The organism is Chitinophagaceae bacterium (assembly GCA_016713085.1).
Classification (GTDB): Bacteria; Bacteroidota; Bacteroidia; order Chitinophagales; family Chitinophagaceae; genus Lacibacter.
Window position 1 is genome coordinate 2,192,400 of sequence record JADJPV010000001.1, and the last position, 115,343, is coordinate 2,307,742.

A 115,343-nucleotide genomic window follows, 5' to 3' on the forward strand; every position below is an offset into this window, starting at 1 on the left:
CCAAGGATGAAGTTGCTTCATCAAGTATAAGAATGGGTGGATTTTTCAGTACGGCTCTTGCAATGGTTACTCGCTGGCGTTCACCACCACTCAGCTTACTTCCCCTGTCGCCGATATTTTCATCATAGCCATTATCTTTTTGAGTAATGAAATGATGTGCGTTGGCAATCTTTGCTGCTGATTCAATTTCTTCTTTGGATGCTTCCGGTTTTCCCAACGCAATATTACTGGCAATGGTATCATTGAAGAGGATAGGTTCCTGTGTAACTATACCCATTAATTGGCGGAGACTGTTGATAGAATAATCTTTAATATTCATTCCATCCACTAAAATTTCTCCGCTGCTTACATCATGAAATCTTGGAACAAGATCAGCCAGTGTTGATTTGCCTGATCCGCTTGAACCTACCAACGCAACTGTTTTTCCTTTTTCGAGAATAAGATTAATATTATTCAATACAACAGTGTCGTTATAAGCAAACGAAACATTTTTAAACTCAATACTTTTTTCAAACGAAGGAATAAGAACCGGGCTTGTTTTTTCTTCTACTACTACGGGGGCTTCAATAATTTCTTCAATACGCTCAATGGCAGCGCTTCCCCTTCTTGTATTATAGTATGCTGAAGAAAGCGATTTTAATGGATTGATCGTTTGCGTGAAAAATAAAATATAAGTAATGAACCCATCAGGTGTAAGGCCACCTGCATTATTTCCCAATACTAATTTGCCGCCAAACCAAAGTACTCCGCTCAATACCATTACACCCATAAATTCGGATAATGGAGAAGCCATATCTTTTCTGAAATTAATACGGTTACGGAGTTCACCAAGATTCACATTCATTTCATGAAAACGCTGTCCTAAAATCTTTTCCGCAGTAAATGCTTTAATGACTCTGATGCCACTGAGTGTTTCATCAAGTATAGATAAAACCAATCCATTTTTTTCCTGCGCTTCAGTTGATTGTTTTTTTAAAGACCGGCTTACTCTTCCTATAATGAATGCAGTAAAAGGAAGAAACACCAGCAAAAACAATGACAATTGAGGGCTGATGAGCACCATCATTACGAGATAGAAAATTATTGTCAGCGGTTCTCTTATTAAGGCTTCCAATGCCATCATCACACTCCATTCCACCTCGTTCGCATCATTGCTCATGCGGGAAATAAGATCGCCTTTTCGCTGTTCTGTAAAAAAGCCAACCGGTAATTTTAAAACTTTATCATAAAGGTCGCCACGTAACCTTGTCATTACACCATTACGGATAGGAGACAGAACCCGATAAGACAGATAGAGAAAAGTATTTTTTAGTAAAATGGAAATGATGATAATGATACAAATAAAAGCCAGTGCTGTTTGCGTGCCGTTTTTTTCTATCAGGTTACTGATGACGTACTTTAAATATTCGGAAATTCCTTTTGCTGAAAAAATAAATTCAGGCTGAGCTAAAACACGATTTGATTTATCAAAGAGTAATTGCAGAAATGGCGCCAGCATAGCAAGTGACACCATCGAAAAAACAATTGATAAAACAATAAAAAGGAAGTAAAGACCAATTTTTCCTTTGTAACCCGTTAAATATTTAAAAATCCTTTTAAACTCTTTCATGATATAAACGCCGCAAAGTAACTACTTTTACATCGTATAATTGTTGCAGATATGTTAGAAGGAAAACGACAGAAACAGATAGCCGGGGTAATTCATGAAGAAATAACTTCCATCTTCAGAAAAATGGGACTGAGTATGGTGGATGGAGGATTAGTGTCCATTTCATCTGTAAAAGTTACTCCTGACCTGCTGGAAACAAGGATCTACCTAAGTGTGTTCCAGGCAAAGGATAATGCTGCCGTTTTAAAGAAAGTTGAAGACAAAGCCCATGAAATTAAGCGGGAACTGGCTTCCAAACTCAAACATCAGCTGAGAAGAATCCCTGAAATAAAATATTTCCTGGATGATACATTGGATCATGTGTTTAAAATGGAAGAGTTGCTGAAAAAAATTGAGGATGAGAAGAAGGAATATGAATGAACAGCCCGATAGTTGGCAGCCGATAGTTCAGACTAAAAAGCACTTTAGTATCCCCAACTAATAAATTACAAACCACAAACTTTGAATTTCCTCTTCGCCTGGCGGTATTTCAAGTCAAAAAAATCAACGAATGCCATCAATATTATTGCATGGGTTACGGTAACGGCCATGGCTGTCGGCACCGCTGCTTTGGTTGTTGTATTAAGTATTTTCAATGGATTTGAAGGGTTGGTGAAAACATTGTATTCTTCATTTTACCCTGATATACGTATTACATCAGCTCATCAAAAAGTAATGTTGCTTGATTCAGCCATGCTGCAAAAAATAAGGCTGCTGAATAATATTGAAGCTGTAAGTATGGTGGTGGAAGAAAATGTTCATTTACAGAATGGAGATTACAAAACAAATGCAGTGATCAAAGGAGTTGATGACTTTTACAGTAAAGTAAGCGGTGTTCCTGAACGGGTGTTAAACGGAAAATTTGAAACCGGAACAGATGAACAACCGAAGCTGGTTTTAGGAAGCGGAATCGAAAATGCATTAAGTCTGCTAAGCGACCGGGCCTTAACTCCTGTTACTGCCTATCTTCCAAAAAAGGGGGTTGAATTTTCTGATAATCCAATGGATGCAATCAGCACCGTTAATCTGCAGCCTGCCGGTTCATTTTCTATTCAACAGGATTTTGATAACAAATACGTTATTACCAATCTTTCTATTTTAAAGCAAATGCTTGGATTGAAAACAAACGAATACAGTTCAGCCGAAATAAAATTAAAAGAACCTGCAGCAGAAAAAGAAGTGATTACTGCTGTTCAGCAATTGCTGGGAGATAATTACCTGGTGGAGAACCGCTATCAGCAAAACCGTTCCTTGTTTGCAGTAATGCAGATGGAAAAATGGGCCATCTATGGCATTTTATCACTTATTCTTATCATTGCTGCCTTTAATATGATTGGTGCATTAACCATGCTTGTACTGGAGAAAGAACAGGATATACAAATTCTGCAGGCAATGGGTGCAGGCAAATCGTTTATCCAAAAAATATTTCTTACGGAAGGGGTCCTGCTCGCATTTACAGGAAGTGTAATAGGAATTGTACTGGCTTTAATATTCAGTTATCTGCAGGTAACGTTTAAGTTGATTCCCCTGCACGGATCTTTTGTAATTGATTATTATCCCGTACAAATATTTATTTCAGACCTGCTACTGGTAATTGCAACGGTATTTGTAATCGGACTGCTTGCATCATGGGTTCCGTCTGTAAAAGCTGCCAGGCAAAAAGTTTCCTTAAGAGCCCAGTAATTAATAGTGCTGAAACTCATTTCCTTTTTTATCAGATTAAGGATAGGCTTTCTTTTGCCAAATTATGCTTCATTGCCTTGAAATACAGTGCGGTAAGGTATTCTGTACAACCCATTCATCCACCTGAATGGCCGCCCAGTCAGCCATGTGCCATGCGAACAATATCTCTTCTTATTGTGCAGCTATTTCTTTCAGTTCTGCCATAAATTTTAATTGCGGATAAAGCTGACAGAAAAAATATTTTCATCATTAGTAAACTTTTTCACCAATTAAGGGATCATACTAGAGAAAATTATAGCGAAAAGACATAAAAATGGGTTATCCACGTTTAAGAACAATAACTATTTTGTCTTTCGGGCTATATGTTTAGCTTTGCATCATACTTGAAAAGAACAACTGCATGGATCACCTTCTTATCGGCTCAGTAATTGCCTTCTTAATTACTTTTTCTGCTATACCCATTATCATCAGGGTAGCGGAAATGAAGCATTTGTTTGATCTCCCCGATGACCGGAAAGTACATGCAAACCCGGTTTCTCCTTTAGGAGGGATTGGAATTTTTGCAGGATTTATCATGGCCTTTCTTATTTCAGCTCCAATTGGATATCCTGAGCTGCAATATTATGCCGTTGCTTTTTTATTGATTTTTTTCCTTGGATTGAAAGATGATATTATAGTTTTAACTCCTTTAAAAAAGTTTCTGGGTCAGCTTTTAGCTGCTTTTATTATCGTTTATAAAGGAGGAATACTCATCGACGGAATGTTTGGTTTCATGGGCATGGAAAAAATGCCGATGCTGATCAGTTTAGTGTTTACTTACCTCACAATTGTAGTAATTACCAATTCCTTCAATCTTATTGATGGTGTGGATGGCCTGGCAGGATCATTGGGCTTGTTTACCACACTGGCATTTGGAACTTATTTCTTACTGGCACAGCAGCCGGTTTATTCTGTAATGGCTTTTTGCATGGCAGGCAGTATGGGTGCATTTTTAATCTTCAATATTTCGCCGGCAAAGATTTTTATGGGCGATACCGGTTCCCTACTGTTAGGTATTGTAAATTCTATACTGGTCATTAAATTTATACAGGTAGCAACCGTACCAACAGCAACCATTTATTTACCTGCGGCACCTGCAATTGGATTTGCTATTTTATTTGTTCCCCTGTTTGATACCTTGAGAGTATTTGCATTCCGCATCCTGTCAAGACGCTCGCCTTTCAGCCCTGATCGTAATCATGTACACCATTTGCTTCTTGAAAAAGGCTGCAACCACAATATGGTTACATTTTTAGCAGTAACATTTAATATTCTCATTGCAGCAGCTACTTTCATGGGCCGCAACATCAATATCACTTTTTTATTGCTGGGGTTGATCAGTGTTGGTTTTTCAGTCATCAGCTTACTAATTTATTCAAACCGGAACAAGCGCAGAAAGTTGTTCCCGCTGTCATTTGAATCAAAAGTGAAGACTGTGAGCGAAACCAAGATTATTCCCCTGAAAAAAGGCTCAGCTGTTCACGAGCCTGAAGAAATGGCAAAATAATCTGCTTCTCATTTTTTTATTGGTTTGACAGTTGAACAAACTATTTTATTAGGTTTGCAGCTAATTAATTATTAATTGTATGTCAGAAGAGCTTTCGTTAATTATGGACGATGCTGAAGAGCACATGAAAAAAGCCATTCAGCACCTGGAGATTGGTTTAGTTAAAATCCGTGCAGGAAGGGCCAATCCAAATATGCTTGATGGAATTGTTGTCGACTATTATGGTACGCCCACAGCTATTGGCCAGGTTGGCAATATCAGTGTAGTTGATGCCAGAACCATCACTATTCAGCCATGGGAAAAAAACATGCTGCAACCAATTGAGCGTTCTATTATTAATTCAAACATTGGATTAACTCCGCAAAATGATGGCAACATCATCCGTCTATTTCTTCCTCCACTAACAGAGGAGAAGAAAGGAACTGGTAAAACGTGTAAACGGAGAAGGTGAACTTACAAAAGTGGCTGTCCGCAATATCCGCAGAGATGCAATTGAAAGTATCAAAAAATTACAGAAAGAAGGATTGAGCGAAGATGCTGCAAAAGATGCTGAGAAAGATATCCAGGTACTGACAGATCGTTATTCTCAACAGATTGATAAACATCTGGAAGCAAAAGACAAAGAGATCATGTCTGTCTGATAAATAGAAAACTGAACAAAAAGGGATGCAGCAATAGGTCCCTTTTTTTAGTGCCTGTTAGCTAAGTAAACTCCCAGGAGAATAATCAAAAGGCCAGCCATTTGAAAAAAAGTAATCGTTTCTCCGGCGTACAATCCCCATGCAACAGCAACAAAAGGAATTCCGTAAGTAACCATGGATGAAAATAACGGTCCTGCTCTTTTCATCAGCATATAAAAGAGAATAGAGGCAACGGCTGTTCCAAAAATACCAAGTACTGCAGAGGCACTGCTTGCTTTAATAAATGAAAGATCAGAAAACGAATGATTGAAATACCCGGATAAAATGAGAATGAGTAAGGAAGGTATAATCAGTGAAACAAAGGCAACCGCTGCTATGTTTAAAGAACCCACATGTTTCAACCGGTGACTGATAATATTTACATTTAAACCATAGCAAAAGGTGGCAACTAAAATAAGGGAAGCATACAGCAAATTACCTGGGCTGGTGCTTCCTTCTTTTGAAAAAAACAATAACAGCATACCTGAAAACCCTACCAGTACACCCAGTAATTTTTTCCATTGAACAGCCGATTTAAAAAACAATGCTCCAACTGTAATAACGAATAAAGGAGTTAATGCATTCAGCATGCCTGCGAGCGCACTGTCAATTTTCGTTTCAGCAACACAAAAAAGAATGGCAGGAATAAAGCTGCCCAGTAATCCTGTTATAATAATGGTGACCAGGTCTTTCCGCTGAATTGCACGAAAACCCTTTAGTGCAAATGGAAGCAGGATCACTCCCGCACTCAGCATACGCATGGCAGCTACTTCATAAGCTGTTAACTCTTTCAGCCCCTCTTTCATTAAGATAAAAGAGCTGCCCCAGATAAAGCAAAGAATAAGAAACAGGAGCCAGTTATACAGTTTTGAGTTCATAAAATAAGTGGCAAATATGAATGAAATTGACGGAATAGATGCAACATGTTTATTTTCGTAAAAATTATTTTATGGCACCAGTAAAATTATCCACTATCAGTACCCGGGCACCAAAGGGTCAGGACAAAGAAAAAATAAAAACCAAAACCGAAAAGATTCTGATTGAGCTGGATGAGTTACAGAACCTGCTGATTGCTGAAAATAAACATGCTCTGTTAGTTATTATTCAGGGTATGGATGCAAGTGGAAAGGATGGTGCACTGCGTAATGTATTTGGCTCCCTCAATCCATTGGGAGTTGGTGTAAAATCCTATAAAGCTCCAACTGCAGAAGAACTGTCGCATGATTTTTTATGGCGTGTGCATGAAAATGCTCCTGCAAAAGGAATGATCAAAATTTTCAACCGAAGCCATTATGAAGATATACTGATTACCAGGGTGCATGGCTGGTGCGATGATGAAACTGCAGTGCAAAGGATGAAGGCCATTAACGATTTTGAGGAATTACTTGTAAATCATAACAGCACACAGATACTTAAATTTTACCTGCACATTTCACCTGAAGAACAACAGGAGCGTTTGAAAGAACGTACACATGATCCTAAAAAAATGTGGAAATACAATGAAAAAGATTTTGATGAAGCAAAACTGTGGAAGAAGTACATGGGATACTACCAGGAATGCTTTAACACCTGTAATAAAGTGCCATGGCATATTGTTCCAAGCGATCAGAACTGGTATAAAGAACATGTAATTGCCACAACAGTGTATGATACGCTTAAGAAGCTGAAGATGCAGTATCCGGGGTTGAAAAAATAAACTTTGAATTTGAATAATATTTTTTCAGATTTGCAGTACAGCTAACATGCAACCTTCTCATCTGCTTACCAGTCTCCAATTTTTAATCAATAAAATCAACTATTATGGGAATGCTTAAAGAATTCAAAGACTTTGCAATGAAAGGCAATGTGGTCGACCTGGCCATAGCTGTTATCATTGGCGGTGCTTTTGGAAAAATTGTTAACTCTTTAATTGAAGACATTATCACCCCGTTATTACTGAAACCTGTATTGGAAGCCGCCGGAGCCGCAAACATTGAAACATGGGCACCGGGAGGCATGCTGTTAGGTAAGTTCATTTCAGCCATCATTTCATTTATTGTAATAGCCTTTGTATTATTCCTGATTATTAAAGGAATGAATGCTGCCAGTAAAAAGAAAGAAGAAGCACCTGCTGCAACGCCGGAAGATATTGTTCTGCTGCGTGAAATTCGGGATGCACTGAAAAAATAAAACGATTCTTTTACGAAATGCGGCATGAACAATGTTCATTGCCGCATTTTATATTCTTACCTCTGCAACGATGGCATTTTATTTGCCGTCATTGAGAATTAAAATAACTCTTATGATTAAAAAAATCTTTCTTACAGCAATCATCACCGTTGCTGCTGCCGGTTTGTATGCCCAGGATCAGCAGGTACAAAAATTAAAAAACGAAGCCAAGCGGGAAATTAAAAAAGATGAAAAGCAAAAAGAAGGCTGGACAAAAGGTGGTGTGTTTAACCTTAACCTCAGCCAGGGAGCCAGTCGTAACTGGGCGGCGGGGGCAGAAAAAGCATCGTTTTCCATTAATGCTCTGGCGAATACATTTGCTTATTATAAAAAGGGGAAGAATTCATGGGATAATACCCTCAATATGCAGTATGGGATTGTGAATGCAACGAGTATAGGAACAAGAAAAAATGATGACCGTATTGATCTGCTTACACGCTATGGCTATCAGCTAAAGAACCCAAAGTGGTACGTTTCTGCATTGGGGAATCTGCGTACGCAATTTACTGATGGATTTGATTATTCAACAACTCCAGGTAAAACACAAAACTCCGGATTCTTTGCTCCTGCATATTTGTTGTTATCTCCCGGTTTATTGTTTAAACCAAATACAACATTTGATGTGTTTGTTTCACCTGTTACAGCAAGGTGGATTATTGTAAATGATGCCAACGCCACTCTGAGGCCGCTGTACAATATTCCGCTCAATAAATCCAGTGTAAATGAAATCGGTGCTTTTTTAACAGCCAATCTTAAAAAGGATCTGGCAAAGAACATCAACCTGGTGAGCAGGCTTGATCTGTTCAGTAATTACCGGAATAATCCGCAGAACGTAGACGTTTTCTGGACAAACGTGATTGGAATGAAAGTGAATAAATACATCGGAATTACCTACGGTTTTGATCTGATTTATGATCATGACGTAAAAAATGTAAAAACCGGGGGGCTGATGGGCACTCAGCTCAAATCTTTATTGGGAGTAGGCTTTACGGCAACTTTTTAGTACGGTTTACTTCCCTACATTTGCAAGTCCCGGAAGTTAATTTTCCGGGACTTGTTCGTTTAAAAATAAATCGCTTTGCAAACAGAATCATACCAGATAAAATTGCCGCAGTTTGAAGGTCCTTTCGACCTGCTGCTTTTTTTTATTGAAAGAGATGAACTGGATATTTATAATATCCCTATCACGAATATCATCAAAGATTTTCTTGCCTTTATTCATAAGAGTGAACAGCTGAACATAGAACTCAGCAGTGAGTTTATTTTGTTTATTTCAACACTTATGCGCATTAAGGCAAAAATGCTGCTGCCAAGAAAAGAAATTGATGACCAGGGAAATGAAATTGACCCACGCCAGGAACTGGTAGATAAAATTCTTGAATACAAACGGTTCAAAGAAGCAAGCCTGCAAATGGCTGAAATGGAAGGGTTGCGAATGCTGATGCTGAAGCGTGGAAATATTGCCAGCGAACTTTCTTCGATTGGTGAAGAAACAGGTGAAGGAACCGAGATACAAACCATCACCATGTTCAAGCTGATGAAAACGTTTGAACGTGTAATGAAAAAACACCACGAACGTTTCAATAAACCGGTACATACAGTAGTTCAGTATAACTATACAATGGAAGGAAGCCGTGAGTATATGTTCAATATGGTGAAACAGGAAAAAATCATGCCTTTTGAAAAATTATTTGATATCTGTGAAAACAGAATTCATGCAATTTTTCTTTTCCTTTCATTGCTTGAACTTTCGCAGCAGCAATACATGAGCTTACTGGTAGGTGAGGGAATGAATAATTTTATTGTTGAGTGGAATGAAAGCAGAGCAGAAGATGCCGAAGATTCGTTTGTTTATCCGCAGAGTCCTGAAGAAGGTAAATAACCGGTTAAAATATCAGAAAGCCTCATTGAAAAAATGGGGCTTTTTCAGCAGATGAGTTGAGAATATTGAAAAATGTATCATTGCGTATGTTGCTGCCATGTTCTGCGAATACACAAATGAATCAATTCTTATTTCGCTCTTCACTGCCGCCCGTAAAAGAAAATAATATCCTCCATTAAACGTTTTCTTTATCCCTTGGTCTGTACCTGTGTAAATAAATAACCACATATTCAAGAATCATGAAAAACCTCACACTGCTATTGCTGTTACTGGCATTTTACGGATGTAAAAAGCCAAACGACCCAAGTCCTCAACCCAATCCGTATGCGGAGATGTATTTTCCACCCCTTACCGGTACTACCTGGGAAGCCCAGCCTGTTTCAAGTTTAGGTTGGAACCAGGCGGCTATACAGCCACTGAAAGATTTCCTGGCTCAGAAAAATTCTAAATCGTTTATGATCCTCGTAAACGGGCGCATTGTGCTCGAGGAATATTTTGATGGTCATACTGCCACAGCAACCTGGCAATGGAACAGTGCCGGAAAAACTTTGGTGACAGCCACTACAGGCATTGCACAACAGGAAAATTTGCTCAATATCGATACAAGGGTGTCTCAATATTTGGGGAATGGGTGGACAAGTGAACCGCTGGCAAAGGAACTCCTGATTACACCGAAGCATTTACTCACCATGACATCGGGCATTAATGATTCCAGCGAACTGGTGATCACACCGAACCTTACTTATATGGCTGATGCCGGAACAAGATGGTCGTACCACAACGTGTTTCAAAAATTAATGGATGTGGTGGCAGCAGCAAGCGGACAAACCTACGATAACTACTTTGCGGCCAAACTAAAAAACAAAATCGGCATGGACGGCTTCTGGAACAACGGGATTATTTTTAAAGTGTATCACAGCAATACACGCAGCATGGCCCGCTTTGGGTTGCTTGCCTTTAACAAAGGCAAGTGGGGAACGGAACAAATTGTAAACGAATCCTTCTTTCAACTGAGCATCAATCCTTCGCAAAATATCAATCCTTCCTATGGGTATCTATGGTGGCTCAATGGGAAAAGCAGCTTTATGGTGCCGGGTTCACAAACCGTTTACAACGGCTCATTGGTACCAAATGCTCCGGCCGATATGTATGCAGCAATGGGTGCCGAGGATCAACGGATTTATGTGATTCCTTCCAAAAAAATGGTAATCATCCGAATGGGTAATGCATCCGATCCTGCCAATCCGAATTTTGCAGTGTCGGGGTTTGACACTGCACTGTGGGAAAAAATAAACGCCGTGATCCAGTAACGGTCACACAGCTATAAAAAAAATCCCGAACCAACCGGTTCGGGATTTTTTTTATAAATAATTGTAAAATGATCAGATTTTTACTGTCATCCTTACATTCATCACTCTCTCACCGTTTTTGCAATACCGTTAGCGTCAATACCAATTTCTTCATACAATTGTTTGGGTGTGCCATGTTCAACCAGTGTATCTGGAATGCCCATGATTTTTACTTCAGCTTTGTAATTGTGTTCAGCAATAAATTCTAATACAGCACTGCCGAAGCCGCCTTTTACTGTTCCATCTTCAATGGTTACAATTTTTGCAAACTTGCTGAATACTTCATGCAGCATTGCTTCGTCCAACGGTTTTGCAAAACGCATATCGTAATGTGCAGGATTGATGCCATCATTCTTCAGTTCACGGATTGCACTTGCTGCAAAATTTCCCGGATGACCAAAGGATAAAATGGCAATGCCTTCGCCATCTTTCAACTTACGGCCTTTGCCTATTTCCATTTCCTTCATTTCATTTCTCCACTCCGGCATTACTCCTTCACCTCTTGGGTATCGAATAGTAATGGGTAATTGATGTGAATCAAGTTGTGCTGTGTACATCATATTCCTCAGCTCTGCTTCATTCATGGGTGCAGCTACAATCATATTGGGAATGCAGCGCATATACGCAATATCATAACAGCCGTGATGCGTTGGGCCATCTTCGCCAACAAGCCCGGCTCTGTCTAAACAGAAAACTACAGGAAGTTTTTGTGTGGCTACATCATGCACCACCATATCGTAAGCTCTCTGCATGAAAGAAGAATAAATATTGCAGAACACTTTCATGCCCTGTGTTGCCATACCGGCGCTGAGAGTAACGGCATGCTGCTCACAAATACCCACATCAAAAGCACGGTGCGGCATTTTGTCCATCATGAATTTTAAAGAAGAGCCGCTTGGCATGGCAGGAGTTACACCAACTATCTTTTCATTTTTTTCTGCCAGCTCAATCATGGTCAATCCAAATACATCCTGATATTTTGGTGGCTGCGGAGTGTCAAATTTTTTCTTGTGAATTTCACCGGTTACTTTATCAAATAAACCAGGCGCATGCCATTTGGTTTGATCTTTTTCTGCCAGTTCATATCCCTTTCCTTTTACTGTAACAATATGCAGCAGCTTTGGACCGGGAATATTTTTCAGATCTCTTAATGTATCCACCAGCTTGGTAATATTGTGTCCGTCAATCGGTCCGAAATAACGAAGCTGTAAAGACTCAAACAGGTTACTGCTTTTATTTACAAAACCTTTAATACTTTGTTCCAGCTTGCCCGCCATATCACGGGTAAACGTTGTGCCAACGGGGAGTTTGCCTAAAGCCTTCCACACATCATCTTTAATACGGTTATAAGTAGGCGAAGTGGTAATATCTGTGAGGTATTCTTTCAATGCACCAACATTGGGGTCAATGCTCATGCAGTTGTCATTTAAGATAATCAGCACATCACTGTCGGCCACACCTGCGTGGTTCATGGCTTCAAAAGCAAGCCCGGCCGTCATAGCCCCATCGCCAATCACTGCAATGGATTTTCTGTTTTCACCTTTCATTTTAGCGGCCATTGCCATGCCCAGTGCAGCTGAAATAGAAGTAGAAGAATGACCTACGCCAAATGTATCATATTCACTTTCGCTGCGTTTTGGAAAACCACTGAGCCCTTTGTATTTACGGTTGGTATGAAAGTTATCTCTGCGACCGGTAAGGATTTTATGTCCGTAGGCCTGGTGACCCACATCCCATACCAGCTGATCGTAAGGAGTATCGTACACATAATGCAATGCGGCTGAAAGCTCAACCACACCCAAACTGGCGCCAAAATGACCGCCATGAACGCTCACTACATCAATAATAAACTGCCGCAGTTCATCACATAATTGAGGTAACTGATCCATCGGAAGTTTCTTCAAATCAGCCGGAGAATCGATTTTACTGAGCAGCAGACCAGGTTTTATTTCCATAATTTCTTCATTCGGATTCTGTAAAGTTATATAACTTACGAACAATGGTTGTAAAAGGACTCATTTTAACAAAGAAATGCCCGGATGGTTGCATTTCCTGAAAATTAAAGGAAGGTAAAATTCAACCATTTACCCAACCTATTTGCCCTTTGTAACTTTGAAGGGAGGCAGGGGGCTGATTACAGGTAAATTTGACCACTATTATGCAAAGAAGATTGAATAAGATATCGGCTTACTGGTGGTGCCAGATCACCGGATGGGGGGGCAATGCACTGATGAATTTTTTCTTTGCCTGGACCTTTAACCGTGATATTACCTCTTCGTTTATTATCCGTTCTATCATTATTGTTGTACTGGGATTGATCATTACACACTTCATGCGCTGGGCACTACTGAAGATGAACGTGCTGCAAAAAACCTTCGACAGACAAATCTTTTTCTTTTTTGGCATTACTATCGGCTTTTCATTCCTGTATTCATTAACATCCCTGTCGTTGTTTAATGTGTTTGGACTATTTACTGCCGAACAGAAAGTGTACAGCTTTTCACGCCTGCTGGTCGGTTCTACCCTGAATGCATTTGTAACCTTACTGGTTTGGAACCTGATCTATTTTATTTATCATTATGTGGAGCGTGTACGTAAACAGCAACTGGATGCACTACAGATGCAGAGTGTGGTAAAAGAACTGGAACTGAAAACAATTAAAGCGCATATCAATCCTCATTTTATTTTTAATTCACTGAATGGCATCCGTGCATTGGTTGATGAAAACCCAACCCGTGCAAGAACAGCTATTACCGAATTAAGTAATATTCTGCGCAGCAGTATGCAGGCAGAGAAACAGGAAACCGTTCCGTTTGAAAAAGAACTCGGCATTGTAAAAGATTATCTTGCTCTGGAACAGATGCGTTTTGAAGAAAGACTGAGAGTAAATTTTGATATTGATGAAGATACACTCGATCAGCCGGTACCGCCCATGATGCTGCAAACCCTGGTGGAGAATGCAATTAAACATGGCATCAGTAAAAATATTGCAGGTGGTGTAATTAAAATCAGTTCAAAGTTTGTGGGTGATCATCATGTGCTGGTGATCAGGAATACGGGACATTTAAACGGTAATTTTAACCTGGATGGTTTTGGAATTTCCAGCACGCAAAGCAGGTTGAAACTGATGTTTGGCGATGCAGCAGATTTTTCTCTTGCAGATGTAAATGGCAATGAAGTGGAAGCCAAAGTAAAGATGCCGGTGGAAGTGTAGGAGAAGGGAGGTAAGATGTATGAAGTAAGAGGAAAGAAGCAACCTGTGCGGCTCCTTTCTCTAAATCAGGATAGAAAAAATTGACAGAAATAAACATAAGCTGTATGAACAAAAGAGCAATCATCATTGATGATGAACGATTGGCAAGAAATGAACTGAAAAAGTTACTCACTGAGTTCCCTGAAATAGAAGTGATTGATGAAGCATCGAATGTAGATGAAGGGTTACAGAAAATTGCAGCACTGAATCCTGACCTGATTTTCCTGGATATACAAATGCCGGGTAAAACAGGATTTGATTTACTGAGTGAACTGGATCGTACGCCTGAAGTGATTTTTACAACAGCTTATGATGAATATGCATTACGTGCATTTGAAGTGAACGCACTGGACTATTTACTCAAGCCAATTGAACCCAAGCGTTTGGCTGATGCATTGCATAAACTGGAAGAAGATGAACGGGAAACTGTTGATGGTGAACCTGTTTCTACCAACCGCAGTATGCTCAGTGAAAACGACCAGGTATTTGTAAAAGATGGTGAACGCTGCTGGTTTGTGAAGCTGAGTGATATCCGTTTGTTTGAAAGCGTAGGCAATTATGCGAAAGTATTTTTCGGGCCTAACAAGCCACTCATTTTAAAATCACTGAATGCACTGGAAGAACGACTGGATGAAAAAATCTTTTTCCGTGCCAACCGTAAACATATTGTGAATCTGCGTATGATTGAAAAAGTAGAACCATATTTCAACGGTGGATTGCTGCTTGAAATTCATGGTGGTGATAAGATTGAAGTAAGCAGAAGGCAGGCAGTGAAGTTTAAGGAGATGATGAGTTTGTAAACTTGAGCGCATCTGTTTCATCAAACAAAAAACGAATACTGATAATAAGTTATATCATGAAGAAAATTTTTGTTACGGGGTTATTGATTTCAATAACCTCTTTTTTATTGGCGCAAAAAAAACTGAACCGCATCATCAATGCCAAAGAAGTTGAACGGATTGAAAGAGTACTGGCAGCAGATGATATGCGGGGCAGAAGAATCTTCAGTCCGGAAATTGACAAAGCTGCGGATTTTATAGCTGCTGAATTTAAAGCTGCAGGGTTACAGACATGCCCGCCCGACTGGAATAAGCAGGCGGGGAACAACAGGAGCAGTTTCAGGCAGGAGTTTTCAATTGTATCAGCAAAACCTGTCAGTACATCCTGCAAAATTGATGGACAGGAAATTGATGCAAAAAATGTTGTTGTCATTACAACTCAACCGGAAATTTCAGTGAATGAAAAATCAGGATTTGAAAAAGTAACGATCAGTGCAGGAAAGAATATTTTTTCTGAAGCACAGAAGTTTGTGCGTTCAGGTAAAAATTATTTCGTTTTGGTTGATACCAGTTTTTCAAAAAACTTCAGCAGGCTTGCTTCCTTCAAAAGAGGAATGTTTAAATCGGAGAATAGTGTTGTGTTTGTATTAACAGTAGTTAATCCATCTGCATTTACAGTAGAAGCAAAGCATGAAATAACCGAACAGAAACTGGCAAACGTGGTAGGCATATTACCAGGGAAAAGTAAAAAAAATGAGTACGTTATCTTTTCCGGTCACTATGATCATTTAGGAACTGGCAAACCTGTAAACGGAGATTCAATTTACAACGGTGCTAATGATGATGCAGCAGGAACAACTGCTGTAATTATGCTGGCGAAATATTTCGCAAAAATTAAAAACAATGAACGCACTATTGTGTTTGCTGCATTTACAGCAGAAGAATCGGGTGGGTATGGAGCACAATATTTTTCCAGGCAGTTTGATCCGGCGAATGTAGCAGCGATGTTCAATATTGAAATGATTGGTACAGAAAGTAAGTGGGGTAAAAATTCTGCTTACATCACCGGGTATGAAAAAACAGATATGGGAACAATCCTGCAAAAAAACCTTACCGGAACTGCATTTACATTTTATCCCGATCCTTATCCCACACAAAATTTATTTTACCGGTCAGATAACGCAACACTTGCAAGATTGGGTGTGCCAGCTCATACGATCTCCACATCCAAGATGGACAGTGAACCCAATTATCATAAAGTATCTGATCAGGTTGAAACCTTGGACATGGAGAATATGGCTATGATCATTAAATCAATTGCCATTAGTGCAAAAACTATCATTAAGGGAGAAGATTCACCAACAAGGGTGAAGGTGGAAGACCTGCGTTAGATTTTCGCCGGCACACTATGTATCGCAGCTGCCATTTCCTTAATCAGCGATGCATCTTTTTCAATGGGCATTACCAATGACTATTACATCAGCACCTGCTTTGCGATCGTGTAAACTGAATGGTGATAATGAGATTTTTGGGTATATGGCTTTGTCAAGTAAAGTGTAAATATGTGGTAAAACCTGTATGATTTTTCATTCTTAGAATATTAAAATAGGGTACGATATTTAACGCAACTCCAACTATTCTCATTTCAATACATTTTACTGAACACTTAAAACATCAAGCTCATCAAAAAAATGATGTAGTTCGTAAAACAATTGATAAATATGGCGAGTAGGTAATAGGAAATTTTTGAAATTACCGAAAACTAAAACCCTTTTTAATGATGAAAGTTTTCACTGTTATTATCACTATCATTATAGCAAGTTCTTGTAGAAAAGCAAGTACGAAATCGGATGCTAATTCCCCTTTTTCAGAGCCTGATCATGGGAAGTTAAAAGAAACAGTAGTGGTTTTTGATGGGAATACAGCAAAAAATATCATTTCGGTTGACAGCAATACAATTATATTGAAAACATTAGCTGGTTTGCGTACAGGCAATCCAAAGCAACAGCCTTCATTTAAAGTTGAACCAGGCACGGTACTGGTTTCGCCACCCTTACACGGGGTTTCCGAATATGGTTTTGCTAGGAAAGTCGTAAGCATCGACTATGGTGCGGGAAGCGTTGCAACTATTAATACCACTCCTGCATTTTTAACTGATATATGGGAGGAGCTTATGTTAAAAGATAAAGCAACAAACTTAGATAATAATACAGATGTTATAGTTGATTTTAATGGTCGGTCAGTAAATTTTGGAACAATTAATAATGGTATACAATTCAGCTTTGCAAACGAATTGGAGTACGAATCTCCTCTAAGTGCGGGAAAAATTGCAGCAAAATTGGTTACGGACATTTCTTTACGAAATGATCTTTTGTTTGGTATAATTATCAAGGAAAATAGAATAAAGTATTTAAAGTATGGGATAAAAAGTAGCTCTGAAGTTTCTTCAAAGCTTGAACTTGAGGCATCATTAAATGGGGATAGCTTATGGAAAAAAACTCCGTTTTATACTCAAAAATTCAAACCAATTTTGTTTACTATACCAGGGACTGTAATTCCTGTTTCAATTACTCCTGAAGTAGATATCGAGCCATTTATGAAATTAGAGGGCGGTATTAAATATGAAGGAGATCTTTTTAAATATTCAAAAGTTTCTGAGAGGAAGATGGTTTATGACGAATATAATGGAGATCCAAAAAAAAATTACTGGCGTAATGAGGAAAGTACTGAAGAAGATGTGCCAGATTTAAAACACACCTTCAGTATTAGTGGTGAATTCAAAGCTGGGGTTACCACTAAGTTAAAGGGTAAGTTTTATGATCTGAAAGAAGTAGCTGTTGAAATAGGAGCTTCAATATATAGTAAAATCAGTGCTGGGGCAGTTCTAAGCACTACTCCAATGACTGTTAATGTTTCACTGAAAGCAGGAATAGATGTTTATGCAAAAGCGTATGTGGATGTTTTTAATTACAAAATATTAGAATGTAAGGCTGAAGCAAAATTGATAGAATGGGAGTTGTCAAAATTTATTGTCCCACTTTATTCACCCTCTATCTTACTCAATACTAACCTTATTGCCTACTACCCTTTTAATAATAATGCCAATGATGAAAGTGGAAATAACAATAATGGAACTTTAATGAATACTCCAACTTTTGCAACAGGTATTTCAGGGCAATCAATAAAACTTACAGGCAGATGTAACTATGGGTGGTGTGAAGGTTCTTTAGGCGACCATGTTCTTCTACCCATGCTTCAATTTAATTCAATGAACGCATTCTCATTAAACATTTGGGTGAAAGAAGAATCTTTATTACATCCGGATGGCGAAGCGTATATATCATTTGGTAGTGACCAGGGTGGTTCTGTTTTAATCGGCCATTACGCAAATGAAATCAGATTTGCTAGTTCAAGTAATTCTGTAATATCAATACCATTTAATGCAGCGAATGTCAGTGCCTTTCAGATGTATACATTAGTTTTTGATAATGGTACACTTCGTGCATATCAGAATGGCGTCTTAGAAGGTACAAAATTAAATGCTGTGAAGACTGTGAGTGGAAATGTAGCAGCAATAGCACGTCATTGGGGTCTTGATACCTACACAAGGTTTAATGGCAATATTGATCAGGTAAGAATATACAACAGAGTTTTAACAAACAATGAAATTGGCTCGCTTTACACATCTAAACAATGATCTGCAAAAGATTTTGCACTTGCCTCAATGCAGAAATACTTGTAAGGCATGAGGAGACTATTAATACTTTATAACCCTTTTTGCCTAATGCTCAGACTGTCACAATAGGCAGCGTGGAGGTTGGCTAAACTTTCAAGTATTTCACCATTGAGTGTTGATTCTATTAAACGAAAGAATCCAGTTTTAACAGTAGTGTAGAATTTCATATTCAAAAATTAAAATACAATCATATGTTCAGAGCAAATATTTCACTCTTTTTGAGCTTAGTGCTTTTCTCTTCATTTGGATTTTCCCAAAGTATCAAAGGGGGGCAGTTTGACTTTGGATTTTCAAATGGACTCAACAAAGAGTGGTATTTCAATCAAACAGTAAAGATCAAGCCTTTCACTGTTAACAGTAAACCCTTCAGTAGCGATACATTGTTTTTAGACAAGGACTTAAATTCGGACGGAATACCTGACATGAATTGGTTTATAAAGTTCAACTCTTGGCGATGGAGGGAAAACGTTGATGACAATAACAATGATATTGCTGTTTTGACAGTCCCTTTTACTGCAAAGAATGGAAAAGTGTATGACGGCTCTGATATTGAGATATATCAACAATTTCCAAATACTATTCAAATCATTTCTGACTTAGCAACTTTTTCAACAAAACCAATTGACGGAGTAAACGTATTTTATAGATTTTCAAAGGTGATACCGCAAAATACAAGTGTACGTTCAGCAACTTCGCAACCACTGCTAATACAAGCGCCAGCAAATTTTAGGGATATAAAAAGCAGAACGGCTATAGTACAGGTTCTTTTTATTACGAAAATAGCATATTACAAGTCTTGTGACTGCTCTCAGAAAAGCGACTATTTTTATTACCCTTGTGACAAACGTGACTTTAGCAAAGCTTTTAAGAATAATTGGTCTTGGATTGTGTTTGACGAGAATTGCGATAGTGAAAGCCAGGTTCAAGAATATTCTGCAAAGAGTTGTTTAATTAATTGGGGAAATGAAAAAACATTTTCTAAGGTTATAGTTGAAATTGTGCTAAAATGGTAATAGCACAAAGCTCCAATATTACTAGTAAAAAGGGGTATTTAGCATTACAGAATAACACACGCAGGTGTTTGTTTGGTTCTTCTTTACAGTATTCAACAAAAGAAATTAATGGGAGCAGAGAAGATAATTGTAGGGCATTAAGCTGTTTAGGTATGCCATACTTCCAAAATATGGCATACCTGATCCCCAAGGCCGTTGCTAACTTTTGAAAAACAATTTTTTTTAATCCACTGAGCGATTAATTTTAACGCATGAGGCTGTGTGCAATTCTCTTTTTTATTTTTTACCTGCAATCAATTTGCAGTCAGCCTTTGCAAAACGGTAAGGTAACAACCAAAATACACTTCAAAACATTTCACTATTGCAGATGGTTTGCCGCAGATACAGATTACCTATCTGTTTTGCGACAGCAAAGGGTTTGTATGGGTTGGTACAAAATTCGGAGTGGCAAGATGGGATGGTAAAAAGTTTAAAGTATTTACCCCAAAAGAGGGGACAGGAGGAAAGCAAGTAATTCAAATTGCGGAATTACCTGGATGGTGATATCGTAGTAAGTTGGCTAGGTAGTGCGTTTCAATATCATTAGTGGTGATGTGATTGAAACGATTCAAACACCAAAGCGCTGGAATGCCACTGCTCTTTACGGATTCACTTCTTATGAGGCAGATAAGCTGATATTTTATGTAAACAGTTTTTCTGATGACAAGTATTTAAAGAAATCTGTAGTTGCTGTATATGATCTGAAAAAGCACAGGATTACAAAAGAAATATGGCTGCCGCAATGGTGGGTAAGCAAAGTAACATCTGAAGGATATATTATTACAGCAGATTATGATATTTACCAAAACAAACCGGGTACTTTCCACCTGTATCATCTCAACCAGTTGATAGAGACAAGGAATTTCAATATCGCATTCACAAATTTCAATTATTCGCAATCACCCCGGCTTCGTTTTTATGCAAATAGTGATCATTCAGTATTATTGGATGTAATTGTTGAAAATAAAAAGCTTCAGCTTATAAGGAAGTTTAACGGATTAGATGAACCGGTGACTGATCATCATGCACGGTATTTAAACCAGGTTGACAGCTTCCAAACAATTTACAGCAATGAGAACCAGGAACTGATTTTAAAAAACAGGACTGAAAAAGCTAATCTGGGAAAGCTGTCGCAGATGGTTTATTCTATTAAGGATAAAGAAAACAATCTGTGGGTTGGTACAGAAAATGGCTTGTATTGTTTTTACCGTTTTGGGTTTCAGGAATTACAGTTTAATGTTCAGCCGGGCACTTTGGATGCAATATGGAGCATGACTAAAGCAAAGGATGGAAGTTATTACTATGCCAGTTATGACAAGGGTTTTTGGGTAAGCAGGGATCAAAATAAAACATGGGAAAAGCTGGAGCAATTAAGTAAGCCTGCTTTGCCGGAGCGAATGACAAAGGGAAGTTATGGTGCAATAGGATTACATAATGGCGCTGTTATTCTGCCGACAAGTATGGGCTTTTATTATCTGAAAGAAAAAAACTAATTCCATATTATTTACTGGGGAAAGGTTCGGAAGTGTACGCTGCATGGGAAGATACCATCAACCAGCGGGTACTCATCAGCAAGCACACGTTTCTTTTTCGCTGAATCTTAAAACACTGCAGTTAGATACCATTTTCAAATGCCCGCAGTTTGGTTTGCAGACTATTCTTGCTATAACTCAGGATTTGCAGAATAATCCAATTATAACAGGCAGGGGTGCGGCCTGTATTTTAAAGAACGGAAAATGGCAGGCGTTAAAAGGTACTGAGAATGCAAGGGTCATGAGTTCAGTTACTGATAGTTGGGGAAGCCTTTGGTTAGGAATGCCGCAACAGCTTACCTGTATTAAAAATGATTCTGCTTATACAATGCAACATTTTCCCGGCAGGCAGTTAGTGTTATCTCTCACCACATGGAAAAAAAAGTGGCTGGTAATTGGCGGAGGCTTTGAATTGATTTTTCTCGACCTGGAAACATTTTATAAAACCGGACAGGAACTGTATCATCGATATGATGCCGGCAGTGGTTTTATTACAACTGAGGGCGGACAGAATTCTTTTGTTCATGAAACGGATGGCAGTATCTGGTGGCCCTGCAGCGATAAGGTTATCCGTTTCTGGCCTGATAAATTATTAGCTCAAACAACTTTATTTAACAAGCCTGTTATTTTAATGGTCAGTGCTGCAGGTAAAAAAGATAGCAGTGTTCTGTTAACTGATACGGCTTATGCAGGTTCTTTTCATGTGAACCAATCATTCCGTAATCTCAGGTATGAATTCGGAACAGCTGCCATGAACAATTATGACAACCTGGTTTACCGTCACCGGTTAAAAGGATTGGATACTAACTGGAGCAAACCTGCTGCAAACGGGAATGCAGTATACGGCAATTTAAAACCGGGTACTTATATATTTGAAGTGCAAAGTTCAACAGATGCTGTTAGCTGGAGTGCTGTAACATCGGCCCTTCCTGTAACATTGCCGGCCTGGTGGTACGAAACCTTGTTATTTAAAATGATGGCTGTTTTATTCAGCATAGCAGGCGTTGCGTTTATTACCTGGTGGCTGATGCAGCGTAAACGAAAAGAAACAGAACGGTCAAAGCTGATTAATGAATTGCAGTTGAAAGCTATACGGAGTAAAGCATTACCTCATTTCAGTGGCAATGCATTTGCTAATATTGATTTTTATATAGAAAAAGGCGATACAGAAAATGCGTCTCGATACCTTGCTATTTTGAGCAGGTTGCATAATATTACATTAATGGATAGCGATAAGTCGGCAAGAACATTGGAGGAAGAACTTAATTATGTAAGACTGTATCTTGAAATGGAAAAGTTGCGATTTGAAGAACATTTAAACTATTCAATTGCTGTTGACGAAAACGTAAATACTCAAATTCTTATTCCGAATATGGTGCTGCATACATTTACAGAGAATGCAATAAAACACGGAATAAAGAATAAAACAGAACAGGGCACTCTAAAGATTGAAGCAGTGGTAAAAGCACAGGGTGTATTGTTATCTGTTTCTGATAACGGGATAGGGCGTGCAGCTGCAAAGCAGGCAAATGGTGTAAGTACGAGGCAGGGTTTAGAAATATTAGCCAGGCAGATTGAATTGTATAATCAACAAAATAAAAATAAAATCAGGCAAACTGTGCTGGACCTTACAGATGAAAACGGGGCAGTAACCGGCACCTGTTTTTCTGTTTTCATTCCTGATGAATACAGATACGAGCTATGAAATATCCAAAAAAAGTATCAAGCTATCCTGATAGCCATCGTGATATACAAACAGCGATGATAATTTTTTTGGATATACTATGTGACTAAAGAGTCAATAAAAATGAACACATGAAAAAAATCAAAACCATTATTATTGAAGATGAGTATAAAGTAAGGGAATCGTTTTACAGCAAACTTCAGAAATCATTTCCTGAAATTGATGTAGCGGCTCTTTGTGAAAATGCAGAGGAAGCCCTGGAAAAGATTGTTATTCACAAGCCCGATCTGCTGTTCCTTGATATTGAGATGCCCCGTAAAAGTGGTATGGAATTACTGCAGGTGTTGAGAGAAGCAAAGATTAATGCACATGTAATTATTACAACTGCCTATAATCATACAGATTATTTCCGCAAAGCCATGTATTTGTCGGCTGTTGATTATTTACTGAAACCAATTTTGAAAGAAGAACTGGAGGAAGCTATTCAGAAAGTAAAAGAACGGATGGAAACTAAGGAAGCTGCTAATAATATTGAGAGGGTTGATGCGCAGCAAAATAAAAACTCTATTCTTGACTTTTCCTGTGCAGTAGGTAAATTGTTTTTAAAGCATGAGCAGATTGTGTATATCAAAGCAGAGGGAAACTACTCCCGATTTTTTCTGACTGATGGTAAAAATGAATTGGTAACAGAAAGCCTGAAACAACTGGAAGAAAAATTAAAGAATTGCCCTTTGATCAGAGCAGACCGCAGTCATTTCATAAACCGGAATTATGTACAGAAGTTAGTATTTAACTCTAATCGCTGCTATTTCCTTTCTTCTGTCCCCTATGCTTTTGTGGAGTTAAACGAAACCGGGATTAAAACTTTAATGAAAACTGAAGCTTAACAGAAGCAGATAAAATCAGGCTTTCACCGGCACGCTATGTATCGCAGCAGCCATTTCCCTAATCAAGGATGCATCTTTTTCAATGGCGTTGCCAATCACTATTACATCAGCACCCGCTTTGCAATTGCGGTATGCTTTTTCAGGATCAAGAATGCCACCACCAACAATTAACGGAGCTTCAATTTGCTGCGCCACACTCTGGATCATGCTTTCAGAAATGGCACGTTTAGCACCACTGCCTGCATCCATGTAAATTACTTTCATACCCAGCATTTCGCCGGCCATGGCCGTACACATGGCAATTTCATTTTTATCGGCAGGTAAAGGGGCTGCATTGCTGATATAAGACACCGTTGTGGGCGCACCGCCATCAACCACCATGTAACCGGTGGAAATAATTTCAAGTCCGCTTTGCTTAACAAAAGGAGCTGAGATAACATGCTGACCAATGAGTAATTCAGGGTTACGGCCGGAGATCAACGATAAATATAATAACCCATCTGCATATGTACTAACCTGGGAAGGACTGCCGGGGAATAAGATCACGGGAATATCGCAAAGGGCCTTGATCTGCTGCACAACTTCATCCAGCCTGTTGGAAATAACCAGACTTCCACCTACTAAAAAATAATCAACAGCTGCATCAACCGACAATTTCACCAGTTGTTCTACCGATTCTTTGTTCACTTTATCAGGGTCAATCAAAACGGCAAACGACTTCTGTCCTTTCTGCTTCTTTTCCAGTAATTGGGTATAAATAAGATGCTTCATACAGTATCTGTGATTCATGCAAAAGTGCAAAAAAATGTCCGAGGATTTGCAAATTCACCTGTTTTTGTTTCGGGCGACCGAAAAGGGTTGTTTTTACCCGAAATCAGCCTTCTGAAATCTACCCGTCAATACTTCGTTTAGGTTTCAGCGTTAGTGCAATTTTCGGTTGCTCCCGCCGCCAAATTCAATGCCAGTAAGGCTATGGGAAATATTGTGAAAAAACCAAGAAAACTTGTTCTATTCTCCGGATTTTTTTTGTGGAAACAAGCTTTGCACATGCAAATACAGTACAGGATTGAGTTTGCCCCCGATTTCCACACTCTGTTAATATTTAGGGTATTGAACATACCTCTCTAAAAAATATTTTCGTAGTCTGTCGGTTAACGATTCCTTAACCTTACTAACCAATAAACTTACAGTTCTAATATGGCCAGCAAAAAGAAACAAACTCCGGGGCTTCAGTTCGGCCGCCGGTTTACAAAAGAAGGCGTTTCACCCTTCGACCTGTTTGAGTATGATTACCGTACTTCTATTATCCGCAATCCTTCGGGAGAAGTGGTGTTTGAAATGAATAATGTGGAAGTGCCAAGTCACTGGAGCCAGATTGCAACAGATATTCTTGCACAGAAATATTTCCGCAAAGCAGGTGTTCCGCAACCTGATGGTACTTTGGGAAGAGAAGCATCTTCGAAACAGGTAGCTCACCGTATGGCCCATTGCTGGAGGGTATGGGGAGAACGTAATGAATACTTTGCTTCTGAAAAAGATGCACAGGTTTTTTATGAAGAATTAGTGTACAGCATTTTAAATCAGTTATGCGTTCCTAACAGTCCGCAATGGTTTAATACAGGTCTGTACGAAAGCTATGGCATCAAAGGAAAGCCACAGGGCCATTACTTTGTTGATGCAAATGATGGTGAGCTGAAGAAATCAACATCAGCTTACGAACGTCCTCAGCCACATGCCTGCTTCATTTTAAGTGTAAGTGATGACTTGGTGAATGATGGCGGTATCATGGATCTCTGGGTTCGTGAAGCAAGGATCTTTAAATACGGTTCAGGCGTTGGCACGAACTTCTCTACTATTCGTGGCGAAAGTGAAAAATTAAGCGGTGGTGGTACATCAAGTGGATTGATGAGCTTCTTAAAAATTGGTGACCGTGCAGCCGGTGCAATTAAGAGCGGTGGTACAACACGCCGTGCAGCCAAAATGGTTTGCCTTGATTTAGATCATCCTGAAATCATGGACTTCATCAACTGGAAAGTGGAAGAAGAAAAGAAAGTAGGTGCATTGATCAGCGCAGGTTATTCAAACGATTATGAAGGTGAAGCATACCGCACAGTAAGAGGACAAAACAGCAACAACTCTGTTCGTATACCCAACGAATTCTTCGACAAATTAGCGAAGGGTGAAGATTGGGAACTGAAAGCAAGAACAGATGGCCGCACCATGAAAAAAATTCCTGCTCAGGAAGTATGGAACCAGATTGCTTATGCAGCATGGCGCTGTGCAGATCCCGGTACACAATACGATACAACCATTAACGAATGGCATACTTCACCAAAGGGCGGACGCATCAATGCATCGAACCCATGCAGTGAATATATGTTCCTCGATAATACAGCATGCAACCTTGCATCTGTAAATCTTCGCCGTTTGTTTGATGAAGCAACACAAACTTTCGATGTACAGGGTTTTGAATATGTATGCCGCTTATGGACAGCTGTTCTTGAAATTTCTGTATTGATGGCTCAGTTCCCGTCAAAAGAAGTTGCCCAGCTTTCTTACGATTACCGTACACTCGGTTTAGGTTATGCCAACCTCGGTTCTATGCTGATGGTAATGGGTATTCCTTACGACAGTGAAGAAGCCCGTGGTATTGCAGGTGCATTAACCGCAATCATGACCGGTATTTCTTATAAAACATCGGCAGAGATGGCTTCTTTCCTCGGTGCATTTCCACGCTACGAAGAGAATGCTGAAGATATGTTACGTGTAATGCGTAACCACCGTGCAGCTGCTTACGATGCTGAAGATGCATACACAGGATTAAGCATTAAACCACTTGGTATTAAAGCACAATACTGTCCTGATTATTTACTGAAGAGTGCCTGCAAAAGCTGGGACGATGCGGTAGAAATGGGAGAAAAGTTTGGATACCGTAATGCGCAGACAACTGTAATTGCTCCAACAGGAACAATTGGCCTGGTGATGGATTGCGATACAACAGGTGTTGAACCTGATTTCGCTTTAGTGAAGTTTAAAAAATTGAGTGGTGGTGGTTATTTTAAAATCATCAACCAGTCAGTTCCTGCAGCATTGGCGAAGATGGGATACAGTGTTAAAGAAAGTGAGTCCATTGTAAAATATGCAGTAGGTGCAGCTTCTTTAAATGGTGCTCCTCATGTTAATCCGCAATCACTCAGTGAAAGAGGATTTATTGCAGAAGAGATCAAGAAAATTGAAGCATCACTTGCAAGTGCATTTGAAATTGGATTTGTATTTAATAAATATGCATTGGGCGAAGAGTGTTTACAGCGTTTAGGTTTTACACCTGAGCAGTACAATGATTTTGAATGGAGCTTACTGGAAGCATTAGGCTTTACAGATGAACAGATTGCTGAAGCAAATGATTATATCTGCGGTACCATGACGATGGAAGGTGCTCCTTTCTTAAAGCAGGAACACTATGCAGTATTTGATTGTGCAAACAAATGCGGAAAGAAAGGTGTTCGTTATATTCACCACAGCGGTCATATTAAAATGATGGCAGCAGCACAGCCATTCTTAAGCGGTGCTATTTCAAAAACCATCAACCTTCCAAACGAAGCAAACGTGGAAGAAATTGCCGAAGCCTATTTAATGAGCTGGCAGTTAGGTTTGAAAGCATGTGCATTGTATCGTGACGGATCAAAACTTTCTCAGCCATTAAGTACAAAAAGCGATTCAAAGAAAAAAGCATCAACCGAATCTGAAGCAGCAGTAAATGAAGAATTTATTACTGACAGCCCGATGGTTGACATGGGGAAACTTACCGTTGAAGAATTGTTAGATGAATTGAGCAAACGTGTTCAGGCATCACCTGATACAAAACTAAAGCGTGACCTGGCAAGAATTGTTGAACGCAGAAAACTTCCTGCCAAACGCAGAGGCTTTACACAAAAAGCAAAAATCAATGGACAGGCTGTATTCCTCCGCACAGGTGAATATGGTGATGGAACTTTAGGTGAAATTTTTGTTGATCTTGCAAAAGAAGGAAGTACACTGAAAGGATTGATGAACAGTTTTGCAATCGCTATTTCTGTTGGTTTGCAGTATGGTGTTCCTTTAGAAGAATATGTTGAGAAATTTGTGTTTACCAAGTTTGAACCAAGCGGTATGGTAGATCATCCGAATATCAAGAGCACTACTTCTATTGTAGATTTCATGTTCCGTTGTTTATCGTATGAATATTTAGGTCGTACTGATTTAGTTCATGTGCTGGATAAACCTGAAATCAGCAATACAGGAACGGATGACTGGGATGATATTCCCACGGGATTAGAATACGAAAAACAAACACCTGAACTGAGTGATGTAAGAGTGGTAGGTGTTATCAACCCTGCACCACAGGTACAAAAAACACAGCGTGTAACGAATCCTGTAAAAGTTGAAAACAGTTTAGATGCAGTGAACCAGGCAGCAAGAAGTATGCAAAGCGATGCTCCTGCCTGTAATACATGCGGACATATTACCATCAGAAGCGGTACCTGTTACAAATGTTTAAACTGCGGTAACAGTATGGGTTGCAGTTAATTTAAAAATTAATCTCAATCGAGGTTCCTATAATTAACGCTCCGGTTCTCCGGGGCGTTTTATTTTTACGTAATTCTACAGAGTAATTTTCCTTTTTAAAACAATATCAGTAAGCAGATGTACTCATTTTTTCATATTACATGGCCTGATTTTTGATTTATCTGCAGTGATTAATTATTTTGAGCCTTCTAAATCCGTATCAATGAAAAAATCTGTCATCTACTCAGTTACACTTATTACTATTATTTTTCTGAGCTCCTGTACACGTTCTGTAACGCCTTATGAGGCGGCAAACAGAAGTCATGGTAAACGCTGTTTGCGGATAAGATAAAAACCGGTTTATTTATGATTCCTTTTACGGTTAAATCAATTTTCTTTTATACAGAGAAAGAGTGATTGCTATTCAGATGAAAGCTGATAGGCGAAGTCAGTTATGCAATGATTTTCGCTGTGCTTTTTCCCATGCAGCTTGTTGGTTCCCGGATAAGAACCGGAACAACCCTGCAATAACAGCATAGTTCATCACACAGAAATAATAAGGAATGAAAATCAGTTTGAATGGTATCTTTTTGTTTTCAAGCAGATATCCGGCAAAAGCTACTGCATAGAATAATAATTGTAAGATCAGTAAGCCCTGATAGAAATTGGGTCCATCCACTGCAAGTAAAATATTTAATATAAGCAATGCCGGTAACAGGAAAGGTGCCACTGCCCAGCGTAAAATCCGATGGGAGAAATATTGAAAATAAAGCAATGGAGTTCTTGTCAGCTTAAGTACACCTGTCAGCCTTACCATTGCCTGCCAGCTTCCAGCACCAATACGGATCTTACGTTTTAATTCTTCGCTTATATTTGAAGATGCAGTTTCAGATGCATATGCCTGCGGTTCATACGCAATGATATTTCCCTTTGCTGCAATCAGCATTGATTGCATAAAATCGTCCAGCAATGTATCATCCGGCAATTCAGTATAAAGTGAAGTCCTGAAAGCAACCAGCTCACCCGCAGCACCAATAGCACTGTTTAATTCTGCCTCCATTTTTTTTAAGAAAGATTCATACTTCCAGTAAATCTCTTCGCCTGATGAACTTGCACTGTCAGCATCTGCAGAGATAATTCTTTTCTCACCGGCAACACAGCCCACCCGTTCATCGGCAAAATGCTTTACAATATTCTTCAATGCATCCCGGTTGAGAATTGTATTCGCATCAGTAAAAATCACAAAAGGAGTTTTTACAAATTTCATTGCCCTGTTTTCGGCAGTGGTTTTACCGGCCCGTTTATTTTCATGCAGCCATTCAATATTTGGATACTGTTTCATGATCTCTCCGGAATGATCATTTGATCCGTCTGTAATAAGAACAATGGTTAACAAATCAGCCGGGTAGTCTAACTGTTGTGAATTACTTATTTTAGCCGGAATAATCTCAGCTTCATTATAACAGGGTATAATCAGTGTTAACGGGGGTTGAAACAATGTGTTTACTGCTTCTCCTTTTTTCATAAACATTTTTTTAATGGCTACCAAAATAGCCAAGAGCATCCCATATCCAAGGAACGTATAAAAAACAACTGCAAAAGAAAGCCAGAAAAAAAAATCGGTGTACTTCATTCATCACTTTTATTGTGTGAATATTATACTTTTTCGAGTAAACGGACAAGTTTTTTATAAGAACCCGGATGATTTTTCAAATAAGGACAATTCCCTGCTTCCCGATGGGGTACTTCCTGATAAATGTAACGCAGGTTATTTTGTTTTTATGTAATCTTTCAAATACACGCAGCTGTTGAAGGCTTCTTTATAAAAATTTGTTTTGCTGTAGTCCTTTACAAATGCTGAATAGTATTTGTTCTTCCTGATATCCTTTACATATTGTTCTGATGCTTTTTCATACAGGTCATAATTACTGAATGCTTCATAACCCGGAACAACCAGTTGTTTCTGCGAACATTTCGCTGCCATCCACATACAGCGGGCTTTGAAGTTTTCATCCTTTGATAGTTCTTTTGCTTTCAGGTAAAATTGTTCGGCTTTAAACACACCAAAGTATTCTCTTTGCCAGCTGCCTTCTTTGTATGTATTATCTAATCCATCATTACTGCTCCACCCATATTCCTGCAGCATCCAGCTGTTGCCCCAATAACTTGACTGGTATAAACCATTTGCCATTTGATAATAAGCTTTTGCTTTTTGCAGATCTGTTCCTGTTGTTGTTTGCTGCAGAAGCTGTTTCATTTTTTGTGCAAAGCGGAGCTTGGTATAAACAACAGTATCCTGCTTTGTTGGTGCATGTGTATCGTATATCAAATCTGCAAAAGGATTTGCTGCGAGATAAGTTGCATAGGTTTCTGTTTTATAATAGGCGGATGGTATCTGTTTCAACCATCGATCTGCATTATCCCAGTCACTTTCACGGATATATGCTGTGCCTGCAATATCAGCCACATCATCTTTTGAAAATGAATTATTCTTAACAAGATAGTTGTCCCATTTATTCAGTGATTTTGACAGCATAAAGGCATGCAGCTTTTCCAAAGCTTTGCTGTGCATCTTTGTACGTAAGAAAGTAATCGCCGAATTGTAATAATTGCCCAGCATTTTTTCAGCTATGCCAATACTGAGTACCTCTTTGTGAATGTCATTTTGTGCATGATATTTCAGTGCAATGATTTCTGTGAAGAAATTGCGGTAAAACTTTTTCCATTCTTCGTCTTTATTTGCTTTTCCTTCAAGCCATTGAATGGATGGAAGCAGCTGTTCTTCAAAAGCTGCATCAATCGTTTGTTTCTCATTAATAGTTACAAGCAGATTCGTCAGCATCCATTGATCTTTAACAACTGGGCTGAGGTTTAATTTTTCTGCTGACGATAATAACTCTTTTGCCTTTTTTAAATCCTTTGCCATGTAGGCAGTGTATGCTGCTGCTACTTCAAACAATCCACGGTTGGGAATTTTATTGTCTTGAGCGATACTGTGACAAAATTGGATCAGATCTTTTACTTCCTGCTCACTTTCATTATACACGCTGTCATAATTTGGATTAGCAGCATCACCCATTAAAGACCAGGAGTACATAATCTTATTGCCTTTCAGTTTTTGAATAGAAGGATGCAGATATTTTTCCTCCAGTTTATTTACTTCACGTATGGTGAGTAATTCAAGTAATGGTGACGAAGGATCCAGTTGATAAATTTCTTTTAACTCCGTCAGGTTATTGTCAACACTGCTCATGGCATAAATAGCTGTAACATTTGCTTTCTCTTTGTTATTCTTACACAGGGGTAATACATTTTCTTTTTTTGTGCCGCCCAGTTCTTCATCTCTTGTATTGAAAATAAAGCTGATATAGTTACTTCTGCGTTTTAATCCTTTACCTGCAAACAGTTGACTGAAGTTGTAGGCAGCTTCTTCCCGTTTCCCCAAATGTTTTAATGCACCGGCTTTTAATCCAACTGCCAGATCCTGAAAAACACTTGCAGTAGAATTAGGTTTGATGTAAGTGTCATAGTAACTAATGCAGTCTTTATATTGTTCACTGTAATGTGCAAGTCTGGTTACCTGGTAACCATAACGGAGTTTTATAAAATCTTTTTTTGCAGCTGTCCATAGTTGAATTCCGCTTTTTGTAAGCCGTTTCATTTTTTCTGCATCACGGTTTACATCGGCCCACATGTCTTCATCACCAACAACAAAGGGCTCAACCTGTTTGGCATACATAAGATAACCCAATGCTTCGAGGTCTTTGTTCTGAATAAACCATTGTGTAAAACTGTTTCTTTTCACTGAATCGGGCAGTGTGAGTGATTGATTTTTTCGATATAATTGTAGAGTGTGCTTAATTGTTTGTAATTGTACTTGAGTACAAATTGCTGAACATCCTTTTTTGTTGCTTTTCCTGTTGTATATCCAACCCATTCTTCGCTGGTAATTTCTTTTGTACTCACCGGTTCCAGTTCATCGTACAGAAAACGATAACCTGTGTAATAAAACGGACGAAAACTTTCATCGCCATTAAGTCTTTGTGAAAAGAAGGAAGTATAATAATCATAAGGATCATCGCCTCCTCCGCAGCCGATAATATTATACGGGAAGCAGATTAAACCAAGACTAATCAAAGCAGTGAAACAGTGTTTCCAGTTCATGTTGCGGGTGTTTATTTAAAATTAATTCATCTAAATGGTAAAATAAAACAACAGGAGTTTTGTTTTTTGAAGAAAGTTTTCCTGCAACATAATTTGCTGTCTGTAACAATTCATTCTTTGTGCTTTCTTCCAGCCGGAGCTGATCATTCTTTTGAAAAGGAATATTTTTCAGCACAGTATCTTTTGAAAAAGTAAACAGGTTGTCTTTCCATTGTCCGGCTGCAGCAGTCAGTTCATCCTTTGAAATATTACTGACGATACCTTTGTAGGTATTGTTGCTGAAGTACACAGTCCAGCTGAAGAGGGGTAATGCGATATCAAGCGGTAATGGATAGCTATTTAATCCATTTAAGTACTTTTTTAATTCTTCCGTATCAAGTATCGAATTTTTGGTTGCAGGGTTTTTGAGGTTACCCATATTATAGCACATCAATAAACCTTTATCAATTTCGGGAATACCGGACTTACTTCTGTATTTCACCTGATGCAGGCGGATGGTAGCAGAAAGTAAAGCACTGTCAGCAAAAGAAAGATGGTCTGCACGAATTAACCGCTTCACTTCCTTCACCAATAAAAAATAATTATTTTTTGTTGAAACTGTCCAGTCGCAATCGAGTTGAAATTCAGCAGCCGGAGGAAGTTGTTGCTTTTGTATCATATCACCGGCAAGTCTTACAATTTTTGTGCAAGGGCAATACTTGCGGCAGAATCAATTTTCAGCAAACTTTCATTGGTGATAAACACAACAGGGATGAATTGAATTCTCTGTTGAAGTAATTGCTGAACAGTAACTGTATCGAAGTCAAGTTTGGCAACCGGCTGTACCGATTGGAGTTCATCATTCCAGGCAACATCAAAAAATTTAATATACAATCTCCCGATTTTTAAATTCGTTAATGCTGCTTTTTCTTTTTGAGAAACAGCCAACCTGCTTTTCCAGTAATAAAAACCACGGCTAACCTGCCGGGGTGTTATTGACTCCCTGCAGGACAAAAAGAAAAACAGAACTGACGTTACAGGAATCCATAAAAGGTAGCCTGTCCTACACCAAACTTTATTTACTTTGCACCGATCAACAATCATTCCTCCAACTTTATATACACGAATGTATGAGAAGCTTTTATCGTTTGGTATACCTGCCTGTACTGATTTTTTTACAAACGTCTTACAGGCACAATTAGTAAGCGGACCAATGCTTGGTCCAGTTGAATTAAGAACAGCAAAACTCTGGGTGGAAGTGAAGCCCGGCAGCAGTGCAGATTTATGGTACTGGAAAAAAGGAGAGATTGCAAAAGCCAAACGACTGACGAAAAAAACAAGTCCTGATGCCTGGTTTGCCCCGCTTTTATTTGATGTTGTGGCACTTGAAATGAATACGGCCTACGAGTATCAATTTATCATTAACAATACATTGAATAAAAAACCTGTAAAAGCAGATGGATCATTTAGCACAAAGGATTTGTGGCAGTGGCGCAAACCGGCTCCTGATTTCTCTTTCTTAACAGGTTCCTGTGCTTATATCAATGAACCACCTGTAGATCGTCCGGGTAAACCATATGGCGGCGATTCATCCATTTTTGAAAGTATGGCGAAAGAAAAAGCGGCGTTTATGTTATGGCTCGGCGATAACTGGTACACCCGTGATGTTGATTATTTTGATGAATGGGGATTATGGAACCGTGCCAGCCATGACCGTTCCATTCCAGTGCTTCAAAAATTTCTAAAGACTACTTCTCATTTTGCTATTTGGGACGATCATGATTTTGGGCCGAATGATATGGGCAAGAATTATATTCTTAAAAATACGTCAAGAGAGGTTTTTAAAAACTACTGGTTAAATACAACCTATGGTTTTAACGGACAGGGCATTTATTCCATGATGAGTTACAGTGATGTGGATGTGTTTATGATGGACGACCGCTGGTGGCGCAGTGCAGATAACATGGCTGATTCAGTTAACGGCAAACCAAACCCCGACAAAAAAATGTGGGGCAAGGAACAAATGGGATGGCTCAAAAACTCTTTGCTGTACAGTAAAGCTTCATTTAAAATCATTGCTACAGGAAGCCAGGTACTGAATCCTGTTTCGCCTTTCGATAAGCTGGCCAACTGTCCTGTGGAGTACAATGAGTTGATGGATTTCCTGTATGCAAATAAAATAAATGGTGTTTTATTTTTATCAGGCGACAGGCATCATACAGAAGTAATTAAGGTTAATCGTGAAGGAACGTATCCTTTGTATGATATTACTGTGTCGCCATTAACTGCAGGTACACATACGTTTGGCGGTGCTGAAAAAAATAATCCTTACCGTGTTGTGGGAATTGACGAAAAACAGAACTATGGCAAGTTTAATTTCAGTGGTGCCAGAGGTCAGCGGAAACTCAGCATTGAATTTTTTGGTGTAAAAGGAGAGAAGCTGGGCGAATGGACGGTTAGTGAAAATGATTTAAAATCTTCAAAGAAGTAAAATGAACATTTCCTTCAGGTACGATCGTAAAAAAGTAATCCAGGCATTACGGTATCACTTTATTTCAAAAAAGGAAATACGCATTTTAATTATACTGGTAAATGTGTTTGCTCTTTTTGCTGCGGCAATGTTTTTCTGGAAAAAAGTTACACCCATTGCATTTTTACTCAGCTCCTTTCTCTGGATTTGTTTGATGGCCTCTTTCTGGTTTATACTTCCGTTTACAGTTTACAGCCGGGCTAAAACATTCCGTGACGCATTTAACCTTACTTTTTTAGATACATACATGCATATTGAAAGTGCAAACGGAACCAAGCACTGGAAGTACAAAGACTTTTCTTATTTTATAGAAACTCCCAACTTCTTTCACCTGTATGTGGATGAACGTTCTTTCTTTCTTATTCCGAAAGATGCGTTTACAGAAGATGATGATCTTCATGCAGCAAGGATTTTGCTGAAGGAAAAGATTGGAATGAAGTAAGTTTATTCTTCAGCACCCATTACAGGACTCTTATTTAGTTTCTCCCATTTCTGCGAAGTGATATTGTATTGAAAGCTGTATATGGTTTCCTGTTTTTCGGATGGAGCAATGAGATTGTAATTGAACTCAACACCAAATACAACAAGGTTGCCGCTTTTATCAAAACGCAGTTTTCTTGCTTTGTCATCACCCCTTGGCCCAAAGCCTGTAAGGTTCAGTTGAAAAACAGGTTTAGATTTAAATTGACCATCTTCATCTATGTTCACAGAGAAAATATTACTTCTTCTTGCTTCGCCAAAAAAAAGAGATTTCTTTTCATTAAAGTAAACAAGCTCAAGTCCCATCGCATCAATATTGTCAATTTGATCAATTATTTTGGCTTTGTCTGTTACATGGATACTGTAAATGCGGCCCACTTCACCTGTTCTGGTACTGCCGCTTACTGTTGATGCAAACAGGATTCCAGTTTCACAATCGTAAGCTAAACCAAGAATGCCATAAGGGTTTTCGGGTGATGGTTCTTTGGCACGTGGCAATTCAATGAATACGTTCATTTCACCACTTACAGGATCTACCTTATAAATTGTATTCTGCTGCTCGGGTTTATTTTCAAAAACATTTACAATCGGGATTGGTGCAACAAACACACTGCCATCTTCTGTAATAACTATTGGGCCAAGACCGCCTGCCATTTTCCAGCTTGGATGCTGGTATATTCTTTTTGCATTTGTGAATTAAGGGGAAATTCAACCAGTGCCAGACCTTTTGTTTTTCTTTCTGATGTGCTGAATGCGGTTCTTCTTTTGTCAAACCCGGTTGACTGAATAAAAGCAGCCATCTTCTTGCATTCACTAATATACTGAACACCTGTAATGCTTTCTTCATTCTGTTTGCAGGAAAGAAACAGTAAAGGAAACAGTAAATAGAAAAGATATTTTTGCATGATTTTTTTATTTTACCGGAATAAACATGGGGCCGGAAAAACAGGGATAAGATATTGTACTGTAAACTCCGTTTTTAACATAACTGTCGGCCCAGCAGTATTCGTTTCCTTTTGTATCATCATTTCTTACTACAGGTACATACCACATAACTAAGGATCTTCCGCTTAATGATTCAGGAGTCGGTTCAATAAATTTTTCCGGGCCCTGTCTGTAATCTGCATTGCAGCATGGGCCAATGGTTACGAGATCGGTTTCTCCTTCGTCTGTTCCGGGTTTATTAATTGTAATGTAAGTATAAGCTCTGTCGCCTCTGCCGCCATCTTTAAACTGTCCACGACCGGGTTCAACATAATAGTTCAATCCATTTTGCCCGGAAATTTTAAACAGGTATCCTTCTTTAGTGTAAGAAGTATTTGCCTGTTGAAGTTGCCATTTTTCTGTTGCCCAGCTGTTCCAGCCGGTTCCATTCCATTCATCAAATGTTTGTGAACCACCTGCAAATGCAATACGGATTACCGGACGGTAGGTTCCATCGTTGCCGCAACCTCTTCCAATGTTGGCAACAGCAACACGAAAACTGCCGTCATCAAAAAATTCATAGCGCTGTTGATATTTATAATTACATGGCTGTGGCCATCTTTCACTGGAAAAATTCTGTACAAGTACAAATCCAATTTTCTTTCCATCTTCAATCAGGTCGCTGATTTCAGGAGGCTCTACAGCAATAACTGCTGCTGTACTGAAATACGGGCAACCAATGGCATCGCTGTAACCAAATCCTTCTGTATCACTGTAGCTCACATGCCAGTCAACAAGTTTGGCACTGCTTACTATTGGTTTGCTTTTATACTGAACATTTGATATACGCAAACCATCACTGCTGGTAATCATATAATTCATCTTCCATCCATTTCGTTCAAGGTTGAGTTCGTTTTTGCAAAAACATTCTGTGATTGTTTCGTTTTCAATTTTACGGAGAGTTACTGAAGATTCGGGTCCGGCACTGCCAACATTTGTCCAGCGTAAACCCGCAACTTTTAATTCAGTTAAATCAACAATTGTCCATAATGCTTTTACGCCTTTTACAAAAGTGGGCGCCACACAAAGATGCAGGCTGCGTTCGCAACGGCTCCGGTTAAGTGAAGTTTTAGTGGCAGACATGACCGCATCTTTTTCTCCCGGTTTAAAGCCAAGCACTTTTTGTACTTCTGTATTGGCTGCGGCAATATGAATGGCAATTGTTTTTAAATGCTGTGGAATTTCCGGTTGAGTGTTGGGCACATGTGTTACCTGTAATACCTGTTTGCTGTTTACATTCACCAATCCAACAGTTGTAAGGTTTAATGCAAAATTGTATAACTCTACTTTATAACAACTTCCATCCGTACAAAATCCTCTTGTTGTTTTATTAAAATCGCTTTCTCTTGCTTTATAAATATTGAATATTTCATTGCGAAATGCATTTTTTGAAATACTGTCTCTCAGGTATTTTATAAAATCTGCATTGGAAAGACAGATTGTTTCTGCATCTTTCATCATTTGGTCGGCACTATCCTGGAATAATAAAACAGGCACTGGCTGCTGCAGGGTTGTTTTTACTTTTTCAAGATAAGCAGATATTTCAGGCAAGGTAATGCTTGCAGTATCGTTCAGTAAATAAGCGGTCTTTGCATCATCATTTTCTGCGGTTTTTTCTGCAGTATTATTTTCATTACAGGAAAAGCAGGCTGTTAGTAAAACCAGGAGAAGCGAAAAATTCAGTTTTTTCATAAAAAAGAAATGAAGTGCTGCAAATTACTTATTTGCATTTGTTTTGAGAGGATTCAGAAAAGAAGGATTGCTGAGAACAGATGAATCAGTTAAGCAGTACAGGAAATTAACCAGGTCAATTTGTTCTGAAGGTGTAATACTGTAACCGGTTATCAGTTTGCTTTTGTATTCATTTAAACGTCCATCTCCCTTCCAAATGCCCTTCTCAATATGTCTTCCTCCTTTTTCAAAAACAAGTAATGCATCTTCCAGAGTTTCGGCACTTCCATCATGAAAATAAGGGGCCGTAAATAAAAGATTACGGAGGGTTGGTGTTCTGAATTTTCCTTTGTCCGTTTCTTTTTTTGACACAGTAAATAATCCATTATCGTCATTTGCATAATTATTACCTGCAATATTATACAACCCAATATTATAGTACTGCTGATCAACAGGCATAGATGAATCAGCACCAAAAAAAGGCGGAACATGACAGCTTCTGCAGTTCAGTTTCGTTGAATTAAAAAGCTGTTCGCCTCTTAAAGCAGATGCACTGATGGCAGAACGGTTTCCTTTTTTGTAGAGGTCATATGGTGCGTTCATACTTTGCAGGGAGGCAACATAAACAGCAATGGCGGTTTTTATATTCTTCCAGGTAACGGGATCATTATCATCGGGAAATGATTGAGTAAACAACATTTCGTATTGCTTATTTTTTTCAGTTTCTCCAGAACAAGCGGATCATATTTCTGCAGACCCATTTCAATAACACTGTGACTGAACAAAGGGCGTTCCATTTGCTGTTCAAGTGAAGTAACAGAAGTATCGGCCCAGTTAAAAAATTTGTTTGCTGATACATTAATGAGGCCTTGCGTATTTCTTGTACTCATGTCGGCAAAAGCACCAAGTGTTCTTTTATAACGATCTGTAAAAGCAAACTGAGGGTTATGACAGGAAGCACAGGACTTACTGTTGTTAGCAGACAGAACAGGATCGAAGAAAAGAAGCTTGCCGGTTTCCGAAATCGTTTGCGGAGAATTATTTTTCTCATTGCATCCTCCAGTGAGCAAAGCAGAAAAGCAGAAAGATGCAACGACTAATAAAGAGAAAGCAGAACGGATTTTTTTTTGAAACATGTTTGTGAATGCAACTTTTGAAATAAAGATTTCGTCAGATGCAAAATAAAAGAAACTAATTATAAAAAAATAAGTGGTTACACTTAAACATAAATAATATTTTAGTAATATTGCCGGCGTTAAACAAATAGACTCCAATAAATCCAATGTTGTGTTTAGCCAATCCAGCATAAGCCAAATGGTTGATGCGCCACCTTACCATCTTCATTGATTTATAAAACATCAAACCAATTCATGAAAAGAGTTTTACAGCTTTTTACTGCTACTTTATTGTGTGTTACCTTTTTTGCATTATCTGCCAGTGCACAAACAACCGGGACAATGTTTCGTGATTTTAACGGAAACGGAACCCGTCAGAATACTGCAGGTACTTTTGTTGAGCCCTTAGTGCAGGGTATTATTGTGAATGCCTATAACAGCAGCGATGTTCTGATAGCATCTTACACAAGCTCAGCTGCAGGTACTTTCAGTATTCCGCTAACCGGAAGTACTTATAGCGGAACGCCGGGTTCTAATACAGGTTCAATCGCAAATGGAGTTGCAGTTCGACTTGAGTATATCATTACTGCAACCTGTGGACTAAATCCAAATGTTGATTACAGTTCCAATAGCGGTAATGTATACGGAACTGCTGTTCGCTTTGTAAACGGAGGCAGCACCGGTAATAATTATGCAATCAATGACCCTTCTCATTATGTAAAAACGGTGAACCCTTACTTTTTTGCAATCCGCCAGGTATATGGTGATCCATTGGCAGGTTCAGGTACTGCTACCACAAGACCGGCCATTGAGGGCACACCTTACAACGCAAGCCTTTCGGCACCAGGTACAACAACACCGGCACAGCGAACTCTTGCTGCAAGTTATATTGGCAGCTGTTATGGCTTGGCTTACAGTAAGCAATCAGGTAAACTGTTTACAGCAGCATATCTGAAACGTCATGTGGGTTTGGGAATTTTAGGAAGCGGTGGTATTTATATGGTGGACTCTTCGCTCTCTACAGCATCAGTAACTAACTTTTATAACCTGGATGCAAATGCTGCTCCCACCCGTTCAAACGCAGCAGCTGGTGCGCCAGCTTACGGAAACACTACATCTTATACAATACCTGTAACTGCACCAACAGGTATTTCAATCAATTATCTCGGAGCTGTCGATCCTGTTTCCGGCCTTCCTCTTGGATTAGGTGTTGTAGGTACAAACGTGCAGCGTGGCCTTACCGGAAGTGCTGCTGCAACAAATGCTGATCCTGCTGCATACGGACAAGTGGGTACTGTGGGTCTTGGTGATCTTGAAATTTCTGAAGATGGAAATAATTTATTTGTTGTGAATTTATACGACAGAAAAATTCACAAGCTTACTTTAAACAATGCAAAAAATCCAACATCAGTTACTACAACAGCCTCTTTTTCTTTACCGGCACCTCCGTTACGCAGTTCGCTTGGTGGAGGATATGCTGTAACATATGCAGGGGATAACACGCAGTTTTATGATGGTACAAAAGGACGGTTGCGTCCATTTGCGTTGAAATATTATCGTGGTAAACTCTATGTAGGTGCTGTTACAACAGGAGAAGGCGTTGGTGCAGTATCAACTACAGATAATAATGCAGGAAATCCTGAGTATACTGATTTATGGGCTTATATATTTGAATTTGATCCGGCAACCAATACATGGACTTCAGCTCCTGTACTTCAATTTCCGCTGAATTTTAACAGAGGTCTTGATGGTGATGGATACAATGAGACATTTGCACTTTGGAAGAATACCAGTATGACAACCGGATTTACATGGACAGGAGCTAATAACATCCGTATGTTTTATGCGCAGGCGATGCTTACAGATATTGAATTTGATCCCAATGACGGTTCAATGATTCTTGGTTTGAGAGACAGAATTGGTGATCAGATAGGACATTTTCAAAACAAATTGAATAATGCAGCAGGTGAAGTTGGAACAGCTCTGGGTGAAATTCTAAGAGCATACAGAACGTCTTCCTGTTCATTTGAACTGGAAACAAATGGTAAAGAAGGAGCCAGCAGTCCAAATGCAGCAACAACAGGTGCAGGAAACGGACAGGGCCCCGGTGGCGGTGAGTTTTATTACCAGGATAATGTATATGATGCTTCCGATGGAAATCCCAATGCAACTTTCCATAACAACACAACAGAGGGGTCGCTTGCTTTATTGCCGGGAACTGGAAATGTAATGGTTACCAGTATGGATCCTGCTGATGTATGGCAACAGGGGGTAGATTGGTTTTCAAATACGAACGGTACTAACACAAGAAATCATGCAATGGAAGTGGCGAATGCAGCAAATAATTCTACCGGCTATTCAGGAAAGGGTTCAGGCATGGGTGATATTGAGTTGATTTGTTATTCTGTAATTGAAATAGGTAACAGGATATGGAATGATGCAAATGGAAATGGTATTCAGGATGCAGGTGAAGCAGGACTAAGCGGAGTTGCACTTGAACTTTTTCTGGATGCAAATAATGATGGCGTACCTGATGCAGCTGCTATTGGGTCGGTAACAACAGATGCCAACGGGAATTTCTTCTTCACTAGTTTAGCAGGTACTGATGCAACAGGTATTGATTATGCTGTGAGTATTGAAACGAATCAAAATTATATTATCCGTGTAGCTGCCTCCGACTGGACGGGGGGAGCAGGAACGGGTGATCTTCTGAATTATCGTTTAACCGCCACGGATATAACGGGTAATGGGGCCGTTGATTTCAGTGATAATGATGCATCAATGACAGGAGGAGGTTCCACGCTTCCGCAAATACGTTTTACAACAGGCTCATCAGGACAAAGTAATCACAACCTTGATTTTGGATTTACACAACTAGGCGGAATAGGTGATAAAGTTTGGTTAGATAACGGAACAGGCGGTGGAACTGCCAACGATGGTTTACAGAATGGTGGAGAGGTTGGCGTTGCAGGCATAACAGTTGAGTTGTTTTTAAACGGAATAAGAACTGCATCAACTGTAACAGATACATACGGAAATTATTTCTTTAATAATCTTGCAACAGGTGGCGGTAATGTATATACAGTTCGTGTAACACCTCCTGCCAATTACAGTTTCAGTTCACAAACAAATGCATCTGCTGATTTAGGTAATGATGCAACGGGAAGTGATATTAATCCGTTAACAGGTATATCATATAATGTTACGTTAACAGCAGGTGAAGTGGAACGTGATATTGATGCTGCATTAATTTTTAATACAGTTACAGCTCTACCATCTATCGGTGATAAGGTTTGGTTTGATAATGGCCAGGGTGGCGGTACTGCCAATGATGGAATACAAAATGGTACTGAACCTGGTGTTGCAGGAATAACAGTTACTCTTTATCGTGATATCAATACGGATGGAGATGTGGCTGATCCCACAGAAATTATTGCAACTACTGTTACGGATGCAAATGGTAACTATCTCTTTACAAACCTGCTGGCTGCTGCCAATTACCAGGTAGGCTTCAGCTTACCACCAACATTTATCTTCTCTGCAAAAGATGCAGGAGGAAATGATAATACTGACAGTGATGTAAATACAGGTGGTGCCAATTTTGGAAAAACTGATTTCTTTACACTTGCTGCAAGCGATATTCTTACAATAGATGCAGCCATCAATAATTCATCTGCAGCAACAACTGCAAGTATTGGCGACAGAGTGTGGAATGATCTTGACCATGATGGCATACAGGATGCTGATGAACCCGGAATACAGGGAGCAACAGTTGGATTGTATCAAAGCAATGTACTGATAACAACAACTGTTACTGATGCATTTGGCAACTTCCAGTTTACCAATCTTGCTCCAGGCTCCGGTTATGAAGTAAGAGTTACATCACCTGCAGGTTATACAATTACAACGCAGGATGTAAGTGGTAATACACAGAATGATGTGGACAGTGATATTAATGGAACAGGATCAAGCGGTCAGTTTAATTTAGTGGCCGGTCAGCGTAAAGATGTTGATGCAGGTTTGTATAATAGTACAGCTGGATTGAACAGCATCGGCAATTTTGTATGGAATGATCTGGATGGTGATGGTGTACAGGATGCAGGAGAACCAGGTGTTGCAGGTGTGAGTGTTATTATTCGCACATCAACTGGGGCACAGGTTGACAATCCTTCACGTGCAGGAACACAGGATTATGTTGTAACTACTGATAAAAATGGTGCTTACCGTTTTGCTGATTTAGCAAATGGAAACTATGTTCTGATATTCAGTAACCTGCCAAATGGGTACACTTTTACTACAGCGACAGGTGCAGGTGATAATGCAAATAATACAAACAGTGATGTAACTGCTGCAAGCGGAACAACTGCCATATATAATTTAACGGGCGGTGAATATGATGCTACAATTGATGCAGGTCTTGTGAGAGGTATTTCTACCGGTGGCCCAAGCCTTGGCAGCAAAGTTTGGTATGATCTCAATGCAAATGGTATTCAGGATGCTGGTGAACTCGGAGTTTCAGGTGTAACGGTTACGCTCAACAGTCCGGGTATTGATGGTATTGTTGGCAATGGTGATGATGTAACAGGCATTGCTGCATTAACAACCAACTCCTTAGGTGAATATTTATTTACAAGTGGAAATGTACCGGGAGGATTGAATTCTCAACAGCAAACCAGGGGACGAATGATAATGCTGACAGTGATGCAGGAGCAACAGGGGTAACGGGGCTTTATATTCTTGGCTTTACTGAAGAAAATCTTACTGTTGATGCAGGTATCAATAATCCGTCTGCTACTTTAGGAAGCATTAGTAATCTTGTTTATAACGATGCTGATGGCGATGGTGTACAGGATGCAGGTGAACCTGGTGTTCCGGGTGTAACGGTACGTATATACAATGATGGTGTTGATGGTATTGCAGGAAATGCAGATGATGTGTTGATTGCAGTAACAACAACTGATATCAATGGTAATTACCTGTTTGATGGATTAGCTGCCGATAATTATACACTCTACTTCAGTAACTATCCTTCAGGATATGTTGCAACAAATAAAGACCTCGGCGGTAATGATGCATTGGATAGTGATCCGAATGGAACAGGTAAAACAGATGCAGTTACACTTGCAGCAGGACAGGATAAAACAGATGTTGATTTTGGAATCCGCAGTACAACCACTGCAGTACTTGGAAATTCTGTATGGTTTGATAATGATAATGATGGTGTACAGGATGCAGGCGAACCTGGTATTCCGGGGGTAACGGTTATTCTTTACAATCAGGGTACAGGGTTACCGGTTGCAAGTATGATTACTGAAGCAAATGGTGCGTACCTCTTTATGAATATTATACCGGGCACTTATTTTGTTGAGTTCAGTAATATTCCAAGCGGTACAACATTTACCCAGCAGAATACAGCAGGCGATAATGGAGATAATACAAACAGTGATGCAAACCCTGCTGATGGCAGAACAGGCAATATTGTATTAACTGCTGGTGAAGTTGATTTAACGATTGATGCAGGTGTACGCAGACAAACAACAGCATCAGTTGGTAACAACGTTTGGTACGATACAAATGGTAATGGTGTTAAAGATGCAGGTGAATCTCCTGTTGGCGGTATCACTGTTTCATTAGTGAGCGGTGGCGTTACAATCGCAACAGCTGTAACAGGTGATGACGGTACTTACCTGTTTGCAAATGTTACACCGGGAACTTATACCATGCAGTTTGGCAATCTGCCTTCCGGAGCTGCTTACACAACTCAAAACAGTGGTGGAGCAGGTAATGATAATAACAGTAACCCAAATGGTGCAGGGTTAACGCTGACGTTTACAGTTGCAGCCGGTGGTTCAGACATTTCAATTGATGCAGGTTTAATTGGAACTCCATTGCCGGCTGAAGGATTAATTCTTGCCGCAGCATTGAGTGGCAGCCAGGTTTCATTAAACTGGAAAACAATCAGTGAAAACAATACGGATCGTTTCGCAATTGAACGCAGTACAAATGGCATAAGCTTTATAAAAATTGGTGCAGATATTTCTGCTGCAGGCAGCAGTGCATTTGAAAAGCAATACAATCAAAAAGATGATATTACAGCAGTGCAGCATAACGGAACATTGTATTACCGTGTAAAACTGTACGATCAAAACGGCAGTTATAAATACAGTAATGTAACAGCAGTAATAGTAAAAACCACGGGCATTAAAGTTTGGCCAAATCCATTTACTGAACTTTTGCAGGTAAACATAACAGCACAAAATGCAGGAAAAGTTGAATTGCGGATCAGCGATGCAGCGGGACGAGTTGTACTCACACAACAGCAAAAAGTATCAGCAGGAGTAAACCAGTTGATTCTGCCGGGTCTTTCACGGTTAACCAAAGGAACCTATATTGTTGAAGTAATTAACCTGAAAGATAACAGCAGAACTGCATATAAACTCACAAAGGAATAAACCAACACTAACTGTCAATACAGCCGCTCAGAAATGAGCGGCTTTTTTTGTAAAAAAATCTTTCTAAAACATTTGGTTTATAAAATAAACTACTCTATGTTTGTGATCTATTTACGAAAACATGAAACAGATAACCTTACTCATCATCAGCCTTATCAGCCTTGTTTCCAGCTGGTCACAAACTACCATCACCGGCACAGTTACCGATGGGAAAAAAACAAGCTGTTGCCGGTGCTTCTTTAGCCATTAAAGGATCTTACGACGGAGCAACTGCCGATTCATCGGGCCGTTTCCGTTTTAAAGCATTTGATAAAGGAACACAGATTCTTGTTGTAAGTGCAGTAGGATACAAAACACTTGAATTAACCTTGGAACTCAAAGGTGGTGAAATGCAACTGCCGGTTCAGTTAAAACAGGAAATCACTGAAATGAGTGCGGTAGTAATTACAGCCGGTGCTTTTGAAGCCAGCGATCGTAACAGGGTGGCAGCAGTTTTAACTTCTATTGATATTGTTACAACTGCCAGTGGTAATGGCGATGTAACAGGGGCATTGAAAACCTTACCGGGTGCACAACAGGTAGGAGAGAGTGAAGGTCTTTTTGTAAGAGGAGGTACAGCTTCCGAAACAAAAACATTTATTGATGGAACATTGGTAAATAATTTTTTCTACACAAGTACACCGGGCATTGCATCAAGAGGAAGATTTTCTCCGTTTATTTTTAAAGGAACCGTTTTCAGCACTGGCGGTTACAGTGCTTTATATGGACAAGCCTTATCATCAGCTTTAATTCTTGAGTCAATTGATTTGCCCGAACAATCTTCTGCCAACTTGAATGTATCCATATTGAGCCTGGGTGCTGGATTTCAGAAACTGGAAAAAAATAAAAAATCATCATGGGGTGTGAATTATAATTATTCCAATTTAACTCCTGCCTTTGCCATCATCAAACAGGAACAGGAATATGCAACAGCACCAACAGCTCATAATATGGATGCAAACTTCCGTATCAAAACATCGAAGAATGGAATGTTGAAATACTATGGATATTATACAACCAACAACGTGGCATTTACACAAAACAGTCTCGACTCTCTCGGATATAAGGACAAGTTCTCTTTAACAAACGGAAACATGTACCACAATCTGTCATGGAAAGAGAGTTTAAAGAATAAATGGAAGTTTATAGCCGGTGTATCTGTATCAACCAATAACGATGATATTAGTTTTGATATGCAGGATGATCAGAAAAATGATGTCTTGTTAAATGGATTACAGTTCAAAACATTTGATATTGAAAGCAAAGGTTTTTATGGCAATGCCAAACTGGTGCTGGAAAAGAAGTTCAGGGATTGAATGCCCTGCGTTTTGGAACAGAGTATAATCACAGTGATGATAAAAGCACATTCACTGCTTATAATGGCGCTAAGTTCAACAGTCGTATTATTGAAAATGTATATGCCCTGTTTGCTGAGCAGGATATTTATCTCACCAATAACCTGGCAGCGAAATTTGGTGCAAGAGCAGAATACACTGCATTGCTCGATAAGGCAAATATTGCTCCACGAATTTCATTGGCATATAAACTTGGAAAACAAAGCCAGGCATCATTGGCGTACGGTATTTTTTATCAGAACCCTGAATTGAAATACCAGCCGTCAGTAAATCCGTTACTGTTTATGAAAGCTGAGCATTATATTGCCCAGTACCAGAAAACAACCAGCCTCACAACGTTTCGTTTGGAAGCATTCTACAAGAAGTATCAGAATCTCATTAAAACAACAAACATAAATGGCCGTGAAGTTGCCAGCAGTAACAAGGGTTACGGCGATGCCAATGGGTTTGAATTATTCTGGAGAGATAAGAAGAATGTAAAGAATGTGGATTACTGGATCTCTTACTCTTATCTCAATACAAAAAGGGATTTCCTGAACTTCCCAACTGCTATCACACCCAATTTCGCAGCCAATCATACCGCATCACTGGTAATGAAGATGTTTGTTACCAAGTTGAAAACAAACATCAACTTTTCTTATAACTATGCAAGCGGAAGGCCTTATTATAATATTCAGTATGATCCCAATACAAGCAAAACATTTTTTGCAGACAAAGGAAGAATACCCGATTATCACAACGTAAGTTTTGCATTAAACTATCTGCCCAGCATCGGTAAGAAAAATGCAAAAGCCTTTGCGGTGTATGTGCTCAGTGTAAGTAATATTTTCAATATTAAACAGGTGTACGGTTACAGTTATTCAACCAACGGTATGCGGAAACAGGAGTTAGTACCGCCATCGAGAATGTTTGTGTTCATTGGAGCATTCATCAGTTTTGGTGTAGACAGAACAGATGATGCCATCAACAATAATTTATAAATCAACTCATCAACCAAACAATTTTATTATGAGCAACTTTCAACGCATCCCTGAAGCAAACGAACAAAAAGACAAACAACTTTGGGAGATCGCTCAGAAAAGAGCGTCTTTTAAAACCCATCTTATTACGTATGTGTTAGTAAATACATTTCTCTGGATTATCTGGGCAATCACAGGTGGTCGGTCTTATGGAAGTGGGGTGCCGTGGCCAGTTTGGTCAACACTTGGATGGGGTATTGGAATTGTATCGCATTACTTTGGTGCTTATGTTTATCCCAAAAGCAACAGTGTTGAACGTGAATATGAAAAACTGAAAAACAAACAATAATCATTCTTTAATTCTTAAAACAAATAACATGAAACGTATACTTATCGCTGTTTTTTTCGCTGCTCTTTTTACCAACGCCTTTGCACAAAGTGAACGCTATGCAGGCGCCATGCAAAAAAACCTGGAAACATTTTCTGCAGCAAAATCACCGGCTGAAATGCATGATTTAAGCAATGCCTTTGAACGTATTGCCGATGCAGAAAAAACCCAATGGCTTCCTTATTACTATGCAGCCATGACGGAAGTGCTCAACGGATTTATGGCTACAGATAAATCAGGAGCCGATGTAATTGCCGACCGTGCTGAATTGCTGATTAATAAAGCAGATGCACTGGAACCAAAGAATTCAGAAATTTCCTGCATTAAATCAATGATTGCTTCATTGCGTATGATGGTGGACCCGATGCAGAGATGGCAGCAGTATGGAGCATTATCATCACAGTTATTGGAAGAAGCAAAAGAAACAGGATCCAACCAATCCACGTCCGTTTGCATTGCAGGCACAAAACCTTTTATACACCTGCACAATTCGGCGGAGGATGCACAACTGCAAAACCAGTGGCAGAGGAAGGTGTAAAACTGATGAATACGTTCCAGGCAAAATCACCATTGCATCCAAACTGGGGAAAGACACAGTTTGATATGGTGTTAGGACAGTGTAAGTAAGATAACTGAAACAAATACACGAAACCCGGCATTTAATCTGCCGGGTTTTAAAAATTACGGCATCTAAAAGTGTACAGTCTGTGAATAACCTTTCAGCATAACAAAACGAACTTCAGTATCATTCATACAAATTTGCAACTATGGATCAGGAACAATTTTCATCACCACAAGACAGCCTTCAGTTAATTGAAAGCATGATCAATAAAGCGCAAAACCGTTTCAATGAAAATGGCCATTTGTATTTATTGTGGGGTTGGGTAATTTTTGTCTGCAGTATCAGTCATTTTATTGTGGATTACTGGAACCTGTTCAGCAACCCGCAAATGGTATGGTTTCTTACATGGGGTGCATTAATTTATCAGACGATTTATATTGCCAGGAGAAAAAAGAAAGAACGTGTAAGAACATACACCGATGATATTGTTGGGTGGGTATGGGTTGTATTTGTTATACTGATGGCACTGGTTGGTTTTATTGCAGGGAAAGGAAATACATGGCAACTGATGTATCCGTTGTTCCTGGTATTATATGGTGTGCCCACATTCTTAACTGGTGTTATAATAAAGTTTCAACCTTTACAGGTTGGCGCAATCAGGTTGCTGGATACTGGCAGTTGCTTCAACCTTTGTGCCTGTTCAATTCCAGGTATTGTTCCTCACATTAGCTGTTTTATCGGCCTGGATTATTCCCGGATACCTGCTTCGTTCACGGTTTAAAAATCAAAACTGATATGGAAGAAAAAACAATTATCAGAAAGAGAAAGCCTGCTCATCATTCAGCAAATGATCAGCCGTGCAAAAAATGAATTTGTTGATACAGGAGTTGGTCCTATTCTCTGGGGAGCTGTGATTACCGTTTGCAGTTTGGTGCAGTTCCTGCAGATTCAGTTTGATTACAGACTTCCGGTTGATATCTGGCTGCTGGCATTACTGGCCATTGTGCCGCAGATCTATATTTCAATTAAAGAAGGACGTGAACGTAAAGTAAAAGGCTGGGATCAGGATGTAATGAGTTATGTATGGCTTTGCTTTGGTGTAGGAATTTTCCTCGTGAACTTCGTTAACAATGTGGCTGCACATCAGCTCAATCCAATCTTAAGTGAATACAGTAAGTTATCAGGGAAAACCGATGTGCCCAACTTCTGGACCTATGGTACAAGTTATTTACTGTTTGTGTATGGTTATCCAACGATTGTTACAGGTGCAACAAGGAAATTTAAGCTGATGACCTTTGGCGGAATCTTTTGCTGGGTGAGTGCCATCATCACTGCCTTTACTGTAGCGAAAATTGATTTCTTATTCATGGCTTTGTCTGCAACACTGGCATGGCTTGTTCCCGGAATTATATTAAGACGAAAGTATTTATTACAGAAGGAAAAGAATGTTTAAAGAATTAGATCCCATATTACATTCACAGCTCAGGTTGGCCGTTATGAGTTTACTTATTGGAGTAAAGGAAGCGGAGTTTACCTATATCAAAGAAAAAACCGGATCTACTGCCGGTAATCTCAGTGTGCAGATCACCAAACTCAAAGAAGCAGGTTATGTAGAAGTAACAAAACAGTTTAAGGAAAATTATCCTCTTACTATCTGTAAAATCACTGCGCATGGTATCACTGCTTTTGAAGCGTATGTGAAAGCTTTGCAAAGCTATCTGCCCAAATAAAGCCTTATCTCCGACGCTTTGGTCGGAGTCAGATATTTATCGTCTGACCTCCAACTCCTTCTCCAAAAGAGAAGGAACGGTACTCCACCGCTTCACTAAACTTTTTTCTGCAACATCATAGAAGGAATTTATATCATCACATATCATGCACTAAATATTGTTTAAACTTTTGTAAAAGTTAGGGCTGTGGGTTGATGGTCCCGCTTTCGGCGGGATCGGATGGGGGCTAAACCTTATCTTTACTGTGTTGTTATCAGAGCACCCAAGGTTATGGAATCAATTATCAAGGTTACCCATCTCTCAAAAGTTTTCAAGGAAATTACAGCAGTAAATGATCTGTCATTTACTGTAAAGAAAGGTGATGTATATGGCTTTCTCGGACAGAACGGAGCAGGAAAGTCTACCACCATTCGTATGCTGCTTACGCTCATTGAACCAACTGCTGGCGATATTGAAATCTTTGGATATAATCTCAAACAGCACCGCAAAGAAATTCTAAGCAATACAGGCGCAGTGATTGAACGCCCTGATTTATACAAATATCTTACTGCATACGAAACGCTTCATTTGTTTGCGCAGATGAGCGGAGTAAAGATTCCACGACAGCAATTAATGGAACAGCTGGAAATGGTTGGTCTTGCCAACAGGGCTCACAGTAAAGTGCGTACATTTTCACAGGGAATGAAACAGCGTTTGGGGCTTGCCGTTGCATTGGTGCATAACCCGCAACTGATTATGCTTGATGAACCAACCAATGGTTTGGATCCGCAGGGAATTGCTGATATCCGGAATTTAATTTTGATGCTGAGCCAGCAGATGAATAAAACAATTTTGGTTTCATCACATTTGTTAAGCGAAGTGGAACAGATTGCCAATCGCATGCTCATCATTGATAAAGGACAAAAATTAGTAGAAGGAACCGTGAATGAATTGTTTAACCCTGATGATACAGTTGTGTTTCTTGAAACTACTGACAATGCTGCCTGTGAAGCCATGCTTGCTGAAAGCAGTTATGCTCCGCAGGTAACAGGAGTTGATGCAGGTGGAATTAAAATTAAACTGAGAAAAGAAGAAGTGCCTGCTTTCACCAAAATGCTCATTGAACAAAATGTTCATGTGCTTGGGGTTACTTCCCGTCATTCACTGGAAGATTATTTTTTAAAGATCACAACTGCCAACCAACATGTGGAGCCTTTTAAAAATTGAATTGTTTAAAGTCTTTCGCCGCCCACGTACCTACATTGCGTTTATAGCAGTATGGGCAATTGTTTCATTAATACAGATTGCTATTTATGTTGATGGCGCCAAATACATCGATTTTGTATTGAAAGATGTAAAAGACAATTTTGATATAATCGGTAATCCGCTCAATGGCTATTTTGTCTGCTTTATTATTTTACAAACATTACTTATCCATGTTCCCTTGCTTGTTGCGTTGGTAAGCGCAGATATGATTGCCGGCGAAGCAAATATGGGAACGCTGCGCTTATTGATTACAAAACCCATCAGCCGCACAAAATTATTACTGAGTAAGTTTTTAGCATCATCTGTATATGCTGTCATCTTATTAATCTGGATTGCCATTCTTGGTCTGTTTCTTTCCATGCTCATATTTGGAACCGATGGGTTGTTGAATGCAAAAAGTTATGAGATTATTATCTTAAACGGCAATGACATTTTCTGGCGCTATATCCTGGCGTTTGCATTTGCTGCCATTGCATTAATAACAGTAGCTGCACTTGGTTTTTTCTTTTCCATTTTTGCAGAAAATTCACTGGGCCCGATTGTTGCAACTATGAGTGTGATCATTGTGTTTACTATTCTTACAACACTTGATATTCCTTTGTTTCAAAGCGTGAAGCATTTGTTCTTTACTTCACACATGATTGGATGGAAAGGGTTTTTTGAAATGAAACTGGATGCAGATGGTGTTTCTATTCCCGGAACCATCCGTAATTTACCGGCAGTGTTGCGGAGTGCAGGTGTTTTACTGCTGCATACGTTTTTGTTTGTGGGGGGAGCTATTTTTATTTTTAACCGGAAAGATGTGTTGAGCTAAAACTTATAGAATGAAACAATTAATCACTTTATTTCTTACTTCATACCTCTTACTTCATACCTCTTACTCTTCAGCGCAAACTGCAGCTGATTTGGTGAAAAAGTAAAAGCCAAGATGGACAGGGTGAACGATTATGTTGCTGCCGGAAAAATGAAAACAGATGTGGTGTTCATTAAAGCTCCTGTTGCCAATATCAAATCTTATTATAAAAAACCAAATCGTTTTAAAATAAAAAGGGATGGAGGAATTTCATTGTTACCAAAGGGTGGTGTAAGCGTAAATGTAAGTTCATTACTGCTTACCGATGATTACACAGCAATTGATGCAGGACAAACTACTCTCAACAAAATACCTGTAAGAATTATTAAACTGCTTCCGTTGAATGATAACAGTGATGTGGTATTAACGACAATGTATATTGATGAAGCCAACCTGCTCATCCGTAAATCAAGCACAACCACAAAAGATAACGGAACCTTTGATATGGAAATGCAGTTCGGAAAATATGCCGAATGGGGACTGCCCGATAAAGTGATCTTCTCCTTTAATACAAAAGACTATAAACTGCCCAAAGGAATTACACTGGAGTATGATGATGGCAGTAAGAAACAGGAACTGCCCAAGAATAAAAAAGGGAAAGTGGAAATCAGCTATAGTTCCTATATCATCAACAAAGGAGTAACTGATGAAATGTTGAAATAAAACGAATGACTAATTACTCCCGGCTACCGGCTGTATTACTCCTTTCCTCTTCCAGTTTTTCATCAACCACTCTTGCAAACATCGAAGCACTGATTTTTTTCATCGGGTTACTTCTTGCTTCTGCATAACCATTTCTGCTGCGGAAAATATCAATGGCGGTAAACATCGATGCCAGTAAAGAACTTTCATCTGCTTTACCTTTTCCTGCAATATCAAAAGCAGTTCCATGATCGGGACTGGTGCGGATACCAGTTAATCCAGCCGTATAATTTACACCTTCACCAATGGCCAGTGATTTAAACGGAATCAAACCCTGATCGTGGTACATAGCCAGTACTGCATCAAATTTTTCAAACTGACCTCTTGCAAAAAATGCATCAGCACTGTAAGGTCCAAAGCAAAGGATGTCATTTTGCTTGGCATCTTTTATAGCGGGCTTAATAATTTCTTCTTCTTCTTTTCCAACCAATCCTTCATCACCTGCATGAGGATTTAAACCAAGCACAGCAATTTTTGGCTTATCAATTCCAAAATCTTTCTTCAGTGACTGGTTGATGATTTTGAGTTTACTGAGAATAGCTTCTCTTGAAAGATGACCTGCCACTTCAGCAACAGGAACATGTTCAGTTACCAGTGCCACACGTAAATTTTCTGCCACCATAAACATCACCACATCATTTGCTTCAAAAGCGGCTTTCAGGTAAGGAGTGTGTCCGGTATAGGGAAAGCTTTCTGAGTATACATTCTTTTTATGAAGCGGAGCTGTTACCAAAACATCAATCTGTTTTTCTTTCAGTGCATATACGGCAGCCGTTAATGATTTAATGGCATACTGTCCGCCGGCATCGGTTAACTGTCCGGGAGTTATGCTGATTTCTTCTTCCCAGCAGGTGTACATATTCACCATTTTTGGATTGAGGCGTTGGAAATCCTTTACAGCCTGGTAGTTGAAATTGCCATCATTAATGGACTTTTTATAGAAATTAATGAGTTTACTTGATCCAAAAACAACAGGAGTGCAGAGCTCCAGCAGGCGGTTGTCACTTAATGCTTTAATGATAATTTCAGGGCCGATACCATTAATATCGCCGCAGCTGAAGCCAATAACCGGTTTTTTTTCAGTATTTGTCATATTGTGTATCTATGCAGCAAATGTAACGGAATGATTTGTAAGGGATGCAGTTGCCCGGTAAAAATACCAGCCCCGGAATTATATGTTTCTACTGGTTTTGAATAGGGAAAAAAAGGGAGCCGATAAGTGTTTATTCATGACCCATTTTTAGGATTTGAAATCAGGGGAGAGTAATTTGCAGTAAATCTTAATCCCCATGAAAATTGTAATCATCGCTGTAGCTGCAGCATTAAGTGCAGGTATTACACAGGCAGATAATAATATTCCGGCAAGCAAATCAACTATCGTTGTCTCAGCAAAACCGGTTGTACAGGAATTTGGATATTTCCGTGTTCACCGTATGGGCAGGGATGCATCACTGAACTGGTCTGTTTCAGATGCTTCTACCGTTGCTTATTTTACCATTGAGCGTTCTTACGATGGTTCTTATTTTGAAACAATTGACCAGGTGGCATGCGACGGTGATGCTACACTTAAATATCGTGATGTAAACTGTTTCCCCGGCTATATTTATTACCGCATAAAAGCACATCAAACAGATGGCAGCGTTGTAACATCTCCTGTGGAGCTGTTACATCTGGTTGCTAAAAAGTGATAATTATCATTGGGGCTGTCTTGAAAAATGGCAGCCTCATTTCCTTTTTTCTTACAAAATCCGTTACTATGAAACAACTTTTACTCAGTTTGTTTCTCTTCTTCATATTAGTTACCAGTCATATACAGGCCCAGGTTACAACAGCACGGATCAAGGCGGGCTTTGGTGTAGATGCAGATTTGAGAAGCAATTTCTTTGATGGATTTTTACAGGCAGGTAACGACGATTGGTTCAGTAATACAGTTGGTGGCGGTGGTATTCATATTATCGACACTACAGGTGCATCCTATATTTTAAACAGATACACAACTTTGCCTGCCACACGTATGCAGCCTTTTTTCAGGGGGATGCGTTATCCGCAGTTTTCTATCGTCAATAACAAGATGCTGATCGATGCTATTTTTATCCGTGATCATCATGGCGATGATTCAACCGTATTTGCCTCAGGAAGTAACAAAAACGGAATGAACCCAAATGCCTGGTCAACTCCTGTATCACAGGGCATTCCTGATAAAAATGATATCCTCGACATGTTTATGCATGTTCGCAGGGATGGGATTAACTCAACTGACTCCTTATGGTTTTTTGGCGGCCTTTCTCTTGATAATACAACAGGCAACCGCTATTTCGATTTTGAAATGTATCAAACAGATATTTATTACGATAAACCATCATTGAAGTTTTATGGTTACGGCCCCGATGACGGACATACTTCCTGGGAGTTTGATGGAGCAGGAAATGTAACACGAGCAGGTGATATCATCTTTACTGCGGAATATGGAAGTTCATCATTAACTGCATTAGAAGCAAGAATATGGATCAATCAGAGTTCCTTATCCATTACCCCTGCAAACTTTAGCTGGGGTGGAGATTTTGATGGTGCGAATGCAGGGGCAACCTATGGCTATGCAAGTATTACACCTAAAACAGCCGGTGATTTTTATACAGGCTTACAGTGTGTTAATAATACATGGGCTGGTCCTTTTTCTGTGGTACTTCAAAATAATTCTGTTGTTACCAACTATTCTTCCAAACAGTTTATGGAGTTTTCAGTAAACCTCAGCAAGCTTGGTCTTGATCCATTAGTAACTATTGGCGATGCATGTGCACTTCCTTTCAGAAGAATATTGGTGAAATCAAGAGCATCTACCTCATTTACTGCTGAACTGAAAGACTTTGTGGGTCCTTTCAGTTTTTTCCGTGCACCAAGAGCTGAAATTGCAACCGATTTTCCTGTTCTCTGTCAAAATGGTGTAGGTGAAATATGGGTAACCAATCCTGTCTCAACTTCACTGTACACATGGAGCACAACAAACGGAAACATCACCGGTGATACAATTGGCGACAGAATTACAGTTGACGGGGCAGGTACCTATATTGTAAGGCAGGAATTAATGGATAGTTGCGGATCAACCTATGCGTCTGATACAATATCCATTGCAATGAATAATTTTTGTAATGTATTAAGCGGTAAGCCATATAATTTCACAGGCAAACTGTTTGGACAAATTGTTCAGTTGAAATGGAACAATGCGTATACGGCTGGAGATATCTTTGAAATTGAACGGAGTGAAAATGGATTAAATTTTTATGCAGTAAAAACGGTGGAGGCCAGCAGCTCCGGAGCGTACAGTATAACAGATCAGTTAAACAGCCTTCTCAAAAACGAATTGTTTTACAGGCTGAAGATTACCGGCTCAGCCGGAAGGGTATATTACAGTAATATCATTCGTATACAGCTCCCATCCGGTTCAGAAATGTTTATCAGCATTACGCCAAATCCCGTAGCCGATCATTTTCGTTTAGGATTCTTTGTTCAATATCCTTCCGATGCAGAAATCAGTATCGTTAACAGCACCGGGGCAATTGTTTACCATGCAAATGAAAAAACAAAAGCAGGAATGAATGAATGGTTCATCAGCAAAACAGCCACCTGGAAACCGGGGCAATATATCCTTCAGGTGAAATCATCTGACAATGTTTACCTCAAACGATTCATCATCTTACAGTAAATAGTTTCAAAGCCCTTCCTGTGAACGGCTTTTTACTGCTACTTTTGCAGCGTGCAATACACTCTTAAAAAATCATTAGGTCAGCATTTTCTCAAAGATGAAAACATTTGCCGCCAGATTGTGGAGGCAATCGTTGAAGAAAAGCCAAAGCAATTGGTGGAAGTAGGTCCGGGCGGCGGCGCATTAACCAAGTATTTACTGCAGTTAAAGGATATTGACTTTAAAGCTGTTGAACTGGATAAGGAAAAAGTGGATTATCTCGAACAGACTTATCCCGCCATTAAGGGCAAACTGCTGCATGAAGATTTTCTGAATGCTGATGTACCGTTTGAAGGACATTTTATGCTGGTGGGTAATTTTCCCTACAACATTTCTTCACAAATTCTGTTTAAGGTACTCGACTGGAAAGAACAGGTTGATTCTGTGGTTGGAATGTTTCAGAAAGAAGTGGCGCAACGAATCGCATCTAAAGAAGGAAATAAATCGTATGGTATCTTAAGCGTTTTGATACAGGCTTATTTTGATGTGGAATATTTATTTGATGTGGATGAAAATTGTTTCACTCCGCCGCCAAAAGTAAAAAGCGGCGTAATTAAGCTTACACCTGTAAAAGAAATTCCTGCCATGCAGAGCGAGAAGAAATTTAAACTGCTGGTGAAAACAGCATTTAACCAGCGCCGTAAAATGTTACGGAATGGTGTTCGTGGAATGTTTGATGAAGAATTTATTAAGGAGGATATTTTTAATAAACGGGCAGAGCAGCTAACAGTAAAACAGTTTGCTGAACTGACGTTTAAGATGAGATAAATATGAAGGTTATTATTACAGCAAAGTGTCATGAGTTACTGAGGCAGAAATTAGAGCAAGGAGGATATACTGTTGAGTACCGTCCCGAAATTACCTACGATGAATTGATCCATCAGCTCGATGATGTGGCGGGCCTTGTTGTATCAACAAGAGTAAAAATAAATGCTGCGTTGATGGATGAAGCCAAAAGCCTCATGTGGATCGGACGGTTGGGCAGTGGATTGGAATTGATTGATGTGCCTTATGCAGAAAGCAAAGGAGTAAAAGTGTACAGCAGCCCCGAAGGAAATTGTGATGCAGTGGGTGAACATGCACTCGCCATGTTGCTGAGTTTAATGAAAAAGATCAACACCAGTTTTGATGAAGTTAAAAAACAGGTGTGGCTGCGTGATGAAAATCGTGGAGTTGAATTGAATGGAAAAACAGTTGGTATCATCGGCTTTGGTAATACCGGCCAGGCTTTTGCAAAAAAACTCCGGGGCTTTGATGTAACCATTCTTGCACATGACCTTTACCAGTTTGAATTTGGCGGAACACAGGTTAGAGAAGCATCGCTTGAACAGGTACTGCGCTACAGCGATGTCATCAGTATGCATTTACCTTTAACGGATATTACCTTTCATTATGCCAATGAGGATTTTTTTAAAGAGGCAAAACAGAAACCATTTTTTCTCAACACATCAAGGGGCAAAGTGCATGATACCGCTGCAGTAGTCAATGCATTAAAGAATGGATGGATTGCTGGTGCCGGATTGGATGTGCTCGAAAATGAAAAGTTGTCAACCTATACTGCTGAAGAAAATGAACAGATCAACTGGCTGGCACAACAGCCGAATGTAATTCTAACTCCGCATGTTGCAGGTTACAGTCATGAAGCTCATTATAAAATGAGCAAGGTGCTGGCTGATAAATTGGGGTTGGTATAAAGAAATACCTTCATCAGTAGGATTACTTATAACTCCTGTGTTGTGAATTACCAGCCGGGATAAACCCTTTCGGACAGGCTTTAAATTGTATTGCGGCTTAGCTCTTACAAGACAGTTTCTATCTCATCTGCAAGCGGCATTTATTGTTTTATTTTATTGCCACGCTTTTTGTTCTCAGTCCGATAAGTACCCGGTTTCCAGTTGAGTTTGAATACGAAACAATCTCTACGTCCGCCAGTGAGATGTTGTATAAAGCATCTTTCAGATTCGGGGCCAGCAAGCTGATGTTGCCCTGTTGAATTGCTCCTCCCGCACCAGTCAAAAACCACTGATTCCAGGCTGCTCCGTCAAGGGCAGAAATTTCAATTGTAAAATTAATAGATTGCTGATTACCCGGTTTAATACTCAGTCCGCTGATTTTGGATACCCTGTTTGCGGGAAGTTTTCCAAGTGACAAAGAAAAATTGGAACAAAGAGCCGCATATTTATTCCTGCTTGCAAGTTGGGTCTTTATGCTTCCTTTCTGCTGTTCTACTTTTTCTGCCCTGATTTTTATAGTCGCTTTAAAGGCCGACTTTGAAGTTGCATCAAGAGCAGGCAGCAAAATTTCTTCCACCACAGTATTATCATAAAATCTTTCCTGAATATTTTCTCCTGCATAGTTTAGTGTTATAAAAACCATCCTGATACTGGGGCGTTCTTTGGATACCTGAAACAATGTTACTGCATCACGCAAAGCGGCATCGTCGGTTAACAGAAGATCAAAACTGGCTGTATGCCTCATTTGATTATTGGCATCCAATGCATCTGTAAAAAGAAAATTATCTGCCCTGAAGGTATATTTATCCAGCTGGATAACTGTAGTGGTTTGTGCATACATTGTTCCTTTTTGTGCAAATGCGCCGGTACCGGTTAACAGAAGGGCTGCTGTGAAACATATCGTTGCCAGCAAATGATTTATTTTTTTCATGATTCTTTTTTTTCGTTGGAATAAAAATAAGTTTTTGCAGATGTAAGGATATCCCTGTTTTAGTGGATATTTCACGTTGACAATATAAACGAAGCTCTCTTTAATTCTTAAGACGGCTTCTAACGGGTTATAGTAATTGAGAAAGTTGATTTTTTTCTCCAGGAAAGACCCGTTTTTTTATTTGAAGGATGTTGAGTTTGCCCAAAGGCTGCCGGATTGAAGCGGAAAGCCCACAGTGAAGCGGAGCGTAACGGGGACTTGCAGCGAAAAGCCGGAGCTGCTGATGTGATCAGTACCAAAGCTTACAGCCCAAAAGCTTCTTCTTTCAGAAAAGTTGTTTACTTTTACAGTTCAAATAAACATGCAACGCTTCAGCAGGCCTGGGGCGTTGTTATTTTTTTGTATAACCGAAAAGAAAGGAGGAAACATGAGTGTAAATTATGTAACAAAGGAAACACTGGATAAGATGCAGGCCGAACTGCAGGAAATGCGTGGCGTTCAGCGTCCTGCTGCTTCACGTGCTATTGCCGAAGCAAGAGAAAAAGGCGATTTGAAAGAAAATGCAGAATATGATGCAGCCAAAGAGGCGCAGGGTATGCTCGAAGCAAAAATCAAACAGCTGGAAGGAGTTATTGCCACTGCCCGTATTGTGGATGAAACTACAATTGATACAGGAAGGGTGAATATTTTAACAAGAGTTAGAGTTACCAACCTGGGCACTAAAAAAGAAATTACTTACCAGATTGTAAGTGAACGGGAGGCCGATCTGAAAGCAGGAAAAATTTCTGTTACCTCTCCAATTGGCAAGGGATTGCTGGGTAAGGTTGTTGGTGAAATTGCAGAAGTGCAGGTGCCTGCCGGTGTTGTAAAATTTAAAGTAGAAGAAATTACGGTATAAGAAGAAGTAAGAAGAACTGAAAAGGAAGAAGATGGGCGTGCAAATGCTCATCTTTTTCTTTTACATTTACGGCGGTTAAAATGGCTTGATTTATGCGTAACAGCAAGTTGAAAATTCAATCGGCACTCATAAATCTGAAATCAAAAATGTTTGGCAGCATGAGTATTTTCTCAAAAATTATTGCAGGCGAAATACCATCGTATAAAATTGCAGAGAGTGATCAGTTCTTTGCGTTCCTGGATATTTTTCCTCTTGCTGAAGGGCATGTACTGGTTGTTCCAAAAGTTGAAACAGATAAGTTTTTTGATGTGGCTGATGAATACCTTGCAGAGCTGCTGATCTTTGCCAAACCAATTGCTAAAGCAATGGAAGCCGCCTTTGATTGTAACAGGGTTGGTATTGCAGCAATTGGACTGGAAGTGCCGCATGCTCATCTGCATCTTGTACCAATCAACAGTGCCGATGATTTGAATTTTACCAGACCCAAACTGAAATTAACAGATGACCAAATGAAATCCGCCCAGCAAAAAATTCTTGAAAAACTAAAATAACATCTATGAGTCATAGCCATCAGGGACGTCACGATCATTACGGGTACAAAACAAAAGGAAGCAGGAAAAGTCCACGTCCGCAGTTAATTACCATTCTCTGTGCAGCTTTGTTTGCTTATGGATTATGGGAAATAGTGTATTCGTTTACAGGTAATATTGTGTTGAAAGGTGGTGTTGATACATTGTACCCCGCTGTAAATGCATTGATGATTGTGTTTAGTTTTGTAGGATTGAGCGGCGTATGGACAATGGAAAAATGGGGCCCAATCAGTTTTGTTATTGTTGTTACACTGAAGCTTTTGGTGGATGCCATCTTTGGGTACTTCAACTGGATCTTTGTATTGGGATATATTCCTGCCATCATTTTTTTACTTGCCTTGCCGAAGATGAGGAATACAGATTAATGCCCCGTTTCGTATGAAGAGCTTCTTTCATTTTCTTCTGCTTGCAGTTACTTCACTAAGTGGCCTGTCCGTTCAGGCTCAGGATTATCTGCTTCATAAAAAAACAAATGTTGAAAAGCGATTAAGCAAATACGGCAGCCGGAATAATGAACGGGCTTTTGTATATGCAACTGATTCAACACTGCGGCTTTCTGTGCAGGACAGTACGAAACGTAAAATGGATATTACCTGTTATTTTGATGGAAAGGGAAGCTGTTACAAAGAAACCAAAACAACCGACTGTGATGAATGTTTTCAGAAGTATTTAAACGAAGTGCTGTATCGAAAAACGTACAAGTGGAAAAAAGTGAATGATGCACTTTATGTTTCAGGTAAATTCTGGAATATGTGTATTGTTATTGATGATAAGACAGCATTCTCCTACAGTATTATTCATAACTACATGGATAAGCAGAAGCAAAAAAAAATACACGAAAGCATTGATTGATAGAAAGCTCTTTCTGCTTTACCTAAAGTTACCGGCGGTTGTTATTTTTTAATTCTCCCCGGATTTTGTTTCATAAAATCTTCCCAGCCCTTTACTTTTCCTGCGCTTTTGAGTAAGCTGTTGGATGTTTGAAAATGATGGCAGAGCGCTACTGCCAACGCATCTGTAGCATCATAGTATTTTGGTTTGGCTTTAAACTGCAGGTGATGCTGCAGCATTTTCAACACCTGTTCCTTATCTGCATTTCCATTTCCTGTTACCGATTGTTTTACTTTTTTGGGCGAATACTCCGTTACATTCAATCCTGCGCTCATGGCAACAGCAATGGCTACACCCTGCGCTCTTCCCAGCTTCAGCATACTCTGTACATTCTTTCCAAAGAAGGGGGCTTCAATAGCAAAATCAGTTGGTTTATATTGCTCAATAACCTGTTTTACTTTTTCATGGATCAGTTGCAAACGGATATATACATCCTTGTGTTTGGTTAATTTCAGTACATCCATATCAATTAACTGCACCTTGTTTTGTTTAATACTGATGAGTCCGTAGCCCATGATTACAGTTCCCGGATCGATGCCCAAAATGATTTTCGCAGAAGTTTGCAAAGTGCAGGTTAATTTTGGCCAAATTAATTGAAACTGAGCAGGAATTTCAAAATCTTTATTAATTACTTTCTGGGACCGATCCTCTTTCTGTGGATCAGTATTTCTTTGTACAACCAGGTAGCTCATCAACCCGACTTACCTCTTGCATGGCAGCAGATGAAGCAGGCCGTAACAGGAGAGCAAAGCTGGAAATTATGGCTGGCAATTTTGCTGATGCCGGTTAACTGGGGACTGGAAACCTTTAAATGGTATGTGCTGGTAAATAAGTTTCAGAAATTATCTTTCAGTAAAGCATTTGAATCTGTACTCAGCGGGTTATCCTTAGCTATGAATACCCCCAACCGCATTGGTGAGTATGGAGGCAGGGTAGTGTATCTGGCCCGGGATTTCCGTATGAAAGGCGTAGCACTTGCAATTGTAAGCAGCGTTGGGCAGTTACTGATAACACTCATTTTTGGATGGATAGGCTTATTGATCCTGAAACCTGAATTGTACCGTGTACAGTTAAGCGGAACACATTTCTCTGTTATCCTGCTCCAGATATTTCAGTATTCGGTTTTGTTTTTTATCCTTATCACCGGGTTGTTTTTCTTCCGCATGCAGTTATTAGCGAAGATGCTGAAATGGATTCCCTGGCTAAAGGAAAAGTTATCATTTACAGAAGTATTGGAAAACTTATCGAACCGGGCTTATCTTCAGGTATTATTTTACTCTTTTTTACGTTTTATTGTTTTTGCCTTACAATATGTGCTGATATGGCAGGCCTTACAGGCAGATATATCCTGGTGGCAGGGTTTTTGGAGCGTGGCACTGATCTTCCTGGTAATGGCAATTGTTCCAAGTTTTGCCATTGCTGATGTTGGAATCAGGGGAAAAGTGGCTATCAGTATTGCAGGATTATTCAGCTCGAACAGTATTGCCTTACTGACAGGAACAGTGGGCATCTGGTTACTGAACCTGGTTCTTCCTGCTTTGCTCGGGAGTTTGTTGTTACTGACGATTAAAATTTTTAAAGAACGATGAAGTTTTTTTGGACCCTGTTTTTTACCTTGTTATCATTCAACTCTGTTCCCACACAAACAGGCGATGAGTTTTGCGGCATTCATAATACATCTTTTCAAAGCGGTGAATCCATTAACTACCATGTGTACTATACATTAGCCGGTATTTATGTATATGGTGGTGAAGCAAATTTCAATGTAAATCTGGAACGTTATAACGGTAAACCCGTATATCATATCGTTGGCGATGGCAAAACAACTTCTTTCTTTGATGGCTTCTTTAAAGTAAGAGACAGATACGAAAGCTATATTGATACTGCATCACTGCAACCCTACAAGTTTGTACGCAATATTGTTGAAGGCGATTTTAAGAAATTTGAAAATGTAACATTTAACCATGCGTCAAACACGGCTACATCGCAGGGAGGTACATTCAAAGTACCTGATTGTGTACAGGATGTGCTGAGTTCTATTTATTATGCAAGAAATATTGATTTCAATAAATACAAACCCGGCGATAAGATTCCCTTCAGCATGTTTATTGATGACAAAACCTACAACCTTTATATCCGTTACCTCGGGAAAGAAAAAATAAAAACCAAGTATGGTAAGTTCAATGCAATAAAATTTAAACCTCTCTTGATTGAAGGAACCATTTTTAAAGGAGGAGAAAAAATGATTGTTTGGGTAAGTGATGATGCCAATAAAATTCCGGTACGGATTGAAAGCCCCATTTCAGTAGGCAGTGTAAAAGTTGATATGATGGGATACCGTAATACACGGTTTAAGTTAAGCGGACTCATCAGTCAACGGTAATTAACCAAGCGAACTCAGCTCAAAACTCTCGTTTATCCTGATTCCTTTTTCTGTTTGTTGCAGTGTGCAGCATTCAACCTTTGGATCATGTTCAAAGAAAAGGACGAAATCTTTTTCAACAGCCTCCTCTAAAAACAATTTCTTTTCATTCATCGTCAGTAATGGCCTGGTATCATATGCCATTACATATGGAATGGGAATATGTGCAGCCGCCGGTAACAGATCGGCCATATACACAATGGTTTTGTCTTTATAAGTAATTTGTGGCAGCATCATGCTTTCTGTATGTCCATCAACAAATCGGATTGACATCTTTTCATAAAAAGAAGAGGAGGGAATTTTATGAAACTTTCTTTCGCCGGGCACAACAAATTTTAATTGTCCACTTTCTTGAATGGGTAAAATGTTTTCTTTCAGAAAGGAAGCTTTCTCCCGGTCGTTTGGTTCTGTAGCCCATTGCCAGTGATGTTCATTACTCCAGAAGGTTGCATTCTTAAATGCAGGTATCAGTTTTTCTCCTTCACGTTTAATGGAACCACCACAATGATCAAAATGCAGATGTGTTAAAAATACATCAGTAATATCATCCTTACTGAAACCATGGTTGGCTAATGATTTATCCAATGTATCATCGCCATGTAAATAATAATGGCTCATGAATTTTGCATCCTGTTTATCGCCCATGCCATTATCAATCAGAATTAACCGGTTGCCATCTTCAATCAGTAAAGAACGCATGGCCCAGCTGCAGAGATTGTTTTCATCAGCCGGGTTCAATTTGTTCCACATCACTTTTGGCACTACACCAAACATTGCCCCGCCATCTAATTTGAAATAACCTGTATTAACGGAATAGAGTTTCATTTGATCAGTTCGCTTTTTTAGTCTGCGCCTGCAAAGTATAAAACAATAAGAAAAAGCCAATGACAAAAAATGTCATGAGAGCCAGTACCGAATTTCGTTGTGAACCGTTAAAGAGTTCAGTAATGTAACCAAAACTGAACATCCCGATTACAATGGCAATTTTCTCCGTTACGTCATAAAAACTGAAGAAGGAAGTGGTGTCTTTTGTTTCGGGCATCAGCTTGGCATAAGTAGAACGACTGAGCGATTGTATTCCACCCATTACAAAACCAACACAGGCTGCAAGTCCGTAAAATTGATAAACGCCTCCTTTTGGAATAAGATAACCAACATAACAAAGCAATACCCAAATGGCAACAACAATCATCAGGGATTTGATATTGCCAATCATGCTGCTTAAGCGGGAAATAAGATATGCACCGGGAATGGCAACTAACTGTATCAGTAAAATAGAAACAATAAGGTTGCTTACCGGTATCCCCAATTCACTTTTTCCATACAATGTTGCTGCCAGCATAATTGTTTGTACACCCATATTGTAAAAGAAGAAAGCAAACAGAAAACGTTTCAACACAGGCATACTGCTTAATTGCAGCCATACTTTTCTCAGTTCCATAAAACCGTTGGCAAGTACATGATGTTTACTCTTCCGTTCTGTTCTTGGACTGATGGGTAAAATGGCCAAAGGAATCTGTGAGAAAGCAAGCCACCAAACACCAACCAGCAGAAAAGAAGTACGCAGGGCATCTGTTGTTGTAAACCCGAACCATTCTTTTTTAAACAGTAACACAAAGCAGATGAGCTGTAACAACACACTGCCGATATAACCCATGCTGAACCCTTTTGCACTGATCCTGTCACGGTCTTCTTCCGCTGCAATCTCAGGCAGGTATGAATTATAAAAAACCAAACTTGACCAGAAGCCGATGCAGGCTAAAATAACAGTAGTAATACCAAGATTTAAATTATCGCCTTTAAAGAAGAAAAGCATACTGCAGGATATACTTCCAAGCGTAGAAAAAAAGCGCATGAAATGTTTTTTATTGCCCCTGTAATCTGCAATAGATGAAAGTACCGGGGAAATAAAAGCAACAATTAAAAAGGCAAATCCTAAAGCATAATTATAAAGAGCCGTATTCACAAAATCCCTTCCAAGAAAACGAACAATACCTGTTCCGTTTTCACCTTTTGTAACCTCTTCATAGTAGGCAGGAAACATGGTAGCAGTAATAACCAGGTTGTAAACACTATTGGCCCAATCATACATGGCCCAGCCGTTAACAACTTTCTTTGAAGCAGTCTGCATATGGATTGTTTATATGTGAAACAGGTTGTTTCAGCACAGGTAGTTTACATGAAAATAGGATATTAAACTGAAATGGTTTATTTCAGGTAGCCCGTCATGATCATTATCAGCAAAATAATACCTGCAATAATCCTGTACCAGCCAAACAAACGGAAGCCGTGCTTCTGTAAAAAGCCAATAAAGAATTTAATGGCCAGCATGGCAACAATGAATGCCACAACGTTCCCAATAATAAATGCGGTTGTGTTTTCTGTGGTTGAAAGAATGATTTCATAACCCTTTTGTTCTGCACCATTTGCTGCCCAGTCTTTTACAAATAAGGAATAGCCTGTAGCTGCCGCCATGGTTGGTACAGCAAGGAAAAAAGAAAATTCAGCAGCTAAGGAACGGGTTAATTTTTGCTGCATACCGCCAATGATAGAAGCGGCGCTGCGGCTTACTCCCGGAATCATTGCAATACATTGCCACAGGCCAATAATGAATGCTTTTCCAAACGATAACTCTTTTTCTTCTTTAATAGTATGTTGTTTGAAAACGTTATCAATGAACAGCAGCACAATACCACCAAGCAGCATGGTAACAGAAACCGTGAGTGCACTCTCCAGCATTTCATCAATTTTGTCACTGAATAATTTGCCCAGCACCAATGCAGGTAATACGGCAACAAGAAGCTTGGCATAAAACTGCCAGCTCTTGAAATCAATAAATTTTTTCCAGTATAAAACCACCACACTTAAAATAGCACCCAGCTGTATGGCTACGGTAAAGAGTTTTGTAAAGTTGTCGGATGGGACATTCATCAAACGCTCAGCAATGATCATGTGACCGGTAGATGAAATAGGCAGATATTCAGTTAATCCTTCTACAATGGCAATGACGATGGATTCAAACGTATTCATGAAAACGCAATTTGAAAATTTGGAAATTTGTTGATTTGAAAATGAAAAAGCCGACTTGAAAATCTGACACTCATCTTCAAATTTTCAAATCGGCTCATTTCCAAATTATGTTGCTTAATCTTTTGGCTTTTTCATGATGGCGTAAATCTCCATCACCAAACCTGCAATGATGAGGATCGGTGCTATTGTAATACGGCGAATGCTGTACACTTCATCTTTATTAAACACATTGGGGTCAGCACTTTTGCCGCCAATCATCAGCAAAAAACCCAGAATGATCACGGCTGCGCCAATGGCCATCCACATATAGTTTTCTTTGGTAAAAATCGTTGCTATTTTCTTTTGGCTCATAGTCTTTGTTTGAGGGCTGCAAGATAAGGAAAGTTCAGGAAGTCGGGAAAGCGAACAGGACCGAAAGAAGGTAAGTCAGAAAAGTCCGGAAGAAAGAGATTTCTTCCGGACTTCCCGTCTAATTACTTTCTGTCTTCTTAATATAATTCATCCAGTTTCATCTTCAAATACTTCATTACACTGCGGTGGGTGCTGAACAGCGAAATGCCCACACCAATGAGAATGATCGAACCAAAGAGAATGAGATACAGCTTCGGGTCACGAAGTGCCTTCATATCCGGAATATAACTTTCGGCCCACACAATGATTAGCCAGATGGCTGCAATGGCAATGCCTGCACTGATCAACCCGTTGATCACCGCCCTGATGTTCATAGGTTTTGCAATAAAGCCCCTGGTAGCACCAACCATCTGCATGGTTTTAATAAGGAAGCGGTTGCTGAACATGGCTAAACGTATCGTTGTATCAATAGAAACAATTACAATAGCACTCAATAATACAGCAACAATCAGCAGCACAAGCCCGATTTTTTGTGAACGTTCATTGAGCGTTACTACAAGATCTTTGGGGTACTGCACTTCACTGATCACACCCGGGTATTTGCTCATTAAATCAGCAGTGATTTTATCCAGGCTGTCTTTTCTTACATATTCAGCCTTGGCAAAGAAATCAATGCTTTCAGGTAAGGGGTTCTCGGTTAAAATTTTATCCCAGCTTTCATTCCCGTCTTTGTTATAAATCTCTTTTGCCATGTCTTTGTTTACATAGGCTGAAGATTTTACATAAGGCTGTGCCGCTACATAACTGGTTAAACTGTCAATAGACCGTTTATTGGTAGTGCTGAGCCACGCATGAAACTGTATGTTTTCACGCAGGGTATTACCTACTTTCTGGAAATTTAAAAAGATCCACCCCAATACACCAAGAATGAATAAGACTAAGGCTACTCCGATAATGCTGTAGATGTAAGAAGGCTTGGAGCGCTTCATGGAAGCTTTGTTTTGTACTTGCGCCATGCAGTTATGAATTTTGTAAGTTCTTTGTTGTTTACCCACAGAAGCAATTGCAAAGGTGGGCGGGCCTTCCTTCACCAAGGCTTTGGGAGGCGAGCAAATTTAACAGATTTAGCCCTGCAATCCTTAATTTTGTTGCCCACTTACTGTGTAATGCTCAGCTCAGGCAATAGTAATAAAGATTTGAGCGAAGTAGTAACGATTGTAATCCGTCATTATTTCAAGGATGCTGTAGAAAGGGGAATGAAAAGAATTTTTTAAGTCTTCTTTCACAAACTCTGGTCATCGTTCCTTGCGTCGCACACTTGTACTCTTGGTTCAATGCGGATCAAAAAAAAGTTGAAACGGGTTCAGAAACCTGAAGTGAGTGACACAACAAAGGCAAAATTGAAACACAAAGCTGGTATCAAAAATAATAATCGAAACGGTCAATGGAATACAAGTTTAGAGAAATAGAAAAGAAATGGCAGGCACACTGGAATGAAACACATGCGTATAAAGTTTCTAATACAAGTGACAAACCTAAGTTTTACGTGCTGGATATGTTCCCTTATCCAAGTGGTGCAGGCTTGCATGTGGGTCATCCTTTAGGATATATTGCCAGTGATATTTATTCACGGTTCAAAAGGTTGAAAGGATTTAATGTACTGCACCCGATGGGTTATGATGCATTTGGATTACCGGCCGAGCAGTATGCCATTGAACATGGAGTACACCCGGCCGTTAGTACCGATCAGAACATTAATAATTTCCGCAGGCAGTTAGATAATATCGGTTTCTGTTACGATTGGGACCGTGAAGTGCGTACCTGCGATCCCGGTTATTACAAATGGACGCAATGGATCTTTTTACAACTATTCAATAATTTCTATAACCGTCACACAAATAAAGCAGAACCGATTGCTAATTTGATTGCATCGTTTGAAGCAGAGGGTTCTTCAACTCACGGCTACCGACTATCGACTACCGGCTTTACTGCAGCTGAATGGAAAGGGTATGATGATGCAGCGAAGCAAAGTATCCTCATGGACTATCGCCTTGCCTACTGTGGTTTTGGTGAAGTAAACTGGTGCGAAGCATTGGGAACTGTACTGGCAAATGATGAAGTGGTGAATGGTGTAAGTGAACGTGGCGGACATCCCGTAGTAAAAAAGAAATTACGTCAATGGTATTTGCGTATTACAGAATATGCTGATCGTTTGCTGGAAGGGTTAGACAGAATTGAATTCAGCGACAGCATGAAAGAAATGCAAACCAACTGGATTGGAAAGAGTAGTGGGGCTGAGATAGATTTTAAAATCGTCAGTCGTGATGCGTCAGGCGTGAGTAAACCCCTCACGACTATCGACTCACCACTCAGGGTGTACACAACAAGACCTGATACTATTTTTGGTGTTGACTTTATGGTGATTGCCCCCGAACTGGATTTAGTTGATCAGATTAAATCGGCTGAGCAGGCAACTGCTGTTGATGAATATATTGCTTATGTAAAAAGCCGCAGTGAACGTGAACGCCAGGCGGAGAAAAAAATCAGTGGTGTGTTTACAGGTTCTTATGCACTGAATCCGTTTGATGGAAAAGAAATTCCTATCTGGATTTCTGAATATGTACTGGCAGGTTATGGTACAGGTGCTATTATGGCTGTACCCTGTGGCGATGAAAGGGATCACAAGTTTGCCACTCATTTTAATATTCCCATCACGAATATCATTGGCAGTTATTACAATGGTGAAGAAGCGAACCCTACCAAGGAAGCAACACTTGAAAACAGCGGTTTCTTAAATGGTATGCTCATGAAAGATGCCATTGATGTGGCGATCAATAAAATTGAAGAGTTGGGTATTGGTGTACGCAAAGTGAATTTTAAAATGCGTGATGCTGCCTTCAGCCGTCAGCGGTATTGGGGTGAACCATTTCCAATTGTTTGGAAAGATGGGGTTGCTTATCCATTAAGTGAAGATCAGTTACCTCTGTTATTACCGTAAGTTGAAAATTATAAGCCAGTACCAGAGGGCGAAGGTCCTGTTGCCAACATACCAGACTGGATAAATCAATTCGGGTGTGAAATCCCCCCTTTGGGGGGTGGGGGGGCTTTGGAAACGAATACAATGCCCGGTTATGCAGGTTCTTCATGGTACTTCTTACGTTATATGGATCCGCATAACGACAAAGCATTTTGCGACCGTACCGTTTCTGATTACTGGAACCAGGTTGATTTATATATTGGCGGAACAGAACATGCAGTAGGACATTTATTGTACAGCCGCATGTGGACGAAAGCTTTGTATGATCTTGGGCATATTGGTTTTGATGAACCATTTAAAAAGTTGGTGAATCAGGGGATGATACAAGGTTCATCGAGGTTTGTGTATAGATATAAATTTGAGTTTAAGAAAGAGTATGATAGTATAAATCAAATCCTATCAAAGTATCAAATTTTTATTTCTAACGATATTAGAGATAAAGTTAAACCCAGCTTCTATATTGAAGAATATAATCTTGTCGATATTCTCTCAAACTTAATCCCAGAACTGAAAGAAAATAATTTTACAGCAGAAAAGTTTGATGGCGTCGAAGTGAGTCTTTTTGATTTACACGTTGATGTAAATATTGTTGATGGCCTTGAGTTAGATACAGAAGCATTTAAAAGATGGAAACCAGATTTTAGCAACGCTGTATTCTTGTTGAATAATGATAACAAATATATCTGCGGCAGTGAAGTAGAGAAGATGAGTAAGTCTAAATTCAACACGGTTAATCCTGATGATCTGGTAAACAGGTACGGCGCAGATACTTTCCGCATGTATGAAATGTTTCTCGGTCCGGTAGAGATCAGCAAACCATGGGATACAAAAGGCATTGAAGGTGTTCACCGTTTCCTGAAAAAGTTATGGCGTTTGTTTTACGACGAAGTTAAAGGACAAGTGTGGAAGGATGAAAAACCAAACGACGCCGAATTGAAAGTGCTGCACAGAACCATCAAAAAAATTGAAGATGATACAGAACGTTTCAGTTTCAACACCGGTGTAAGTACATTCATGATTGCAGTGAATGAACTCAGTGATCTGAAATGCCACAAGAAAGAAATTCTGGAACAGTTACTCATCATGCTCACTCCTTATGCGGCGCATGTGCGTGATGAACTTTGGGATTTGCTGGGTCATAAAGACAGTATTCTGGATGCCAGCTTCCCCAAATTTGAAGCGAAGTATGTTGCTGAATCAAGTAAAGCATACCCAGTTGCCATCAATGGTAAAACAAGAGCTGAGCTTACACTTGACTTAAATATTACACAGGTTGAAGTGGAACAGATCGTGTTGAGTAATGAAGTGGTGCTGAAATGGCTCGACGGTAAACAACCAAAGAAGATCATTTACGTAAAGAATAAAATGATCAACCTGGTAGTATAATTTTTTACCGTTTATAAATAACCAATCCCGGAATCAGCAACTTGCTGATTCCGGGATTTTTTTTACAAATTGAATACGGCTGCAAATTGTTCTGAACGGTTATCTGTCAATTGCTTTTCCTCGTACATTGCTGTTCCAAAATCAATTAACAATGAAACTTATTGTTTTTCTCCTGCTGTTGTTTGCAGAAACTGCGTTTTCTCAAACAGGAAATGCTTATTTCCTTTCCAATCCAACCTTAACACCCGATGGTGAAACAGTCATCTTCAGTTATGAAGGTGATTTGTGGAAAGCAGCCGTTAAAGATGGACAGGCCACACGTATCACAGCCATGCAGGGTTATGAAACATCAGCAAGGGTTTCACCCGATGGGAAATGGATTGCCTTCAGTGGAAGACAATACGGAAATGTGGATGTATTCATCATGTCAGTCAATGGTGGTGATATAAAGCAACTTACTTTTCACAGCAGTGCTGATGAAGTAACCAGCTGGAGCTGGGATTCCAAATACATTTATTTTAACAGTGGCCGCAACGGACAAATATCAGGTTTTAAAGTGTCGAAAGATGGCGGTACTCCTTTAAAAATATTTGCCGATTATTTCTTCCTGTACGATCACAATCTTGTGGAGCATCCAACATCAGGTGAAATCTTTTTCAATGATACATGGGAAAGCAATAACCAGGTGCAGCGTAAAAGATACAAGGGAGCATTTAATCCCGATATTCAATCGTACAATCTTAAAACAAAGCAGCATAAGAAATACACTACCTGGGAAGGAAAAGATTTCAGCGCAAGTATTGACCGTAAAGGAGCTGTTTATTTTATTTCTGATGAAGCGAACGGACAATACAATTTGTACGCAATCGCAGGCAGCAATAAAAAAGCGCTGACTAAATTTTCTTCTTCCATCAAAACTCCGCAGGTAAACGCTGATGGAGGAAAGATTGTGTTTGAGAAGGATTACCAGCTGTGGATCTATGATGTGGCAACAGGCAAAGAGAACAGGCTCGCTATTTCTATTTCACGGAATAATATTCTTCCCAAAGAAAAAGATTTTGATGTAAAAGGAAATATCTCGGCCTTTGATGTATCACCCGATGGGAAGAAAATAGCTTTCACAGCAAGGGGTGAATTATTTGTAAGCGATGCAGAAGGTAAATTTATTCAGGAGGTTGATCGTAATACCGTTGAACGTGCAGCAGAAGTAAAATGGCTGAGCGATAATAAAACATTGCTGTACACACAAACACTGAAAGGGTACACCAATCTCTATACAATTACAGCAGGAACAAACAATGCACCTAAACAGATCAGTAATGATTTGCGGAACAACCATTCCATTACATTCAACAAAACAAGAACAAAAGCAGTTTATCTCAGCGGCAGAAATGAAGTACACCTGCTTGATTTGAAAACAATGGCTGATAAATTAATTGTGAAAGATGAGATCTGGGGTTTTCAAAACAGCAACCCGGGTTTTTCATCCAATGATGAATATATTGTATTCACTGCCTACCGAAATTTTGAACAGGATATCATTGTATATAATATCGGTGAAAACAAAACCACCAATTTTACAAAAACGGGTATTTCAGAAACAGATCCAATCTGGTCGCCAGATGGACAGTATATTTATTTTACTTCACAACGCTTAAAACCATCTTATCCTTTCGGTACAAATTCAGCACATGTGTATCGCATTCCACTTGAAAAACTTAATGCACCTTTCCGGATGGATAAGTTCAGTGAATTGTTTACAGAAGAAAAGAAAGACACAGCACAGAGGAAAAAATCAGCAGCCGATTCTATTAAAAAAACAATCATCATCGATCAGGACAGGCTGATGGAAAGAATTGAGCAGGTAAGTCCGCAGTTTGGTCAGCAGTTTTTACAGCAGGTATATCAAAAGGGAGAAAAGACAACGGTCCTCTTCAGCAGTAATCATGCAGAAGGACAATACTCCTTATGGAAAACAACCATTGAACCTTTTGAACAAAATAAAACTGAACGTATTGCAGGTGTAATGGGCGGCGGCTTTGATTTTGTGCAAACCGGGGATAAGTATTTTATTCTTATCAACGGAACCATTAACAAACTGAACCTCGATGCAAATAAAGCTGATCCCATCAATATGAATTTTGTGTACAGAAGAAATCTTGCCGGTGAGTTTGATCAGATGTTTGACGAAGCATGGGCACAGATGCAGGAAAATTATTATGATGAAAATTTCCATGGGCTCGACTGGAAAAAAACAAAGGAATACTATCAACAGTTTCTGCCTTATCTCAACAACCGTGCAGATCTGCGCATCCTGTTAAATGATATGCTGGGCGAACTGAATTCTTCACACCAGGGATTTTCAACATTTGGCGCAGATGAAAGCATTGCATTACAGAACCGTACCATGGAAACAGGAATTGTGTTTGATAATGAACAGCCTTACCAGGTGAAGTATGTGGTAAAACGTTCAGCTGCTGATAAGAAGGGAATTGATTTGAAGCCAGGTGATGAGTTAATAAAAGTAAATAACGAAATAGTTGACAAAACAGTTGACAGAAGTTTTATTTCACCAAGCCTTCGCTTGATACAGAAATGAAACTCACTTTCAGCAGAGGCGATCAGACAATTGAAGTGAAGCTGCACCCAGATGCAAGCATGTTCAGCACTCTTTACGAAGAATGGATTGACCGTAACCAGCAAACAGTTGATGAGAAAAGCAAGGGACGAATTGCATATGGTTATATGAAGAATATGGGTACAGGTGAACTTGACCAGTTTATTACGGATATGACACAGGAGCTGCAGAACAAAGATGCATTGATTCTTGATCTGCGTTATAATACAGGTGGCAATGTTCATGATGAAGTGCTGAAGTTTTTATCGCAGCGTTCTTACCTGCAATGGAAATACCGTGAAGGTGCAGCAACACGTCAGCCGAATTTTTCACCAAGTGATAAACCAATAGTCCTGCTTATTAATGAGCAATCGCTCAGTGATGCTGAAATGACAGCACAGGGATTCAAAGCTTTGAAGCTGGGAAAGATCATTGGTAATGAAACATACAGATGGATCATCTTTACATCGGGTGTTGGATTAGTTGATGGTTCATTCGTTCGTATGCCTGCCTGGGGTTGTTACAGCCTGGAAGGAAAAGACCTGGAAGTAACAGGTGTACAGCCTGATATTCTTGTTATCAATACCTTTGAGGATAAAGTATCAGGAAAAGATCCGCAGCTAATGAAAGCAATTGAAGAAATATTAAAACAACTAAAATAGCAGAGAATGAAGTATTTGATCTTAGCAGTGGCAATCGCTTTTACAGCATGTAATGGTGGGAAGAATAACAGTAATGAGCCTTATACAGCCGAACGAAAAACAGTAAGTGCTATGGCGGTAAAAGAATATACGGAAGATGTAAATGATCAGCTGAATCCCGACTGGAAATTTAAAGTGGCTTTGTTTGAACAAAAAGAATCGCTCAAGTATGAAGTAAGGTTTCAGTACAAAGAAGTAACGGGTGAAAAGATTTTTTCGTTTCCTAATATGGGATTTATGCCCAAGCCTGAACTGAGAAAAGGTCCTGAAAAATTTTCATGCATTATTGGTTTTTACGATGCTGACAGTACGTTCATGGAGTTGCGGATGGTTCAAGTGGAAAATGAAAACCTGGTGTACCGGCATTTGAAAGAATACAAAGTGGAGGAGGCGAAGAAATAAAATTTTCTCTCACGCAGAGGTACAGAGTATGCAGAGAAGAAAATAAAAAAGGGAGATTACTTTAAAAGTAATTTCCCTTTTTACATAAGATTGAATTGTATTTCTCCGTGCTCTCAGTGTCTCCTTGGCAACTCACTGCTTTCGCACAAACCGAATCATCGCACTGCTGTTTTCTGTACTTTCTAAATTGGCTGTATAGCGTTGCTTATTTACATAGGCAATCATATAAGATGTATTGGGTGGAATGGCTCCTAAATTCTCAGCCACCATTACCAGTTCATTTGCTTCACTTAGCATACTCACTGCAAACTTTACAACATAAGGTTTGTCGCTCAAACGCACATGCTCAAAAACAAGTTTGTTATTCATGAACAGTGAAATTGAATCACCGTCAATTTCTGCATTGTCGTAGAAATGAATTTCAATCGTATCGCCTTCCAGTGGCAATTCAGTAGTTAAAACTTTTTTACGTTCAATAAACTTCTCTACAATAGCCGGAGCTTTTGAAATAGCCGGTGCCGTTTCATTTTTGGGAAGAACAGGAGTAGTTTCTGTTTTTGTGATTTGCTGAACAGTATCTTTTTGAACAGGTGGACTTGTTTTTACCACAACAGGTTCGGGATTTGATCTTTCCACTCGTGGAGGATTAATCACTTCCGGTACAGGTGTTACAGCAACAGCTTCCGGTTGCTTTGTTACTCGGTGAATGGCTGCAATACTGTCAATAAACTCCGGGTCATTGGTGCCCACAGTATAATTCTCAATTACATAATCCCATTCATCTTTAAAAGCAGGAGTTTCAATTTTATCGAGATGCAGATCACCTTTGTTTTTCTGCTCTTCTTTTGTTACTGCTTTTCCATCAAGCATCATCACACCTTCACCGGGGCAATTAAAATCTGCCTCCATCAGCAGGGGGAGTTCTCCCGGTGATATAATATTTGCCCGTGGAGATTTAGCTTCCAGCAATTCATCATCCCACCAAACTACTTCATTGGTTTGCTGGTTGAAATATCCTTTCACTGCATAACGGCGGTAATTAGTTGCTGACTCGTAATAATAGGAAGTGCCGAATAAACTGTCGCCACGCTGCACCAGTTTTAATTCAAGTTTTGATGGCCGTAATCCATTGCCTACTTTTCCTTTCCACACACCGGTAATCATTTGTGCATGCGAAACAGAAAAGCTGATGAGTAAAAAGGAAAGGAAAAATACGATTCGATTATTCATAGAATGGTCAAGGTATAGTCTTTAAAACGTATTGTTAATTGAAATATTTTCCAGGTAGAAATGATTTCAGCAGTTACAGGTATCTTTAATGCGAAATACTTTGTTAAAATGACAGCACCACTCATCAATATTTTAGAAAAGAACAGGCATCTGTATTATCCGGTAGTTCCATTTGAACCCGGCAAAGACAAATTGCTGAAGATGGATTTTACAGAAGCCAATAAAGATCTTACCAAAACTATCATAGAAGATGTAACACTGTACAGTGATTATGTTGATCAGAAACTGAAACAGGCTTCTGCAAAATTTGGCATTGGTGGTTATGCTGAGCATCGTTCTGTATACAGCAGAAGTAAAGTGTTTGATGCAGTTGATGGTGGCGAACCAAGAAGACTGCATTTGGGAATTGATATCTGGGGCGAAGCAGGAACACCCGTATATGCCCCGCTGGGAGGAATGATCCACAGTTATAAATTCAATGATCAGTATGGTGATTACGGGGCAACCATTATTTTACTTCATCAGTTAGATGGCGTTGCATTTTACACATTGTACGGGCATTTATGTTTGCATGATCTTGCAATGGTTGACGGGCAATATATTAACCGTGGACAGGAGTTTGCTCACTTTGGAGTGCCTGCAGAAAATGGCCACTGGCCTCCGCATCTTCATTTCCAGATCATTGACAACCTGGAATTAAATGAAGGTGATTATCCCGGTGTATGCAGAATGAGCGATAAAGATTTCTATTTAAAAAATTGCCCTGATGCTGATTTGATTTTACAGATGAATCAACACCTGTAACTTTATTGTTTAGTTTTACATTAAGTTACAACGTGAAATGGCAAATCCCAATTTAAATAGCGACAAAGAAGCATTAACCTCTGCTGAGAAGGAGTTTGAAAATAATATCCGTCCATCGAGTATTGAAGAATTTTCAGGTCAGTCGCAGATTATTGATAACCTGAAGATATTTATCAAGGCGGCAAAGATGAGAGGTGAAGCGCTGGATCATGTATTGTTTCATGGCCCTCCCGGTTTGGGCAAAACAACATTGAGCCGTATTGTGGCAAATGAGTTGGGCGTGAATATTAAAGAAACATCGGGGCCTGTAATTGAAAAGCCAGGCGATCTTGCCGGACTGCTGACTAATCTTGAACCGAATGATGTGTTGTTTATAGATGAAATTCATCGCTTAAGTACTGTTGTTGAAGAATATTTGTATGCGGCGATGGAAGATTACCGGATTGATATTATGATTGACAGCGGACCCAATGCAAGAAGTATCCAGATCAATCTCAATCCATTTACATTGGTGGGTGCAACAACAAGAAGCGGTTTACTGAGTGCACCATTGTTATCAAGATTTGCCATTAAATCAAGACTGGAATATTACAATGCTGAAACATTGCAGAAGATTGTTCTGCGTGCTGCTGGAATTTTAGGGGTGAAGATCACCAGCGATGCAACAAAAGAAATTGCCGGAAGAAGCCGGGCTACGCCACGTATTGCCAATGGTTTACTGAGGCGCATGCGTGATTTTGCACAGGTACTTGGCAATGGTGTGATTGATCTCGGAGTAACACAACATGGTTTGAAAGCATTGAACGTAGATGAATATGGTTTAGATGATATGGATAATAAAATTCTGCTCACCATTATTGATAAATTTAAAGGGGGGCCTGTTGGTATTACCACCATTGCAACTGCTGTTGGAGAAGAGTCAGGTACACTCGAAGAAGTGTACGAACCATTCTTAATACAGGAAGGATTTTTACAGCGTACACCAAGAGGCAGGGAAGTAACAGCCAAAGCATATGAACATTTGGGAAAGAAACCGTACAGCGGTGCAGGTCCAACATTGTTTACCTGATCAGATAAGTTTGTGTTCAATTGCCAGTTTTAATAGCTGCTGAGTTGAGCTTACATTCAGTTTCTGCATTAGATTTTTACGATGAGTTTCCACTGTGTAATGACTTAAGAATAGCTTCTCAGCAATTTGAGGACCATTGTATCCATCGTACAATAGTTTTAAAATTTCTTTTTCTCTGCGTGTAAGTCCGGGTAATTCCTGTGCAGCATCCTTTAACGAATTAAATTGTTCAAGTATTTTCTGGTTGGCTGCTTTGCTGAGATAGATTTTTCCTAGCATTACTTCATCAATAGCTTCCAGTAATTCGTAACGCTCCATATCTTTCAACAGATAGCCATTGCCACCTTTTGCCAAAAACTGGCTGATGATGCCTGCTTCATTGGTAGAAGTAAGACCGATGATCTTTACGTCTTTGTTTTGTTTGCGGAGTATGCTGCATAATTCAATACCGTCAATATCAGGGAGGCTGATATCGAGAAGTATCACATCCGGCTCTAATTCATTGAAAGATTCAATAGCCTGTTTGCCATTTTTACAAATGCCACAAACATTCAGGTGCAGTTCATCTTTCAACATGGTGGAAATGCCATCACCCACTAACGGATGATCATCAACAACGAGGATTTTGATCATGGTACTTTATTGCTGTGCTGAAAATACAAAAAAGGCAAGCTTATGAAACTGCTTCACCCTCGTTAATTAAAAAATTCATTAGAATGGTAGTGCCTATCTCGTTTTGTGAATCGATCGATAACTGCCCGTTTAAATATTGTACCCTGCTTTTTACCGATGAAAGACCTGCACTTATTTTTTCATCGCTTTCTTTCATGTTGAATCCACGTCCATTATCTTCTACCGTTACACTTAAGCGATTACCCTCTCTGTTAAATTGAACAATAGCCTCGGTTGCCTGCGAATGCTTAATAATGTTGTTGAGGAGTTCCTGTATTATGCGGAAGAGCATGATCTCCGTTGAGGCATTAAGTCGTTTTTCCATACCGTACGATTGCATGGCTACTTTCAGCAGTTTACCTGCACTGATGCTGTTGCATAATTCCTGTGTTGCTTGTACAACACCCATCTTTAACAAAACCTCCGGCATCATATTGTGTGCTATGCGGCGTACTTCTTCTGATGCTGTATTGATCAGATCATAGCTTTTAGAAAAGAGGGGATTTGTTTGAAGCTCCTGTTGCTCGTGTTGCAATGTGCTGAAATGCATTTTTACAGTAGAGAACAAACCGCCCAGTCCATCGTGCAGATCTTTGGCAATACGGGTACGTTCGGTTTCCTGTCCGTTCACCATACTTTGTAATGAAACAATCTGTTGCTGCCGTTCGAGGAATTTGATTTGCTCCTGTTGTAATATTTTGTCTTTTTCTGCGATGGTTCGTTTTTGCTGACTTACTCTATAAAGAAACCCAAGGATAGATAATAATGTAATTGCGAATAAACCAATAATAATGAGCATTCTGTTTCTGCGTACAACAGCAAGTTCATTTTGAGCATTAGATAATTCGAGCGCCGCAATTTGTTTCTCCTTTTTACTGCTTTCAAACGAAGCCTCGAGAAAAGAAGCATATTGTACTGTTTTTGATGCAAGTATACTATCATTGAGTTTTTCATATTCAATGCTGTAATTATAAGCACTTTTAAAGTCCTTAATGGCTGCATAATAGGCGCTTATTTGTGCACATGCCCTGTAGTACACATCCGTTGAGTTCGCTTTTTTTGAAAGAGCCAATGCTTCTTTAAGATAGATGTATGCATTTGCGAAATCTTTTTTCTTAAGATAGGTTCTGCCAATTGCCAGGTTAAGGTATGCAGGCTGAAAATTTTCACGCAGCGAAATTTTTAATCCGGTTTTGTGAAGGGAAAGGGCAGTATCATATTCTCCTTTACGTTCATGGTAAAGGCCCAGTATGCTGTAAGAGTCAGCGGCAAATGCAAGATCGCTGGTTGTTGCAATATAGGATCTCAACAGTGGGACATATTTTGCAGCTTCATTAGTCTTATTGATGCCTAGGTAAGCGACAATCAAGTGATTATAGGCAAACGCCAATTGGGAATTATCATTTGAAGGTTTTATTTTTTCCAGCAACTCCAGGCTAAGCTTGATACACCTGTCATAATTTTCTAATGAACCTATCGTTGCAATAAGGTTCTGATAAGCCATTATTTCTCTGGCTGTATCTTTCATCAGTTGAAAATATTCACATGCTTTGGAATAATGGTAGGAGGCATTAAAAAAATCGCTCTGCATAAAATACCAACCACCTCTGCCATTATTGATCTTGCCAAGCAGTTCGTGGTTTTTTTCTTTGCTGGCAATCTGTTCTGCTTCCTCATACATATTGGTCGATTCTTTAAATTTATTCTGATCAGCATATACAAAGCCAAGTATGTAGGCCATTTTTGAAGTGCCTTTATTGAAACCAATTTTTTTACTAAGAGCCAACCCTTGCAATCCATAGTTGACGGCTTGGTCCAGGTCGTAATAGCTTATATTATTACAGATTTCTATCAACAGGTTTACTTTGTTTGAGTCTTCTTTTTGTTTAGGTAATTCTTTTCGTAAACTATCGACTAATTGTTCTGATGTTTGCGCAGATATATTTATGCAATAAAAACAGAGGAGCATTAGCAGAGGAAACTTATACAATACTTTATGCATTTTACTTGTTTATAAAAGATGAGTGAGGAATTGTGTGCAAATGGTTGTTTTAACTGCCGGCACTTTGGTCGTTTATAAGAAAATTCATTAAGACGGTTGTGCCTATCTCATTTTGCGAATCGATCGATAATTGTCCGTTGAGATATTGCACCCGGCTTTTTACCGATGAAAGGCCTGCACTTATTTTTTCATCGCTTTCTTTCATGTTGAATCCACGGCCATTATCTTCTACCGTTACACTTAAGCGATTGCCCTCTCTGTTAAATTGAACAATGGCTTCGGTAGCCTGTGCATGTTTAATAATGTTGTTGAGAAGTTCCTGTATAATGCGGAAGAGCATGATCTCCGTTGAGGCATTCAGTCGTTTTTCCATGCCGTACGATTGCATGGCTACTTTCAGCAGTTTGCCTGCGCTGATGCTGTTACACAATTCCTGCGTGGCTTGCACAACGCCCATCTTTAGTAACACTTCCGGCATCATGTTATGTGCAATACGGCGTACTTCTTCCGAAGCGGTATTAATGAGTTCATAGCTTTTAGAGAAGAGCGGATTGGTTTGCAACTCCTGTTGCTCGTGCTGCAATGTGCTGAAATGCATTTTTACCGTAGAGAATAAACCACCCAGCCCATCATGCAGATCTTTGGCAATACGTGTACGTTCAGTTTCCTGCCCGTTAACCATGCTTTGTAACGAAACAACCTGTTGTTGCCTTTCGAGAAATTTGATTTGTTCCTGTTGATAGTTGTTTTCTTTTTGTGCAATCAGGTTTTTTTGTTTGCTGTTTCTATACAGTAATCCCAGCACCAATAATATGGAAATAGCTGCCAGCCCACCTATTAACATCAGCCTGTTCCGTTTTTGCCAATGCTAATTCGTTTGCGGTTTTAGTAAGGGTAAGGTCTGCAATTTCTTTTCCTTTTTTCCGTTTGGTATTTTGCTTCCAACTGGCGAACATTTTCTTTACTGGTTGTACTGCTCAGGCTATCGGCATATGCAAACTCCAGTTCGGCATATACAAGTGCCTGCTTATAATTTCCTTTATGCATTTCGGCCAGCTTCAGGTTGGCATAAGCATAATTCAGATCTTCAAAGCTGTTAATTTCCTTTGCAAAGCGCAGAGCATCTACTGCAAATTTTTCGGCATCTGCCATTTGCTTTAATGAAATGCTTACACTGCTTAAATTATTCAGTATGCGGGAGCGATAGCTGTTGTTGTTAATGCTGTCTGTTAGTTTTAATCCTATAAGATAATATTCTTTTGCTTTTTGATATTCGGAACGTAGTTCGTACAGCCTTCCATGATTAACGTAAACGGCCTGCTTCAATTCAAGATTATTTACTTCTTTGGTTAATGCCATGGCACTATCCATTACAACTTTTGCTTTATCTAACTGGTTTGTGCTACTGTAGATAATAAAATACTTATTATAAATCTGGATGAGTTGCGATTTATTTTCTGCATATTCCTGCATCTTTATCACTTTGTTAAGGTATTCTTCTGCTTTGCTGTATTCTTTTTCCCGCAGAAATGTTTGACCTATATTTCCATATGTAGCAAATAGTTTATGTTTCAAATGTTTATTTTCGGGTTGTTCCAGAATGTTTGCGTTCTGTATAAATAACTGCAGAGCTTCTTCCGTTCGTGATTCATCGAGATAAAGAGAAGCGAGGATGGTATTATACATCAACTTATTGTCTGTGCTCTCTTTTTCAAAAACCGGGTTTACTTCATCTAAATACAGTTGTGCAGAATCGTTTATGCTTTTCATGTAATAGCATCTTGCCGTTGCAAGTAGCAGGCGGGTTAGTTGATAGTTCTTATTTTTTTTGGATAACGTAATTCCCAAACGACTGTAATAAATAGCAGAATCCTGCATGCCCTTGAAATAATAAACATTACTAAGTCCTCCATAAGCTGATATTGCTGCCGTATCATTTTTAGATTTGATTATTTGCAGAAGGCTGTCGGTTTTTTTATCCGTTTGCGATTGTGCTGTTTGCAGCAATACGAAAGTAAGTAACAAAGTAAATGTGATGCGTTTGGCATTTATATAAGAAGAAGACATGTTGTTTAACAGATTATGTTTTTTGGTTACTTGTGTTTATAAAAGGAAGTAAGATAGAATCTAAAGTTGTAACTTCTCTACCTCCTTTCAGGTATTTTTCATTTACTCATAATGCTACACGTCTGGTACTGATTTAAACATGCTGTATAAGGAGTTTTATCTCCAACAATACCGACCTATGAACAGGGCTTTTTTTACTCTTCCTTTTTTTTAATGTAGTTGTCCTCAATACTCAATAGGTAAAATGGTTTTGTTTTAACGACACTGTTTACAAACCACAGATACGAGATATATTTCTATGAACTGTATTTGTATAAAATACCTCCATTCAGGTATAGTTAAGGCATTTGCATGCTTCTACTTTTGTTTCAATATATACTTCAGCTTTTCAATTCAGCTATCAATCAACAACAATGAATAAACTAACGGCAACATGTTTGGCAATAATATTTGCAATGACTACAACAGCACAATCATTCACCATTAACGGTCCTGCAGGCAGCGGTTCGTTTGGGCAAAATATTATCCTGCTTTCAAATGGAAATTTTGTTGTTACCGATCCGGGCTTTGATGAAGGCTCCACGTTAAATGTAGGTGCTGTTTACCTATACAGCGGTACAACTTTCACACCTATCAGTGTATTAAAAGGAAGCACAGCAGAAGACGGTGTTGGCAATGTAACTCCATTGTCCAATGGTAATTTTTTAGTGGGATCTCCTTTTTGGGATAATGGAACTGCTGTTAATGCCGGTGCCGTTACTTTGGTAAATGGCATTACAGGATTAAATGGAGTGGTTAGCCCTGCTAATTCGTTGGTAGGAACTAAGTCCGACGACCAAGTGGGACGAATATCAATATTTGATTTAGGCGTCAAGGCATTACCCAATAGCAATTTTGTAGTACTTAGTCCTAATTGGGATAATGGCAGCATTGTAAATGTTGGTGCCGTAACATGGGGAAGTGGTACTACCGGTGTTACCGGCCCTGTAAGCATCAGCAATTCTTTAATAGGCAAAAGAACCGACGACGCTGTTGGCAATGGTGGAATTACCGTTTTAACCAATAATAATTATTTAATAAGAAGCTCTGACTGGGATAACACAGGTGCTCCCAATGCAGGAGCAGTAACCTGGGCTGGCGGAACGTCGGGTATTAGCGGTGAACTTAGCAGCGGCAACTCTTTGGTGGGTACAATTGCAAACGACAGAATGGGGTTAACTGAATCGGTTCAAGGAGTTTTTCCATTAACCAATGGAAACTATGTTGTCGTTTGCAGCAAATGCGATTTTGGAGCTGCTGTAGATGGAGGTGCTGTTGTTTGGGGCAATGGAACAACAGGAATTTCGGGCCCGGTAAGTACAGCTATTTCAATACATGGTGCATTTAAAGATCGAATTGGCAGTGACGGCGTTACTGCATTAACCAATGGCAATTACGTTGTAAAAAGCAGTAGCTGGCCAAATGATTTAAACATGGGTGCAGCTACCTGGGGCAATGGAACTACGGGAACAACGGGTACAGTAAGCAGCAGCAACTCTTTAGTAGGCTCAACAGATTTTGATGGAATAGGAAGAAATGTAACCACACGTTCTAATGGCAATTATGTTGTATATAGTTTTTGTGGGATAATGGTGCAGCAGCAGATGTTGGTGCTGTTACATTTTGTAATGGAGCTACAGGAACATCGGGTACTATAAGCAGCAGCAATTCTTTAATAGGTAGCGTTTCGAATGATGCAGTTGGATTAAATGGCGTTGTTGCCCTAACCAATGGCAATTATGTTATTGCCAGTTCGCTATGGGATAATGTTGCATTAACAGATGCAGGTGCCGTTACTTGGGTTGATGGTTCTGTAGGCTTAACAGGAACAATCACCAGCAGTAATTCTTTAGTGGGTGGCATAGCCGATAACAAAGTAGGTAGTGGCAACGTAATTGTTTTGTCAAATGGCAACTATGTAGTTGGCAGCCCCGAGTGGGACAATGGAACTCCAATTAATATTGGTGCAGCTACCTGGGGCAATGGAACAACAGGTATTACCGGGCCTGTATCTGCCAGCAACTCTTTAACAGGTACAGCAGCAAATGATAATGTGGGTACTGGGGGTAGAATCAAAGCACTTACAAATGGAAATTTTGTAGTAGTAAGTTCAAACTGGGATAATGGAGCTATTTCAAATGCAGGTGCTGTTACCTTGGGCAATGGCACAACTGGCATATCCGGAACCGTTAGTAGCAGTAATTCATTAGTGGGCAGCAAAGCAAATGATGCAGTAGGTAAGCAGGGTATAACAAATCTTCCCAATGGCAATTATATTATCAGTAGTGCCGAATGGGATAATGGAACCATTGTAAATGCCAGTGCTGTTACCTGGGACGATGGAACTACCGGGGTTAGCGGTCCTATTAGTTCTGCTAATTCATTAATAGGTGCTACAGCCAGCGATTTCATTGGCGGCGATATTACTGGTGGGGGTGGCGATATCATCACTTTTACCAATGGCAATTATGCCATCACCAGTGGTTTTTGGGATGATGGTGGAACTGTTAATGCAGGTGCTACCACCTGGGGTGATGCATCTGTACCACTTACTGGATTTATAAATACCTGCAACAGTATTATTGGAGGCAACAACGTTACCCCGGTTATTCATTTGCCCAATCAAAACGTAATAGTTGGAGGCTTTAATCTTTTAAATAAAATAGTTGTTTACAATCCATCGGGCATGAGCCGGGCCAATAGTTTAGATGCTAAAACAATGAACATAGCAGGATCGTCACCCGTAGCAATTATTGCAGAAGGTAATTGCAGAATAATTGCCAGCATTACTCCCAATGGCGGCAGCAGCTCGGTTACTGGTAGTGTTACTGCGCAAGCATGGGTTGAAGGAAGTGTACCTACACATGCAGGCCAGCCATTTGTTGCACGCCATTATCAAATTACACCGGCGATAAATGCAGATGCTGCAACTGCAAGAGTAACATTGTATTTTTCGCAAACTGAATTTGATGAGTTCAATGCACATCCGGGCAGCACACTCAACTTACCTACAGGTTCGGGTGATGCCACAGGCAAAAACAATTTACGTATTGGAAAATATGCAGGCACAAGCAACAATGGAACCGGACTTCCATCATCTCACAGCAGTACCGTTTCTGTTATTGATCCGGATAATAATGATATTGTTTGGAACGATTTGTACAACCGTTGGGAAGTAAGTTTTCAGGTAAATGGTTTTAGTGGATTTATTGTACAAACACTTGCCACACCTCTTCCATTAAAACTAATATCATTTTACGCAGCAAAACAAACGAATGATGTTACGTTGAACTTAACTACAGAGAATGAACAAGACTGCAGTCATTTCAACATAGAACGTAGTACAAATGGTATCAACTTTACTTCCGCAGGTGCACTTGTTGCACGCAATCTCACAAGCAAACAGCAGTACCAGTATATTGATGCTAATGCTTTAACAGTATTTGCAACAGTTCCTAAACTTTATTATCGCTTAAAGATGGTTGATATTGATGGCAGCTTTACTTACAGTTCTGTTCAAGTTGTCAATCTTCAACAAACATCAGCCTTCAGCATTTATCCTAACCCGGCAAAAGATGTATTACATATTCAACTGCAAAACAACAGTCGCAATCTGCAACTACGTATAAACGATATGTATGGTCGTACTTTAAAAACCTGGAGCATAAGCAATACGGGCACCTCTCTACAATTAAACATTGCAGAACTGTCCGCAGGGTATTACCAATTGGAAATATTGCAGGAAAAACAAAACCGTCAGGTGTTGCTTGTATTGAAACAGTAATTACGAGCGACCAGAAAAATTAAGCTCATCTGTTTTTGTAGAATGTTGTTCTTGTCTTCTTGCAAGCAGTGATAGATAAAACCGTGTTGTAAAAAATAAAACACGCTTTTTTATGAAATAGTATGACAAATAACCTGACTACCTCCAATCAGGTATTTTTCTTAAAGCAAAATCACTTCTTTTCAGGTATGGTGCAGGTGTAAAACGAAATGCAATTTTACTGAAGTAAATGTTCATTATGCAACGTATCATTTTAATTCTTCTTTTTTTTACAGCATCATATTTTGCCAAAGCACAGGAGGCTGGGGCACCCAATCGAGTTACTCCTAAAGAATTTGCAATACCTGCTTCTCCTGTATTTGATGTAATGGGTGTAACACCTTCACAGATCAATCGCACAGCCGATATTAAAGATTTTAAAGTTGACTGGTCGTTTAAATCATGGCGGCTGAGCCCCAACCTCGCTATACAATCGCAACCATTTTGGGAGTTATTTTATAACCGTAAAGATTTGAGCAAGTATCAAGCAGCATCGGGCTTTATGCGAAAGCTGGCTTCGGTTGATCTGTCTGTTGGTTCTGTTCAAGATGAGAATAACGACCGACGAATTGGTTTTGCAGTAAAGACGAACATCTTCCGCTCAAGAGATCCGTTAATGGCAAAGGAACTATATGCCGATATCTCCGAACGTTTCGGCGCCGAAAAGATCGAACTGGAATCGAAACTGAAAGAATTGAAACAACAGTTAGATACTACCGTAAACATTCTTGCAAAACCTGAATTGCGAAATCAGATCAAAGCAACGGAAGATTTGCTCTTAACAATCAACACACGACGTAATGCAGAAATTAATGAACGGGCAAAGGTGTTTATTGCAGAGCATTGGAATGTAACTTCTCTTGATGCAGCTTTCGGCAGAGTGTATTCGTATCAAACCGATAGCAGTGGGTCGCTTAAATCGCTGCGGTTAAACCGCAGTACAGCTTGGGCCGGTTGGGCAAACTTTAGTATTGGTATGGGAAAAAAATGGTTGCTTTCGGGTTTGGTACGTAACAGTTGGTACCGGGAAGAACTGAATTTTCAAATTCGTAATACTTCAACTGGCGATGTGTTAACGCAGCTTGCAGTAGCAGATAATACATTACTAACGGCGGGGCTTAACCTACGCTACGGGGGCTCTTATTTTACTTTTTTTGCAGAATTTTTATACGAAAAGAAAGGCTTGCGTACACCGGTTGAAGCATTATCAAAAGTATTTGAATCGCCTGGGGGATTTGAAGTAGTGGGTAATTCTGTTAAGTGGAATGTAGTGCAGCCCAACACCATTGCCATTGGAGGCGATTGGCGCATGAACCGCAATATTGTTTTGAACTATGGTATGCGTGGCATTTTTGATAAGAACTGGAAGTTTACAGGGTTTATACCTGTGGTATCAATTGCCTGTTTAATGCGGTAAAACTTATTTATAACTATAAAATAAAATACATGAAAAAAGTAAAATATTTTTTCTTTCTATTGGTAGCATTCGTTGCAGTTGATACAGTATTTGCTCAGCCAAACAACTTTTTAACGCAGCCCGTTAAAAAAGTGTATCGGAAGTTTAATAACCCATTGATAAAAGACACTTCAATTACTACATCTGTTATTAATGGCCAGGTTTTTCTGGATGGAGATATTGATTTGGGTACGGTAGAAATAATGGACAAGTATCAGTTCATGCAGTTTTCTGTTGTAACCGATGACAATGTAATTTCAGGCAGATGGACTAACGGTATTGTTCCGTTTGTAATTGAACCCGAATTTACGTTTGAAGAAGAAACGGTAATCATTAATTCACTTAATCATATTGTATCAAGAACAAACGTATGCTTTGTAAGAAGATCAGGCCAGGGCAGTTTTCTTCGCTTTAAAAAATACACAGTTGCGCAGTTAGGATTTAGTGGTGGTAGTTCTTACTTGGGTAAGTGTAATTTTTGTACCAATGGCCAGGAGGTAAAGCTGTCTTCAGTGTCTGCTGGTATTGTTATACATGAAGTTGGCCATGCACTTGGTTTGTTGCATGAGCAATCCAGAGAAGACCGGGATCGCTTTATATCTATACGAATGGCAAATGTGCTGCCGGGGATGGAAGGAAATTTTAATAAAGCAATCTACACGTCAACAGATATCGGAGCTTATGATTTTTTATCGATTATGCATTACTTCCCCACTGCATTTGGAAAAACGCTGAATGGCACAGTACAGCAAACAATAGTTAAAGTCTCTGATCCGTCCGATATGAATTTTGGCAGGGCTAACGTATTGAGCGCAGGTGATATTTCAGGTATTAACAGCATGTACCGTTTAGAACAATCTTGCGGAACATTATCTACCACATTAAAAGCTGGCGAACTGGCAATAGGGCAAAGCAAAACAGTTACTGTAAGTGCCAATAAAACACATAATCTTAGCTCTGTATTTATGCGTACCGGTCAGGAGTTTGAATTTACTACTGCAAATGGTAGCTGGAAAAACGGCAGCACAGAAACAAATTGTGCAGGATATACGGGTAATATTATTGACGGAGCCCGCAGGTATAATGCATTCAATATGTTTTCGCTTATTGGGGAACTCTTTCGGGAGAATAACACATCTAATTTTTTGAATGTGGCTTTTAAAATTGGATGCGGACGTACGTATAAGGCCACCGCATCAGGCTACCTGGTAACATTTGCAAACGATATTCTTCTTGGAGGATATGTTGATAATTCGGGAAGCGTAACACTTACAATTAAACGGGTACGTTAAAATATTTTCTAAATTTTAAACTGATAAATATGAAACGGAAGCATTTGTATGTGCGGGTAATCTGCTTTTTTATTTTTACTTCGATTTCTGTTGCAAAAGCACAGGTGTATGATGTGCAGGTTATACTTGATAAAATTGTTTGTAAAAAAGCTGTGGAGTTATGGCCGGATACACAGGATGATTTTTTTGGAAAGATCAATATACTCTCCTATGTTGTTAATAATACGTCCGGGGTTAAAACGAAGTATGGTACTTATAAGGGTACACCTGATTTTTATAATTCACTTCCTGCAATAAGCATGTTGCCAAGAGTTATGTGGGAAAAGCCGGAAAGTAATACATTGAAACTTGCTACAGGACAGTCTGTTTTATCGGGTGCTAGTTTTAGCTTAACGAATCTTAGTTTAGCTCAGTTGCTCAGTTTTGAATTTTTAGTTGGCGGTTTAGTGTATGATGAAGATGCAATTGATGTACGGTATCAGCCATGTTCCAGCTGCGGGTTTAATTTTGCTTCGGGGTCTTCCGGTTTTGGATCAGCTTTAAACTACCGTTTGGTAAAGCTTTATTCCTATCAAACGCAAATAAAGGCAATTGCAAATGGTACCAGTAAGTTTTTACTTATTGGCGATGATCAGTTTTTCCAACTTGATTTTTTTGAGGGGGATCAAAACAGTGCGCATGTTCAGTTCTTATTTAAATTAAAAGTTACGAACAGGTAGTTACTGATGCTGTTTTCATGGCTCAATCAATACAGCGTTCTGATTGTTTTGACGGCATGGATCTAAATAAAAACGAGTGTTGCATAATTACAACACTCGTTTTTGTAAGTAGTTTAATAGTATTTAATGCGCTGTGTCATCCTGTTGTTTGTATTCTTCTTCTTCCAGCTTCGGCTCATTCAATTCTACCACCCGTTTTGCTTTCATACGGTTACGCATCACCATATTCAGCATTTCTACTGCAAAAGAGAAGGCCATGCCGAAGTAAATATAATTTTTAAGGTGCAATTCGTGTGCGGCTTCTGCATTCCAGCCTTCAATTACTAAACTCAATCCAATCATTACTAAGAATGAGAGTGCCAGCATTTTTAAAGTGGGATGTTTATGAATAAAACCTGCAATTTTCGGACTGAACAAAAACATCACAGTCATGGCAATCACCACCGCAGCAATCATGATTTCCACATGTTTGGCTGTACCACCAGCTGTGATGATACTATCGAAAGAAAAGACTGCATCAATCAATATAATTTGACCAATAGCCTGACCAAACGAAATACCTTTTGTTTTTGCAGGATCCTGATTCGGATCTTCACCTTCCAGCTTTTGATGTATTTCGTGAACCGACTTGTAAATCAGGAACAAGCCTCCTGCCAGCATCACCAAACTTGCAAGGTCAAATCCTTTTCCTGCAATTGTAAATACAGCTTTTCCTTTTTGTGATAAGAGCCAGCCTAATCCCATCAGTAATAAACTTCGGGAGAGGATTCCGGTAATCATCCAGAGTCTGCGGGCTTTTTTCTGATCTTTTATACTCTTTAATCGATTAAGAATAATGCTTACAAAAATTACATTGTCTATGCCAAGTACAATTTCAAGCACAACAAGTACAATAAAACTGATAATACTTTCTGACGTAAAAAGATGTTCCATAATATATGATTCTATAATTGAAAGTTTTGTTTATAAGCCGTTACAGATCTTCTTTGCAATGGCCGGCCCTTCATAAATGAAACCTGTCCATACCTGCACAAAAGAAGCACCGGCAGCAAATTTTTCTTTCGCATCATCGCCGGTAAAAATCCCTCCGCTTGCCATGATGGGAATACTGCCATTTGTTTTTTGGTGAATGTACTGTACGATTTCAGTTGCTCTTGTTGTAAGAGGCTTGCCGCTTAGTCCGCCTGTCTCACGACTCACAACTGACGATGCAGCACTTAAATTATCTCTGCTGATTGTTGTATTAGCCGCAACCAATCCATCTAACTGAATTTCCTGTGCCAGGTCAATGACATCATCTAACTGTGATTGAGTAAGGTCCGGAGCAATCTTCAGCAGAATAGGTTTTTGAACTCCGTTATCACTCTTCAGTTTTAAACGCTCTGCTCTCAGTGTTTGCAGGTGTGATAATATTTTTCGCAGCGAATCTTTCTCCTGTAGTTCACGCAAACCGGGCGTATTAGGACTGCTTACATTCACTACGAAGTAATCAACAAAATCAAACAATTCATTAAAGCAGATTTCATAATCTTTCCATGCATCTTCGTTTGGAGTGATTTTGTTTTTGCCAATATTACCACCTATAATCAGCCGGGGGTTGTTAGTCGATAGTCCTGTGTCATTACTATCGGCTATCGGCTTGCGGCTATTTACTTTTTCTTTCCATTCTCTCAATCTGTCCACCACCGCTTTCACTCCTTCGTTATTAAATCCCATGCGGTTAATAATTGCCTGATCTTCGGGTAAACGAAACAGGCGTGGTCTGTCATTTCCAGGCTGGGCCAATGGAGTTACAGTTCCAATTTCAACAAAACCAAAACCAAGCACTTCAAGTTCCTGCAGGTAACTGGCATTCTTATCAAAGCCGGCCGCAAGCCCAACCGGATTTGGGAATTGCAGTCCCCACATTTCAGTTTGTAATTTTTTTGACGATGGTCTGAAGCCTGATGCAAGAATCTTCCGCAGAAAGCCAATGGAACAAAATGCATTGAGCGCATTCATGGCGAAGTAGTGCACTTTTTCAGGGTCAAACAAAAAGAAAAAGGAGCGTATCAGCTTGTACATGGGTGCGAAGATAATCTGCAAAACCGGATCAGAAATTAACAGCAATCATTTGTATAGATTTATTTTGAAACCTTACCTTTGATATAGAAGGTTGCATAAACAACTATTCCGGTTGATGGCAAATGGGTCATAGTCCATTGCGAATACAAACTTGCCTTTAACCATGGACTATGAACCATGAACTCTAATACTTTCAAACATGCAGGAAGCATATATCGTTGCCGGTTTCAGAACCGCTGTTGGTAAATCAAAACGGGGAGTGTTCCGTTTCACCCGTCCCGATGACCTTGCTATTGATGTGATTAAAGGTTTGCTGGCTTCAGTGCCGCAACTTGATCCCAAACAGGTGGACGATGTAATTGTGGGAAATGCTGTGCCTGAAGCCGAACAGGGATTACAGGTGGGCCGTATCATTGCAGCAAGAGCAGTAGGTGTTCATGCACCGGGTATGACGGTGAACAGGTATTGTGCCAGTGGTTTGGAAACAATTGCCATTGCCACTGCAAAGATCAGGATGGGGATGGCCGAATGTATTATTGCAGGCGGTACTGAAAGCATGAGCCTGGTTCCTACTGCCGGATGGAAAACTGTTCCTGCTTATTCTATTGCAAAAGACGAACCCGACTATTATCTCAGCATGGGATTAACAGCTGAAGCAGTTGCAAAAGATTATAATGTGAGTCGGGCAGACCAGGATGAGTTTGCATTCAACTCTCACAGGAAAGCAAAAGCTGCAATTGAAAATGGCTATTTCAAAAGCGGTATTCTTCCAATCAATGTAGAAGAAGTGTACCTCGATGCAAAAGGAAAAAAACAAAAAAGAAATTATACAGTTGATACCGATGAAGGTGTTCGTGCTGATACAACCATTGAAGCATTGAGTAAATTAAAATCTGCCTTTGCAGTAAATGGAACTGTTACTGCAGGTAACGCATCACAAACAAGTGATGGCTCTGCATTTGTACTGGTGATGAGTGAACGTTTGATCAATCAACTGGGATTAAAACCAATTGCACGTTTGGTAAATTGTGTATCAGCTGGTGTATCTCCACGCATTATGGGTATTGGTCCTGTTGAAGCTATACCAAAAGTATTGAAGCAGGCAGGAATGAACCTCAGCGATATTGATCTCATTGAATTGAACGAAGCCTTTGCTTCTCAGTCGCTGGCAGTGATTCGTGAACTGAAGCTCAACCCGGAAATAGTGAACATTAATGGAGGCGCTATTGCATTGGGTCATCCGTTGGGATGCACCGGGGCAAAACTTACTATTCAAATTACCAATGATATGAAACGGCTCAATAAAAAATATGGCATTGTTTCAGCCTGTGTTGGCGGTGGACAGGGTATTGCCGGTATCATTGAAAATATTTCGTAAACTAAGCACTGGAGAATGGAAGGGCGGCTTAGGCCGCTCTTTTTTTGCTTTAAAAACAGGCTTATACAGCGTTATCTGCCGGGATGGCCTCATTATTGTTGCAGTAAAGATTAAACTTTTTGTATTTTTAAAGTCATACTATCGCAATAATCTTCATTTTTTAAACCAACCAAACTATGGATCGCAGAGAGTTCCTGACTGCGGGTAAGAAATCCAGCCCTGCTTTAGCCATTAAAAAATCAATTACTGCCAGAACAGCTTCGGGCATGAATCCATATTCAGGTCCATGGACTAAAAATGAAGTTGTCCATTTACTAAAGCGAACCATGTTTGGCGCAAAGGCGGCTGATGTTACTTATTTCGCCGCAAAAACAATGGGCGAGGCCGTGGATGAATTATTAAATCCAACATCTGCTTTACCCGATCCTCCCGTTAAAGAGTATGATGGTGTAACTGGCGCAACAACTCCTGATAATGATGTAGCTGCAGGAGCAACATGGATCAGCAGTGTCAACAATGATGGTACAATTCAGAGCCGCAGAAGAGCATCCCTAAAAAAATGGTGGACAGGTGCAATGATCAACCAGGACAGAAGTATCCGGGAAAAAATGTTGTTGTTCTGGCATAATCATTTTGCAACAGAAACAGTTGATGTGGGTAACGGAAATCTTCTGTACAAACATGTAAACTTGATGCGTACAGGTGCATTGGGAAATTTTAAACAATTGGTCAGGGATATTACTCTTGATCCTGCCATGCTGGTTTACCTTAATGGCCGTTTCAATACTGCAACTGCACCCGATGAAAATTATGGCCGTGAATTACAGGAGTTGTTTACAATCGGCAAAGAAAGTAATCCAAACTATACAGAGGCTGATGTAAAAGCTGCAGCAAAAGTATTGACTGGCTGGAGGGTTGATACAAACCTCAATACGTTTCCATCTTATTTTACTTCATCAAGGCACGACTCAACAAATAAAGTATTCTCTTCTTTTTATAATAATACAGTCATTACCGGAAGAACAGGCGCAACGGCAGGTGATCTTGAAATAACTGATCTGCTGAATATGATTTTCAGTAAAGATCTTGTTGTGTCAAGATTTATAGCAAAAAAACTATACCGGTTTTTTGTGTATTCAGAAATTGATGCGGCAACAGAAACCAATGTTATTGAACCGCTGGCTTTGCAGCTACGCACAAACAACTGGGAAATAAAACCGGCACTTTCTCTTTTGCTGAAAAGCGAACACTTTTTTGATGTACTTAACCAGGGTGCACAGATCAAAGCACCGCTGGATCATATTATTTCTATCTGCCGTGAATGGAATATTGTATTTCCAAACTCAGTTACTGAATATGCAGATGCTTATGGAATGTGGAACTATATAATGTCGGCAGCAGCCAATGCACAACAGAATATTGGTGATCCTCCGAATGTTGCTGGCTGGCCTGCTTATTATCAAACGCCACAGTATTATGAATTATGGGTAAATTCTGACACTCTTCCCAAACGAAACCAGTTCAGCGATATCATGATTGGAAACGGATATTCGAGAAATGGAAAAAAGATTGTGATTGATGCAGTTGAGTTTACAAAAACATTACCCAATGCAAGTGACCCCAATCAATTGATTATTGATGTACTGGATATCATTTTTCAAATGCCTTTGTCGCAGCAGTCAAGAGATCAGCTGAAGAAAGATTTCCTGCTGACAGGACAGGACCAGGATTATTACTGGACCAATGCATGGCAGGCTTATCTCGCCAGTCCAATCACATCCAACTTTAATATTGTGAATACAAGGTTGCGTGGTTTGTATAAATATTTTATGAACCTGGCAGAGTATCAATTGGCATAAACCAGCTGAAAAAAGATCATCCATAAAAGGACATTACATGAAACGCAGACAATTTCTTCAAAATACAATTCCCGCCGCCATTCTTCCTTCGTTGGTTGATGGTTTTTCTGTAAAAGTGCTGGGCGATAATCCCATCATGGCAGCACTGCTGAATACTTATGTTGAAACCGACAGGGTACTGGTGATCATTCAGCTCAATGGCGGTAATGATGGATTAAACATGGTGATACCTTTAGATCAATACAATAATTATTTTAATGCAAGAAGCAATATTGCCATTGCTCAAAACAAAGTATTGGGTTTAACAGGTAACAATGCTGTTGGTCTGCATCCTTCTATGACCGGGTTGCAATCTTTGTACAATGATGGTAAGCTTCGGGTAGTGCAGGCAGTTGGTTATCCCAATCCGAATTTTTCACATTTCCGTGCTACTGATATCTGGATGAGTGCATCCAACAGTAACGAAGAAATACCAACAGGATGGGCCGGCAGATATTTAAGTGATCAGTACCCAAACTACCCGATTGGTTATCCTAATACAGCAGTACCCGATCCATTGGGTATCCAGATTGGTTCAACAACATCTTTAACTTTCCAGGGACCAAGTGTGAACACAGGGATCAGTATTACAAGTGCTACTAATTTTTATAATCTCATAAATGGTGTGCAGGATCCTGCACCGGCTACACCTGCAGGTGATGCATTACAGTATGTGCGTTTGGTTGCTCAGCAAACTAATCAGTATGCAACACGGATTGTTGCTGCTGCCAGTGCAGTTCCCACACAGGGAGTATACCCAACTGGGAATACATTAGCCGATCAGTTAAAAATTGTTGCAAGATTAGTGAAGGGCGGATTAAAAACAAGAGTCTACATGGTAAGCATGGGTGGCTTTGATACACACTCGCTGCAAACAAATACCGATACATCAACAGGTAATCATGCAACTTTAATGCAGCGTTTAAGCGATGCAATCAAAGCATTCCAGGATGATTTGAAAGGAATGGGTGTAGAGGATCGTGTAATGGGTTTAACATTTTCTGAATTTGGCCGTCGTGTAAAATCTAATGCAAGTGTTGGAACCGATCATGGTGCTGCAGCTCCCATGTTTGTATTTGGCAGCAAAGTAAATCCCGGTGTTACAGGTGTTAACCCAACTATACCTGTGAATGCAACCGTGAACGATAATGTACCCATGCAATATGATTTCAGAAGCGTGTATTCGACTCTTCTGCAGAATTGGTTTTGTGTAGATAATACAACGCTTCAAACCATCATGCTTCAAAATTTTCAACAGTTGGCTTTATGTGCCAATGGCAGTTGCTCCGGTACAACTGGAGTAGATAATACGAATACAGGAATAACCCTAATCTCGAATTATCCCAATCCGTTTACTCAATCAACAACCATCAGCTTTACAACAAAAGGTGGCCACACGTTGGTACAGGTAATGGACGTACTTGGCAGGGTAATTAAAACTCCCGTAGACCAGGAGTATAATCAGCCAGGTACTTACAAAGTAAGTTTTGATTCTTACGGATTGCCCACTGGTGTTTATTATATGCGCTTCCAAAATGGAATGACCCAACAGGTTAAACCAATGCTAAAGGCAAGATAATTTTTAGATTTTATTTGGATCGAAACAAACCTGTTGCATATATTTGCAACAATGTTTCAAAAAAATAGTATAAAGAAAATCCTCTTTTTAATACTTCTGAGTTGCTCTTTTCTTTCGTTGAAAAGTCAGAACAGGACCGCCAGTTTTAAAGGATCTGTAGTGAACAGCTTCACTGGTGAACCTTTGCAGGGAGCAAGTATTTATATCCCCGATATCCGCAGAGGTACTGCGGCAGATTCAAAAGGAAAATTTTCTCTGAAAGATATTCCTGAAGGAAATCACCTCGTTGAAGTTTCATACAGCGGCTTCAGTAGCCAGGTTGAATCAATTCTGATCAAGGATGAAACTGAGAAGGTCTTCAAGTTAAAGCCAACTATTGCAGAAAACAATGAAGTGGTGGTAACAGGTGTTTCTACAGCAACTTCATTAAAGAAAATGACAACACCTGTTGTACTGATGAAACGGCAGGAATTTTTGCAAACCGGATCTTCCAATATCATTGAAGCATTAACAAAAAAACCGGGGATCAGTCAAATGGGAACTGGTCCGGCAGTAAGCAAACCTGTGATTCGTGGCTTGGGTTATAACAGGGTGGTGGTGATCAATGATGGTTTGCGGCAGGAAGGTCAGCAATGGGGTGATGAACATGGAATTGAAGTGGATGAGTACAGTATACAGAAAGCTGAAATCTTAAAAGGACCAGCTTCATTGATGTATGGTTCAGATGCAATAGCAGGTGTCATTAATTTTATTACCAACACACCGATTGCAGAAGGGAATATTAAAGCCAACCTGTTCACTAATTATCAAACCAATAATCAGCAGCGTGGTTTCTTTGGCAATATTGCAGGTAACAAAAAAGGATTTTCATTTAATGTGTATGGTTCTTTAAAAGCTGCAGGTGATTATCAGAATAAATATGATGGTTATGTGTTCAATTCAAAATTCAATGAACACAATGCAGGAGGTTTTATTGGATTGAATAAAAAATGGGGCTACAGTCATTTAGTGTTCAGCAGTTTTAATCAGAAGCTGGGATTGGTGGAAGGAGAGAGGGGCAACGATGGACATTTTATTAAGTTCGGTGGTACAGCATTGGAAGCAATTGCAACCGATGCCGATTTTTCTTCTGTTCATCCATTGGTGCCTTATCAGCATATCATTCATCAAAAGCTGGTAAGTGATAATAGTTTTTTTATGAAAAAAGGGAAGCTGAATGTAAATGTGGGTGTACAGCGTAACCAGCGGATGGAGTTTGGCAATGCAGATGATCCGGAAGAAAGAGAACTGTATTTTGATCTGAAAACAGTTAACTATAATACACAGTATCACATCAACGATTTTCACGACTGGAAACTTTCGTTTGGTTTGAGTGGTATGAATCAGCAGAATAAAAACAAAGGAAATGAAGCCATCATTCCTGATTACCATTTAAATGATGCAGGTGCATTTGCATTTGTACAAAAGAAAGTAAAGCGGTTGAATTTAAGCGGAGGAATCCGTTATGATTACCGCAATATAAGCGGAGCAGAAATGCGTGAAGGAACTGATATTAAGTTTGATGCATTCAGTAAAAATTATTCAAACACATCGGGAAGCGCAGGATTTACTTATGAATTTACAAAAGGGCTGTTACTGCGTTTCAACCTGGCCAAGGGTTTCAGGGCACCGAATATGGCTGAGCTGGGCAGCAATGGTGCTCATGAAGGAACCAACCGATATGAAGTGGGGAACAGAAATCTTCTGTCAGAAAAAAGTTTCCAGGTAGATGCCGGTATTGAATTGAATGCTGAGCATATTTCGTTTGCTGCTTCTTTTTTAATAACAGCATCAGGAATTATATCTTCTTTGAAAAAGCGCCTGATGTATCAGGAAATGATTCTATTATAACAATTGATGGAAATGATTTTTACCTGTTCCGTTTTGTACAGCAGAATGCAAACCTGTACGGCATGGAATTGTCGGTTGATATTCATCCACATCCGCTCGACTGGCTGCACTTTGAAAATTCATTTTCTTTTGTAAGAGGTTTGCTTTTAACTCTGGTTGAAGGGAACAGGAATATTCCGTTTATGCCGGCAGCAAGGGTTTTAAGCGAAGTGAGGTTTGACCTGTTTCAGAAAAATACAAAGGTGGTGAGGAATACTTATTTCAAAGTTGAAGTGGATAAGAATTTTAAACAGTCAAATGCATTTACAACATTCAATACAGAAACAGCTACTGCTTCTTATACCTTACTCAATGCAGGATTGGGAACAGAGATCATTCGAAAAGGAAAAACTGTTGTCAGTATTTATATCGTTGCTGCAAATATTCTGGATGTTGCTTATCAAAATCATCTCAACCGTTTAAAATATGCCGGTGAAAACATGGCTACGGGAAGAACCGGGATTTATAATATGGGCAGGAACTTTAGTTTTAAAGTAAATATTCCTTTGGAATTTTCATGGAATTAATAACTCTGTAAAAGAAGAACCCGGGCGTTTATTGTAATCTATTTGTACTTTCGGGTATGGAATTATCAATTAATACCCCCGCATTATTATTCCCTGCAATTACTTTACTGATGCTGGCTTATACCAACCGGTTTCTTGCACTGGCAAGCCTGGTAAGAAGTCTGCATGATGAATATAATGAACAAAAACAAAGTTCATTAATTCATGGACAGATCAGGAACCTGCATGTACGCATTCGTTTGATCAGAAATATGCAGGCACTTGGTGTACTTAGTTTTTTGCTTTGTGTAGTATGTATGTATCTAATTTTCAAAACATACTTTGTTGCAGCTAACTGGGTATTTGCTGCCAGCTTATTAAGCCTGTTGATGTCATTGATCTACTCATTGATGGAGATCATCCTAAGCACAAGAGCAATTGACATTGAGTTGAGTGATATGGAACTGAAAAAGCAAAGCCTTATCAGAACAATGCTTGATACGGAAGAAAAGAAATCTTAATTGTAATAAGAGATTAATCAGTAGTCAAACTTCTGCGGCTCTGTTGTTTCGTAATCTTCATTGTACCGTATAAAAAAGTAGAGATAAATACTCCGGCTCAACCGCATCATCCACGGCTGCAGTACAACCAGTAAAATAGAATTGATCAGCAACCACCACAGCACACGGTTGTCATCGAATGAAACGCCGATAAATACCAGCCAGACAACAAATGTTGAAACAGAGAGTGCAACTGCAAGTGCATAACTCACATAGCCTGTTCCGTACCAGAAGCCGGGTTCCATATCAAATTTCTGTTTGCATACTTCACACTCAGTATGCATATCAAATGTATGCTTGAAATTATAAGCACTGAAATCTTTAAACAGCTTACCTCTTCTGCAACGGGGACAGTTCATTGATAAAATACTCCACAAATAATTCGGACGAGGCCTGGACGAACCCATGCTTAAAAATTTGCACAAAGGTAGGTTATAGAGCTTTGTGTAAAAGTGATTTCTATCACAAATACATGATCGAATTACTGAGCAACTGCTACAATTTTTTTACGTTCACCAATCTGCTGGCGCCACATGGCATAATACAAACCTTTTTCTTCCAGTAAAGCCTGGTGCGACCCTGTTTCAACCACATCTCCGCCTTCCAGTACATAGATCCTGTCAGCATGCATGATAGTTGACAAACGGTGTGCTATTAAAATAGTGATCTGGTTTCTTTCAGATGAAATATCACGGATGGTAGAAGTAATTTCTTCTTCAGTTATTGAATCAAGCGAAGAAGTTGCCTCATCAAAGATCAGTAATCTTGGTTTGCGTAATAAAGCACGGGCAATGGAGATACGTTGTTTTTCTCCACCGCTTAATTTTAAGCCGCCTTCACCAATCATCGTTTCCAAACCATTTTCTGCCCTGGATAATAAACGCTGGCAGCTTGCCTTATTCAGCACATCGTTAAGCAATGCATCATCTGCATTTGGATTCACAAACAATAAATTTTCTTTGATGGTACCGCTGAACAGCTGTGTATCCTGTGTTACAAAACCAATCTGGTTGCGCAGGTCTTCAAAGTTGATGGAATTTTCATCCATACCATTGTATAAAATATTTCCCTGCTGAGGACGGTACAAACCCACCAGCAATTTCATCATCGTTGTTTTACCTGAACCTGATGGACCCACAAAGGCAACAGTTTCACCAACCTTTACATCGAAGTTGATATTGGTAACTGCGTTCGGTCCTGCAGTTTGGTGCTTGAAAGAAACTCCATTAAACTTCAGCGTTTGAATATCGCCAAGGTGCAATGGACTGGCAGGAGTTGCTTCCGGCTTCTTTTCCATCAGCTTATGAAAGTTGGTGATGGAAGCTTCTGCTTCCCTGTAAGAAAGAAGAATGTTGCCGATTTCCTGCAAAGGTCCAAATACAAAGAATGAAAAGATCTGCATGGTTACCAGTTGTCCTGCATCCATCTTGCCTTCATAAATCACCCACATCAGCATAAATAAAATACCCTGTCGCAATGTGTTTACAAATGTGCCCTGTATAAAACTGATGCTGCGGATCCGTTTTACTTTGGTTAATTCAAGCCCGAGTATTTTGAATGTATTTTTATTGAGCCGTGTTACTTCCTGTTCTGTTAGGCCTAAGCTTTTTACCAGTTCAATGTTGCGGAGACTTTCAGTTGTTGCCCCTGCAAGCTGTGTTGTTTGTGCTACAATTGTTTTTTGTACAGCTTTTACTTTTTTACTGAGAGCATTTGAAATGATAACGAGTAAAATAATTCCGCCAAAATAAATAAAAGGTAAAGTCCAGTGAATGGAAGAAGCATAAACGGCAACAATGATGATTCCAATGATAACCGGGAAAAGAATATTGATAAATGCTGATACAAATTTTTCTGTATCTGTTCTCACCTTGGTTAAAATGGAAAGTGTTTCACCGCTTCGCTGATCTTCAAAATCCTGATAGGGAAGTTTCATAGCATGCATCAAGCCATCAGTAAAAACTTTTGCTCCAAATTTCTGCGTGGTTAAACTTTGGAAATAGTCCTGGAAGGCTTTTGCAATACGGCTAACCATTGCAACGGAAATGGAAGCAGTCAAAACAAAGAATACACCCGGCTCTTTCCATGTGAAAGAAGTGAAGAACCTGTTCCAGTCAAAATTATGTGTTGGAGGTTTTTCAATTCCCTGGTGCTGATTGGCGAGATTGATCAGCTTACCAAAAAGAATGGGGTCAATCAATGAGAATCCGATATTGATGCCTGCCAATGCCATGGTGAGGGCTATCAACGCTTTATACGGCGCAAGATATTTGATGAGTAATTTCATAAAATGTAAAAGGTAAAGGTTGGTTGGCTCAAAAGAATGAACCAGTTTTAAAAAATAAGACAAGTTAACAGGAAATAAGAAGAATCAGGAAATTAGTGCTTTAACACAGCTGGTAATCATAGCACACTGACATGAAATATCAGAATCCCGGCAAAGTTGCGGAGTTGAAGAACTCTTTTTAAACACCGGTTACAGCTATGAACTTTCTTTGTTTGGTAACGTGTATTTTTGCGGCAAGTCGTGATTGTTTCTCAGAACTTCATTTGAACAGGCGATGGAAAAAATAAAAAACAGGTATGCTGGTTTGCGGATTCTCTTTTATTCGGAATGGTGAAAAATTTGATTTTCCTTTTGAGCAGGCGCTCAGATCAATTCTGCCACTTTGTGACAAAGTGGTTGTTGCTGTTGGAAAGTCAGAAGATCATACAGTTGAAAAAGTAAGGGCAATTGATACTAAAATTGAAGTGATTGAAACTGTGTGGGACGATTCTCATAAATCAGGAGGCAGAGTTTTTGCACTTGAAACAGATAAAGCATTTCAGGCAATTTCGCCAGAATATGACTGGGCTTTTTATATACAGGGAGATGAGGTTATACATGAAGCTGACTATCCTGCAATCCGGAAAGCAATGGAGGAACAGTTGAATAACAGAAAAATTGACGGATTGCTGTTTAACTACGTTCATTTTTTTGGATCATATAATTATGTGGGTGCAAAATATTCCTGGTACAGAAGAGAGGTGAGGATTATCAGGAATAGCAAAGATTTTTTTTCGTACAGGGATGCACAGGGTTTCAGAAAAAAACCAAATGAAAAGTTGCGGGTTAAACTTATTGATGCATCAGTTTATCATTATGGCTGGGTAAGAAACCCCAACGCACTGCAGATGAAGATCAATGATAATATTCATATTTATAAAGGAGATGATGCAGGATCCTATTTTGAGGAGTTGAGTAAATCAGTGTACGATTACCAGTCGGCCGGGGAGCCGGTAGAACCGTTCAGGGGTACACACCCTGCCGTAATGAAAGAACGGATAGAATTACAGAACTGGCCTTTTCAGCCCGATATGAATTTAAAGTATGTATCATTGAAAGATAAGCTGAAGAGGGTGATTTTCAGGCTTACCGGATGGTTTCCTATGGAGTACAGGAATTATAAAAAAGTATAAATTTCTTTTTTGATATTATTGCAGGGCAAAATATCAGTATCTGAATCTTTTCAGGGCTCAATTTTTGCGGGAAATCAATCAACCGGGCATATTTATGAATCAACCTTTCGTGTCAATTGTTTTGTGTACTTATAATGGAGCTTTGTATATTGAAGAGCAGGTTCATTCAATACTTGATCAAACATACAGGAACATTGAACTGATTATTGTTGATGATATGTCAACAGATACAACAAAGGAGCTGGTTCTGGAAATAGCAAAGACAGATGACCGGATAAGGTTTAGCCAGAATGAAAAAAATCTTGGATATAATCTGAATTTTAATTACGCCTGTAGTATCAGCAGAGGTGAGTTAATAGCCATTGCTGATCATGATGATATCTGGGTGCCGGAAAAAATTGAAATACTGGTGAACGTTATACAGAGGAAAAAGGAAACATTGCTTGTACATGGTATTTCGGCAAGATTTTCTGAAAATAAAAAACCGAGTATAAAGAGTATAAGGCTTGTCAATTTTCATGAAGGGAATGATCCCCGGATGTTATTTCTGTACAACCCTATTTCCGGGCATAATATGCTGTTCAGAAAAGAATTGCTGAACGTTGCACTTCCGTTTCCCAAAGATGTTTATTACGATTGGTGGCTGGCAGTTAAAGCATGCTGCATTGGAAATATTGTGCATGTGAACCAGATTCTTGTGTGGCACAGGGTTCATGACAGTAATGCAACCGGAGCCGCCAAGCCCAAAACACCTTTTTACAAGCAGGCATTAATTAACCTGGGCTATTTTATCACTATTCCTGAAATGAACCAGGATGCAAAAAACATGGCAAATTATTTATACAGTGAGTATAAAAAATTCCCTGATAATAAAATCCGGGTCAAATTTTTTCTGTATGTAATGAAACATGCAAGAACGTTCTTTGCACACAAGAAGAGGCTGTTCCCATGGTTCTCATATATTAAGCATTCAATGCGGGTTACTTCAGTAAAAGCACATGCCTAATAACGGAACAGTTTTTTTTGAGTTTTAATTGAACCCCTGATTTTTTTGAATACAAACTTAACAGACAGCAATTCATTTCCTGCACTTATTCTTTTCATGTTATCCCTGCTTTGTTTTACAGCAGGGTATTTTTTTATAAATTGAATAAAGGCTGCAAGTAAACTGCTTCTGAGCAGAAGAAGCTGACCAAGCATTTCAAAGACCTGTTGCACTGCCCAGCCGGTTCTTGTAATACCATCGAGGTGTATGGAGTGAAGAAACATTTTATTTCGCCGGTAAATAATGTCAACAGTTTTTTTTCTTCCGGCAGTAGAAATGGTGGATGATGTTTTATGACGGCAAACAGCAAAATGTTCATATACTGAACTGTATCCAAGCCGCCATCCTCTGATGGACAGTTCCGTATCTTCTATATAGTATGGTGAGAACAATTCGTTAAAGCCGCCAATTAAAGAGAAAACTGTTTTATTTATAAAAGCATTTGCACCTGATACATACATCGTCAGCACTCCATTTCTCATTAACTGTTCATCTGCCAGTATATAATTTTGTGATGTTTTTATTTTGCTGCCATGCTTTACAGGATATTTTGCCCCATCCTGAATAATATCGTCATCCCAGCCAATGATTCTTCCCATTACAGCAAACAGTTTTTCCTGTGTTGTGTATTTGAGCAGTGGCTGAAAATAATCCGGTTCCAGTATTACATCGCTGTTTAATAATAATACCCAATTATAAGTTGCAGAAGAAATGCCCCGGTTTGCTGTAACTGAAAACCCGCTGTTAACAGCAGCAGTTGAAATAATTATTTGAGGAAATTCTTTTTGTAGAATTTCTGTTGAATTGTCAGTTGAACAATCATCAGCAACAATGATTTCGTAAGGGAGTTTCGTGTTTTGTAAAGCCCTGATACAAGGAGGGATGATTTTGGGCAGAAGATTGCTGCCATTGTAATTGGGTATCACAACTGAGATTCCTGTTATTGATTGCTGCGTTTCCATGCCAGGTGTGCAATATACATAAGTAAAAAACTGCCTGAATTAATACTTCAATTATTTATGTACAAAATTAATTTAGAAATGCAGCTTCAGGTTTTGATAGGCAGCATCCCATGTGTATTTCTGTATTGTTTGATTCCCTGATTTGGCAATTTGTATGCGGAGCTGGTTATTTTCAAGAAGCGAAATAATGACTGCTGCAAAGCCGCAGGGATCTTTTACCGGTGCTAACAGCAGGTCTTTCCCATTAATTCCGTAATCGCTGTGCCCTCCAATTTCTGTTGCAATAACAGCACAGCCGCATTGCATGGCTTCTGCAGGCGGAAGTGCCCAGCCTTCTGCCCAGCTTGTCGATAAAAAAATGGAAGCATCATTGTACAGTTTCTTTATATCCTTTGGGTTCTGATGGTATTCAATCCAGTCGGGCAGATCCTTTGGTGCATCATCAACACCAAAGAGTATAAGTGAAAGCTGAGGAAATTTTTCTTTTACTGATTTAACTGCAGTGAGACCATCTGCAGTTCCTTTCCATGCAAGATGATGACTCATCATCATTAACCTGAAAGGGTTTCGTTTTTCAATTGGAGTTATAATACCTAAATAATCGAAATCAAGTCCGTTGTTTACGATATGCGCTGTTTCACCAATACTATTTGCATATTCCTTTAGCCACCGGGCGATAACAATTTTATAAAGCGGCATTTTCCAGGTAGCTTCCACTTCTTCTTTTGTGCCCGACCAATCTTCAAAATGCTGAATGAGATACATTTTTTTTCCTTTTGAAGCGGGATAATCATTCAACCAGTTTGCTGTTTGCCATGCAGTGGCAAATGTAATATCTGCATCAGGAATGTATTTACTCAAAAGGCTTGGTACTAACAGTTCTGATACTGCAGGGTTTAATGCAAACCACGAAGCAGCAGTATCTTTTTCTTAATCCTTTTTGTGATTATTTTCTTTGTTACGCTTATCCTGGTTAACAGAGAAGGGTTTACCATTTTTTTCATGGAGATCTTAACCGGATAAATAATATTTACAGCATGTCCCTCCTGCACTAATTTGTTAGCATAGCCTAACACCACCTTTACACCACCAACAGGAGTTGTAGCAACACCCGGCAATAGAAAATTAATAGTCATTTTTCAATACTCTTTATGGAAATCGTCAATTCGAGTTGCGTTGTAAAATGCCGGAAGCTTTTTTAAAATTACCCAGCCCAGCCTTCCCTGTCTAAACTCCGGTATTGTATAGCTTCTGCTAAATGCTCTATTTTAATATCAGCACTTTGAGCAAGGTCAGCAATGGTTCGGCTTACTTTTAATATCCGGTCGTAAGCTCTTGCACTCAGGTTCAGTTTATCCATCGCTGCTTTTAATAATGTTTGTCCGGCTTGTGTGATGACGCAGATTTCTTTTAACTGTTTACTGCTGATCTGTGCATTGGCATACACTCCGTCAACTCCTTTATAACGTTCTGCCTGAATATCTCTTGCAATGATCACACGGTCACGGATAATGGCAGAAGTTTCTCCATCTTCCACTCTTGATAATTCGCTGAAAGGAACAGGGGTTACTTCCACATGCAGATCAATACGGTCTAAAAGAGGACCGGAAATTTTGTTGAGATATTTTTGAACAGCACCCGGCGGACAGGTGCATTCTTTTTCGGGATGATTGTAAAATCCACATGGACAAGGATTCATAGAAGAGATCAGCATAAAGGATGCAGGAAAATCAATGGCGATTTTTGCTCTTGATATTGTTACTCTTCTTTCTTCCATTGGTTGGCGCATCACTTCCAGCACCGTTCTTTTGAACTCAGGTAACTCATCTAAAAACAACACACCGTTATGCGCCAGTGAAATTTCACCGGGTTGCGGATTGGTGCCGCCACCAACTAAAGCAACATCAGAAATTGTATGATGAGGTGAACGGAACGGACGTTTGGAAATTAAAGTAGAATTCTCCGGAAGCTTTCCTGCCACACTGTGAATCTTGGTTGTTTCCAACGCTTCCTGCAAACTCAATGGAGGAAGAATGGTGGGCAAACGTTTTGCCAGCATGGTTTTTCCTGCACCGGGTGGGCCAATTAAAATTGCATTATGACTTCCTGCTGCTGCAATTTCCAATGCCCGTTTAATATTCTTTTGTCCTTTTACATCACTGAAATCAAATTCAAAATTATACTGGTCGTTAAAAAATTCTTCTCTTGTATTTACAACGATTGGTTGTAAAGAAGTTTCGTCTTTAAAGAAATTGATCACTTCACTGATATGCGATACTCCATATACATTCAGGTTGTTCACCATTCCGGCTTCCTTTGCATTTTGTTTGGGAACAATCAATCCTTTAAAATTTTCTTTGCGTGCCTGGATAGCAATGGGCAATGCACCTTTGATGGGTTGAATGCTTCCGTCTAAACTCAGTTCACCCATGATCACATATTCACTTAAACGTTCAGGATTTTCAATCTGCTCGGTGGCTCCCAATATGCCGATGGCAATGGGAAGATCAAAGGCAGTTCCTGTTTTGCGGATATCAGCAGGAGCAAGATTCACAATAACCTTGGTGCGGGGGAAATAATGACCGGTTGTTTTTAAAGCACTTTCTACACGCTGTTCGCTTTCTTTTACTGCATTGTCTGGCAAACCAACCATGTAAAAATATTTTCCATTGGAAACACTCACCTCTACCGTTATAGTAATGGCATTCACTCCGTACACAGCGCTTCCAAAGGTTTTAACAAGCATGAAATTGTTGAATTGTAATTCGTAAAGTTAGCAGTTGCAATTAAAATATTTTGATTTATATCAGCGAAAGTATTTCATTACTAACTCTTTCCCCGCTTCTCACAGCTCCTTCCATATATCCATTCCACCCATCACTGGTTTCTGTTCCTGCCCAATGAATATGGCCGCAGGGTTCACGCAAAGTATTGCCAACAGATGTAATAGCATTGGGCGGCATCAAACCTGCATAACAGCCAAGGCTCCATGCATCATCTGTAAAGGATTTGTCGATATACAATTCACAGCGCATGGCATCATCACCAAGGAAACGGCTGAAACAATCCAGCACAAGATCTTTCCGGGCTGCTTCATCAAACTGCATCAGTTCTTTTGCTTTTTCTGCCAATGAAAATCCCATTAAAATTCCTTTGCTGCCATCTTTCGGTGAGTTGTCGAATGTAACGGATACATACTGATCGGGCATGGCACATAAACCATTCAGTTTCTTTTCACGCCAGAACGGTTTTTTATAAATGGCATAGCATTTCACTACAGTTCCCATGAATTGCTGCTGCATCAGTAGTATTCTTTTTTCTGGTAAAGCCTGTTCGTAAATGATCTTACCTGCAACAGCGGGCGGTACAGCAATAACGACCTTTTTTGCAGCATACGAAAAACCTTCACCTTTCACTTCAACTCCATCATTGTTCTGGGAAATAGATACAACTGCTTTGTTCAATTGTAATTCGTTAGTCAATTCTTCAGCCATCTTTAAACAAATACTTTGAGCGCCACCAAGCATACGATCCTGTTGTGCACCATTGCGGATATTCATCAGCACTTCAAAATCTTTTCCGCTTTTTGTATAGACCAGAGAATGCAGGAATGAAACATGTTGCGGATGCGAAGCGAAGATTGCTTCATAAGCCAGCCGGAACATAGTTCTGGCTGTTTCATTTTTCATCGTTTGCTGCATCCATTGTTCTGTATTCATCTCATCCCATTCGGCAGCATTGGGGGAAAGCCAGGGTTGTTCAAGGTTGATCTGCTTTGATAATTTATTGATGCGTTTGATGCCTTTGTTTAAACTTAATAATGCAAACAGCGGGAGAGGAGGAATGATCCCTTTATAGCGTTTCAGTTGATTGTTGAAGAACAAGCTGCTTCTTCCTTTATCATAGGTTGGAAATGTATCGATCCTGTATTCTTTGCAGAGTTCATACATCTTATCCTGTGTCGGGCCGATCCATTGTCCACCAAGATCAACATAGGTCTTCTCATCGATCCATTGTGTATGAATACGTCCGCCAACACGATCCCTCGCTTCGAGTAAGAGAATGTTTTTTCCAGCACGTTTCAGATTTCTTGCTGCTGTCAGACCTGCATATCCGGCGCCGATAATGATGCAATCGTACATAGGTAGAATGTTAGAAGTGAGAAGGAAGATAATTTACGATAATTTGGTCATCATACCTGATAGCATGGCAAAAATTTCATTGAGCATTTTACCTGTTTTCTCAATTTCATTTTCTTTTACATAACCCAGCTCCAGCATTGCTTCAAAATCGGTATCTACTTCAACAAGAGAAGAGCGGGAAATTTCATAAAATCTTCTTTTCTCAGCATTTGTTTTTCTTGCTGCCCCTTCAGCAATATTATTCAAAACAGATAAAGCCGCCCGGCGAATCTGAATCCTCAGAACAAATTCTTCATCTTTTGGAAGCTGTTTTGTTATTGTTCTAACTTCAGATTGTAACTGTTTACTTAATTGCCAGGCTTTAAGATTTTTGTGTGATAGATTGAGCAACATGGTTTTATTGTTTTGGTGTTATAAAACAATTTTGAGCTTCGATCTGAAGGTTCTTCCGTCTCCCTTTTCACTTCTCCCTTTATCTCCTCCACAAATTCACCATCCGTCCTTTCCCTTTTGCAGCAGGTAACACAGTTAGTGAATCATTGTTTAAAATCAGTACTCTTCCTTCGGGTTTCATATCCCACATGCTTCCGGTGAAAAACACATTCAGTCCGTAATGAATATTTGATTGAACTGCACGTTTACCCATGCTGTATTTTTTCCATGCATCACCTTCTGTAATTTTTTTGTAATCAGTTGTATCTACATCAGCCGGAGCTTTAAATCCATTATATCCGTTCCATGGTGCTAACCAAATACTGTCTGTTCCAGCACCAAGGGATGGTATAACAACGAAGTCAACTTTGCCGGCAATGGTTGCATAGGCTTCAGGATACCAGCTGTCGGCACAAATCAAAACAACCATTTTCCCTGCTTTTGTTTGAAAGATGGGTTGCTGTTCTTTGCTGCCGCATTGTGTAAAACCATTTTCACTGTCGATGGGAAATATTTTTTTCACCAGTGGAGGAATGATCTTCCCATCATTGCCAAACACAACAGAGGTATTAAAAATTTCTCCGCCTTTTTTTATGGTGATGTTTCCTTCTTGATTAATCGAAGCATCTGGCAGTGCAATAGAACCGGCAACAATGGTACAGTTGTATTCTTTTGCCAGTATTGAAAACACCTGCTGATACTGTTCTGCCATTTGTTTTGCTTTCATGTGAAAGATGGCATATTTGGTTTTATCTTTTGCAGGCGACTGGGTATAGCTGTAAAAAAATTTAAACAGGTTTGAGGTAACAATGGTTTTCATTGCATCGTTGATCGTTGTTTGCTGGTAAATTTTTTCTTTTTCATTTGCTGCCACCAGCCAGGTGCCGATGTATTCAGGCAGTAAAACAACCGATTTTTCTGTCAGTTTGTTTTCCCGTTTCAACTGTTCAAAATAAAAACGGAGAGATATTTCAAAGTTAAAAGCAGTTGAATAATTAAGGGCAGTGAGGTAAGGCTGAATGCCAATCACATTTCCTTTTCCTGAATCGATGCCATCTTCTATATAGTCAAATCTTGTTTTGAATTCGGGTAATTTGCTCCAGCCGGTTCCTTTTTCTTTTGCACGGTTCATCATTGCCCAGATATTGTACACAACCAGGACAACAGCAAGGAAGATACCGATACGCAGAAACCATTTTTCATAAAAAATAATTAGGACAGAATGTTATTATTTAGACAGGTTAAATTTAGTAAACCTGTTTTAAAAGTCCCTTTAGGGATTTAGGGTAAATTCTCCAGCATCTCCACAACTTTTTCTCTCTTCAAAATTAAATAGCCAAGCCGGTCGTTGCTGATGCCATCTTTCAGCTGATAACTGAAATGCAGTTGTTCATCTGTTGCTGTGGTTTCAAAATAACGGAAAGTAATATTGGGGTATACTTTCAGTTCTTCACCAATTTCATACAAATGGGTTGAGAGAATGAAGAGTGAGTTTTTAATCTTCAGTAAACCTTTAATCACTGCAGCACTGCAATGCATGGCATCCTGTATATTAGTACCCTTAAACAATTCATCAATCAGTACCAGCCATTTTCTGCCATCGGTAATTTTTAAGACTGTATTCTTGATGCGCTGTACTTCATTATAGAAATAGCTTTCGCCTTTTACGATGTTATCCTGCACCTGTATATTGCTCAGCAATCCATCAAACAAACTAAGCTGCATGGTTTGTGCAGGCACACCCATTCCAAGATGGGCCAGGTACACGGCACAACCTACTGACTTGATGAAAGTACTTTTACCCGCCATGTTTGCACCGGTTAAAAACAAAAAATTGGTTTGCGGGTTGAGTGTGATATCGTAAGCAACGGGAGTTTGCAATAGCAAATGATACAATCCTTTTGCCCGGATCATTGGTTCATCGCTTTCCTGCATCTTTGGAAAATGCAGATCAAATTTCTGTACAGCTTTCGCCATACTGTAATAGGCATCGAGCTGATGATAAAGATCAATCAGCAGTTCGGCACTCTGCCGGAACTCATAGCGAAGGTAGTTACCAAAGCGCAGCATTTTTTGTGGAGATAACTTCTTTGATTTTTCTACAGAAATCATCTGCTGAACAAGATCTTCTTTTAACCGTTTCCTGATCTCAGTTACAATAGTTAACAGTAAAGGTGAAGCATCATCAGCTGATAATAATTTCTCCAGGTTTTTCATTCCTTTGAGGAAATCAATGAAATGCCCAACCGTATACCTCACGAGATTATAATCATGTGCATCAAAAATCTTGTATAAAAAAGCAGGTAAAGGGGAACTGCTGTCGGGTATTTTATCGAACGGGTAACCATAAAATTTTTCCAGCATCAGGATGGTTCCGTTACTGATCTCATTCGGCCATTGATGCATCACTGCACCAATCTGCTGTAAGGCTTTTTGTGTCTGTTCAATCTTTTGCAGATTATGATGCGGATGTGTAAGAACGTATTGCAGGCGCTGTTTGCCACCATCTGTTATACAGAAATTGATACGGTGCAGCAGCGAATATTCTTCTTCGTTGTTGAGAATGGAGAGATCGTAATATGTGACTTTGTCAATTTCCATTAGTCATGCAGTAAGCCAGAAAGGTATGCCATAACTTTAATTGTTTCTGATTCTGTTACAATCGGGTTTAGTTATGGCATACCTGTATTATCGTACAAATTTTAACCGTTGCCCCTTATGAGATTCATCTATAGTGCCATTTGCATAAACCAAATGACCATTTACAAATGTATGGGTAATACTTGCCGGAAATGTAAATCCTTCTAACGGACTCCATCCGCATTTGTACAGGATATTTTCTTTGCTTACAATCGAGGTTTGATGCAGATCAACCAACACCAGATCAGCATGGAAACCTTCACGGATATAACCACGCTCTTTGATCTGGAAACAATCAGCAACAGCATGACTCATCTTTTCAGCAATTTTCTCTAGTGAAATCCTTCCTTCTTTGTAATAGTGCAGCATCAGCAGTAACGGATGCTGAACAAGCGGAAGCCCGGCATGAGCATGTTCATAAGAATGCCCCGACCTCACCCCATCCCTCTCCAAAGGAGAGGGGGAAAGAACACCCTCCGAATTTCTGATCATTCCTTTTTCTTCTAAAGTATGCGGTGCATGATCGGTGGCAATTACATCAATACGGTCATCGAGCAATGCTTTCCATAAACCTTCTTTATTTTCTTTTGATTTGATGGCAGGATTGCATTTAATGCGGTAGCCGAGTGTTGCATAATCATCAGCTGTGTAATGCAGATGATGCACACACACTTCATTGGTAATGCGTTTTTCTTTCAACGGCATCATATTGCCAAACAACTCAAGTTCCTTTGCTGTGCTGATATGCAGAATATGCAAACGGGTATTATACTGTCTTGCAATCTGGATCGCCATTAATGAAGATTCATAACAGGCATCAACACTTCTGATCAAAGGATGATCTGCAGCACTCAGTTCGCCTTTCTCTGCTTTTAGCCTTTCATAATTTTCTTTAATGATGGTTTCGCTTTCGGAATGTGTGGCAATCAGCATTTCACTTTCACGGAATACTTTATCCAGTGTATTGTAATTATCCACCAGCATATTGCCCGTGCTTGCGCCCATAAAGATTTTAATACCGCAGATATCATTCTTAAAATCATTTGCCTTCAACGTATCATCAGCACTCTGGTTGCTGGTGCCCATATAAAAGGAATAGTTGGCGAGGGAGCTTTGTGCAGCAATGCTGTATTTATCTTCCAGTAATTCCAGGTTCAGTGCATTAGGAATAGTGTT

Annotated in this window: 93 protein-coding genes and 5 pseudogenes (2 of these 98 cut by a window edge); 58 read left to right on the plus strand and 40 right to left on the minus strand. The window is 39.5% G+C overall.

Going from position 1 to position 115,343, the window contains the following annotated elements:
- Positions 1-1,609, minus strand: partial view of an ABC transporter ATP-binding protein gene (locus IPK31_10605; protein ID MBK8088349.1) — the 5' portion only. It extends 215 nt beyond the left edge of the window; only the first 1,609 of its 1,824 coding nucleotides appear in the window; its start codon is at positions 1,607-1,609; its stop codon lies off the left edge, out of view.
- Between the two features lie 51 nt (positions 1,610-1,660).
- Here IPK31_10605 and IPK31_10610 point away from each other — a divergent pair, with 51 nt between their 5' ends.
- The 4 genes and pseudogenes from IPK31_10610 to frr all read left to right on the plus strand — a co-directional run bounded on the left by IPK31_10610 (position 1,661) and on the right by frr (position 5,518).
- Entirely contained in the window at positions 1,661-2,029 is a 369-nt protein-coding gene (locus IPK31_10610) for a ribosome-binding factor A (GenBank protein MBK8088350.1), read from the plus strand.
- A gap of 81 nt (positions 2,030-2,110) precedes the next feature.
- Complete coding sequence (locus tag IPK31_10615) at positions 2,111-3,331, plus strand: ABC transporter permease (GenBank protein MBK8088351.1); 1,221 nt, start codon at positions 2,111-2,113, stop codon at positions 3,329-3,331.
- A gap of 400 nt (positions 3,332-3,731) precedes the next feature.
- Positions 3,732-4,877 (plus strand): undecaprenyl/decaprenyl-phosphate alpha-N-acetylglucosaminyl 1-phosphate transferase, encoded by a 1,146-nt coding sequence (locus tag IPK31_10620; protein ID MBK8088352.1) that lies wholly within the window; start codon positions 3,732-3,734, stop codon positions 4,875-4,877.
- A gap of 79 nt (positions 4,878-4,956) precedes the next feature.
- A pseudogene (frr, locus tag IPK31_10625) lies at positions 4,957-5,518 on the plus strand (ribosome recycling factor).
- A 47-nt stretch (positions 5,519-5,565) separates the two neighbouring features.
- Here frr and IPK31_10630 read toward each other — a convergent pair.
- Positions 5,566-6,435, minus strand: coding sequence for a DMT family transporter (locus tag IPK31_10630; GenBank protein MBK8088353.1), 870 nt, complete (start codon positions 6,433-6,435; stop codon positions 5,566-5,568).
- 71 nt (positions 6,436-6,506) lie between these two features.
- Here IPK31_10630 and IPK31_10635 point away from each other — a divergent pair, with 71 nt between their 5' ends.
- The 5 genes from IPK31_10635 to IPK31_10655 all read left to right on the plus strand — a co-directional run bounded on the left by IPK31_10635 (position 6,507) and on the right by IPK31_10655 (position 10,957).
- On the plus strand, positions 6,507-7,253 hold the full coding sequence (locus IPK31_10635; protein MBK8088354.1) for a polyphosphate kinase: 747 nt from the start codon (positions 6,507-6,509) through the stop codon (positions 7,251-7,253).
- Between the two features lie 104 nt (positions 7,254-7,357).
- Positions 7,358-7,726 carry a large conductance mechanosensitive channel protein MscL gene (mscL, locus tag IPK31_10640; protein ID MBK8088355.1) on the plus strand — a complete coding sequence of 123 codons (369 nt, stop codon included), beginning with the start codon at positions 7,358-7,360 and terminating at the stop codon, positions 7,724-7,726.
- Positions 7,727-7,838: 112 nt separating this feature from the next.
- Positions 7,839-8,768 carry a DUF3078 domain-containing protein gene (locus tag IPK31_10645; GenBank protein MBK8088356.1) on the plus strand — a complete coding sequence of 310 codons (930 nt, stop codon included), beginning with the start codon at positions 7,839-7,841 and terminating at the stop codon, positions 8,766-8,768.
- A 75-nt stretch (positions 8,769-8,843) separates the two neighbouring features.
- Positions 8,844-9,647, plus strand: coding sequence for a segregation/condensation protein A (locus IPK31_10650; protein MBK8088357.1), 804 nt, complete (start codon positions 8,844-8,846; stop codon positions 9,645-9,647).
- Between the two features lie 332 nt (positions 9,648-9,979).
- Complete coding sequence (locus tag IPK31_10655; protein MBK8088358.1) at positions 9,980-10,957, plus strand: serine hydrolase; 978 nt, start codon at positions 9,980-9,982, stop codon at positions 10,955-10,957.
- A 101-nt stretch (positions 10,958-11,058) separates the two neighbouring features.
- Here IPK31_10655 and IPK31_10660 read toward each other — a convergent pair whose 3' ends face one another.
- Positions 11,059-12,951 (minus strand): 1-deoxy-D-xylulose-5-phosphate synthase, encoded by a 1,893-nt coding sequence (locus tag IPK31_10660; protein ID MBK8088359.1) that lies wholly within the window; start codon positions 12,949-12,951, stop codon positions 11,059-11,061.
- Positions 12,952-13,166: 215 nt separating this feature from the next.
- On the opposite strand from IPK31_10660, the gene IPK31_10665 reads away from it, so the two are divergent.
- The 8 genes from IPK31_10665 to IPK31_10700 all read left to right on the plus strand — a co-directional run bounded on the left by IPK31_10665 (position 13,167) and on the right by IPK31_10700 (position 23,919).
- Positions 13,167-14,210, plus strand: a complete 1,044-nt coding sequence (locus IPK31_10665; GenBank protein MBK8088360.1) for a histidine kinase — start codon at positions 13,167-13,169, stop codon at positions 14,208-14,210.
- A 104-nt stretch (positions 14,211-14,314) separates the two neighbouring features.
- Positions 14,315-15,049: a response regulator gene (locus tag IPK31_10670; protein MBK8088361.1), complete on the plus strand. Its 735-nt coding sequence runs from the start codon at positions 14,315-14,317 to the stop codon at positions 15,047-15,049.
- A gap of 56 nt (positions 15,050-15,105) precedes the next feature.
- A complete protein-coding gene (locus tag IPK31_10675; protein MBK8088362.1) occupies positions 15,106-16,419 on the plus strand; it encodes a M20/M25/M40 family metallo-hydrolase in 1,314 nt (437 codons plus the stop codon).
- A 386-nt stretch (positions 16,420-16,805) separates the two neighbouring features.
- A complete protein-coding gene (locus IPK31_10680) occupies positions 16,806-18,725 on the plus strand; it encodes a LamG domain-containing protein (GenBank protein MBK8088363.1) in 1,920 nt (639 codons plus the stop codon).
- 230 nt (positions 18,726-18,955) lie between these two features.
- Positions 18,956-19,777 carry a hypothetical protein gene (locus IPK31_10685; GenBank protein MBK8088364.1) on the plus strand — a complete coding sequence of 274 codons (822 nt, stop codon included), beginning with the start codon at positions 18,956-18,958 and terminating at the stop codon, positions 19,775-19,777.
- Between the two features lie 566 nt (positions 19,778-20,343).
- Positions 20,344-21,309 carry a hypothetical protein gene (locus IPK31_10690; GenBank protein MBK8088365.1) on the plus strand — a complete coding sequence of 322 codons (966 nt, stop codon included), beginning with the start codon at positions 20,344-20,346 and terminating at the stop codon, positions 21,307-21,309.
- A gap of 43 nt (positions 21,310-21,352) precedes the next feature.
- On the plus strand, positions 21,353-23,053 hold the full coding sequence (locus tag IPK31_10695) for a histidine kinase (GenBank protein MBK8088366.1): 1,701 nt from the start codon (positions 21,353-21,355) through the stop codon (positions 23,051-23,053).
- 110 nt (positions 23,054-23,163) lie between these two features.
- Positions 23,164-23,919, plus strand: a complete 756-nt coding sequence (locus IPK31_10700) for a response regulator (protein ID MBK8088367.1) — start codon at positions 23,164-23,166, stop codon at positions 23,917-23,919.
- Between the two features lie 15 nt (positions 23,920-23,934).
- On the opposite strand, the gene IPK31_10705 is transcribed toward IPK31_10700, so the two are convergent.
- Positions 23,935-24,690, minus strand: a complete 756-nt coding sequence (locus IPK31_10705) for a geranylgeranylglyceryl/heptaprenylglyceryl phosphate synthase (GenBank protein ID MBK8088368.1) — start codon at positions 24,688-24,690, stop codon at positions 23,935-23,937.
- 426 nt (positions 24,691-25,116) lie between these two features.
- Between IPK31_10705 and IPK31_10710 the strand changes: the two genes are divergently transcribed.
- Positions 25,117-28,485 (plus strand): vitamin B12-dependent ribonucleotide reductase, encoded by a 3,369-nt coding sequence (locus IPK31_10710; GenBank protein MBK8088369.1) that lies wholly within the window; start codon positions 25,117-25,119, stop codon positions 28,483-28,485.
- Positions 28,486-28,912: 427 nt separating this feature from the next.
- Here the strand turns inward: IPK31_10710 and IPK31_10715 are convergent, their stop codons facing one another.
- The 5 genes from IPK31_10715 to IPK31_10735 form a co-directional block, all read right to left on the minus strand.
- Positions 28,913-30,097 (minus strand): glycosyltransferase family 2 protein, encoded by a 1,185-nt coding sequence (locus IPK31_10715; GenBank protein ID MBK8088370.1) that lies wholly within the window; start codon positions 30,095-30,097, stop codon positions 28,913-28,915.
- A gap of 135 nt (positions 30,098-30,232) precedes the next feature.
- Entirely contained in the window at positions 30,233-32,269 is a 2,037-nt protein-coding gene (locus IPK31_10720; GenBank protein MBK8088371.1) for a hypothetical protein, read from the minus strand.
- On the minus strand, positions 32,266-32,628 hold the full coding sequence (locus tag IPK31_10725) for a hypothetical protein (GenBank protein MBK8088372.1): 363 nt from the start codon (positions 32,626-32,628) through the stop codon (positions 32,266-32,268). The genes IPK31_10720 and IPK31_10725 overlap by 4 nt, the downstream gene beginning before the upstream one ends.
- The gene (locus tag IPK31_10730) at positions 32,594-33,286 is read right to left on the minus strand and encodes a hypothetical protein (GenBank protein ID MBK8088373.1); all 693 of its coding nucleotides are present in this window, start codon (positions 33,284-33,286) and stop codon (positions 32,594-32,596) included. The genes IPK31_10725 and IPK31_10730 overlap by 35 nt, the downstream gene beginning before the upstream one ends.
- A gap of 14 nt (positions 33,287-33,300) precedes the next feature.
- Entirely contained in the window at positions 33,301-33,501 is a 201-nt protein-coding gene (locus IPK31_10735) for a hypothetical protein (GenBank protein ID MBK8088374.1), read from the minus strand.
- 190 nt (positions 33,502-33,691) lie between these two features.
- Between IPK31_10735 and IPK31_10740 the strand changes: the two genes are divergently transcribed.
- Together IPK31_10740 and IPK31_10745 are read left to right on the plus strand one after the other, a co-directional pair.
- Positions 33,692-35,098, plus strand: a complete 1,407-nt coding sequence (locus IPK31_10740) for an alkaline phosphatase family protein (GenBank protein ID MBK8088375.1) — start codon at positions 33,692-33,694, stop codon at positions 35,096-35,098.
- A 1-nt stretch (position 35,099) separates the two neighbouring features.
- Positions 35,100-35,579, plus strand: coding sequence for a YcxB family protein (locus IPK31_10745; protein ID MBK8088376.1), 480 nt, complete (start codon positions 35,100-35,102; stop codon positions 35,577-35,579).
- Between the two features lie 2 nt (positions 35,580-35,581).
- On the opposite strand, the gene IPK31_10750 is transcribed toward IPK31_10745, so the two are convergent.
- From IPK31_10750 to IPK31_10770, 5 genes are read right to left on the minus strand one after another with little or no spacing between them, the layout of a single operon-like run.
- Positions 35,582-36,271 carry a hypothetical protein gene (locus tag IPK31_10750; GenBank protein MBK8088377.1) on the minus strand — a complete coding sequence of 230 codons (690 nt, stop codon included), beginning with the start codon at positions 36,269-36,271 and terminating at the stop codon, positions 35,582-35,584.
- Positions 36,247-36,522 (minus strand): hypothetical protein, encoded by a 276-nt coding sequence (locus IPK31_10755; protein ID MBK8088378.1) that lies wholly within the window; start codon positions 36,520-36,522, stop codon positions 36,247-36,249. The genes IPK31_10750 and IPK31_10755 overlap by 25 nt, the downstream gene beginning before the upstream one ends.
- Before the next feature lie 7 nt (positions 36,523-36,529).
- On the minus strand, positions 36,530-38,293 hold the full coding sequence (locus IPK31_10760) for a hypothetical protein (protein MBK8088379.1): 1,764 nt from the start codon (positions 38,291-38,293) through the stop codon (positions 36,530-36,532).
- Positions 38,294-38,317: 24 nt separating this feature from the next.
- Positions 38,318-38,971, minus strand: coding sequence for a hypothetical protein (locus IPK31_10765; GenBank protein ID MBK8088380.1), 654 nt, complete (start codon positions 38,969-38,971; stop codon positions 38,318-38,320).
- Positions 38,914-39,408: a hypothetical protein gene (locus tag IPK31_10770; GenBank protein MBK8088381.1), complete on the minus strand. Its 495-nt coding sequence runs from the start codon at positions 39,406-39,408 to the stop codon at positions 38,914-38,916. The genes IPK31_10765 and IPK31_10770 overlap by 58 nt, the downstream gene beginning before the upstream one ends.
- A 234-nt stretch (positions 39,409-39,642) precedes the next feature.
- Here IPK31_10770 and IPK31_10775 point away from each other — a divergent pair, with 234 nt between their 5' ends.
- The 11 genes and pseudogenes from IPK31_10775 (at position 39,643) to IPK31_10825 (ending at position 53,633) form a co-directional block, all read left to right on the plus strand.
- Entirely contained in the window at positions 39,643-44,109 is a 4,467-nt protein-coding gene (locus tag IPK31_10775; GenBank protein ID MBK8088382.1) for a hypothetical protein, read from the plus strand.
- A gap of 215 nt (positions 44,110-44,324) precedes the next feature.
- A complete protein-coding gene (locus IPK31_10780) occupies positions 44,325-45,839 on the plus strand; it encodes a T9SS type A sorting domain-containing protein (protein ID MBK8088383.1) in 1,515 nt (504 codons plus the stop codon).
- Positions 45,840-45,960: 121 nt separating this feature from the next.
- Positions 45,961-48,213, plus strand: a pseudogene (locus IPK31_10785) (TonB-dependent receptor).
- Between the two features lie 28 nt (positions 48,214-48,241).
- Entirely contained in the window at positions 48,242-48,541 is a 300-nt protein-coding gene (locus IPK31_10790; protein ID MBK8088384.1) for a 2TM domain-containing protein, read from the plus strand.
- A gap of 28 nt (positions 48,542-48,569) precedes the next feature.
- Positions 48,570-49,118: a hypothetical protein gene (locus IPK31_10795; GenBank protein ID MBK8088385.1), complete on the plus strand. Its 549-nt coding sequence runs from the start codon at positions 48,570-48,572 to the stop codon at positions 49,116-49,118.
- 229 nt (positions 49,119-49,347) lie between these two features.
- Positions 49,348-49,923, plus strand: a complete 576-nt coding sequence (locus tag IPK31_10800; GenBank protein ID MBK8088386.1) for a hypothetical protein — start codon at positions 49,348-49,350, stop codon at positions 49,921-49,923.
- Positions 49,924-49,989: 66 nt separating this feature from the next.
- On the plus strand, positions 49,990-50,595 hold the full coding sequence (locus tag IPK31_10805; protein ID MBK8088387.1) for a hypothetical protein: 606 nt from the start codon (positions 49,990-49,992) through the stop codon (positions 50,593-50,595).
- The gene (locus IPK31_10810; GenBank protein ID MBK8088388.1) at positions 50,588-50,872 is read left to right on the plus strand and encodes a transcriptional regulator; all 285 of its coding nucleotides are present in this window, start codon (positions 50,588-50,590) and stop codon (positions 50,870-50,872) included. The genes IPK31_10805 and IPK31_10810 overlap by 8 nt, the downstream gene beginning before the upstream one ends.
- A 270-nt stretch (positions 50,873-51,142) precedes the next feature.
- Positions 51,143-52,078 (plus strand): ABC transporter ATP-binding protein, encoded by a 936-nt coding sequence (locus IPK31_10815; GenBank protein MBK8088389.1) that lies wholly within the window; start codon positions 51,143-51,145, stop codon positions 52,076-52,078.
- Complete coding sequence (locus tag IPK31_10820; GenBank protein ID MBK8088390.1) at positions 52,056-52,931, plus strand: ABC transporter permease subunit; 876 nt, start codon at positions 52,056-52,058, stop codon at positions 52,929-52,931. The genes IPK31_10815 and IPK31_10820 overlap by 23 nt, the downstream gene beginning before the upstream one ends.
- 114 nt (positions 52,932-53,045) lie before the next feature.
- Positions 53,046-53,633 carry a hypothetical protein gene (locus IPK31_10825; GenBank protein ID MBK8088391.1) on the plus strand — a complete coding sequence of 196 codons (588 nt, stop codon included), beginning with the start codon at positions 53,046-53,048 and terminating at the stop codon, positions 53,631-53,633.
- 13 nt (positions 53,634-53,646) lie between these two features.
- Here the strand turns inward: IPK31_10825 and pdxA are convergent, their stop codons facing one another.
- Complete coding sequence (gene pdxA / locus IPK31_10830; GenBank protein MBK8088392.1) at positions 53,647-54,765, minus strand: 4-hydroxythreonine-4-phosphate dehydrogenase PdxA; 1,119 nt, start codon at positions 54,763-54,765, stop codon at positions 53,647-53,649.
- A gap of 196 nt (positions 54,766-54,961) precedes the next feature.
- Here pdxA and IPK31_10835 point away from each other — a divergent pair, with 196 nt between their 5' ends.
- The 4 genes from IPK31_10835 to IPK31_10850 all read left to right on the plus strand — a co-directional run bounded on the left by IPK31_10835 (position 54,962) and on the right by IPK31_10850 (position 59,105).
- Positions 54,962-55,360: a hypothetical protein gene (locus tag IPK31_10835; protein MBK8088393.1), complete on the plus strand. Its 399-nt coding sequence runs from the start codon at positions 54,962-54,964 to the stop codon at positions 55,358-55,360.
- A 68-nt stretch (positions 55,361-55,428) separates the two neighbouring features.
- Positions 55,429-57,372 carry a T9SS type A sorting domain-containing protein gene (locus IPK31_10840; protein MBK8088394.1) on the plus strand — a complete coding sequence of 648 codons (1,944 nt, stop codon included), beginning with the start codon at positions 55,429-55,431 and terminating at the stop codon, positions 57,370-57,372.
- 51 nt (positions 57,373-57,423) lie between these two features.
- Positions 57,424-58,179 (plus strand): ribosomal RNA small subunit methyltransferase A, encoded by a 756-nt coding sequence (gene rsmA, locus IPK31_10845; protein ID MBK8088395.1) that lies wholly within the window; start codon positions 57,424-57,426, stop codon positions 58,177-58,179.
- Positions 58,176-59,105, plus strand: a complete 930-nt coding sequence (locus tag IPK31_10850; GenBank protein MBK8088396.1) for a hydroxyacid dehydrogenase — start codon at positions 58,176-58,178, stop codon at positions 59,103-59,105. Before rsmA ends, IPK31_10850 begins: the two co-directional genes overlap by 4 nt.
- Positions 59,106-59,253: 148 nt before the next feature.
- Here the strand turns inward: IPK31_10850 and IPK31_10855 are convergent, their stop codons facing one another.
- Complete coding sequence (locus IPK31_10855) at positions 59,254-60,075, minus strand: hypothetical protein (protein MBK8088397.1); 822 nt, start codon at positions 60,073-60,075, stop codon at positions 59,254-59,256.
- Between the two features lie 427 nt (positions 60,076-60,502).
- Between IPK31_10855 and greA the strand changes: the two genes are divergently transcribed.
- The 4 genes from greA to IPK31_10875 all read left to right on the plus strand — a co-directional run bounded on the left by greA (position 60,503) and on the right by IPK31_10875 (position 62,415).
- Positions 60,503-60,973: a transcription elongation factor GreA gene (greA, locus tag IPK31_10860; GenBank protein ID MBK8088398.1), complete on the plus strand. Its 471-nt coding sequence runs from the start codon at positions 60,503-60,505 to the stop codon at positions 60,971-60,973.
- Positions 60,974-61,131: 158 nt separating this feature from the next.
- Positions 61,132-61,524: an HIT family protein gene (locus IPK31_10865; protein ID MBK8088399.1), complete on the plus strand. Its 393-nt coding sequence runs from the start codon at positions 61,132-61,134 to the stop codon at positions 61,522-61,524.
- A 5-nt stretch (positions 61,525-61,529) separates the two neighbouring features.
- Positions 61,530-61,928, plus strand: a complete 399-nt coding sequence (locus IPK31_10870) for a hypothetical protein (protein MBK8088400.1) — start codon at positions 61,530-61,532, stop codon at positions 61,926-61,928.
- Positions 61,929-61,941: 13 nt separating this feature from the next.
- Positions 61,942-62,415 (plus strand): hypothetical protein, encoded by a 474-nt coding sequence (locus IPK31_10875; GenBank protein ID MBK8088401.1) that lies wholly within the window; start codon positions 61,942-61,944, stop codon positions 62,413-62,415.
- Between the two features lie 41 nt (positions 62,416-62,456).
- On the opposite strand, the gene ruvC is transcribed toward IPK31_10875, so the two are convergent.
- Complete coding sequence (ruvC, locus tag IPK31_10880; protein MBK8088402.1) at positions 62,457-63,146, minus strand: crossover junction endodeoxyribonuclease RuvC; 690 nt, start codon at positions 63,144-63,146, stop codon at positions 62,457-62,459.
- Between ruvC and IPK31_10885 the strand changes: the two genes are divergently transcribed.
- Complete coding sequence (locus tag IPK31_10885) at positions 63,126-64,043, plus strand: flippase-like domain-containing protein (protein ID MBK8088403.1); 918 nt, start codon at positions 63,126-63,128, stop codon at positions 64,041-64,043. The two genes, ruvC and IPK31_10885, sit on opposite strands and share 21 nt — an antisense overlap.
- Positions 64,040-64,837, plus strand: coding sequence for a DUF3108 domain-containing protein (locus IPK31_10890; GenBank protein ID MBK8088404.1), 798 nt, complete (start codon positions 64,040-64,042; stop codon positions 64,835-64,837). Before IPK31_10885 ends, IPK31_10890 begins: the two co-directional genes overlap by 4 nt.
- Here the strand turns inward: IPK31_10890 and IPK31_10895 are convergent, their stop codons facing one another.
- The 5 genes from IPK31_10895 to IPK31_10915 form a co-directional block, all read right to left on the minus strand.
- Positions 64,838-65,701 (minus strand): MBL fold metallo-hydrolase, encoded by an 864-nt coding sequence (locus IPK31_10895; protein ID MBK8088405.1) that lies wholly within the window; start codon positions 65,699-65,701, stop codon positions 64,838-64,840.
- A gap of 4 nt (positions 65,702-65,705) precedes the next feature.
- On the minus strand, positions 65,706-67,007 hold the full coding sequence (locus IPK31_10900) for an MFS transporter (GenBank protein ID MBK8088406.1): 1,302 nt from the start codon (positions 67,005-67,007) through the stop codon (positions 65,706-65,708).
- A gap of 77 nt (positions 67,008-67,084) precedes the next feature.
- Positions 67,085-67,906 carry an undecaprenyl-diphosphate phosphatase gene (locus IPK31_10905; GenBank protein ID MBK8088407.1) on the minus strand — a complete coding sequence of 274 codons (822 nt, stop codon included), beginning with the start codon at positions 67,904-67,906 and terminating at the stop codon, positions 67,085-67,087.
- A 114-nt stretch (positions 67,907-68,020) separates the two neighbouring features.
- Positions 68,021-68,257, minus strand: a complete 237-nt coding sequence (locus tag IPK31_10910) for a DUF3098 domain-containing protein (protein MBK8088408.1) — start codon at positions 68,255-68,257, stop codon at positions 68,021-68,023.
- A gap of 137 nt (positions 68,258-68,394) precedes the next feature.
- A complete protein-coding gene (locus tag IPK31_10915; GenBank protein ID MBK8088409.1) occupies positions 68,395-69,273 on the minus strand; it encodes a hypothetical protein in 879 nt (292 codons plus the stop codon).
- 428 nt (positions 69,274-69,701) lie between these two features.
- Here IPK31_10915 and IPK31_10920 point away from each other — a divergent pair.
- From IPK31_10920 to IPK31_10930, 3 genes and pseudogenes are all read left to right on the plus strand, one after another.
- Positions 69,702-72,680 (plus strand): annotated as a pseudogene (locus tag IPK31_10920) (leucine--tRNA ligase).
- A gap of 151 nt (positions 72,681-72,831) precedes the next feature.
- Positions 72,832-75,959: pseudogene (locus IPK31_10925) on the plus strand (PD40 domain-containing protein).
- 6 nt (positions 75,960-75,965) lie between these two features.
- Positions 75,966-76,400: a hypothetical protein gene (locus tag IPK31_10930; protein ID MBK8088410.1), complete on the plus strand. Its 435-nt coding sequence runs from the start codon at positions 75,966-75,968 to the stop codon at positions 76,398-76,400.
- Positions 76,401-76,532: 132 nt separating this feature from the next.
- On the opposite strand, the gene IPK31_10935 is transcribed toward IPK31_10930, so the two are convergent.
- A complete protein-coding gene (locus IPK31_10935; protein ID MBK8088411.1) occupies positions 76,533-77,630 on the minus strand; it encodes a hypothetical protein in 1,098 nt (365 codons plus the stop codon).
- A 108-nt stretch (positions 77,631-77,738) separates the two neighbouring features.
- Here IPK31_10935 and IPK31_10940 point away from each other — a divergent pair, with 108 nt between their 5' ends.
- Positions 77,739-78,434, plus strand: a complete 696-nt coding sequence (locus IPK31_10940; GenBank protein ID MBK8088412.1) for a peptidoglycan DD-metalloendopeptidase family protein — start codon at positions 77,739-77,741, stop codon at positions 78,432-78,434.
- A gap of 37 nt (positions 78,435-78,471) precedes the next feature.
- Positions 78,472-79,503, plus strand: coding sequence for a Holliday junction branch migration DNA helicase RuvB (ruvB, locus tag IPK31_10945; protein MBK8088413.1), 1,032 nt, complete (start codon positions 78,472-78,474; stop codon positions 79,501-79,503).
- Here the strand turns inward: ruvB and IPK31_10950 are convergent, their stop codons facing one another.
- From IPK31_10950 to IPK31_10965, 4 genes are all read right to left on the minus strand, one after another.
- Positions 79,504-80,136 (minus strand): response regulator transcription factor, encoded by a 633-nt coding sequence (locus tag IPK31_10950; protein ID MBK8088414.1) that lies wholly within the window; start codon positions 80,134-80,136, stop codon positions 79,504-79,506.
- 40 nt (positions 80,137-80,176) lie between these two features.
- Complete coding sequence (locus tag IPK31_10955) at positions 80,177-81,916, minus strand: sensor histidine kinase (GenBank protein MBK8088415.1); 1,740 nt, start codon at positions 81,914-81,916, stop codon at positions 80,177-80,179.
- A gap of 310 nt (positions 81,917-82,226) precedes the next feature.
- Positions 82,227-83,021 (minus strand): hypothetical protein, encoded by a 795-nt coding sequence (locus IPK31_10960; protein ID MBK8088416.1) that lies wholly within the window; start codon positions 83,019-83,021, stop codon positions 82,227-82,229.
- 41 nt (positions 83,022-83,062) lie between these two features.
- Positions 83,063-84,244 (minus strand): tetratricopeptide repeat protein, encoded by a 1,182-nt coding sequence (locus tag IPK31_10965; GenBank protein MBK8088417.1) that lies wholly within the window; start codon positions 84,242-84,244, stop codon positions 83,063-83,065.
- A gap of 455 nt (positions 84,245-84,699) precedes the next feature.
- On the opposite strand from IPK31_10965, the gene IPK31_10970 reads away from it, so the two are divergent.
- The 5 genes from IPK31_10970 to IPK31_10990 all read left to right on the plus strand — a co-directional run bounded on the left by IPK31_10970 (position 84,700) and on the right by IPK31_10990 (position 91,573).
- A complete protein-coding gene (locus IPK31_10970) occupies positions 84,700-85,941 on the plus strand; it encodes a hypothetical protein (GenBank protein MBK8088418.1) in 1,242 nt (413 codons plus the stop codon).
- On the plus strand, positions 85,863-88,067 hold the full coding sequence (locus tag IPK31_10975) for a T9SS type A sorting domain-containing protein (GenBank protein ID MBK8088419.1): 2,205 nt from the start codon (positions 85,863-85,865) through the stop codon (positions 88,065-88,067). The genes IPK31_10970 and IPK31_10975 overlap by 79 nt, the downstream gene beginning before the upstream one ends.
- Before the next feature lie 238 nt (positions 88,068-88,305).
- Positions 88,306-89,523 (plus strand): hypothetical protein, encoded by a 1,218-nt coding sequence (locus IPK31_10980; GenBank protein ID MBK8088420.1) that lies wholly within the window; start codon positions 88,306-88,308, stop codon positions 89,521-89,523.
- 29 nt (positions 89,524-89,552) lie between these two features.
- Positions 89,553-90,854, plus strand: coding sequence for a hypothetical protein (locus IPK31_10985; protein ID MBK8088421.1), 1,302 nt, complete (start codon positions 89,553-89,555; stop codon positions 90,852-90,854).
- A gap of 29 nt (positions 90,855-90,883) precedes the next feature.
- A complete protein-coding gene (locus tag IPK31_10990; protein ID MBK8088422.1) occupies positions 90,884-91,573 on the plus strand; it encodes a hypothetical protein in 690 nt (229 codons plus the stop codon).
- A 123-nt stretch (positions 91,574-91,696) separates the two neighbouring features.
- Here IPK31_10990 and IPK31_10995 read toward each other — a convergent pair whose 3' ends face one another.
- Positions 91,697-92,506: a TerC family protein gene (locus IPK31_10995; protein MBK8088423.1), complete on the minus strand. Its 810-nt coding sequence runs from the start codon at positions 92,504-92,506 to the stop codon at positions 91,697-91,699.
- A gap of 30 nt (positions 92,507-92,536) precedes the next feature.
- A complete protein-coding gene (locus IPK31_11000) occupies positions 92,537-93,637 on the minus strand; it encodes a quinone-dependent dihydroorotate dehydrogenase (GenBank protein MBK8088424.1) in 1,101 nt (366 codons plus the stop codon).
- Positions 93,638-93,836: 199 nt separating this feature from the next.
- Between IPK31_11000 and IPK31_11005 the strand changes: the two genes are divergently transcribed.
- The 5 genes and pseudogenes from IPK31_11005 to IPK31_11025 all read left to right on the plus strand — a co-directional run bounded on the left by IPK31_11005 (position 93,837) and on the right by IPK31_11025 (position 101,448).
- Positions 93,837-95,015 (plus strand): acetyl-CoA C-acyltransferase, encoded by a 1,179-nt coding sequence (locus tag IPK31_11005; protein MBK8088425.1) that lies wholly within the window; start codon positions 93,837-93,839, stop codon positions 95,013-95,015.
- Between the two features lie 176 nt (positions 95,016-95,191).
- Positions 95,192-96,874: a DUF1800 domain-containing protein gene (locus IPK31_11010; GenBank protein MBK8088426.1), complete on the plus strand. Its 1,683-nt coding sequence runs from the start codon at positions 95,192-95,194 to the stop codon at positions 96,872-96,874.
- A 37-nt stretch (positions 96,875-96,911) separates the two neighbouring features.
- A complete protein-coding gene (locus tag IPK31_11015) occupies positions 96,912-98,492 on the plus strand; it encodes a DUF1501 domain-containing protein (GenBank protein MBK8088427.1) in 1,581 nt (526 codons plus the stop codon).
- Between the two features lie 51 nt (positions 98,493-98,543).
- Positions 98,544-100,948, plus strand: a pseudogene (locus IPK31_11020) (TonB-dependent receptor).
- Positions 100,949-101,004: 56 nt separating this feature from the next.
- Positions 101,005-101,448, plus strand: coding sequence for a DUF2721 domain-containing protein (locus tag IPK31_11025; protein MBK8088428.1), 444 nt, complete (start codon positions 101,005-101,007; stop codon positions 101,446-101,448).
- A 17-nt stretch (positions 101,449-101,465) separates the two neighbouring features.
- Here the strand turns inward: IPK31_11025 and IPK31_11030 are convergent, their stop codons facing one another.
- Positions 101,466-101,894, minus strand: coding sequence for a DUF983 domain-containing protein (locus IPK31_11030; protein ID MBK8088429.1), 429 nt, complete (start codon positions 101,892-101,894; stop codon positions 101,466-101,468).
- Positions 101,895-101,968: 74 nt separating this feature from the next.
- Positions 101,969-103,774: an ABC transporter ATP-binding protein gene (locus IPK31_11035; protein ID MBK8088430.1), complete on the minus strand. Its 1,806-nt coding sequence runs from the start codon at positions 103,772-103,774 to the stop codon at positions 101,969-101,971.
- A 296-nt stretch (positions 103,775-104,070) separates the two neighbouring features.
- On the opposite strand from IPK31_11035, the gene IPK31_11040 reads away from it, so the two are divergent.
- Positions 104,071-104,946 (plus strand): glycosyltransferase family 2 protein, encoded by an 876-nt coding sequence (locus tag IPK31_11040; GenBank protein ID MBK8088431.1) that lies wholly within the window; start codon positions 104,071-104,073, stop codon positions 104,944-104,946.
- A 94-nt stretch (positions 104,947-105,040) separates the two neighbouring features.
- Entirely contained in the window at positions 105,041-105,952 is a 912-nt protein-coding gene (locus tag IPK31_11045) for a glycosyltransferase (GenBank protein ID MBK8088432.1), read from the plus strand.
- Here the strand turns inward: IPK31_11045 and IPK31_11050 are convergent.
- The 9 genes from IPK31_11050 to IPK31_11090 all read right to left on the minus strand — a co-directional run.
- Positions 105,949-106,953, minus strand: a complete 1,005-nt coding sequence (locus tag IPK31_11050; protein ID MBK8088433.1) for a glycosyltransferase family 2 protein — start codon at positions 106,951-106,953, stop codon at positions 105,949-105,951. The two genes, IPK31_11045 and IPK31_11050, sit on opposite strands and share 4 nt — an antisense overlap.
- Positions 106,954-107,025: 72 nt before the next feature.
- Positions 107,026-107,814, minus strand: coding sequence for a glycosyltransferase family 4 protein (locus IPK31_11055; protein ID MBK8088434.1), 789 nt, complete (start codon positions 107,812-107,814; stop codon positions 107,026-107,028).
- Between the two features lie 35 nt (positions 107,815-107,849).
- Complete coding sequence (locus IPK31_11060) at positions 107,850-108,089, minus strand: hypothetical protein (GenBank protein MBK8088435.1); 240 nt, start codon at positions 108,087-108,089, stop codon at positions 107,850-107,852.
- 68 nt (positions 108,090-108,157) lie between these two features.
- A complete protein-coding gene (locus tag IPK31_11065; protein MBK8088436.1) occupies positions 108,158-109,699 on the minus strand; it encodes a YifB family Mg chelatase-like AAA ATPase in 1,542 nt (513 codons plus the stop codon).
- A 55-nt stretch (positions 109,700-109,754) separates the two neighbouring features.
- Entirely contained in the window at positions 109,755-111,095 is a 1,341-nt protein-coding gene (locus IPK31_11070; protein ID MBK8088437.1) for an FAD-dependent oxidoreductase, read from the minus strand.
- Positions 111,096-111,128: 33 nt separating this feature from the next.
- Positions 111,129-111,488 (minus strand): four helix bundle protein, encoded by a 360-nt coding sequence (locus IPK31_11075; GenBank protein ID MBK8088438.1) that lies wholly within the window; start codon positions 111,486-111,488, stop codon positions 111,129-111,131.
- Between the two features lie 79 nt (positions 111,489-111,567).
- Positions 111,568-112,662 (minus strand): carbon-nitrogen hydrolase family protein, encoded by a 1,095-nt coding sequence (locus IPK31_11080; GenBank protein ID MBK8088439.1) that lies wholly within the window; start codon positions 112,660-112,662, stop codon positions 111,568-111,570.
- Positions 112,663-112,808: 146 nt separating this feature from the next.
- Positions 112,809-114,128 (minus strand): DNA mismatch repair protein MutS, encoded by a 1,320-nt coding sequence (locus tag IPK31_11085; GenBank protein MBK8088440.1) that lies wholly within the window; start codon positions 114,126-114,128, stop codon positions 112,809-112,811.
- Between the two features lie 87 nt (positions 114,129-114,215).
- Positions 114,216-115,343: the 3' portion of an amidohydrolase family protein gene (locus IPK31_11090; protein MBK8088441.1), read on the minus strand. Its footprint extends 279 nt past the window's final position; only the last 1,128 of its 1,407 coding nucleotides appear in the window; the start codon falls outside the window, past its right edge; its stop codon occupies positions 114,216-114,218.

What these genes read in the sequence shown, in the direction of transcription:
- IPK31_10610 (MBK8088350.1), top strand. Translation starts at nt 1,661, where the DNA reads ATGTTAGAAGGAAAACGACAGAAACAGATAGCCGGGGTAATTCATGAA.
- IPK31_10620 (MBK8088352.1), top strand. Translation starts at nt 3,732, where the DNA reads ATGGATCACCTTCTTATCGGCTCAGTAATTGCCTTCTTAATTACTTTT.
- IPK31_10630 (MBK8088353.1), bottom strand. Translation starts at nt 6,435, where the DNA reads ATGAACTCAAAACTGTATAACTGGCTCCTGTTTCTTATTCTTTGCTTT.
- IPK31_10635 (MBK8088354.1), top strand. Translation starts at nt 6,507, where the DNA reads ATGGCACCAGTAAAATTATCCACTATCAGTACCCGGGCACCAAAGGGT.
- mscL (MBK8088355.1), top strand. Translation starts at nt 7,358, where the DNA reads ATGGGAATGCTTAAAGAATTCAAAGACTTTGCAATGAAAGGCAATGTG.
- IPK31_10645 (MBK8088356.1), top strand. Translation starts at nt 7,839, where the DNA reads ATGATTAAAAAAATCTTTCTTACAGCAATCATCACCGTTGCTGCTGCC.
- IPK31_10655 (MBK8088358.1), top strand. Translation starts at nt 9,980, where the DNA reads ATGTATTTTCCACCCCTTACCGGTACTACCTGGGAAGCCCAGCCTGTT.
- IPK31_10660 (MBK8088359.1), bottom strand. Translation starts at nt 12,951, where the DNA reads ATGGAAATAAAACCTGGTCTGCTGCTCAGTAAAATCGATTCTCCGGCT.
- IPK31_10670 (MBK8088361.1), top strand. Translation starts at nt 14,315, where the DNA reads ATGAACAAAAGAGCAATCATCATTGATGATGAACGATTGGCAAGAAAT.
- IPK31_10675 (MBK8088362.1), top strand. Translation starts at nt 15,106, where the DNA reads ATGAAGAAAATTTTTGTTACGGGGTTATTGATTTCAATAACCTCTTTT.
- IPK31_10680 (MBK8088363.1), top strand. Translation starts at nt 16,806, where the DNA reads ATGATGAAAGTTTTCACTGTTATTATCACTATCATTATAGCAAGTTCT.
- IPK31_10685 (MBK8088364.1), top strand. Translation starts at nt 18,956, where the DNA reads ATGTTCAGAGCAAATATTTCACTCTTTTTGAGCTTAGTGCTTTTCTCT.
- IPK31_10695 (MBK8088366.1), top strand. Translation starts at nt 21,353, where the DNA reads ATGGGAAGATACCATCAACCAGCGGGTACTCATCAGCAAGCACACGTT.
- IPK31_10700 (MBK8088367.1), top strand. Translation starts at nt 23,164, where the DNA reads ATGAAAAAAATCAAAACCATTATTATTGAAGATGAGTATAAAGTAAGG.
- IPK31_10705 (MBK8088368.1), bottom strand. Translation starts at nt 24,690, where the DNA reads ATGAAGCATCTTATTTATACCCAATTACTGGAAAAGAAGCAGAAAGGA.
- IPK31_10710 (MBK8088369.1), top strand. Translation starts at nt 25,117, where the DNA reads ATGGCCAGCAAAAAGAAACAAACTCCGGGGCTTCAGTTCGGCCGCCGG.
- IPK31_10715 (MBK8088370.1), bottom strand. Translation starts at nt 30,097, where the DNA reads ATGAAGTACACCGATTTTTTTTTCTGGCTTTCTTTTGCAGTTGTTTTT.
- IPK31_10725 (MBK8088372.1), bottom strand. Translation starts at nt 32,628, where the DNA reads ATGAACTGGAAACACTGTTTCACTGCTTTGATTAGTCTTGGTTTAATC.
- IPK31_10730 (MBK8088373.1), bottom strand. Translation starts at nt 33,286, where the DNA reads ATGATACAAAAGCAACAACTTCCTCCGGCTGCTGAATTTCAACTCGAT.
- IPK31_10745 (MBK8088376.1), top strand. Translation starts at nt 35,100, where the DNA reads ATGAACATTTCCTTCAGGTACGATCGTAAAAAAGTAATCCAGGCATTA.
- IPK31_10750 (MBK8088377.1), bottom strand. Translation starts at nt 36,271, where the DNA reads ATGGCAGGCGGTCTTGGCCCAATAGTTATTACAGAAGATGGCAGTGTG.
- IPK31_10755 (MBK8088378.1), bottom strand. Translation starts at nt 36,522, where the DNA reads ATGCAAAAATATCTTTTCTATTTACTGTTTCCTTTACTGTTTCTTTCC.
- IPK31_10760 (MBK8088379.1), bottom strand. Translation starts at nt 38,293, where the DNA reads ATGAAAAAACTGAATTTTTCGCTTCTCCTGGTTTTACTAACAGCCTGC.
- IPK31_10765 (MBK8088380.1), bottom strand. Translation starts at nt 38,971, where the DNA reads ATGTTGTTTACTCAATCATTTCCCGATGATAATGATCCCGTTACCTGG.
- IPK31_10770 (MBK8088381.1), bottom strand. Translation starts at nt 39,408, where the DNA reads ATGTTTCAAAAAAAAATCCGTTCTGCTTTCTCTTTATTAGTCGTTGCA.
- IPK31_10775 (MBK8088382.1), top strand. Translation starts at nt 39,643, where the DNA reads ATGAAAAGAGTTTTACAGCTTTTTACTGCTACTTTATTGTGTGTTACC.
- IPK31_10790 (MBK8088384.1), top strand. Translation starts at nt 48,242, where the DNA reads ATGAGCAACTTTCAACGCATCCCTGAAGCAAACGAACAAAAAGACAAA.
- IPK31_10795 (MBK8088385.1), top strand. Translation starts at nt 48,570, where the DNA reads ATGAAACGTATACTTATCGCTGTTTTTTTCGCTGCTCTTTTTACCAAC.
- IPK31_10800 (MBK8088386.1), top strand. Translation starts at nt 49,348, where the DNA reads ATGGATCAGGAACAATTTTCATCACCACAAGACAGCCTTCAGTTAATT.
- IPK31_10805 (MBK8088387.1), top strand. Translation starts at nt 49,990, where the DNA reads ATGATCAGCCGTGCAAAAAATGAATTTGTTGATACAGGAGTTGGTCCT.
- IPK31_10810 (MBK8088388.1), top strand. Translation starts at nt 50,588, where the DNA reads ATGTTTAAAGAATTAGATCCCATATTACATTCACAGCTCAGGTTGGCC.
- IPK31_10815 (MBK8088389.1), top strand. Translation starts at nt 51,143, where the DNA reads ATGGAATCAATTATCAAGGTTACCCATCTCTCAAAAGTTTTCAAGGAA.
- IPK31_10820 (MBK8088390.1), top strand. Translation starts at nt 52,056, where the DNA reads ATGTGGAGCCTTTTAAAAATTGAATTGTTTAAAGTCTTTCGCCGCCCA.
- IPK31_10825 (MBK8088391.1), top strand. Translation starts at nt 53,046, where the DNA reads ATGGACAGGGTGAACGATTATGTTGCTGCCGGAAAAATGAAAACAGAT.
- pdxA (MBK8088392.1), bottom strand. Translation starts at nt 54,765, where the DNA reads ATGACAAATACTGAAAAAAAACCGGTTATTGGCTTCAGCTGCGGCGAT.
- IPK31_10835 (MBK8088393.1), top strand. Translation starts at nt 54,962, where the DNA reads ATGAAAATTGTAATCATCGCTGTAGCTGCAGCATTAAGTGCAGGTATT.
- IPK31_10840 (MBK8088394.1), top strand. Translation starts at nt 55,429, where the DNA reads ATGAAACAACTTTTACTCAGTTTGTTTCTCTTCTTCATATTAGTTACC.
- IPK31_10855 (MBK8088397.1), bottom strand. Translation starts at nt 60,075, where the DNA reads ATGAAAAAAATAAATCATTTGCTGGCAACGATATGTTTCACAGCAGCC.
- greA (MBK8088398.1), top strand. Translation starts at nt 60,503, where the DNA reads ATGAGTGTAAATTATGTAACAAAGGAAACACTGGATAAGATGCAGGCC.
- IPK31_10865 (MBK8088399.1), top strand. Translation starts at nt 61,132, where the DNA reads ATGAGTATTTTCTCAAAAATTATTGCAGGCGAAATACCATCGTATAAA.
- IPK31_10870 (MBK8088400.1), top strand. Translation starts at nt 61,530, where the DNA reads ATGAGTCATAGCCATCAGGGACGTCACGATCATTACGGGTACAAAACA.
- IPK31_10875 (MBK8088401.1), top strand. Translation starts at nt 61,942, where the DNA reads ATGAAGAGCTTCTTTCATTTTCTTCTGCTTGCAGTTACTTCACTAAGT.
- ruvC (MBK8088402.1), bottom strand. Translation starts at nt 63,146, where the DNA reads ATGAGCTACCTGGTTGTACAAAGAAATACTGATCCACAGAAAGAGGAT.
- IPK31_10890 (MBK8088404.1), top strand. Translation starts at nt 64,040, where the DNA reads ATGAAGTTTTTTTGGACCCTGTTTTTTACCTTGTTATCATTCAACTCT.
- IPK31_10895 (MBK8088405.1), bottom strand. Translation starts at nt 65,701, where the DNA reads ATGAAACTCTATTCCGTTAATACAGGTTATTTCAAATTAGATGGCGGG.
- IPK31_10900 (MBK8088406.1), bottom strand. Translation starts at nt 67,007, where the DNA reads ATGCAGACTGCTTCAAAGAAAGTTGTTAACGGCTGGGCCATGTATGAT.
- IPK31_10905 (MBK8088407.1), bottom strand. Translation starts at nt 67,906, where the DNA reads ATGAATACGTTTGAATCCATCGTCATTGCCATTGTAGAAGGATTAACT.
- IPK31_10910 (MBK8088408.1), bottom strand. Translation starts at nt 68,257, where the DNA reads ATGAGCCAAAAGAAAATAGCAACGATTTTTACCAAAGAAAACTATATG.
- IPK31_10915 (MBK8088409.1), bottom strand. Translation starts at nt 69,273, where the DNA reads ATGGCGCAAGTACAAAACAAAGCTTCCATGAAGCGCTCCAAGCCTTCT.
- IPK31_10930 (MBK8088410.1), top strand. Translation starts at nt 75,966, where the DNA reads ATGAAGTATTTGATCTTAGCAGTGGCAATCGCTTTTACAGCATGTAAT.
- IPK31_10935 (MBK8088411.1), bottom strand. Translation starts at nt 77,630, where the DNA reads ATGAATAATCGAATCGTATTTTTCCTTTCCTTTTTACTCATCAGCTTT.
- IPK31_10940 (MBK8088412.1), top strand. Translation starts at nt 77,739, where the DNA reads ATGACAGCACCACTCATCAATATTTTAGAAAAGAACAGGCATCTGTAT.
- ruvB (MBK8088413.1), top strand. Translation starts at nt 78,472, where the DNA reads ATGGCAAATCCCAATTTAAATAGCGACAAAGAAGCATTAACCTCTGCT.
- IPK31_10950 (MBK8088414.1), bottom strand. Translation starts at nt 80,136, where the DNA reads ATGATCAAAATCCTCGTTGTTGATGATCATCCGTTAGTGGGTGATGGC.
- IPK31_10955 (MBK8088415.1), bottom strand. Translation starts at nt 81,916, where the DNA reads ATGGCCTACATACTTGGCTTTGTATATGCTGATCAGAATAAATTTAAA.
- IPK31_10960 (MBK8088416.1), bottom strand. Translation starts at nt 83,021, where the DNA reads ATGTTAATAGGTGGGCTGGCAGCTATTTCCATATTATTGGTGCTGGGA.
- IPK31_10965 (MBK8088417.1), bottom strand. Translation starts at nt 84,244, where the DNA reads ATGTCTTCTTCTTATATAAATGCCAAACGCATCACATTTACTTTGTTA.
- IPK31_10970 (MBK8088418.1), top strand. Translation starts at nt 84,700, where the DNA reads ATGACTACAACAGCACAATCATTCACCATTAACGGTCCTGCAGGCAGC.
- IPK31_10980 (MBK8088420.1), top strand. Translation starts at nt 88,306, where the DNA reads ATGCAACGTATCATTTTAATTCTTCTTTTTTTTACAGCATCATATTTT.
- IPK31_10985 (MBK8088421.1), top strand. Translation starts at nt 89,553, where the DNA reads ATGAAAAAAGTAAAATATTTTTTCTTTCTATTGGTAGCATTCGTTGCA.
- IPK31_10990 (MBK8088422.1), top strand. Translation starts at nt 90,884, where the DNA reads ATGAAACGGAAGCATTTGTATGTGCGGGTAATCTGCTTTTTTATTTTT.
- IPK31_10995 (MBK8088423.1), bottom strand. Translation starts at nt 92,506, where the DNA reads ATGGAACATCTTTTTACGTCAGAAAGTATTATCAGTTTTATTGTACTT.
- IPK31_11000 (MBK8088424.1), bottom strand. Translation starts at nt 93,637, where the DNA reads ATGTACAAGCTGATACGCTCCTTTTTCTTTTTGTTTGACCCTGAAAAA.
- IPK31_11005 (MBK8088425.1), top strand. Translation starts at nt 93,837, where the DNA reads ATGCAGGAAGCATATATCGTTGCCGGTTTCAGAACCGCTGTTGGTAAA.
- IPK31_11010 (MBK8088426.1), top strand. Translation starts at nt 95,192, where the DNA reads ATGGATCGCAGAGAGTTCCTGACTGCGGGTAAGAAATCCAGCCCTGCT.
- IPK31_11015 (MBK8088427.1), top strand. Translation starts at nt 96,912, where the DNA reads ATGAAACGCAGACAATTTCTTCAAAATACAATTCCCGCCGCCATTCTT.
- IPK31_11025 (MBK8088428.1), top strand. Translation starts at nt 101,005, where the DNA reads ATGGAATTATCAATTAATACCCCCGCATTATTATTCCCTGCAATTACT.
- IPK31_11030 (MBK8088429.1), bottom strand. Translation starts at nt 101,894, where the DNA reads ATGGGTTCGTCCAGGCCTCGTCCGAATTATTTGTGGAGTATTTTATCA.
- IPK31_11035 (MBK8088430.1), bottom strand. Translation starts at nt 103,774, where the DNA reads ATGAAATTACTCATCAAATATCTTGCGCCGTATAAAGCGTTGATAGCC.
- IPK31_11040 (MBK8088431.1), top strand. Translation starts at nt 104,071, where the DNA reads ATGCTGGTTTGCGGATTCTCTTTTATTCGGAATGGTGAAAAATTTGAT.
- IPK31_11045 (MBK8088432.1), top strand. Translation starts at nt 105,041, where the DNA reads ATGAATCAACCTTTCGTGTCAATTGTTTTGTGTACTTATAATGGAGCT.
- IPK31_11050 (MBK8088433.1), bottom strand. Translation starts at nt 106,953, where the DNA reads ATGGAAACGCAGCAATCAATAACAGGAATCTCAGTTGTGATACCCAAT.
- IPK31_11060 (MBK8088435.1), bottom strand. Translation starts at nt 108,089, where the DNA reads ATGACTATTAATTTTCTATTGCCGGGTGTTGCTACAACTCCTGTTGGT.
- IPK31_11065 (MBK8088436.1), bottom strand. Translation starts at nt 109,699, where the DNA reads ATGCTTGTTAAAACCTTTGGAAGCGCTGTGTACGGAGTGAATGCCATT.
- IPK31_11070 (MBK8088437.1), bottom strand. Translation starts at nt 111,095, where the DNA reads ATGTACGATTGCATCATTATCGGCGCCGGATATGCAGGTCTGACAGCA.
- IPK31_11075 (MBK8088438.1), bottom strand. Translation starts at nt 111,488, where the DNA reads ATGTTGCTCAATCTATCACACAAAAATCTTAAAGCCTGGCAATTAAGT.
- IPK31_11080 (MBK8088439.1), bottom strand. Translation starts at nt 112,662, where the DNA reads ATGATGAACCGTGCAAAAGAAAAAGGAACCGGCTGGAGCAAATTACCC.
- IPK31_11085 (MBK8088440.1), bottom strand. Translation starts at nt 114,128, where the DNA reads ATGGAAATTGACAAAGTCACATATTACGATCTCTCCATTCTCAACAAC.